The sequence below is a fragment of the Natronorubrum halalkaliphilum genome, from assembly GCF_009834785.1.
GTDB lineage: Archaea > Halobacteriota > Halobacteria > Halobacteriales > Natrialbaceae > Natronorubrum > Natronorubrum halalkaliphilum.
Genome location: NZ_WUYX01000024.1, coordinates 1 through 88,614 on the forward strand (window position 1 = coordinate 1; position 88,614 = coordinate 88,614).

75 protein-coding genes, 1 tRNA gene and 2 pseudogenes are annotated in these 88,614 nt (G+C 62.6%); 33 read left to right on the forward strand and 45 right to left on the reverse strand.

Annotation, left to right across the window (positions count from 1 at the left end):
• Nucleotides 1–320: 320 nt before the first annotated feature.
• The 3 genes from hmgA to GS429_RS06610 all read right to left on the reverse strand — a co-directional run bounded on the left by hmgA (nucleotide 321) and on the right by GS429_RS06610 (nucleotide 2,623).
• Nucleotides 321–1,580, reverse strand: a complete 1,260-nt coding sequence (hmgA, locus tag GS429_RS06600; protein ID WP_160063883.1) for a hydroxymethylglutaryl-CoA reductase (NADPH) — start codon at nucleotides 1,578–1,580, stop codon at nucleotides 321–323.
• An 87-nt stretch (nucleotides 1,581–1,667) separates the two neighbouring features.
• Nucleotides 1,668–2,060 (reverse strand): hypothetical protein, encoded by a 393-nt coding sequence (locus GS429_RS06605; protein ID WP_160063885.1) that lies wholly within the window; start codon nucleotides 2,058–2,060, stop codon nucleotides 1,668–1,670.
• 176 nt (nucleotides 2,061–2,236) lie between these two features.
• Nucleotides 2,237–2,623: a hypothetical protein gene (locus tag GS429_RS06610; protein WP_160063887.1), complete on the reverse strand. Its 387-nt coding sequence runs from the start codon at nucleotides 2,621–2,623 to the stop codon at nucleotides 2,237–2,239.
• Between the two features lie 239 nt (nucleotides 2,624–2,862).
• On the opposite strand from GS429_RS06610, the gene GS429_RS06615 reads away from it, so the two are divergent.
• The 3 genes from GS429_RS06615 to GS429_RS06625 all read left to right on the forward strand — a co-directional run bounded on the left by GS429_RS06615 (nucleotide 2,863) and on the right by GS429_RS06625 (nucleotide 6,003).
• Nucleotides 2,863–4,497: an amidohydrolase gene (locus GS429_RS06615; RefSeq protein WP_160063889.1), complete on the forward strand. Its 1,635-nt coding sequence runs from the start codon at nucleotides 2,863–2,865 to the stop codon at nucleotides 4,495–4,497.
• A gap of 97 nt (nucleotides 4,498–4,594) precedes the next feature.
• A complete protein-coding gene (locus tag GS429_RS06620; protein WP_160063891.1) occupies nucleotides 4,595–5,341 on the forward strand; it encodes a GIDE domain-containing protein in 747 nt (248 codons plus the stop codon).
• Nucleotides 5,342–5,535: 194 nt separating this feature from the next.
• Nucleotides 5,536–6,003 carry a DUF2267 domain-containing protein gene (locus tag GS429_RS06625; protein WP_160063893.1) on the forward strand — a complete coding sequence of 156 codons (468 nt, stop codon included), beginning with the start codon at nucleotides 5,536–5,538 and terminating at the stop codon, nucleotides 6,001–6,003.
• Nucleotides 6,004–6,048: 45 nt separating this feature from the next.
• Here GS429_RS06625 and GS429_RS06630 read toward each other — a convergent pair whose 3' ends face one another.
• Complete coding sequence (locus GS429_RS06630) at nucleotides 6,049–6,321, reverse strand: DUF7385 family protein (protein ID WP_201293973.1); 273 nt, start codon at nucleotides 6,319–6,321, stop codon at nucleotides 6,049–6,051.
• A gap of 136 nt (nucleotides 6,322–6,457) precedes the next feature.
• Here GS429_RS06630 and GS429_RS06635 point away from each other — a divergent pair, with 136 nt between their 5' ends.
• On the forward strand, nucleotides 6,458–7,519 hold the full coding sequence (locus GS429_RS06635) for a Gfo/Idh/MocA family oxidoreductase (RefSeq protein ID WP_160063895.1): 1,062 nt from the start codon (nucleotides 6,458–6,460) through the stop codon (nucleotides 7,517–7,519).
• A gap of 50 nt (nucleotides 7,520–7,569) precedes the next feature.
• On the opposite strand, the gene gfo6 is transcribed toward GS429_RS06635, so the two are convergent.
• A complete protein-coding gene (gene gfo6 / locus GS429_RS06640; RefSeq protein WP_160063897.1) occupies nucleotides 7,570–8,640 on the reverse strand; it encodes a D-xylose 1-dehydrogenase Gfo6 in 1,071 nt (356 codons plus the stop codon).
• A 204-nt stretch (nucleotides 8,641–8,844) separates the two neighbouring features.
• Here gfo6 and nadA point away from each other — a divergent pair, with 204 nt between their 5' ends.
• The 6 genes from nadA to GS429_RS06670 all read left to right on the forward strand — a co-directional run bounded on the left by nadA (nucleotide 8,845) and on the right by GS429_RS06670 (nucleotide 16,432).
• Nucleotides 8,845–9,978, forward strand: coding sequence for a quinolinate synthase NadA (nadA, locus tag GS429_RS06645; RefSeq protein WP_160063899.1), 1,134 nt, complete (start codon nucleotides 8,845–8,847; stop codon nucleotides 9,976–9,978).
• A gap of 6 nt (nucleotides 9,979–9,984) precedes the next feature.
• Nucleotides 9,985–11,583 carry an L-aspartate oxidase gene (locus GS429_RS06650; RefSeq protein ID WP_160063901.1) on the forward strand — a complete coding sequence of 533 codons (1,599 nt, stop codon included), beginning with the start codon at nucleotides 9,985–9,987 and terminating at the stop codon, nucleotides 11,581–11,583.
• A 401-nt stretch (nucleotides 11,584–11,984) separates the two neighbouring features.
• Nucleotides 11,985–12,992 (forward strand): DMT family transporter, encoded by a 1,008-nt coding sequence (locus GS429_RS06655; RefSeq protein WP_160063903.1) that lies wholly within the window; start codon nucleotides 11,985–11,987, stop codon nucleotides 12,990–12,992.
• Between the two features lie 180 nt (nucleotides 12,993–13,172).
• Nucleotides 13,173–14,036 carry a carboxylating nicotinate-nucleotide diphosphorylase gene (gene nadC / locus GS429_RS06660; RefSeq protein ID WP_160063905.1) on the forward strand — a complete coding sequence of 288 codons (864 nt, stop codon included), beginning with the start codon at nucleotides 13,173–13,175 and terminating at the stop codon, nucleotides 14,034–14,036.
• Nucleotides 14,037–14,399: 363 nt separating this feature from the next.
• On the forward strand, nucleotides 14,400–14,834 hold the full coding sequence (locus tag GS429_RS06665; protein WP_160063907.1) for a hypothetical protein: 435 nt from the start codon (nucleotides 14,400–14,402) through the stop codon (nucleotides 14,832–14,834).
• Between the two features lie 104 nt (nucleotides 14,835–14,938).
• Nucleotides 14,939–16,432, forward strand: a complete 1,494-nt coding sequence (locus GS429_RS06670; protein ID WP_160063909.1) for an aldehyde dehydrogenase family protein — start codon at nucleotides 14,939–14,941, stop codon at nucleotides 16,430–16,432.
• Between the two features lie 49 nt (nucleotides 16,433–16,481).
• On the opposite strand, the gene GS429_RS06675 is transcribed toward GS429_RS06670, so the two are convergent.
• Both GS429_RS06675 and GS429_RS06680 read right to left on the reverse strand, forming a co-directional pair.
• A complete protein-coding gene (locus GS429_RS06675) occupies nucleotides 16,482–16,724 on the reverse strand; it encodes a hypothetical protein (protein ID WP_160063911.1) in 243 nt (80 codons plus the stop codon).
• Between the two features lie 94 nt (nucleotides 16,725–16,818).
• Nucleotides 16,819–17,811: a DUF7972 family membrane protein gene (locus tag GS429_RS06680; protein WP_160063913.1), complete on the reverse strand. Its 993-nt coding sequence runs from the start codon at nucleotides 17,809–17,811 to the stop codon at nucleotides 16,819–16,821.
• A gap of 232 nt (nucleotides 17,812–18,043) precedes the next feature.
• On the opposite strand from GS429_RS06680, the gene GS429_RS06685 reads away from it, so the two are divergent.
• Nucleotides 18,044–18,853, forward strand: coding sequence for a hypothetical protein (locus GS429_RS06685; RefSeq protein WP_160063915.1), 810 nt, complete (start codon nucleotides 18,044–18,046; stop codon nucleotides 18,851–18,853).
• Between the two features lie 240 nt (nucleotides 18,854–19,093).
• On the opposite strand, the gene GS429_RS06690 is transcribed toward GS429_RS06685, so the two are convergent.
• The 7 genes from GS429_RS06690 to GS429_RS06720 all read right to left on the reverse strand — a co-directional run bounded on the left by GS429_RS06690 (nucleotide 19,094) and on the right by GS429_RS06720 (nucleotide 23,773).
• The gene (locus GS429_RS06690; RefSeq protein WP_160063917.1) at nucleotides 19,094–19,456 is read right to left on the reverse strand and encodes a DUF7344 domain-containing protein; all 363 of its coding nucleotides are present in this window, start codon (nucleotides 19,454–19,456) and stop codon (nucleotides 19,094–19,096) included.
• 216 nt (nucleotides 19,457–19,672) lie between these two features.
• Complete coding sequence (locus tag GS429_RS06695; protein WP_160063919.1) at nucleotides 19,673–20,140, reverse strand: response regulator; 468 nt, start codon at nucleotides 20,138–20,140, stop codon at nucleotides 19,673–19,675.
• 459 nt (nucleotides 20,141–20,599) lie between these two features.
• Nucleotides 20,600–20,683, reverse strand: a tRNA-Leu gene (locus GS429_RS06700).
• Between the two features lie 105 nt (nucleotides 20,684–20,788).
• Entirely contained in the window at nucleotides 20,789–21,130 is a 342-nt protein-coding gene (locus GS429_RS06705) for a ferredoxin (protein WP_160063921.1), read from the reverse strand.
• Nucleotides 21,131–21,194: 64 nt separating this feature from the next.
• Complete coding sequence (locus tag GS429_RS06710; protein WP_160063923.1) at nucleotides 21,195–22,154, reverse strand: oxidoreductase; 960 nt, start codon at nucleotides 22,152–22,154, stop codon at nucleotides 21,195–21,197.
• A gap of 289 nt (nucleotides 22,155–22,443) precedes the next feature.
• Nucleotides 22,444–22,953, reverse strand: coding sequence for a peptidylprolyl isomerase (locus GS429_RS06715; RefSeq protein WP_235920756.1), 510 nt, complete (start codon nucleotides 22,951–22,953; stop codon nucleotides 22,444–22,446).
• Nucleotides 22,954–23,254: 301 nt separating this feature from the next.
• Complete coding sequence (locus tag GS429_RS06720) at nucleotides 23,255–23,773, reverse strand: peptidylprolyl isomerase (protein ID WP_160063925.1); 519 nt, start codon at nucleotides 23,771–23,773, stop codon at nucleotides 23,255–23,257.
• Between the two features lie 150 nt (nucleotides 23,774–23,923).
• On the opposite strand from GS429_RS06720, the gene GS429_RS06725 reads away from it, so the two are divergent.
• Entirely contained in the window at nucleotides 23,924–24,895 is a 972-nt protein-coding gene (locus tag GS429_RS06725; RefSeq protein ID WP_160063927.1) for a succinylglutamate desuccinylase/aspartoacylase family protein, read from the forward strand.
• A 96-nt stretch (nucleotides 24,896–24,991) separates the two neighbouring features.
• Here the strand turns inward: GS429_RS06725 and GS429_RS06730 are convergent, their stop codons facing one another.
• From GS429_RS06730 to GS429_RS06750, 5 genes are all read right to left on the reverse strand, one after another.
• Nucleotides 24,992–25,750: an SDR family NAD(P)-dependent oxidoreductase gene (locus GS429_RS06730; RefSeq protein WP_160063929.1), complete on the reverse strand. Its 759-nt coding sequence runs from the start codon at nucleotides 25,748–25,750 to the stop codon at nucleotides 24,992–24,994.
• A 129-nt stretch (nucleotides 25,751–25,879) separates the two neighbouring features.
• Nucleotides 25,880–26,341, reverse strand: a complete 462-nt coding sequence (locus tag GS429_RS06735) for a hypothetical protein (protein WP_235920754.1) — start codon at nucleotides 26,339–26,341, stop codon at nucleotides 25,880–25,882.
• Nucleotides 26,342–26,871: 530 nt separating this feature from the next.
• Nucleotides 26,872–27,489, reverse strand: a complete 618-nt coding sequence (gene rdfA, locus GS429_RS06740) for a rod-determining factor RdfA (protein ID WP_160063931.1) — start codon at nucleotides 27,487–27,489, stop codon at nucleotides 26,872–26,874.
• Between the two features lie 301 nt (nucleotides 27,490–27,790).
• The gene (locus GS429_RS06745; protein ID WP_160063933.1) at nucleotides 27,791–28,555 is read right to left on the reverse strand and encodes an IclR family transcriptional regulator; all 765 of its coding nucleotides are present in this window, start codon (nucleotides 28,553–28,555) and stop codon (nucleotides 27,791–27,793) included.
• A 176-nt stretch (nucleotides 28,556–28,731) separates the two neighbouring features.
• Complete coding sequence (locus GS429_RS06750; RefSeq protein ID WP_160063935.1) at nucleotides 28,732–29,895, reverse strand: acyl-CoA dehydrogenase family protein; 1,164 nt, start codon at nucleotides 29,893–29,895, stop codon at nucleotides 28,732–28,734.
• Between the two features lie 196 nt (nucleotides 29,896–30,091).
• Here GS429_RS06750 and GS429_RS06755 point away from each other — a divergent pair, with 196 nt between their 5' ends.
• The 4 genes from GS429_RS06755 to GS429_RS06770 all read left to right on the forward strand — a co-directional run bounded on the left by GS429_RS06755 (nucleotide 30,092) and on the right by GS429_RS06770 (nucleotide 36,467).
• On the forward strand, nucleotides 30,092–31,168 hold the full coding sequence (locus tag GS429_RS06755; RefSeq protein WP_160063937.1) for a TAXI family TRAP transporter solute-binding subunit: 1,077 nt from the start codon (nucleotides 30,092–30,094) through the stop codon (nucleotides 31,166–31,168).
• A gap of 75 nt (nucleotides 31,169–31,243) precedes the next feature.
• On the forward strand, nucleotides 31,244–33,511 hold the full coding sequence (locus tag GS429_RS06760) for a TRAP transporter permease (protein ID WP_160063939.1): 2,268 nt from the start codon (nucleotides 31,244–31,246) through the stop codon (nucleotides 33,509–33,511).
• 50 nt (nucleotides 33,512–33,561) lie between these two features.
• Nucleotides 33,562–35,166 (forward strand): long-chain-fatty-acid--CoA ligase, encoded by a 1,605-nt coding sequence (locus GS429_RS06765; protein ID WP_160063941.1) that lies wholly within the window; start codon nucleotides 33,562–33,564, stop codon nucleotides 35,164–35,166.
• 161 nt (nucleotides 35,167–35,327) lie between these two features.
• On the forward strand, nucleotides 35,328–36,467 hold the full coding sequence (locus tag GS429_RS06770; protein ID WP_160063943.1) for an acyl-CoA dehydrogenase family protein: 1,140 nt from the start codon (nucleotides 35,328–35,330) through the stop codon (nucleotides 36,465–36,467).
• A 57-nt stretch (nucleotides 36,468–36,524) separates the two neighbouring features.
• On the opposite strand, the gene GS429_RS06775 is transcribed toward GS429_RS06770, so the two are convergent.
• Entirely contained in the window at nucleotides 36,525–37,679 is a 1,155-nt protein-coding gene (locus GS429_RS06775) for a thiolase family protein (protein ID WP_160063945.1), read from the reverse strand.
• Between the two features lie 297 nt (nucleotides 37,680–37,976).
• Between GS429_RS06775 and GS429_RS06780 the strand changes: the two genes are divergently transcribed.
• The 6 genes from GS429_RS06780 to GS429_RS06800 all read left to right on the forward strand — a co-directional run bounded on the left by GS429_RS06780 (nucleotide 37,977) and on the right by GS429_RS06800 (nucleotide 46,693).
• Nucleotides 37,977–38,861, forward strand: a complete 885-nt coding sequence (locus tag GS429_RS06780) for a 3-hydroxyacyl-CoA dehydrogenase family protein (RefSeq protein ID WP_160063947.1) — start codon at nucleotides 37,977–37,979, stop codon at nucleotides 38,859–38,861.
• A 778-nt stretch (nucleotides 38,862–39,639) separates the two neighbouring features.
• A complete protein-coding gene (locus GS429_RS06785; protein WP_160063949.1) occupies nucleotides 39,640–40,872 on the forward strand; it encodes an orc1/cdc6 family replication initiation protein in 1,233 nt (410 codons plus the stop codon).
• A 445-nt stretch (nucleotides 40,873–41,317) separates the two neighbouring features.
• Nucleotides 41,318–41,563: a hypothetical protein gene (locus GS429_RS21775; RefSeq protein WP_201293974.1), complete on the forward strand. Its 246-nt coding sequence runs from the start codon at nucleotides 41,318–41,320 to the stop codon at nucleotides 41,561–41,563.
• A gap of 38 nt (nucleotides 41,564–41,601) precedes the next feature.
• Nucleotides 41,602–44,688: an FAD-binding and (Fe-S)-binding domain-containing protein gene (locus tag GS429_RS06790; protein ID WP_160063951.1), complete on the forward strand. Its 3,087-nt coding sequence runs from the start codon at nucleotides 41,602–41,604 to the stop codon at nucleotides 44,686–44,688.
• A gap of 379 nt (nucleotides 44,689–45,067) precedes the next feature.
• Nucleotides 45,068–45,466, forward strand: coding sequence for a hypothetical protein (locus GS429_RS06795; RefSeq protein ID WP_160063953.1), 399 nt, complete (start codon nucleotides 45,068–45,070; stop codon nucleotides 45,464–45,466).
• A 108-nt stretch (nucleotides 45,467–45,574) separates the two neighbouring features.
• A complete protein-coding gene (locus GS429_RS06800) occupies nucleotides 45,575–46,693 on the forward strand; it encodes an anthranilate phosphoribosyltransferase (protein WP_160063955.1) in 1,119 nt (372 codons plus the stop codon).
• A 667-nt stretch (nucleotides 46,694–47,360) separates the two neighbouring features.
• Here the strand turns inward: GS429_RS06800 and GS429_RS06805 are convergent.
• The 6 genes from GS429_RS06805 to GS429_RS06830 form a co-directional block, all read right to left on the reverse strand.
• Entirely contained in the window at nucleotides 47,361–48,110 is a 750-nt protein-coding gene (locus GS429_RS06805; RefSeq protein ID WP_160063957.1) for a DUF8057 family protein, read from the reverse strand.
• A 1-nt stretch (nucleotide 48,111) separates the two neighbouring features.
• A complete protein-coding gene (locus GS429_RS06810; protein ID WP_160063959.1) occupies nucleotides 48,112–48,822 on the reverse strand; it encodes an RAD55 family ATPase in 711 nt (236 codons plus the stop codon).
• 131 nt (nucleotides 48,823–48,953) lie between these two features.
• A complete protein-coding gene (locus GS429_RS06815; protein WP_160063961.1) occupies nucleotides 48,954–49,487 on the reverse strand; it encodes a chemotaxis protein CheD in 534 nt (177 codons plus the stop codon).
• A gap of 147 nt (nucleotides 49,488–49,634) precedes the next feature.
• Entirely contained in the window at nucleotides 49,635–51,629 is a 1,995-nt protein-coding gene (gene cheA / locus GS429_RS06820) for a chemotaxis protein CheA (protein ID WP_328821278.1), read from the reverse strand.
• Complete coding sequence (gene cheB, locus GS429_RS06825; RefSeq protein WP_160063965.1) at nucleotides 51,617–52,666, reverse strand: chemotaxis-specific protein-glutamate methyltransferase CheB; 1,050 nt, start codon at nucleotides 52,664–52,666, stop codon at nucleotides 51,617–51,619. The genes cheA and cheB overlap by 13 nt, the downstream gene beginning before the upstream one ends.
• Nucleotides 52,666–52,986 carry a hypothetical protein gene (locus tag GS429_RS06830; RefSeq protein WP_160063967.1) on the reverse strand — a complete coding sequence of 107 codons (321 nt, stop codon included), beginning with the start codon at nucleotides 52,984–52,986 and terminating at the stop codon, nucleotides 52,666–52,668. Before GS429_RS06830 ends, cheB begins: the two co-directional genes overlap by 1 nt.
• Before the next feature lie 201 nt (nucleotides 52,987–53,187).
• Between GS429_RS06830 and GS429_RS06835 the strand changes: the two genes are divergently transcribed.
• From GS429_RS06835 to GS429_RS06850, 4 genes are all read left to right on the forward strand, one after another.
• Complete coding sequence (locus GS429_RS06835; RefSeq protein ID WP_160063969.1) at nucleotides 53,188–53,976, forward strand: ParA family protein; 789 nt, start codon at nucleotides 53,188–53,190, stop codon at nucleotides 53,974–53,976.
• Nucleotides 53,973–55,118 carry a chemotaxis protein CheW gene (locus GS429_RS06840; RefSeq protein ID WP_160063971.1) on the forward strand — a complete coding sequence of 382 codons (1,146 nt, stop codon included), beginning with the start codon at nucleotides 53,973–53,975 and terminating at the stop codon, nucleotides 55,116–55,118. The genes GS429_RS06835 and GS429_RS06840 overlap by 4 nt, the downstream gene beginning before the upstream one ends.
• A gap of 422 nt (nucleotides 55,119–55,540) precedes the next feature.
• On the forward strand, nucleotides 55,541–55,981 hold the full coding sequence (locus GS429_RS06845) for a chemotaxis protein CheW (protein ID WP_160063973.1): 441 nt from the start codon (nucleotides 55,541–55,543) through the stop codon (nucleotides 55,979–55,981).
• Between the two features lie 226 nt (nucleotides 55,982–56,207).
• Nucleotides 56,208–57,860, forward strand: coding sequence for a globin-coupled sensor protein (locus GS429_RS06850; RefSeq protein ID WP_160063975.1), 1,653 nt, complete (start codon nucleotides 56,208–56,210; stop codon nucleotides 57,858–57,860).
• Nucleotides 57,861–57,986: 126 nt separating this feature from the next.
• Here the strand turns inward: GS429_RS06850 and GS429_RS06855 are convergent, their stop codons facing one another.
• The 4 genes from GS429_RS06855 to GS429_RS06870 all read right to left on the reverse strand — a co-directional run bounded on the left by GS429_RS06855 (nucleotide 57,987) and on the right by GS429_RS06870 (nucleotide 63,305).
• Complete coding sequence (locus GS429_RS06855) at nucleotides 57,987–58,742, reverse strand: bacteriorhodopsin (protein WP_160063977.1); 756 nt, start codon at nucleotides 58,740–58,742, stop codon at nucleotides 57,987–57,989.
• Between the two features lie 2 nt (nucleotides 58,743–58,744).
• A complete protein-coding gene (locus GS429_RS06860) occupies nucleotides 58,745–60,379 on the reverse strand; it encodes a methyl-accepting chemotaxis protein (RefSeq protein ID WP_160063979.1) in 1,635 nt (544 codons plus the stop codon).
• A 221-nt stretch (nucleotides 60,380–60,600) separates the two neighbouring features.
• Entirely contained in the window at nucleotides 60,601–61,350 is a 750-nt protein-coding gene (locus GS429_RS06865) for a bacteriorhodopsin (RefSeq protein WP_160063981.1), read from the reverse strand.
• A gap of 317 nt (nucleotides 61,351–61,667) precedes the next feature.
• Nucleotides 61,668–63,305: a methyl-accepting chemotaxis protein gene (locus GS429_RS06870; protein ID WP_160063983.1), complete on the reverse strand. Its 1,638-nt coding sequence runs from the start codon at nucleotides 63,303–63,305 to the stop codon at nucleotides 61,668–61,670.
• A 197-nt stretch (nucleotides 63,306–63,502) separates the two neighbouring features.
• Here GS429_RS06870 and GS429_RS06875 point away from each other — a divergent pair, with 197 nt between their 5' ends.
• The 3 genes from GS429_RS06875 (at nucleotide 63,503) to GS429_RS06885 (ending at nucleotide 66,501) form a co-directional block, all read left to right on the forward strand.
• On the forward strand, nucleotides 63,503–64,312 hold the full coding sequence (locus GS429_RS06875; RefSeq protein WP_328821279.1) for a CheR family methyltransferase: 810 nt from the start codon (nucleotides 63,503–63,505) through the stop codon (nucleotides 64,310–64,312).
• A gap of 611 nt (nucleotides 64,313–64,923) precedes the next feature.
• Nucleotides 64,924–65,280, forward strand: coding sequence for a chemotaxis protein CheY (gene cheY, locus GS429_RS06880; protein WP_160063987.1), 357 nt, complete (start codon nucleotides 64,924–64,926; stop codon nucleotides 65,278–65,280).
• A gap of 6 nt (nucleotides 65,281–65,286) precedes the next feature.
• Complete coding sequence (locus tag GS429_RS06885; protein WP_160063989.1) at nucleotides 65,287–66,501, forward strand: chemotaxis protein CheC; 1,215 nt, start codon at nucleotides 65,287–65,289, stop codon at nucleotides 66,499–66,501.
• A gap of 34 nt (nucleotides 66,502–66,535) precedes the next feature.
• Here GS429_RS06885 and GS429_RS06890 read toward each other — a convergent pair whose 3' ends face one another.
• The 4 genes from GS429_RS06890 to GS429_RS06905 form a co-directional block, all read right to left on the reverse strand.
• The gene (locus GS429_RS06890) at nucleotides 66,536–67,417 is read right to left on the reverse strand and encodes a CheF family chemotaxis protein (protein ID WP_160063991.1); all 882 of its coding nucleotides are present in this window, start codon (nucleotides 67,415–67,417) and stop codon (nucleotides 66,536–66,538) included.
• Between the two features lie 113 nt (nucleotides 67,418–67,530).
• Nucleotides 67,531–69,204, reverse strand: a complete 1,674-nt coding sequence (locus GS429_RS06895) for a type II/IV secretion system ATPase subunit (RefSeq protein ID WP_160063993.1) — start codon at nucleotides 69,202–69,204, stop codon at nucleotides 67,531–67,533.
• A gap of 15 nt (nucleotides 69,205–69,219) precedes the next feature.
• Entirely contained in the window at nucleotides 69,220–69,978 is a 759-nt protein-coding gene (gene arlH / locus GS429_RS06900) for an archaellum protein ArlH (protein ID WP_160063995.1), read from the reverse strand.
• 3 nt (nucleotides 69,979–69,981) lie between these two features.
• Nucleotides 69,982–71,928, reverse strand: coding sequence for a FlaD/FlaE family flagellar protein (locus tag GS429_RS06905; protein WP_328821280.1), 1,947 nt, complete (start codon nucleotides 71,926–71,928; stop codon nucleotides 69,982–69,984).
• Nucleotides 71,929–72,480: 552 nt separating this feature from the next.
• Between GS429_RS06905 and GS429_RS06910 the strand changes: the two genes are divergently transcribed.
• Nucleotides 72,481–73,254, forward strand: coding sequence for a DUF7500 family protein (locus GS429_RS06910; protein WP_160063999.1), 774 nt, complete (start codon nucleotides 72,481–72,483; stop codon nucleotides 73,252–73,254).
• Between the two features lie 221 nt (nucleotides 73,255–73,475).
• Here the strand turns inward: GS429_RS06910 and GS429_RS22370 are convergent, their stop codons facing one another.
• The 8 genes and pseudogenes from GS429_RS22370 to GS429_RS22125 all read right to left on the reverse strand — a co-directional run.
• Nucleotides 73,476–73,610 carry a hypothetical protein gene (locus GS429_RS22370; RefSeq protein ID WP_268892274.1) on the reverse strand — a complete coding sequence of 45 codons (135 nt, stop codon included), beginning with the start codon at nucleotides 73,608–73,610 and terminating at the stop codon, nucleotides 73,476–73,478.
• Between the two features lie 59 nt (nucleotides 73,611–73,669).
• Nucleotides 73,670–75,406, reverse strand: a complete 1,737-nt coding sequence (gene flaJ, locus GS429_RS06915) for an archaellar assembly protein FlaJ (protein ID WP_160064001.1) — start codon at nucleotides 75,404–75,406, stop codon at nucleotides 73,670–73,672.
• 97 nt (nucleotides 75,407–75,503) lie between these two features.
• Nucleotides 75,504–76,682 carry a FlaD/FlaE family flagellar protein gene (locus tag GS429_RS06920; RefSeq protein ID WP_160064003.1) on the reverse strand — a complete coding sequence of 393 codons (1,179 nt, stop codon included), beginning with the start codon at nucleotides 76,680–76,682 and terminating at the stop codon, nucleotides 75,504–75,506.
• A gap of 9 nt (nucleotides 76,683–76,691) precedes the next feature.
• Nucleotides 76,692–77,156 carry an archaellum stator protein ArlG gene (arlG, locus tag GS429_RS06925; protein ID WP_160064005.1) on the reverse strand — a complete coding sequence of 155 codons (465 nt, stop codon included), beginning with the start codon at nucleotides 77,154–77,156 and terminating at the stop codon, nucleotides 76,692–76,694.
• A complete protein-coding gene (locus GS429_RS06930) occupies nucleotides 77,157–77,654 on the reverse strand; it encodes a flagellin (protein ID WP_160064007.1) in 498 nt (165 codons plus the stop codon).
• 235 nt (nucleotides 77,655–77,889) lie between these two features.
• On the reverse strand, nucleotides 77,890–78,510 hold the full coding sequence (locus GS429_RS06935) for an archaellin/type IV pilin N-terminal domain-containing protein (protein ID WP_160064009.1): 621 nt from the start codon (nucleotides 78,508–78,510) through the stop codon (nucleotides 77,890–77,892).
• 2 nt (nucleotides 78,511–78,512) lie between these two features.
• Nucleotides 78,513–78,671, reverse strand: coding sequence for a hypothetical protein (locus GS429_RS22625; RefSeq protein ID WP_425438190.1), 159 nt, complete (start codon nucleotides 78,669–78,671; stop codon nucleotides 78,513–78,515).
• A 513-nt stretch (nucleotides 78,672–79,184) separates the two neighbouring features.
• Nucleotides 79,185–79,721, reverse strand: a pseudogene (locus tag GS429_RS22125) (archaellin/type IV pilin N-terminal domain-containing protein); the annotation flags it as partial.
• Nucleotides 79,722–80,146: 425 nt separating this feature from the next.
• Between GS429_RS22125 and GS429_RS06945 the strand changes: the two are divergent.
• Nucleotides 80,147–80,341 (forward strand): hypothetical protein, encoded by a 195-nt coding sequence (locus GS429_RS06945; protein ID WP_160064011.1) that lies wholly within the window; start codon nucleotides 80,147–80,149, stop codon nucleotides 80,339–80,341.
• 287 nt (nucleotides 80,342–80,628) lie between these two features.
• On the opposite strand, the gene GS429_RS06950 is transcribed toward GS429_RS06945, so the two are convergent.
• From GS429_RS06950 to GS429_RS06960, 3 genes are all read right to left on the reverse strand, one after another.
• Nucleotides 80,629–81,492: a CheF family chemotaxis protein gene (locus tag GS429_RS06950; RefSeq protein ID WP_160064013.1), complete on the reverse strand. Its 864-nt coding sequence runs from the start codon at nucleotides 81,490–81,492 to the stop codon at nucleotides 80,629–80,631.
• Nucleotides 81,489–82,754: a HEAT repeat domain-containing protein gene (locus tag GS429_RS06955; RefSeq protein WP_160064015.1), complete on the reverse strand. Its 1,266-nt coding sequence runs from the start codon at nucleotides 82,752–82,754 to the stop codon at nucleotides 81,489–81,491. The genes GS429_RS06950 and GS429_RS06955 overlap by 4 nt, the downstream gene beginning before the upstream one ends.
• A gap of 89 nt (nucleotides 82,755–82,843) precedes the next feature.
• Nucleotides 82,844–83,641: a DUF8159 domain-containing protein gene (locus GS429_RS06960; protein ID WP_235920755.1), complete on the reverse strand. Its 798-nt coding sequence runs from the start codon at nucleotides 83,639–83,641 to the stop codon at nucleotides 82,844–82,846.
• A 437-nt stretch (nucleotides 83,642–84,078) separates the two neighbouring features.
• On the opposite strand from GS429_RS06960, the gene GS429_RS06965 reads away from it, so the two are divergent.
• Complete coding sequence (locus GS429_RS06965) at nucleotides 84,079–86,829, forward strand: hypothetical protein (RefSeq protein ID WP_160064017.1); 2,751 nt, start codon at nucleotides 84,079–84,081, stop codon at nucleotides 86,827–86,829.
• Between the two features lie 1,019 nt (nucleotides 86,830–87,848).
• Nucleotides 87,849–88,046 (forward strand): annotated as a pseudogene (locus tag GS429_RS22630) (DUF7437 domain-containing protein); the annotation flags it as partial.
• Nucleotides 88,047–88,614: the final 568 nt, after the last annotated feature.

An 88,614-nucleotide genomic window follows, 5' to 3' on the forward strand; every position in this document is an offset into this window, starting at 1 on the left:
GATAGCACGAGCCACTCGTCGGTCTCTTGCGCCCCATGCTTGGTTTACACTCTCATGGAGTAGCAGCGTTTCCATCGAGTCAACGCTGTCGTGGCGGCGGCGATCAGCCGCCGACAGCGACAACTCCTCATCGATCGTCGAGAAAAACCAATCCGATCACTGTGACCGACGACAGAAATCAGGCTTCAGACCGTCTCAGCTGAGGATGCCTGTGAGGTACTTATTTTCGATCAAGTGCTCTATGACGCTGACTCGCGTCCGCGCTCGCTCGAGTCGAACGGCCGATGACTGACGACCGACCGTTCAGTGGGGCCGACCGTTCAGCGACCGAGGTCCTCGTGTGCGCTCGCGAGGTGTCGGGAGGCCAGTGCAGCCAGGAGCGACAGTTCGCCAGCGAGCGCGCCGACGGCGATGATCTCGGCCAGCGCGTCGGCGTTCGAGCCCGCCGGGTCGCCGCCGCCTCGAAGTCCGAGGACCTCGAGCGCCTCCGATTGGGTCGGCAGTTTCGTCCCGCCGCCGACGGTGCCGACCTCGAGCGAGGCCAGCGAGACGCTGGCGTAGAGGTCAGTGGTGCCGTCCTCGCGCTCGCGGGCGTCCATGGTGGTGATCGTGTTCGCGGCTTCGACGACCTGGGCTTCGTCCTGGCCGGTCGCGAGGAAGGCGGCGGCGACGACGTTCGCCGCGTGGGCGTTGAAACCGAGGCTGCCGGCCTTCGCACTCCCGGTGAGATTTTTCCGCGTGTTCGCTTCGACGATGGCGTCGGCGGTCGTGTGGAGTCGCTCTTCGACGAGTTCGCCGGGGATCAACACGTCGGCTGTCACGGAGCGCCCGCGGCCCTCGACGGCGTTGATGGCGGCGGGTTTCTTGTCGGAACAGAGGTTCCCCGAGAGCGCGACGAGCGAAGCCGGCGTCTCGCGCTCGACGATTTCGCAGGCCTCGCCGGTCGCGATAGTGGCCATGTTCATCCCCATCGCGTCCTTGGTGTCGTAGGCGAATCGCAGGTAGACGGAGTCGCCGACGACGTACGGTTCGACGTCGATCAGTTCGCCGTGGCTCGTGGTGGACTCGGCCGCCTCGGCCAGCGCGTCGCCGTTTTCGTTGACCCACTCGACGGTTTCGGCGGCTTCCGCGACGCCCGCCACCCGGAACACCGGCGCTCGAGTCATCCCGTTTTTCGTGATGCGCGCGTCGGCGCCGCCGGCCGACCGAATAACGCCGAGCCCGCGGTTGACCGACGCGAGCAGCGCGCCTTCGGTCGTCGCGAGCGGCAGGTAGTGTTCGCCGTTGGCCGCGCCGCCGTCCGTCCCGGAACTCAACGAACTCTCAGCACCGTTGACGGCGACCGGCCCCACGACGCCCATGGGGATCTGGGCCGCGCCGATCATGTTCTCGATGTTCGGGTCCGCCGCCTCGGCCGGGAAGCTGTAGTCGCCGATCGTCTCGAGATCGGTGCCGGTTTCGCGCTCGACGAACAGCCGTCGGGCCTCGGCTGCGGTGTCGGAGTCGGTGTGGTCCTCGAGTTCGTGAATACGAAGGTCGCCTTCGCGTACTTGCTCGGCGAGCTCCTCGGGGTCTGTCATGGGTTGGCCAAGACAGCCATGGCTCCTAACAGTTGCTGATCGTCGCGACGCGAGCGAGGATCGGTCCGCGCCGGCGTCTCCCAGCGGTTACCGATCGGTATCGGGCCGCGAACCGTCGCGACTCGAAGCGCGATAGCCCGCGAAAAACTCGTAGCCGACGAGGGCGAGGAACGCACCGCCGCCGACGATCAGGATCAACCGATCCTGCAGGGTGGTCGCCGACTCGGCGAACATCGCCGCGAAGACCATGGTGACGATCACGGCGAACCGAACCCGACTGCGCGGATCGACGTCGGTGTCGGTCTTCGCGAGATACAGTTGAGGGAGGGCGACGGTCAGGCCGGCGAACGCGAGAAACGCGAGCAACGGATAGTCGCCGAATCGGACGTCGAACACCCGTTCGGCGGCGATCACACCGACGATGACGGCGGCAAAGAGCAAAAACGAGCCGAGGATCACGCGGTTTTCGAGCGAGCGCATACGAACCCGTTCGAGCGTCGACCGATAAATAGTGGCCGTGTTCGACGGCGGTGTCGTCGTCCTCGAGTCGCTGGCGGTTGCCTCGCTGTGCGGTCTGTACTAGTCGTTTCGAGCGGGGTGACGGACAAGCCGCGGTGACCGGTCACCGCGTCGGTAGCCGCCGAATTCGAACGCCGTCACGGAACTCTCGTTACCGACTCCTCGCTCGAGGCGCGGTAGCCGATGAGGAGTTCGTAACAGACGAGTCCCAGTACCGCGAGCGAGCCGATGGCCGCGATCAGCAGGTAGCTGATCCCCTCCGCGTTGCCGGCGAAGAGGGTCGCGAAGACAGCGATAGTGACTGCAGCGAACTGAATGCGAGTCCGCGGCGGAACCTCGTCGTCGGTCGCCGCGAGATACAACTGCGGCGCGGCCACGGCGACGCCCCCGAACAGGAGCAGCGACAGGAGCGGCCGGTCCTGAAGCGCGAACCCGAACTGGAACTCCGCGATGGCGGAGCCAGTGACGATGAGGACGAACAGCAGGAGCGAGCCGAAGACGATACGGCTCTCGCGGTCGATCATACGGGGGGATCAACGGAAGCGCAAGTTAACCTTGTGCATGATTGCGATTTCGGATACTGTTATCGGTACCGACACGTCGTGTTCGACTCGGAGTGACGACGCTGTTTCAGTTTCCGTTTCCGTTTTCGGTCCCGGCAATCGCGTTTCGAGCGATTCCAGCGACCGCGTTCGACATAGATCACCGCCGCTGACCGATCGCGGACCCAACTGTTTTGCCCCTCGCGCGTGCGCTCTCTGCTATGAGCGAAGCAGCCGACCTCCTGCTGACGAACGCGGAGGTACACACCCTCACGGAACCCGATACCGTCCACGAGGCCGTCGCGATTCGCGACGGCGAGATCGTCCGTCTCGGCGACACCTACGAGGTCGAGTTCCTCGAGGGCGTCGAAACCGAGGTCATCGACTGCGACGGCCGGGTCGTCCTGCCGGGGTTGATCGACGCCCACACGCACATGGAGCAACTGGGCCAGCACCTGGTCCACGCCGACCTGTCGGCGGCCGACAGCGCCGCGGACTGCCTCGAGTTGCTGGCGGAACAGGGTGAAGCCGAAGACGAAACGGAATCCGAACCTGAACCCGAACGCGACCGCGACTGGATCCTCGGATTCGGCTACGACGAGAGCGCATGGTCGGATTCCCGGACGGAACCGCTCACGCGCGCGGATCTCGACCAGGTAAGCGAGGAACGACCCGTCGTCGCGATGCGCGTCGATCTTCACACCGCCTCGCTGAACTCGGTCGCCCTCGAGCGCCTCGCGGACGACCTGCCCGATGACGACCTCCGGCGGGCCGACGGCGAACTGACCGGTGTCGCCGTCGAAGACGCCGCGGAGGTCGTCAGACGGCGGCTGGCGACCGACCGCGAGGAGTTGGCGGAAGTGCTCGACGCAGCGACGACCTACGCGGTCGAGCGCGGCGTCACCGGCGTCCACGACAAGGTTCGCGGCTCGATGGCCCCGCGAGTCTACCGCGATATGGCGGCCGACGGCGACCTTCCGCTGCGCGTGCGACTCGACTACTGGAGCGACCACCTCGAGTCGCTGGTCGAGGTCGGACTGGCGACGAACGCCGGGAGCGACCGCGTGCGGACGGGCGCGATCAAGTCCTTCTCCGACGGGAGTTTCGGGAGTCGAACGGCGAAGCTCCAGGAGCCGTACGCGGACGCGGATCTGGAGGCGGAGCCGGGCGAATCCGGGGACGCCGGGAACGCTGACGACCCCGACGACGAACGCGGACAGTGGGTCGTCGATCCCGACGAACTCGCCGCCGTCGTCGACCGCGCCGACGACGCGGGCTACCAGATCTGCGTCCACGCCATCGGCGACGAGGCCATCGAGGAGACGCTATCGGCGCTCGAGTCGACGGCCGACCCCGGCAGCGCCCGCCATCGGATCGAACACGCAGAACTCGCGACCGACGACCAGATCGAGCGGATGGCCGAGGCCGGGATCGTTGCGTCGATGCAGCCGAACTTCCACCGGTGGGCCGGAGAAGACGGACTCTACGACCAGCGACTCGGCCGCGAGCGGCGAAGCCGGACGAACCGCCTCCGACGGATGCTCGAGGCAGACGTCCCGCTCGCGTTCGGTTCGGACTGTATGCCCCTCGATCCGCTGTTGGGGGTCCACCACGCGGTTAACGCGTCGGCCGAGTCACAGCGGCTGTCGGTCACCGAGGCGCTGCGGGCGTACACTCTCGGCGCGGCCTACGCCGGCTTCGACGAGGACCGACTCGGCACGCTCGAGGTCGGCAAGCGGGCGGATTTCGTCGTGCTCGAAGAGTCGCCGTGGGAGGTATCGGATCGGATCGACGAGATCGACGTGGCGATGACGGGAGTCGACGGCGAGATCGTCTTCGACAGTCGAGGCGGATAGCACCGCCGACGACTCACCGACGCGCAATTCGATTCAGAACCAACCGTGGTGTTCGGGAACCGACACTATTATGCGCCCCTCCTTCGACCTTCGATCGATGATCGGTGTCCTCTTCGCCAGCGTCGGTGTCGCTCTCGTCGTAGCCGGTTGCTCGAAGCTCCGGCCGGCATATCACGTCTACCGCGGCGACACCGACGATGTCGTCACGGTCGAACGAGCCGAGGGACCCGTCGAGCTCGAAGGGACGGCGAGCCCGATCGACGGAACGACGGCGGGGCCGCTGACCGGAACGCCGTGTCTCGTCTACGAGTACGAGGTCGAGGAGTACAAATCGAGCGGGAAGAACTCCTCGTGGGAGACAGTCGACGACGGAGTCGGCGGCGTCCCGTTCAGGCTCGAGGACGAGACCGCGAGCGTCCGGGTCGATCCGGTCGGAGCCGACCTCGCGCTGTCGACGGCGGCCACTGCCGAGGTCGACGGCGGGGAGCCGGAACCGCCGGCGATCAGGGAGTTTCTCGAGACCGAGTCCGATCTCGAGTCCGAGGATCGCTCGCTCGATCTCGGCGTCATCGAACTCGCAACCGGAAACGATCGACGATATCACGAGCGTCGACTCGAACCGGACGAACCGGTGTACGTCTTCGGCCAGTCACGGTACGACGTGGACGCGCGGGAGACGATGCGGGACGTCAGCGCGGTGATCGAAGCGGGGCCGGACGCCCCGGCGTTCGTCATCGCGGATTCCTCACAGGACGTGGCTGCCCGACGACTGGCGAAGTCGCCCCTTCTCTGGATCGGTGCGGGGCTCTTGCTGACGGCGATCGGCGTTGCGGTGGCGATCTAACGGGCCCGAAACGGGTACGACTCGTCTTTTGGGCCGCAGGACGGCGGCTCGCTCGTACCGGGGCAAACGCTGGATAGTCACGCCGATCGTCGTAAGTACGTTTTCGATGGGCAACCCACCCCTGCGAATCCCGGTAGGACGCTTTTGAACGAACCGCTCGAGAGCTTCCACCGAGGTGCTTCCTCGGAGAACGTATGTCAGAGACGACGAAAACGACCTACACGGACTTCATCGGAGAGGTACAGCATCGCATCGAGGCCGGACAGCAAGGCGAGGCCGTTCGAACGACGCGTGCCGTCCTCGAGACGATCGGTGAGCGCGTCGACGAGGGCGGGGCGACGGATATCGCCGGTCCGCTGCCGATGGAGATCGATCGGTTCCTCCTCCAGGTCGATCACGGACAGGACTACGACTTCGACGAGTTCGTCGAACGAGTCCGCGCCCGGATGACGTACGACGACCTCGATCTCGATGCGCCCTACGGGCGACCCTCGGACGTCGATCGAGGCGAGGCGGTGTTCCGAATCAAGGCGGTCGTCGCCCTCCTCGCTGAGACGGTCCCCGGAGACGGACTCGCGAACGTCGAACACCAGTTCCCGGAGGACTACGTGGAGATGTTTGAACTGAGAGACGCCGAGACGATGCCCTGGGACACCGCCTGACGAACGCCGGCGCTACTCGGCTCGAAACGGCACTGCGAATCGAGATCAGTGCCTGAACAGCGCGATCGTCTCGGTACACCGGGCAAGACAGAACGGCTCACCGCTGTTCTCCGGAACGCTGATCGTTTCCGAGCGGATCAGCAGCAGCCGCTCGAACGGGTCCGAACAGGCCGGGCAGGCGAGTTCGTCCCGGTTTTCGAACACGGCGGTGTCTCCGTCATCGCGGAGCTGTTTTACTCGGTGGCGGTGGTCGTGAATGTCGAACTCGTGGGCCATGACGTATCGTTCGCTTCCGTCCCGTTTCGGCGAGGAGTACAAAACGGTTGCAGTTCTGAGGCGGGGCGGAGACGGAACTCGCCAGGGCGGACCGGAGCGGGCCCCTTCGTTCGGCCTGAAGCGCCACGGTCCGACCGCGATAGGCACCTTCTTGAAACGAGCGGCCCACAGACTTCCTATGTACCAGGTCGGAATCGTCGGCTGTGGCGTCATCGGGTCGCGCCTCGCGGAGGCGTTCGACGAACACGAACGGACCGAAATACGGGCCGTCTGCGACCGCGTCGCCGAAAAAGCGGCGTCGATGGCGGAAACGTACGACTGCGAGGCGGTCACTCGGGTCGAAGCGCTCGTCGAGATCGACGCGATCGACATCGTCTACGCGGGCGTTCCGCCGAAGCACCACGCAACTGTCGTCCGGGCCGCACTCGAGGCGAAAAAACACGTCATCTGCGAGAAACCGATCGCGGAGAACGCGGCGGTCGGCCGCGAACTGGTCGAACTCGCGGGCGAGAGCGACCGGACGACCGCGATCAACTTCCCGTTTCGCTACACGCCGGGCTTCGTCGAAATGCGCGATCGGATTGCAGCCGGCGAGATCGGCGCGCCGAAACGCGTCGGCCTCCGCTTTCGCTTCCCGCAGTGGCCCCGCGAGTGGCAGGACGTCGACTGGCTCGCTGGCCGCGAGCAGGGCGGCCCGCTCCGCGAGGTCGGGAGCCACTTCGTGTTCGGGACACAGGAACTGTTCGGCAGTCTCAGCGACGTCACCGCAGACGTTCGGTACACGGCCCCGGCTAAATACGAGGAGTCCATCGTCGGTACGTTCCGCGCCGGTGACGTTGCAGGTGCCGACGCGGAGGAGGCGGGTCAAGCGGACGCCGAGGGCGTCGCCGATGTCGATACCGGTGCCGATGTCGCCATTGTCGATACCGCCGTCGACCTCGAGGAGCGCGTCCACGGGACGATCGACCTCCTCTGTGACTGCGCCGGCAGCGAGGAAAACGCCATCACCGTCGAGGGGACCGAAGGGTCACTGTCGCTACGGGGATGGCGACGCCTCGTCGCCAACCCCGACGAGCCGGACGAGCGCCTGATCACCGAGGAACCGGGCGAGACGACGCTCGCGCTGGTCGACGAGTTCGTGACCGATCTCGAGGGCGGCGACGGCGACCTCGTCTCCTTCGCGGAGGCGACGCGCGTGCAGGCGGTCGTTGATGCCGTTCTCGGCGTCGAAAGCGCGTGAAAGGCTAACGGGAAACCGAATATGTAGACCATCCTCGCAGTGCCTTCCGGTCACTCGAGGCCGACTCTTCGTCCCGTCTTCGCGGACTCGTAGGCGGCTTCGACGACGCGGAGATCGGCCAGCCCGTCGGGACCGTCGGGTTCGGGATCGGTGTCCGTGAGCACGCAGTAGCCGAAGTAGTCGAACTCCTCGCGGACCTCGTCGACCGGCGGGCCGGTGTACTCCATGCGAAGGTCGCCGCTCTCGACGACGATCTCCTGCGGGACGACGCCGCCGAACGGGGACGCGATCGTAACCATCCCATCGGTCCCGATCAGTTCGAGCCGACTGTTGGCGTGGGCGTTGAAACTCGCCGTACAGGCGGCCGTCGCGCCGGTCGGGAACTCGAGTTGAAACGAGACGTGTTCGTCGACGGGATCGAAGGGCTCGCCGCTCGAGTGGGTCGTGGCGTAGACCCCGTCCGGATCGCAGTCGAGGAGGAACCGGGTGGTGTTGAGGGGGTAGACACCGAGATCAACCAGGGCACCGCCGCCGGCGAGGTCGGGATCGAGCCGCCACGTATCGGGATCGGCGTGGTCCAGTAACGGGTTCGAGAAGGTGCCGTGGATCTGGGCGACGTCGCCGATCCCGCCGTGGCGGACGAGTTCGCGGGTGCGTCGGACCGTCGGTTCGACCTGTAACCGATACGCGGTCATCAGCGTCACACCGGCGTCCGCGCAGGCGTCGACGATCTCCTGAGCCGTCTCGAGGGACGTATCGAGCGGTTTCTCGCAGATGACGTGTTTGCCCCGGTCCGCAGCGACGGTGGCGTAGGTGCCGTGAAGCGCGTTCGGCGTCGCGACGTACGCCGCGTCGTAGGCCGCCGCGTGATCGCCGGCCAGAAACCCGTCGTAGTCGATAACGTTCGGGATATCGAACGAGTCGGCGACGGTTCGGGTTCGATCGGGCGAACTCGTCACGAGGGTCGTCGTCTCGCAGTAGGTGCTGTCGGCGATGCCGGGAAGCGCACGGTTGCGCGCGAAGCCGCCGACGCCGATCACGGCGAGTCGAACCGTCCCGTCGGGCGACTTCCGCTCCCAGTCTCGCTCGGTGAAGTTCGTGAAGGCGTCCTCGAGTGCCATACTCGTCCCAGGGGCCGGAGCGAAAAGGATCTACTTCGGGATCGGCTGAACGTTCGTCTCGAAAACCTGTTCTCGACCGTGAACAACGGATGATCGGTTTTCAACGCCCGTATCAGTCGATGGTATTCCGCCGGAGAAGCGTTTCGAAGGAAAAAGTTATTCAATAGTACCCTGTGATGTGTATTCAACCACAGGTGATGGAACATGGTGAAAATGGAAACCGCGGAACTGGAAACCGATCTCAGTCTGTTCAAATACGACAATCTCGAGCAGTTGCCGCCCCGCTATCGAGAGCTCGAAGAATCCGAACGGACCGAACGCATCGAGGCGGCACTCGAGGAACTGGGCGACGACGTCGTGATTCTCGGACACAACTACCAGCGGCGCGAAATCGTCGAGCACGCTGATTTCATCGGTGACTCCTACCAGCTTTCGAAGGAGGCGGCGAACGCGGACGCGGAGTACGTGATCTTCGGCGGCGTCACGTTCATGGCCGAGAGCGCGGACATCATCACCGACGACAACCAGTCGGTCATCCTGCCGAGCATGGAGGCGTCGTGTCCGATGGCCGGGATGGCCGAGGCGCTCCAGGTCGACAGCGCGTGGGCCGAGATCACGGCCGCCGCGCCCGACGAGAACATCATCCCGATCACGTACATGAACTCCTACGCGGACCTGAAGGCGTTCTGTGCGAGTCAGGGCGGACTCGTCTGTACCTCTTCGAACGCCCACAAGGCCTTCGAGTACGCCTTCGAACGGGGCGACAAGGTCCTCTTCCTGCCCGACAAACACCTCGGGGAGAATACCGCCCACCGGATGGGGATGGAAGATCGGATCGCCGAGTGGGACCCGTGGGACCCCGAGGGGAAAGACGCCGCGGAGGTCGCCGAGAGCGACATCATCCTCTGGGACGGCTACTGCCAGGTCCACGAGCGGTTCCGCGTCGATCACATCGAGCAGATTCGGGCCGAACACGACGATGCGAAGGTTATCGTCCACCCTGAGTGCCGCCGCGAGGTCGTCGAAGCCGCCGACAAAGCCGGCTCGACGGCGACGATCTGCGAAACCGTCGAAAACGCCGACCCCGGCGACACGTGGGCCATCGGCACCGAGATTCACCTCACCAATCACCTCCAGCGCTGGCACCCCGAGGTGAACGTCCTGCCGCTCTGTGGCGACGCCTGCATGGACTGTAACGCCATGCGCCAGATCGACCCCAACTACCTCACCTGGGTGCTCGAGGAACTCGTCGAGGGGCGCGAACGCAACGTGATCGAGGTCGCACCGGAGGAGAAGGAACTCGCGGGCGTCGCGCTCGACCGAATGCTCGAGATCTAACCACCCATGACTGACACACCAGACGCGCCAGCGGAGACGGCGTCCGAACCGGAGACCGCCGACGTGCTCGTCGTCGGCAGCGGCATCGCCGGCTGTGCGGCCGCGTTGCAGGCCGCCCGCGAGGGAAGCGACGTCCTCCTCCTGACGAAAGCCACGAAACCCGACGACGCCAGCACCGACTGGGCGCAGGGCGGCATCTCGACGACTCGAGGCGACCCGGAGAGTCTCAAAGAAGACATCCTCGACGCCAGCGACGGCACCGCAGATCCCGACGCGGTCGACACGCTGGTCGAGAACGCCGACGATGCGGTCGAAGATGTGTTGCTCGACACCCTCGAGATCGAGTTCGACGAGACGGAGGGAGGCGAGTTCGACTACACCCGGGAGGCGGCCCACTCCGAGTACCGAATCCTCCACGTCGACGCCGCGACGGGGACGCACATCCTCCGGCCGTTCCTGAACCACGTCGACGACCACGAGAACATCGACGTGCGCCAGGATACCGCCGCGCTCGAGTTGCTCACCCACGAGGGCCGAGTCCACGGTGTCCTCACGGACGAGGAAACCACCGGTCACCCGATCTACGCCGGGGCGACGATCCTCGCCACGGGCGGCATCGGCGCGCTCTACACGCGCTCGACCAACCCCGACGACGCGACGGGCGACGGGATCGCGATGGCCGCGCTTGCGGGTGCGGACGTCGCGGACCTCGAGTACGTGCAGTTTCATCCAACCGCGTACGCGGGCGACGACCCGTTCCTGCTATCCGAAGCGCTGCGCGGCGAGGGGGCCGTCCTTCGGAACGGCGACGTCTCCGAGTCGGAAGACTCGGAGGCTCGGGAGACGGAGTCTCCCGGTGGCGAGCGGTTCATGGACGACTACCATCCGCAGGGCGATCTCGCCCCGCGGGACGTCGTGGCTCGGGCGGTCGAAACCGAGCGCGAAGAAACGGGCGAGGTCGTCCTGGACGTGAGCACGCTCGAGGGCGAGTTCGCCGAGGAGTACCCCGCAATCGCCGAGAAGTGTCGCGACCGCGGCGTCGAGGGCGACGAGATCCCCGTCGCCCCCTGCGAGCACTTCCTCTGTGGCGGGATCGACGTCGACGAGAACGGACGGACCAGCCTCGATCGACTGTACGCCGTCGGCGAGTGCGCCCGGACGGGCGTCCACGGCGCGAACCGATTGGCGAGTACGAGCCTGCTCGAGGGACTGGTCTGGGGGCTGCGGGCGGGTGGGGACGCCGTAGAATCCGGGGCTGATCCGGAAATCGTGGAGGCACCCGAACTCCGCAACAGCGATCCCGAACTCCCCGAGCGCTTCGCGGCCGAGAAATCGATCCGCCTGAAGCGAACGATGGACGAGTATCTGGGCCTCGAGCGCGACCCCGACGAAATCGCCCGTGCGAGCGCCGTCCTCCGTCGCCTCAAGGGCGAGGTCGACGCCTACATTCGAACCCGGACGGCGCGGGACCTGTACGAACTCCGGAACGCGAGCGTCGTGGCGCTGTTGATCGCTCGAGCGGCAAGCGAGAATACGGAGTCGACGGGCTGTCACTACGTCGTGAGCGAGGGCGAGTCGGCGGCCGAGCAGCCCGCAGACGACTGAGTCGATCGCTCGAGACCGCGACACTTCCGTCGGCGTGGCGGGCCGAACGACGAGGTTGACAGGCGGGTTTTCGAGGAACTGGGGCACGAAATCGTTCCTGCTACTGTCGGATGGCAGCTACTACGACGTTGGTCGCGAATTCGCGGCCGTTGAGCAAACCACCGGTTTGCGGTTCCCAGCAGCACCCACGGGTTCTGCGGATCTCTCCGACGCCGACGGTCCCAGGAGCGGGGCCGGCGTCCGCCTCGTTCTGTCCGGCAGTATGAACTGTGTCTGGTGAATGATTAACACGGACATGAATCCAGTGATCCATGTTAGCATGATTCCCGCAAATCGTTTACTTGAGCCGCTTATAGCCAGTATATCAGCTTTGCACGAACAACACATTACGGAACGATTATATGACGAAATTTGAAGATATACTGCTGTTCGGCGTCCTCGCCCTCGTCTGGGGAACGGCCTTTACCGCGATCGAAATCGGACTCGAGACGCTGCCGCCGCTGCTCTTCGCGGCGCTCCGGTTGGATATCGCCGCGGCCGTCTTCGTCGCAGCCGTAGCGCTCGGGCGCCTCGAGTGGCGCCCCCGGACGCGAGCGGATCTGGCGCTGATCCTCTCGAACGGTATCCTCGTCATCGGCGCGCACTTCGCGTTCTCCTTTACCGGCCAGAGTTACGTCTCGAGCGGCGTCGCGGCGATCGTCCTCAGTTTCGCACCGATTATCACCCCCATCATCGCGGTCCGTCTGCTCCCGACGGAACGGGTCCGTCTCACCGACGTCCTCGGACTTGGAACCGGGCTGGTCGGCGTCGTCGCGATCGCGCTCGCCGGAGGCTCGCTCGACGGCCAACTCCTCGGCATCGGACTGCTCGTGGCCTCCGCCGTCGTCTTCGCCTTTGGATCCGTGCTGACCGAACGCTGGACGGCGGCCCTCCCGACGATGTCGCTGCACGCCTGGTCGATGGTCACCGCCGCGGCCTTCCTCCACGCCGCGAGCTACGCGTCTTCCGGCTCGGCGATCCGTGACGTGACGTGGACGCCGTCGGCGGCCGTCGCACTCGCGTACCTCGGCATCGTCGCGACCGCGGGCGGGTTCTTCTGCTATTTCGTCCTGCTGAACCGGATCGGCGCGACCAACGTCAGTCTGATCAACTACGCGACGCCCGTCGTCGCGGCGATCTTCGGGGCGACCCTCCTCGGCGAGCAGCTCACCGCGGCGACCGCAGCGGGATTCGCGCTCATCGTCGTCGGGTTCGGGCTGTGTAACGTTCGGCCGCTCTGGCGGCTCATCCGGTCGTCCCAGTTCGGAGATACGCCCAACCGGCCCCTCGAGCGCGACGAAGTCCGCGTCAGCGGGAACGTGTACAGGACGACGTCAAACGCGGGGAGCTACCTCCAGTCGGGCGACTGATACTGCCGAACAGAACTACTGTGAAGATTCGCCGTTCCCGTCCGGCCAATCTTCTTCATCGACTTCTATCCGGCAGTATGACTCCCTCGAACTCGTCCGTCGCTCGAGACTCTCGAGGATCTCGATCGACGAGACGGAGAAAACAGGCCGTTTATTCGGGATGGGGTTCAGTGCAGTCACATGATCACGAACGCACAGGTCGAACGCTGGCTTCGCGAGGACGTCGGCCACCACGACGTGACGAATCAGGTGCCCGGCGAGACCACCGGCCGACTCGTCGCCAAGGAAGACGGCGTCGTCGCGGGCCTCGAGGCCGCCACGGCCGTTTTCGACTACCTCGGGGTCGACGTCTCCGACCGTCTCTCGGACGGCACTGCGGTCGAACCGGGTGACGAGGTGTTGGGCGTCGAGGGGCCCGCACGCGAGATGCTTCGGGGCGAACGCGTCGCGGTCAACCTCGCAGGGCACGCGTCGGGAATCGCGACGCGGACCCGGCGGGTCGTCGAGCGGGCACGCGAGGCACAACGCGCCTCGGATACGCGAGCGGCTACCGGCCGCGAGCGGCGCACCGAATCCGACGACGTCCGCATCGCTGCAACCCGTAAGACCACGCCCGGCCTGCGCGGGATCGAGAAACGCGCCGTCGTCGCGGGCGGCGGCGACACCCACCGACTCGACCTCTCGCACATGGTGATGGTCAAAGACAACCATATCGCGGAGATGGGTCTCGAGGGGGCGATCAACCACTTTCGGGACCGAACGTCGTTCGCGACGAAACTCGATGTGGAGGTCGAGACCGTCGAGGACGCGCCGCGGGCCGCCGCGGCCGGCGCGGATATCGTTCTGTTAGATAACATGACGCCCGACGAAACTGCGGAGGCCGTCTCGCTGCTCGACGACGACGGCGTGCTCGCGGAGGCCAGCGGCGGGATCACGCTCGAGACCGTTGCCGACTACGCCGCGACGGGGGTCGACGTCATCTCGATGGGATCGCTCACCCACTCCGCGCCGTCGCTGGATCTGTCGTTCCGGACGGGCGAGTAGCCTCTCTGCACGATACTGCAACCGTGCGCTTCCTTCGGCTCGAGCGACTCCCGTCATCCGTGACGGAACCGATTCGAATCTGTGCGGAACACGGGCCGTTTTCGACCTCGAGCGATGGCTGTCCCGACTGCGGTGTCCGCGGCGAACGGGTACTGTCAGGCGACCGACGACGCCGAGTCTCGAAGTTCGTCAGCGGCGCGCTTCCGGGTATCGGATTACGAAACGCGGGCGAAAGACCTACACCTTGGACGAGGTACCGCCGGCGTATCTCTCGACGGAGCGATATATCTGCCCCACGATCTCCCTGTTTTTACCTCATAAATAATAGGTAGCTATAACTTCCTGTTGGTTTACACGATAACTATGGAACAAACACACGAAACCGGCACCGAGTCGTTCGAAGACGGACCGATAACGCCGACGCGAATCGCGATGGCGGCGGCGCTGATGGACGTCGTTGCGTTCGCGATCATCGGCCACATCGCGTTGGACGACATCGCGATCGGCGGCATCACCGGTCTCATGGTCGGTCTCGGCGTCTACTGCTTCCTTCCCCTGTTCTTGCTCGCAGACGAGGACGGTCTCGGAACCCTGGCACCGGCGGACGATGCCGCCCCGCTCCGGGGATTCCACCGACTCGCAGCGGGCCTCGCCCTCTCCGGCGGTGGCATGGTGCTGTTCGCAACGGGGTTCATGGAACTCGAACTGTTCGTCGGTCTCGCAGCGGCGGTCGTCGCCACCGGCGTCGGCTATCTCACGATCGGATTCGTGTTGCCAAACGCGAAGCTCCCGAAATAGCGGCCGACGGCGCTCGAGACGCGTACACACTCGAGCGGCCGAGTCCGACTCGCGTTGCGTCTGCGGGTGTGTCGTTTTTGCACACTCGATAGCTACTGTCTCGTATGACAGGTCTCCCGTTAGCACCCGATTCGGGCTGGAACGGACTGTATCTCGCGGGTGAGTGGACCGACCCCGACGATCGGGAGTCGATACCCGTCGAGAATCCGTACACGCGCGAAGCGATCGCAACGGTCCCCGCGGGAACAACCGACGACGTCGATCGGGCCTATGAGGGCGCGGCCGAGGCACAGGAGCAGTGGGCCGAGCAACCGCCGCAGGCTCGAGCCAGCGTGGTTACTGGGGCACTCGAGTTCGTCCGAGACCACCGCGAGGAGATCCTCGAGTTGCTGGCCGTCGAATCGGGCAGCACGCGGGTCAAAGGCGCCGCCGAGTTGCAAACGGCCAAGGGAATGCTCCAGCAGGCGGCGAGCTACCCGTTCCGCACGGACGGCCAGCACACGGAGTCGACCATTCCCGGAAAGGAGAACGTCGTCGAGCGCCGGCCCGTCGGCGTTGTCGGGGTTATCTCGCCGTGGAACTTCCCGCTGCACCTCTCGATGCGAGCGGTCGCGCCGGCGATCGCGGCCGGAAACGCGGTGGTGCTCAAACCCGCCTCGAGCACGCCCATCACGGGCGGGCTTCTCCTCGCCAAACTCTTCGAGGAAGCCGGCGTGCCCGAGGGCGTCCTCAGCGTCGTTCCGGGCCGCGGCTCCGAAATCGGCGACGCGATGTCCGACCACGAGATCCCTCGCGTACTGGCCTTTACCGGTTCGACCGAAATCGGTCAGCGGGTCGCCGCGAACGCGGCCGGCAACTGCGCGCTCCCCGCGCTCGAACTCGGCGGGAACAACGTCCACGTCGTCACGGAGCACGCGGACCTCGAGCGCGCCGTCGACGGCGGCGTCTTCGGGTCGTTCCTCCACCAGGGCCAGGCCTGCATCTCGATCAATCGCCACCTGGTCCACGAGGAACTGTACGACGACTACGTGGGGATGCTCACCGACCGCGCGGCCGGGCTTCCGACCGGCGACCCGACCGACGACGAGACCGTCATCGGGCCGATCATCGACGAAAGCCAGCGCGACCAGATCGTCGAGTACGTCGAGACCTCGGTCGACGAGGGCGCGACCCTCGAGACCGGTGGCGAGACCGTCGACGTCGAAGGGGTTGACGACTCGCTGGTCGTCGAACCCACCGTGCTTTCCGACGCCGACAACGACATGGCCGCCGCGGAGAACGAACACTTCGGCCCCGTCGCACCCGTGATCCCCTACTCGAGCGACGAGGCGGCGATCGAACTGGCCAACGACACGGTCCACGGTCTCTCGGGGTCGGTCCACAGCGAGGATCTCGCGCAGGCGCGCCGGATCGCCGACGGGATCGAGACGGGGATGGTCCACATCAACGATCAGCCGATCAACGACGAGCCCCACGTTCCCTTCGGCGGCATGAAACAGTCCGGCCTGGGCCGGTACAACGGCGACTCGATCCTCGAGGAGCTGACGACGACGAAGTGGATTTCGGTGCAACGGGAGTCGCGCGAGTATCCGTTCTGAACGTTCTGAACGCAGCAGTCTTCGGCTGGCTCGATTTCGCTCGGCCGACTTAGTCGAACCACGAGAACAGGCGATTCCAGCTCCAGACGACGAGCGCGAGCAAGACGACGACGGCCATGACGTACAGCGGCACCGCGTCAGCCGCGGGCCCGCGGGCCGGCATGAGAAACTCGAGCCGGCCCGACCAGTAGAGAACTGCGGCGCTGGCGACGGCGAGTATCGAGCCGGCGACGACCGCCGCCGCCAGTCGATTGTTCTCGAGGGTCGATCGATCGCGGTCTGGTGGCGCCATTGGCGTCGCTGCATACGTCGTGGTGACAGACGGCTGAAACCGTATGCCCTGCACCCTCCGGCCGACCGGTGACCGGGAGCGATTCTGACTGCGATTAGTCAGATCGAAGCGTATAGTCCGTCTCCGAGGCAGCAAACGGCATCACGGTCGCGTTTCGCTGGGCGACCCACGAGAGTCGGAGGACGAACGACGCGAGGATCGCCAGCGGGGCGAAGCACGCGATCATCGCGACGAGCGTCGCACCGACGATCGCCGACGGCGGCAGCGACTCGATCGCTGCGAGGTCGTAGACCGCAAGCGTCGCGGCGGTAAGGAACTGAGCCGGAAGGCCGACGAACAGCAGTGTTCGAGAGAGAAAGGAGAGTTCCTTCGTGATGTACACCGTACGGAAGTACTTCCGGGCGACGTCGATGTGGAGCAGGTGTTCCCGGATCGACTCGAACAGCTCCGCTTGCGCATCGGTGAGTTGGGCCTCGTACTCGGTCTCCATTCGCGAGAGTTCGTACAGCTGTTCGGCCTGTGTCGTGCCGAGTGTCGCCGCGATCGCACTGAAGATCTGTTCGTCGGCAGCGGGCGTGTCGAGCGCTTCCGTCACCATCCGAACGTCGTCGCGGAGTTTCCCGGCGAGTTCGTCGATCTCGGCCGCAAGCGCGTCGTGTTCGATGTCCGTAGACGTTTCACGCAACCGCTGGGCTCGGTTCCCCAGATTCTCGTGAAGTACCAGCAAGAACGAACCCGGTAACACCGGACTCACCTCCCGGTCCATTACCGACTGGACTTCGTTTCTGTACTCGACGGCCGCGCGCGTTCGCTGCTCGAGATCGCCCGGCGACCCCAGTTCCCGCGAGAACACAAGCTGGTTGATCGCGATGACGACCGTAATCAGCGTGAGGTTGCCGCCAAGAAACGCGCTGAACAACAGGTAGAGCGGTTCGCCAGGCTCGCGCGGAAACAGGTTCACCGCGAGAAGTACGCAGAGCAAGAAGAGAATTCCGCCGAGGAGCAACCCGGCGACCGAGAATCGGTTGCCCTCGATGATCGCCCAGCGGAACGTCGAGTGGCGTCGCTCAGTTGTCTCGTCGGCCATAGTTGCGTTTCCTAACGGACCTACCTCCGTGAAGCTTCCACCAGCCATAGAAACGGATCAGAAACGGACTCGGGAGAACGCACGCCGAGCCTCTCCGGTTCGCCGTCTCCGTCCGCGTTCTCCGCTGTGCTGTCCGAGAAATCATTGAGCACGTCGCGGAGTCGCGAACCGTCTCTCACAGAAACTGAGTATCATGACGGTTCATTTTTGTATCGGAAACCTATCCGTACCTATGACGATCACGGGATCGCTACCGACGCGAGCGACACGAACACTCCGTGACGAGGGAGCGATCGAGTTCGTGAAAACGGCGACCGAATACGGGAGCTACCAGGTTCGACGACTCGGTCGCTACTACGGTCGGTCGGCTCGAGCCCGACTCGAGCCGGCTCGTGCGGATCCGTGGCGGCCGATTACGATCGACCCGCACGACGTCGAGTGGACGCTCAAAGCCGCACCGTCCCACGGCGCTGCCGACGTCGCCGACTTCGACCACTGGTGGGACGCCGGCCGGATCGTCGACGGCGACTGGGACCGGCGGCCTCGAGTCCGGTTCGAAGAGATGCCCAAGTATCGAGCCGTCCGGAAACACTTCCTCGAGGGGGTCCCGTGGGAAGAAACGGCGGTGTTTTCGGATCTGCAGGAAGCGATCGCCGAACACGGTTCGTTCGACGGCTGTGACGATCTCGAGGACCTCCGCGAGCGATATCGCGATATCGACCGGCTCTACGAACGGATCCGTGAGGAGGGGTATCGCTCGCGACGCGATCTCTGTGGCCGCTGTGAAATCTCGTGTCGTCTCGACATGCCGACGGTTCACATCGGCCGCGACGGCACGCTCATCTCCGCACAGGGCGGCGGCTATCACCGACTCGCGATCGGCCGGATTCTGGACGTCCCGGTCGAGGCTCGAGTCGTCGTTCGCCACCGCAAGTGGCAGGACGTTCGCGAGACGATCGCTCGGGCGGAGTCGGTCGAGCACGCGCCACAAACCGTCCGCGAGTACGCCGCACATCCCGATCTCGAGGACGTTCGCCGGTGATCGGGGTCGGGGTGACCCCCTTGCAGCCTGTTTTCGAATCGCGGCCGTACTACCGGACGACAGTTCAACGTGGGCGGCTCCGCTCCGCGGCCGCCCGTTCGCTCGCCGCCAGCGCCGATGGTCGTAGCGACTGATACGGATTGCTGTAACGATTTACCGCCGGTCGCCGACCCCGTTCTGGCGATCGGCGGTAATTGGCTACAGTAAACCGTATGAAACGATTCGCATTCCTCGAGAGCACTACCGACGGCGTGCGGGATGCTCGAGCAGGTCGGTCGGCGGCCACCCGTCTATCTCATCGGCAGCGTCAAACAGTCGAGCAACCGACTCATCCTCGTTCAGGACGACCGTGTTATCGCGGACATCATGGTTGATAATGTCCGCCTCCGATAACTTCGGAAGATGCGCGTGGACCAGTCGAACGCGAGCCCGTTCGACCTGTTTGTCGCTAATCTTGTCGGGGGAGAGTCGATGTCTTCGCGCGGCGATCCGCTCCGAAAGCTCGCTAATCGAGGCATCCCCACCTTCTTCGCAAAGCTCATGGAGGACGAGTTGACGGTCAGCGCTGGCGAGGAGTCGAAACGCCTCCGTCTGCGTCACCATATTCTGTGAACTTCACACACGGGGAAAGTATCGATGCTTGTAGAGTGGTGAGAACGACTGCTCGTCATACTGTCGGACGGAAGTCAGTCACGAATTCACGGCCGCCGAACAAACCACTGGGTTCCGATGCCCAGCGAACGCATGGATTGTACGGACATCCTCGATGTGACGGCCGCAGTAGCGCGCCCACTCTTCGAATAGTTCTGTCCGGCAGTATCAGTCGCCATCCTCGTTTTTGACTATCGCGAACCAGAAGTCCTCAATGTCCTGAACGAAGTCGATGAACTCTTCGGTTTCAACCGGTTTGCGAATATACTCGTCCGCTTCGATGCTGTGGGATTTCACGATGTCTTCACCCGCTTCTGAACTGCTGAGAATGATAACGGGTATCTCCCGCAGTGGTGGCTCGTTTTTCAGTTCTGAGAGGACGTCCATACCGCTCGTTCCGGGAAGCTGTGGTTCGAGTAGGATGAGGTCAGGTTGCGGTGCCGCTTCGTACTCGCCGCGCTGGTAGACGAAGTCGAGCGCACTCTCACCGTCAGTAACGGCGTGAATGGCATTGGTTAGCTTAGCCTCACGAAAGTTTTCCTCGAAGAGACGCGTGTCGCCTGGGTTAGGCTCAACAAGCAAAATATCGATCGCTTCCCCCATATCGTCATCGCTCACATCGTCTGCTGACGCCATACCCGACCATGAAGCCGCAAGCGTAAAACTGCAACTCACCCGGTGTTTGGATATTCCGCAACTCTGAACAGTTATTCCCGAAAAGAAACGTTCTCGTTTACGTTTCAATTATCTGGGTCAAATGTAAGGAGTAGTGTACTGTGTATCGTCCGAGAATCCACTCGCTCCGCTCGCAGAAGGTCGGCCCGGTTCGACTCTATCGGTCTACAGGCATTGCTCACGGACGATCGCGATGACATGCGAGGGAAGGGATTTGAACTACGCCCGAGAACCTGCTCGCGTTGCTCGCAGAACCTCGGTCTAATTCAAATCGCTCGTCTCGCAGTCACCGCTCACGAATGTTTGCGGTAACATGCGAGGGAAGGGATTTGAACCACCTGAACGACGGTCGCTTCGCTCGTTCCGTCGTTCAAATCTCCTATTCGATTCCCGCTGCTCGCGGGTTGCTCGGAGCGGTAATGCGAGGGAAGGGATTTGAACCCTCGGACCTCTACAGGAGCGGGTCTTAAGCCCACCGCCGTTGGCCTGCTTGGCTACCCTCGCACAGAAGGCACTCGTCAGTTGGCCATACGGTGGGATGTGCGTTTCGGTGTCGGCTGAGGGATTTCCCTCGCCCTGAGGGCACTCGACAGGGTGGATTTTTGTACACTACCAGTCGACGCTCAGCGTCCCGTCACCGTGTGGATCCGGCGCGATCTCCTCGTCCGTCCGGCGATCGACGACGTGGATACAGCCGTCGTCTTTCTTCGCCGGACAGCTCTCCGCCGCCCGGACGTTGTGCTCGAGGTCCGGTTCGTCGAAGAAATACGCCGTCGGCTGGGCGATCCCCGAGGCGAGAGACATCTCCCAGTTGTCGCTGACCTCGGCGCACTTCCCGGCCCCGAAGCACTTGTTGGCCTCGAAGACGATCTTGTAGGGTTTCTCCTCAACCGGCGGCGCATCCGACGAACCGACGTCGCTCGCACGCTGGATGCCATCCTCGTCGCTCATTACCTGACCGTCGGCGTGCGTCGTCTTTCGCGTTACGGTCGCGGCGACAGATCGAGCCCTCGACTCACGACGACGATGACGACGGCGGTTTGGGCTCGGGCAGGTCGTACGTGACGCCGGTCAACTCGCTCGAGACCTCCCATAGCCGACGCGCCGTCTCGCGGTCGTAGGAGCGATCCGACGACGCCTGCCGGGAAGGCGAGCCCCGCATGTTCATCAGTCCGCCGGGACCGTAGTACCCGCCGCCCTCGACGTCCGGCGCGGTCGCGGCGTACAGCGTCGGCAACGCGCCGCTCTCGGCCGACTGGGCCAGCATGGCGTTCATGAGCCAGCGGCCGGCCAGACGGAGCCGAGAGCCCCGGCCCTCGATCCCGCGAAACTGCAGTTGCGTGTCGGCGTAGCCGGGGTGAACCGCGACGCTCTTTGCGTTCATCCCGGCCGTGAGGAGCCGTCGCTCGAGTTCGTAGGCGAACAGCACGTTCGCGAGTTTCGACTGGGCGTAGGCGGCCCACTTGTCGTACGACTGCTCGCCCTCCAGATCGTCGAAATCGATCTCGCCGCGCTCGTGAAGGCCGCTCGAGACGGTGACGACGCGCGCCGGCTCCGCCTCGGCGTCGGTTCGCAGATTGTCGAGGAGTTGCCCCGTGAGCGCGAAGTGGCCGAGGTGGTTGACCCCGAACTGGGTCTCGAACCCGTCGTCGGTTTCCGACCGCGGAATTGCCATCGTCCCGGCGTTGTTGACCACCACGTCGATCGGCTCGTCGCCGAGACGATCGGCAACCGACCGAACCGACTCGAGGTCGGCCAGATCGCAGTTCTCGACGCGAAGGTCTGCTTCGGGGATCTCCTCGCGGATATCTGCTGCTGCGTCCTCGCCGCGGTCGGCGCTCCGAGTGGCCATGATCACCGTCGCGCCGTTTCTGGCGAGTTCGCGAGTGGCCTCGAGACCGATCCCGCTGTTTGCGCCCGTAACGAGGATCGTACGGCCGTGCTGATCGGGGATGTCGGTGGCAGTCCAGCCCATAGAGATCATAAGACGTGCCGACGCTAAACGACTGGGCTCTACCCACTCGCTTGCTGGAGGACTCGAGCCGAGTGGGCGCTACCGGGCGGAAGCGGCGGAAAGGGTCAGCGAAAACGTCGCTGCCTCCCCGGGCTCGGACTCGACCCAGACGTCGCCGCCGCGCTCAACGAATTCGCTCACAGGGCGCGAGCGAGATCTTCGTAGCATCGTACTTCTCGTGGCTTACAGGCGATCTACCAGTTCGGCCCCTCTCCAGACACGATGATGACCCGAAAAACGACGATCAACGCTACGCGCCGTCGACGGAAACCGACTCGAGAACGACGTCGGCTGCCGGTCGATCGCTGGAATCGGTCTCGACGCCCCCGATTTCGCGGACGACGTCCATGCCGTCGATGACGGTACCGAAAACGGTGTGGCGACCGTCGAGGTGAGGCTGGGCCTCGAGCGTGATGAAGAACTGCGAGCCGTTCGTGTCCGGGCCGGAGTTGGCCATGCTCAAGACCCCCGCATCGTCGTGGCGCAGGTCCTCGTGAAACTCGTCGTCGAACCGGTAGCCGGGACCGCCCCGGCCGGTGCCGAGCGGATCGCCGGTCTGAATCATGAAGTCCTCGATGACGCGGTGGAAGAGAACGTCGTCGTACAGCGGTTCGCCGTCGACTTCTTCGCCCGTCTCGGGATCGATCCAGGGCCGCTCGCCGGTCGCGAGGCCGACGAAGTTGTCGACCGTTCGCGGTGCGCGGTCGTCGTAGAGTTCGACCTCGATATCGCCCCTGTTCGTGTGCAGCGTCGCGGTCAGTCCGTCGTGTTCGTCCGTGTCTGCCGTGGCCGTTTCGTCGGGATCCTGATCTCCGTCTGCGTCGTCCGGGTCGGAGCTTGTACAGCCGGCGAGGGCGACGCCGAGGCTCGAGCCGACCCCTGCCAGTAGCGTGCGTCGATAGTGAGTGATAGCGCACGTCGGCGCGGCGGCAAAATAACGATATCGATCGAACGGGTGTTCGAATCGGTGCCGAGCCTCGTTCGTGATGGACGTCGGTATCGCGCCGACCACCAACCGGTTGACAATCGGCGGGTGACGATTACCGATTACCGATCGACGATTACTCGTAGTCGACGGAAACCGACTCGAGGACGACCTCCTCTCGCGGCTGATCGTTCGAATCGGTGTCGACGTTGCCGATTTCCTCGACGACGTCCATGCCGTCGGTGACTTTTCCGAAGACGGAGTGGCGGTCGTCGAGGTGGGGCTGAGCGTCGAGCGTAATGAAGAACTGCGAGCCGTTCGTATCGGGCCCGGAGTTAGCCATGCTCAGGATTCCCGCGTCGTCGTGGCGCAGGTCGTCGTGGAACTCGTCGTCGAACTGGTAGCCCGGGCCGCCGCGACCGGTTTCGGTCGGGTCGCCGCCCTGAATCATGAAATCCTCGATGACGCGGTGGAACGCGACGTCGTCGTACAGCGGTTCGCCGTCGACTTCTTCGCCCGTCTCCGGGTCCTCCCAAGTCTTGCCGCCGGTCGCGAGACCGACGAAGTTGTCGACCGTTCGCGGCGCGCGGTCGTCGTAGAGTTCGACCTCGATATCGCCTCTGTTCGTGTGAAGGGTTGCAGTTACATCTCCCATACCCTCCGCGACGGCGGGGCGACTGAAAACGATAGTGGTCTCGGCCCACAACGAGGGGTTCCGACCTCGCGGATCCGTCTCGAGTTCGATACGACCGAACGGGGACAGGCCGGCCGCAGCTACATACCGCCGGACGTGCAACGACGGGATATGACCTCCCGGACCCACGACGCGGACGAGGTGACGCTCGCACGATTGCCCTCCGGCGTGGAACTCACAACGACGATTCACACGTATCGCGGCGCCGAAGACGGACCGACCCTGTACGTACAGGCCGCCCAGCACGGCCGCGAAATCAACGGTACCGAAACGCTCAGGCGATTTCACGAGCGACTTCCCCTCGAGGATCTCTCGGGAGAAATCGTCGCCGTTCCCGTCGCGAACCCGCTCACCTTCGATCTCGTCTCCTACATCACGCCCGAGGAGTTCGACAGCGTCAATCCCAACATGAACCGGATCTGGCCGGGCGACGACGAGGGAAGTCTCCACCAGCGCATGGCCGCCACGCTCTGGGAGGAAAACAAGCGAGCCGACGCGATCATCGATCTACACACCGGAAGTCCCGATATGCTTCCACACGTCGTCTTCCGCGAGGGCGACGAGGCCGCCCGCGACCTCGCGGAGGCGTTCGGCACCGGGCTGTTGCTCTCCGAGGAGGCCGACGAAGACGCGTCCGCGGAGTGGCACCGGCGAGGGTTCGCCGGGAAACTCCGAGTCGCTGCCGCCGAGGAGGGGATCCCGACGATTACCCCCGAACTCGCGTACAACAAGCAGATTCTCGAGAACGCCGTCGAGATCGGCGTCGAAGGCCTGTTAAACGTCTGTCGACACCTCGGGATGCTCCCCGGCGAGGCCACCGATTACGACCAGACCCTCGCGCGGAATCACCTCGGGCAGGTCACCGCCACCGAAGCCGGACTGTTCCATCCCGACCCCGCTCTCGAGGTCGGCCAGGAGATCGAAGCAGGGACGTGGCTCGGCACGGTCTACGAGCCGACGACCTACGAATCCTTACAGGAGGCGACGGCGGATCGCGACGGAATTCTCTACGCCCTCACCCAGGAGTCGACGGTCGTCGGCGGCGACCAGCTTGCAAGCGTCGCGCTGGTCCGCGAGGAGTAGTTCGCCGACCACCGCATACGGACTGCTGTACGCCGTTTCCGGTCTAACTGCGAACCGTCCTGCGGTTACACTGGGAAATCGTCACAGCAGATCGTATCAACAGGTCGAGAAGCCGCCGTCGACGACCAGCCCGTGGCCGGTGACGAACGACGACTCGTCGCTGGCGAGAAACAGGATCGAGTCGGCGATCTCTTCGGGCTTGCCGAGTCGCTTCAGCGGGTAGTCCTCGGCCATCGCCTTCTGGGCTGCCTCGGGATCGTCCTGCGTGGCGAGGTACTGCTCGAGCATCTGGGTCTCGGTAAAGCCGGGACAGACGGCGTTGGCCCGAACGCCGTAGGGACCCGCTTCGGCGGCGACCGTCCGCGTCATGTTCAGAACCGCGGCCTTGGTCGTCGAGTAGGCCGCCTGCTTCGGAAGCCCGAGAATACTCGCCAGCGAGCCGACGTTGACGATCGAGCCGTGGCCCTGCTCTTTCATGTGCGGTAAGGCGGCGGAGCAGCCGTTCCAGACGCCCTTGATGTTGACATCGATCACGAAGTCGCGAATCGCGTCGTCGACGTCCTCGAGGCTGCCGCCAGGGTGGCCGGTCCCCGCGTTGTTGACCATCACGTCGACGCCGTAGTCGTCGGCGACCGCGTCGACCACGGCGTGGAACTCATCGCTGTCGGTGACGTCGAGCGTGTGGAACTCCGCATCACCACCGTCGTTCTCGATTTCGTCGGCGACCGCCTGACCGCCGTCGTCGATATCCGTCACGATGACGCGTGCTCCCTCCGACGCACAGCGTTCGGCGGTTTGCTTCCCGATCCCCGACGCTGCACCCGTAATCACGACCGTCTTGTCTTCGAGTCGCATGCATTCGGTATTGATCAGCCGGCACATAAAACCGTTCATCACACCACTCGATATCGCAGACAGTGCTCAATGAGATTCTTGATAACGTGAACAGTGGTAATCAACGGAGTTCGCGAGCGGATGGTGGTTTCAACGACTACGGGAGTGACCGGCGTCCGACCCGTCGACCGACGCCGACTGCATCTCGTCGACATCGACGTCCGCGCCGCCGATGCCCTCAGGCGGTCGTTCCGGGATATGCAGATACCAGCACAGTTCGCCCTCGTCGATGACGACGAGCATGATATCGGTCTCCTCGACGGTGTCGAAGGCCGATCTGGAAACCACGAGCTGATTGACCAGTTCCCCATCCCGCTCGAGCAGGAGAACGACGTGTTCTCCGTCGACGATTCGGTCGACGACGGCGACGTAGGCTCCGTCCGGTTCGGGCAGTTCACCGCTATCGACGTGGCTGTTTCGCTCGACTGTTACCGACCGTTCCGTATCGGTCGCTCGTGCACCGACGGTCGCCGTCGCGGCAATCGTGGTGGCACAGAGCGAGGCGAGCGTTTGCAATACGGTCCGTCGCGATGATCGGATTCGATCGACCATAGCTGCGCTGGCCTCGTAATCGTATATAAACTCGCGGAGGATGAGACCACTATCAGCCGGCGACGATGTTATCGGTAGTGGAATAGCCCCCATATTTTCACTTTTCTGTTCTTTTGTCCTACGTGTCGGGATTCAGTTATGCACTCAGAGGTATTTTCTGTGATGATTCGAAATAGTTGGAACCGTACTCGAAGCCCCGGAGTTGTGAGTCGGAATATCGATCAATGATTGGTGGACGCTATTGGTCTTTTTTCGGACGTGGTTGTACACGCGTCGCTGACCGCCACGGCTCCTCGATCAGCCGCACCTATTGTGTAACGGACTGACAAGGAGGGACGAGATAGATTTGTACCATCTAAGAATAATACCTTAGATTTAGTTATGTATCAAAATACCCCTCGAGAGACTCCCTACAAGACACCTGGTTGAGTCGAGTCTACCGCGGCCGCGGAGAACTGGTAATCGTGTGCAACGAAGTTAACTCGTAACATCGGTACGACTGTTACACGTTATAGGATAGCCGAGTGGTCCTACGATTCGAAACAGTCACACGCACCTGCCTCGAGCAAGTTAGCCAGATCGTACTGTCTGCCACAGTCCTCACAGAAGACCTGAACGTCCGCGAACACGCGGTGTGAGCCCAGTTGTAGGCGATCGGATTCCCGGAGTCGCTCGAGTTTGCTCTCGGCGACTGTCACCGTCCGCTGGCGGAGTCCGTCGACGGTTCGGACCGTCTGCTCCCGGCTCGGGCCGTCGGTGTCGGACGGCGGCGAGACGTTTCGGTAGCCGGTGAGGTACGACCTGATTGCGCCGTAGGAGACGAAGTCCTCGGTCAGCCCCTCCACGTCGACGCCCTCGCGCTCGAGTCGTCGTTGGACCTGCGTTCGCTCGCCGCGACTCCCCGTGTCCCCGCGGAGCAGGGCGTACAGGTGAGAGACGTCTTCCGCGATCGTGTCGACGCCGGCCTCGGAGAGAGCGGTTCGAAGCAGTCGTTCGTTGAACGAATCGGCGAGCGACCGAAGGCTTTCGCGATCCGTGGGATGTGTCCAGCGGGCCTCGAGGTCGGCACCGACGCCCTCGAGGTCGTACGCGTCGATGAGTCGTGCGACCTTCGGCATCGGCCCCGGACCGGTAGTTCGATCGTCCATCGCGTGACACTCTCTGAGTGGCGAGGAAAATCGTTTCGGTGGTCGAGTCGTCGTTCGGTATGTGAAACAGCGACAATAGCGCTTACAGTTTCAAACACGATCGGATAGCGGCCGTATGCGCCAGAAGGATCGATTAGACGGCTATTTCGGCGAGTAGACTGGCTCGTGACGATAGTCCCTTTCTCCTCGTCTCCATCCCGCCCGTTTCGCTATTCGAACTGTTCTCATACGGTCTCCTGTCCGGCAGTCCCGGCACAGCCACGGCCGCCGTGGTGACCGGTACTCGGTACAACAGTCCGTCTCAGCCGTACGCCAGCGTGACTCTGATCTCGCCCGCTTTGTCCCAGAGTCGGTTCGGCAACTCCTCGTGGACGTACTCGTCTTTGAATCGGCTCACCGGGCCGAACGCACCGAGCGCGCCGAGCAGTTCGTCATCGGGCGTGTACACGGGGACCGAAACCCCGCACAACCCGTCCATGTGCTCTTGATTGTTCACGGCGTAGCCGCGTTCGCGGATGCGATCGAGTTCCGCGTACAGCGCGTCGGGATCCGTGATCGTGTTACTCGTCATTGCCTCGAGGCCCTTTTCGTCGATGAAGTCGGCGACTCGGTCGTCGTCCCACTCGGCGAGGATCACCTTCCCCGAAGCCAGCGAGTGAAGCGGCCGACGTTTGCCGATCATCGTGTCCGAAAGGCTGCCGTACCGGTGGACGTAGACGGCCTCACCCTCCTCTTCGACGATGAAGATCGCCCGTTCGTCCGTCTCCTGTCCCAGTTCGAACACCTTCCGCTTTGCAGCCGTATACCCCGTTTTCCGGGTTCGAGCCTGTTCACTGATCTCGACCAGTCGGAACCCGATGTAGTAGTCGCCATCCCGTTCGACCACGTACCCCATGTCGGTCAGTGTCGTGAGATGGCGGTAAACCGTACTTTTGCTCAACCCCGTTCGTCGCGTGAGATCCGTGATCGTCACCCCTTCTTCGACTTTGAGCGCCTCGAGAATGTCGAACGTCTTGCGCGTCGTCGAAACGCCCGCATCGGTTTCGTCCCCCTCGTCCATGCCCATATGCGATCATGTGGGACCGACGGGATCAATGTTCCGGATGGTGAAACGGAGCGATTGCTCTGCGGAACAGACGCGGGATCGGCGAGGCAAACTCGATCGCGTTTCGGTATGCGGAACGCCGAGTTCTATCGCAAAAGATCGGTTCAGCTTTCGGGCCAGATCGGGAGAGTCGGACGTTACTCGTAGGCCGGGATACCGGTGAACTCCTCGCCGAGGACGAGCGTGTGGATATCGTGGGTTCCCTCGTAGGTGTAGACCGTCTCCATGTTGGCCATGTGGCGCATCGGCGAGTAGTCGGTGGTGATGCCGTTACCGCCGAGCATCTCGCGCGCGATCCGGGCCTGATCCCGGGCCGTTCGGACGTTGTTGCGTTTCGACATCGAGACGTGTTGTGGCCGCATCTCGCCGCGTTCTTTGAGTTCGGCGAGTCGGTAGGCGAGCAGCTGCGCGAGGGTGATCTGGGTCCCCATCTCCGCGAGTTTACGCTGTTGGAGCTGGAACCGACCGATCGGACCGCCGAACTGGTCGCGGTCTTTCGCGTACTGGCGGGCCTCCTCGAAGCAGTCTCGAGCGGCGCCGACGGCTCCCCAGGCGATCCCGTAGCGGGCCTGGGTCAGACAGGACAGCGGCCCCTTCATCCCCTCGACGCCCGGCAGGACGTTCTCCTCCGGGACGTAGACGTCGTTGAGGCCGATCTCGCCCGTGATCGACGCGCGCAGAGAGAGCTTCTCGGTGATCTTGTTCGTACTGACGCCGTCGCGGTCGGTTTCGACGAGGAAACCGCGAACGGGGTCGTCCTCGGCGGATCGGTCCCGCGCCCAGACGATCGCGACGTCCGCGATCGGCGAGTTCGTGATCCACGTCTTCGAGCCGTTGAGAACGTAACCCTCGTCGTCGCGTTCAGCGTGGGTCTCCATCGCCGAGGGGTTCGAGCCGTGTTCGGGCTCAGTCAGGCCGAAACAGCCGATCGCTTCGCCCCGTCCCATCGCCGGGAGCCACTCCTCTTTCTGTTCCTCGCTCCCGTACGCGTGAATCGGATACATGACGAGAGCACCCTGCACCGAGGCCATCGAACGCAGCCCCGAGTCGCCCGCCTCGAGTTCCTGCATCAGGAGCCCGTAGGCCGTTTCCGAGACGTTCGGCGAGCCGTACCCCTCGAGGTTCGGGGCGTAGAAGCCGAGTTCGCCCATCTTCGGAATCAGCTCTTTCGGGAACGTACCGTTCTCGAAGTGCTCGCCGATGTCGGGTTTGACGTGTTCCTCGACGAACTCTCGGGCGGTGTCACGGATCATGCGCTCTTCCTGGCCGAGGTCGTCCTCGAGTTGAACGAAGTCCAGCATACTCTCTATGTGCGTAATCGGCACAATAGGTATTGTGGTCTGTGCCCCGTTACGCGAGAATACAATTTCGGTCGTACCCTCCATGTCTCCGTCGAACCCACGCTCCAGCGAAACCACGTTCCGTAGTTGTGATTATATTAATACTACCAGTTGCGGACAGTTACTATTATATTCTATCAGGAGCGATTCTGTTGGCATGGGAGATAACAGCGGCAGCTTTTCCAGCGCACAGTCTCGACGATCGTTTCTCGCAGCGGCCGGTGTCGGCACCACCGCGGCGCTCGCCGGCTGTTTCGGCGACGAAAACGGCGGCGGTGGATACGAACGAATCAGCGTGAGTTTCTCCGAACAGGGGAGTGCGTTGAACGAGGGGCAACTGGACGTCGGCGTCGGGACGCTGATGAACTTCGAGATCACGCCGTCGTGGTTGCAGGAAGCTGCCGGGTCGACCGACGAACTTCGCGTTCTCGACGTGACGGACGAGACGAGCGATGCGTGGGCGGACGACGAGACGCTACTCAGTGAGGAGACGAACATGGAGGTCATGGAAGGTGCGGACAGCGACGATGTTCACGTTCCTGGCGAGATTCCGTGTCCGACGTTCGCGTACAACTTCGTCGCGAAAGCGGAACTGGACTACGATCTCGTCTACGCGTATCTCGAGACCATGTGGGAGGTCCGGGAGGAGCTCGCCGATCAGTTCGGAATCTTCGGCTACCACGCCGATCCGGAGTTCTGGGTGGAGAACGCGTACGAAGGGATTCCGTTCCATCCGGCCGCAGCGGATTTCTACGAGGAGGAACTGGACGTCTGGAGCGACGAGTTCGAACGCGCTGACGAACCCGACGAGTCGGTCGAAAACGACACGATCCGGATGAAAACTTCCGAATCGGGAACGACGGGCTACACCGCAAACGAGGCGTTGGCCGCGGTCATGAACGACCATCTCGACGAGTATGCCGTCGAGGCCCAGACCAGCGACGGCACGGAAGAGAACATCGGAGATATCGAATCCGAAGACATCGAGATGGGCTTCCTCCAGAACTGGACCGCACGGGAGTTCCGCGAAGACGTCGAACCGTTCGACGAACTCGACTTCGAGCTGGTGCAGGTCTTCCACTACTACGATCTGCCGTGGTTCTTCATCACGAATAACATGGATCTCGAGACGCTCTCCGACATCGAGGACGATATGACCGTCTCGCCGACTCCGAGTGGCTCCGGCACCGCGCCCGGCCTCGAGCGCGCACTCGAACACGCGCTGGACAACTAACGACCGATGGCTTCCCTTAGTTCTCGTTTCGGCCGACTGACGCCCCTCCGGCTGCTAGACGGCATTACGTATGCGATGGCAGCCCTTTTTACGGTGTTTACGATCTACTACGCGTTTTTCATTCTGACGAATTTGAACGTCTTCGGCGTCTCGCTTCGAGCGTTCGTTCCGCCACAGCTCGTGTTTGCCGAACGGGCGGAGTACGTCGTCCTCTTTACCGGGTGGGGGCTTGCGGTCTACTATCTGGATTACGCTCGCCGACAGTTCGGCGGGGAACGGGACGATTCCGCAGCCGACGGGGAGACGGACGACGACGTCGACTCCGAAGCGTTTCAGGAGCCACCCGAACGAGTCTCGCTGCTCGACGATCTGGGTCTCAAAAGTCAGCGGATCTCGAGCGGGATTCAGTCGTTCAAGCGAGTGTACGGGCGATTCGATCCGTACCTCGCGATCGCGTTTGCGCTCCTCGCGCTCGTCACGATGGCGTATATCTACGGGGAGTTTAGCCGCCTCGACGGCGATGCACACATCCTCGGCTTCACGACGGCGGACCACATCGTCGGTGCGGCGTTGATCGTGCTCGTCACCGATGCAACGCGCCGGGCGTTCGGATGGATAATCGCCTCCGTGGCGATCTTCGCGATCGTGTACTCCCACGCCGCGGTGAGTACGTTACCGTTCCTTCCCGACCTGTTGGCGTGGTCGGGCGAGGATATCACGGGGATCGTCGAGGAGGCGGCCCTCGGCGTCCAATCCGGGATCTACGACAGCACGATCATGGGTATCGGCTCGACGTGGGTTGCGATCTTCATCATGTTCGCCGGGATCGCCAAGGCCTACGGCCTCATGGAGTACATCCGATCGGTCGGGACGGAACTCGGCAACACGCTGCGAACCGGCGTCGTCCAGATCGCGGTCATCTCGAGTATGATCATGGGTTCGATCACCGGGAGCGCGGCGGCAAACACGGCGACGACCGGGAGCTTCACGATCCCGATGATTCAGGACCAGGGCGTTCGCGACGACTACGCGGCGTCGATCGAAGCCGTCGCCTCCGCCGGTGGGCAGATGCTGCCACCCGTGATGGGCGTCGCCGCGTTCCTCATGGCCGACATCATCGGGATCCCGTATCTCGAGGTCGTCCAGGCCGGGACGATTCCGGCGGCGCTGTTCTACCTGAGCGTCTGTCTGGCCGTGCACTTCTCCATCCTCAAGTTCGGCTGGACGACGACCGACCTCTCGCCGTTCGATTGGCGGGTTCTCCTGCGCGGGATCCACTTCGTGATTCCGCTGTTCGTCCTGTTGTACACGCTCATCGTCCTTCGGTTCACGCCGCTGACGGCGGGATTCTACACGATCCTGACGATTATCGGCGTCATCTTCGTCCGAAATTACCTCATCGACGTCTTCAGCGTCGACGAGGTGATCCGGTCCAAACTGGGCGGCGGAAACGCCCGTTCGGACGACCCTGCGGACGAAAGCACTCGGTCGATCGGTTCGACGGCCGGTGGGGTCGGCGCATCCTCCTATCGCTCGCTCGCGAAAACGTCGAAACAGTCCGTCGAAGGTCTGTATCAGGGCGGAATCGAGATGGCCCCGCTCGTGGGCGTGCTCGCGGCGATGGGGCTGATCGTCGAACTGCTCGAGACGAGCGGACTAACCGGACGTCTCGGTGCGGGAATCATCGGCTTCGCGGACGTGTCGGTTCTCGGGTTCACCGGCGGGTTGGCGCTCGTCCTGGTGCTCGCGATGATCGCGAGTATCGCCTTCGGCCTCGGGATGCCGACGCCGGCGGCGTACATTCTCGTCGCGTTCCTGATCGCGGACGCGGTGACCGAACTCGCCGTTCCGGAGCTGACGACCCACATGTTCGTCTTCTACTTCGCGATGTTGTCCGCGATCACACCGCCGGTCGCGATCTCCGTCGCCGTCGGCTCGCGAATCGCCGGGACGAGCTTCATGACGGCCTGCGTGCAGGCGCTGCGTATCGGTGCCCCCGGCTTCGTCATCCCGTTCGCGTTCGTGGCGAACAACAGTCTTATCGAGTGGAGTTCGATGACGGTGTTCGCGTTCCCGGTCGTCCTCGCCGGCACCATTGGGCTGATCGTCGCCACGGTCGGCTTCGACGGGGCCCGGGAGCTGTCGCTGCCCGTCCGGACGTTCTACGTTACCGCCGGGTTCGCCGCCATGTTCGGCTCGACCGTGGCGGGGACCCTCGGGATGGCCGTTCAGACCGTCGCAGCGGCGACGATCGTCCTGTTGCTCCTGCGAGCGCGGTATCTGATCGGCTACGACATCGAGCGCGTCCGCGGTCCGTCGGCGTCGGACTGGCGGTCTCCCTGACCGTCCCGATTCGCAATCGTTTTACTGGATTGTGCCGATTCACGTACCGTATGAGCAATCTCGTGACAGCCGTCGCTGAGACCGTCGAGCGACAGCCGGCGTCGCCGGCGATCGCCTACGACGGGACCGAACTGAGCTACAAGCAGTTCTGGGATCGGGCCGGACGGTTCGCTCAGGCGCTCGAGAACCGCGGCATCGGCGAGGGGGACCGCGTCGGGGTCTACCTGCCGAACCTGCCGCAGTTCGTGACGGCCTTCTACGGAACCCTGCGCGCCGGCGGCATCATCGTCCCGATGAATCCCCAGTACAAGGCTCGAGAGATCAGCCACATGCTGGGCGACAGCGGGGCGAAGGCGGTCGTCGCGCTCGCCGACCTCGTTCCGAACGTCCTCGAGGTGCAAGGCGACACAGACGTCGAACAGATCGTTAGCGTCGGCGAGACGCCGTCTCGCGAGGCTGGTGCCGACGTCGACGGTGTCACCGAGTTCGACGCGTTCCTCGCCGACGAGACCAAACCGGTCGTGGACCGGGCGGACGACGACATCGCGGTCCAGCCGTACACGTCGGGGACGACCGGCACGCCGAAGGGCGTTCTGCTCACCCACCACAACCTCGCCTTTACGACGCGGGCCAACGCGGACGTTCCGCCGGGCGGGTTCCAGTCCTCCGACCGGCTCATCGGCACGCTGCCGCTGTTTCACATCTACGGGATGTCCGTCGTGATGAACGGGGCCATGTACAGTGGCGGCACCTACTACCCGGTTCCCGAGTGGGACGCGCCGGCGGTGATGGACCAACTCGAGGACGACGAGATTTCAATCATGTTCGCCGTTCCCGCCATGTTCAACGACATGATCAATCAGCCCGACGCCGACGAGTACGAGTTCGAGGCGCTCCGGTTCGCCAATTCGGGCGGCTCGAGTCTCCCCCTCGAGGTCCTCGAGCGGTTCGAAGACCGCTGGGGCGTCCAGCTCAACGAGGGCTACGGGCTGACCGAGACGAGTCCGGTCACCCACGCGAACACGAACGAAAACCGCCGGAAGGGCAGCATCGGTCAGCCGCTCGAGGGCGTCGAGGCCAAGATCGTTGCTGAGGACTTTGCGGAAGTGCCCCGCGTCGAGGAGGGACCGATCGACGAAGACGAAGCGGACCTCCACGAGATCACGGGCGAACTCGTCATCCACGGCCCGAACGTGATGGAGGGGTACTACGGTCTGCCCGAGGCCAACGAGGAGGCGTTCACCGAAGACGGCGGCAAGCGCTGGTTCCACACCGGCGACATCGGCTACTGGGACGAAGACGACTTCTTCTACGTCGTCGACCGCGAGAAGCACATGATCGTCACCGGCGGCTACAACGTTTACCCGCGGGAAGTGGAGGAGTTGCTGTTCGAGCACTCGGACGTCGCCGACGCCGCCGTCGTCGGCGTACCGGACGAGCGCCGCGGCGAGACCGTCAAGGCGTTCGTCGTCCCCGCGAGCGCAGCGGGTGGAGGTTCGTCGGACGTCGAGGCGACGCCCGAAGACATCAAGCAGTACTGCCTCGAGAACCTCGCGGCGTACAAACATCCCCGCGAGGTCGAGTTCGTGAAAACGCTGCCGCGGACGACCACCGGCAAGGTTCAGAAGTTCGAACTCCGCGACGAGGACGAGTAGTCCTCGGCCGGTCGCTGTGAGTCGGTCCGACCACGGCGTTTGTCTCGGCTTCGAGAGTCGCATCGCCCAGCTGGCTTTACAACGTTAGCAGGCTTGCGGATATACTTTGCAACTGTTGAATATATCGAAGCTATTTTGGCACCTGCCCACAATAATCACGTATGGCATTTACGCTGTCCGTCGAGCACGAGGCAATTCGCGAGGCAGTTCGCGAATTCGGTGAAAACGAAATGGCACCGGTCGCCGAGGAACACGACCGAGAGCACAAGTATCCCGAAGAGATCCGCAAGAAGGCCGCCGAGTACGACTTCGTCGCGCCGAGTATCCCCCTCGAGTACGACGGCGCTGGGATGGACAAGATCTCGAGCACGATCGTCACCGAGGAACTCTGGCGCGCAGATCCCGGGATCGGCTCTGCGGTCGGCTCCGCTGGCTTCGGGACGAACATGATCCTCGAGTTCGGCGACGAATGGATGAAAGAGGAGTGGCTGCCGAAGATCGCCAACGGCGAGACCGCCTCCTGTTCGATGATCTCCGAGCCCGCACACGGGTCGAACGTCGCCGGTATTGAAACGGTCGCCGAGAAAGACGGCGACGAGTACGTCCTGAACGGAAACAAGATGTGGATCACGAACGGGACCGTCGCCGACGTCGGCGTTCTGATGGCCAAGACGAGCCCCGACGAGGGCCACCGCGGCATCACCGCCTTCCTCGTCGAGATGGACACCGACGGCGTCACGACCGACAAAATTACCAACAAACTCGGTATCCGTGCCTCCGACCTCGCTGAGGTCGTCATCGACGACGTTCGCGTCCCCGAGGAGAACGTCATCGGCGAGGTCGACAAGGGCTTCTACCAGCTGATGGAGTTCTTCGCCGCCGGCCGCACCAGCGTCGCCGCCCAGGCCGTCGGTGCCGCCCAGGGTGCCCTCGACGCCGCCATCGAGTACGCCAACGAGCGCGAGCAGTTCGACCAGAAGATCAAAGAGTTCCAGGCTATCGAGCACAAGATCGCCGAGATGGCGACGAAGGTCGAGGCCGCCCGGTCGCTGACCTACCGCGCCGCCAGCCAGGTCGAAAAGAACAACCAGGACGTCGCCGCGCAGTACTCGAGCATGGCGAAGCTGTTCGCGAGCGAGATTTCAGTCGAGGTCGCCGACGAGGGCGTACAGGTCCACGGCGGTTCGGGCTACGTCACGGACTACCCCGCCGAGCGCTACTACCGTGACGCCCGCATCACGAAGATCTACGAGGGCACCAGCGAGATTCAGAAGAACATCATCGCCGACCAGATCTTCTAGAGCGGGATCGGGACTCGATTCTGCGGCTTTTTCGCGGCTCTTGGTACCCACCAGCGGTTACTGTTCGGGCACTCGCAGTTCGAGGGCGGCACCCTGTCCGTAACCGACGCACATCGTCGAGAGGCCGAGACCGCCGCCCTCCCGCTCGAGTTCGTGGATCAGCGAAACCGGCAGGCGAGCGCCCGACGCGCCGAGGGGGTGGCCGATGGCGATGGCCCCGCCGTTGACGTTGAACTGGTCGTCGTCGAAGCCGAGTTCGTCCTGACAGTACAGCGTCTGGCTCGCGAAGGCCTCGTTGAGTTCGACGCGGTCGTAGTCCGCAGCCGAGCGGCCGTTGCGCTCCCAGAGGCCGCGGACGGCGGGGACGGGGCCGATCCCCATCACCGTCGGATCGACGCCCGCGACGTTGTGGGCCTCGAGTTCGGCGCTGATCTCGAGGTTGTTCTCTTCTGCGAACTCCTTGCTCGTGATCAGGACGCCCGCGGCGCCGTCAGAGACCTGCGAGGCGTTGGCAGCGGTGACGGTGCCGTCCTCCTCGAAGGCCGGCGGCAGATTCGAGATTTTCTCTGTGGTCGTGCCGGGGCGCAGTCCTTCGTCCTCCTCGACGGTCCGTTCGCCGGTGTCTATCGGAACGATCTCGTCGTCGAACTTGCCCGCCTCGGTCGCCTCGACGGCGCGCTGCTGGCTTCGGGCGCCGTACTCGTCCTGACGCTCGCGGGAGATGTCGTACTCGCGGGCGACCTTCTCTGCGGTCTGGCCCATCGCGAGGCCGGCCGCGTCGTACTGTTCGGCGATGCCGTCGTAGGAGCCGATCCCCTTCCGGCGCTCAGTGCGGGACATGTTCTCGACGCCGCCGGCGACGATGACCTCACGCTGGCCCGCCCGGATGGCGTCGCTCGCGCTCATGATCGCCTCCGCGGAGGAGGCACAGAGCCGGTCGATCGTCGTTCCCGGGACGCTCTCGCCCAACTCCGAGAGCAGGGCGATAACGCGGGCGATGTTGTTGCTCTGCTCGTCGACCTGCTTTGCACATCCCCAGCGGATGTCGTCGACGTCCTCGCCCGTGAGCCCGGTTCGCTCGAGCATCTCGTCGACGAGCGGGACGGAGAGCTCCTCGCTGCCGGTTTCGGCGAAGACGCCGCCGTGTTTGCCCTGGGGCGTCCGGACTGCGTGGACGATCACTGGCACTGGCATCGGCTGCTGGTCGCTCATTGTGACTGTGTGTCGTCGTTCGGGGGTAAAGTAGCTCCGTTCTTCGGCCTGGAGCCGTCGCGGTCCAGCGCGCCGGGATTACGGTGTCGGCTCCGCGTCCGAACGCCCTCGTTTTGTCCCGTTGGCCGTACTCTCGGCGAGTGCGAGCAGCAGGATCTCGCGAACAGCAACGGGTCCGCGAACGACAACGGGTCCGCGAACGTAACGGTTCCGCGACCGGCACTCGGCGCTCGAGAAAGTGTTGCCGGACATCTCGAGAGAGGAACGTTTTTGATCGTTTCTCGAGTGTACTCACACATGCAAGTCACAGTGCTCGGCGCAGGGAGCATGGGCCACGGGATCGCACAGGTATCCGCGATGGCGGGCCACGACGTCGTCCTCCGGGACATCGAAGAGGAGTTCGTCGAGGACGGTCTCGACGGGATCCGCAATAACCTGCAGGGTGGGGTCGACCGGGACAAGCTTTCCGAGGAGGAGATGGAGGCTGCCTTAGAGCGCATCGAGGGCATGGTCGACCTCGAAAGCGCCGTCGCGGACGCCGACCTCGTCGTCGAGGCCGTACCCGAAGACATGGGCCTGAAGAAGGACGTGTTCTCGGACGTCGAGGACGCCACGAGCGAGGACACCGTTATCGCCTCGAACACGTCCTCGCTGTCGGTCACCGAGATGGCCAGCGCGCTCGAACACCCCGAGCGCGCCGTCGGCCTGCACTTCTTCAACCCGCCACACATCATGGATCTGGTGGAGATCATCGTCGCCGAGCAGACCGACGAACGCACCGAGGCGTTCGCCGTCGACTACGTCCGGAGCATCGAAAAGGAAGACGTCGTCGTCCGCGATACGGCTGGTTTCGCCACCTCGCGACTCGGGATCGCGCTCGGTCTCGAGGCGATTCGGATGGTCGAGCAGGGCGTCGCCAGCCCGGCCGATATCGACGAGGGGATGGAGATCGGCTACGGGCACCCGATGGGCCCGCTCGAGCTCACCGACCACGTCGGACTCGACGTCCGGCTACACATCGCCGAACACCTCCGCGAAGAGCTAGGGGAGCGGTTCAAACCGCCGCAGTCGCTTCGCCGGAAGGTCCGCGCGGGCAACCTCGGGAAGAAGACCGGCGAGGGCTACTACGTCTGGGAGGACGGCGAACGCGTCGGTATGAGCGGCGACTGGGACGACGAGTGAGGGCGTCCCACGAGACGGACACCCACCCCACGTTTCCGACGTATCGTGACGGTGGCCGATCGGTGATCGGATGGTTGGTAGGGATGAGCGGACGGGCGGATAGGTGGATGGGCCGATAGCTGGACCGACCGACAACGGACTGGGACAACAGGTAGTCAATATTCGTGAGAGCAACTCGAGACGTCCCTCGTGAGAGTAACTCGAGACGTCTCTTGTCGATGTCGCACCCACCCCCCACGTTTCCGTCGTTTCTCCAAGAAGGTAGAAGGGGGTAGCAGCGACCATGGTGCAGCTAGTGACTGTTTGAAAGACAGCGTATCGAACCGATCGCTGCAGCTCTACACTGCAAAAGATAGATTAAAGTGAATAAGATAGAAATAGCCCAGTAAACTGGTCGCTATCAGAAACGACATACCAGTCGTTTCGATCGCTGAAACGACGGTTCTCGTGCGTTCGGTATCCACGCCGCCTCTCTCCCAATACGTCACGCTGTGCTGTGATTTTCCGAAACAGCCACCTCGAGTCGATCTCTGAAACCAGGGCCCCTCCACTCAAATTACGACGGAAACGTGGGGTGTGTGGGTAAACCCACGTTCTCCCCACCCCGCTGCAGTCGGCCATCTATCTGCGTTACGTCGGAAACGAGGTTGTCTCATCAATTATTCGGCTTTAGTCATTTGGACCATCTATCCCTCGAGATCGTCGAAATAACGTCGGAAACACGGGGTGGCTGGTTTCAATAGTTTTATACAGCCCCCGTTCACATCGTTCGTCGTAGATGACGTCTGACTCTTCATCGGATTCTGTCGACGATCCGCTCTTTAACTCCGGCCATCGGATCTTCTCGAACAAGGATCTCCTGAAAATCGGCCACGTCCCGGAGGCCGATCGGATCGTCGGTCGCGACGAAGAGATCTCGAAACTGGCGAAACGACTGAACGGTGCCGTCCACGGCTACTCTCCGGAGAACGTAATGATCTACGGGAAAACCGGGGCTGGAAAATCCCTCGTCTCGAGACACGTCTGCCAGCGCGCGCAAAATGCGGCCGACTCGAGTGTCGATATCGGAATCGCGTACATCGACTGTGCGGAAGACAACACGGAGACGCAGGCGATCTCTTCCCTCGCCGCAAAACTGAACGACGAATCGAAGACCGATATTACGGTTCCCCACACCGGTCTCAGTACGTCGAAATACTACAAACTCCTCTGGAAGACGCTCGACGCGCAGTTCGATTCGGTGATCATCATCCTCGACGAGATCGACCTGATGAACGACGACAGCGTATTGATGAAACTCTCTCGAGCCGAGGAGGCGGGGAAAATCGACTGCAGCATCGGCGTGATCGCGATCAGTAACCGGATCCAGTACGTTGACAATTTAAACGAACGAGTGAAGAGTAGCTTCCAGCACAAGGAGTTGTTCTTCAAGCCCTACGACGCGAATCAGCTCCGCGAAATCATGCTCAATCGGGAGGACGCCTTTCAGGACGGCATCCTTTCCGAGGACGTGATCCCGCTCTCCGCCGCTTTTGCCGCCCAGGAACACGGAGACGCGCGGAAGGCGATCAATATTCTTCGCCACGCCGGCGAGGTCGCCTACGAAGAGGAAGCGGAGATGGTCCGAGAGGAACACGTCCGGCAGGCCCAACAACACGCCGAAAAAGACCGCTTTCGGGAACTCGTCAACGGCGCTCCCACGCAGGCGAAAGCCGCGCTACTCGCATTGACCGAGCTAAGCGTCAACGCAAGCGACGACGCCTTTCTCACGAGTCGCGTCTACGACCAGTACGAGCGGATCTGTGGCCACCTCGATATCGACACCCTGTCGGTCCGTCGGTTTCGTGATATCTTGAAGGAACAGGCGTTCCTCGGCGTCGTCGAAATCGAGAAGATCAACAAGGGAAGCGCCGGCGGTATCCACCTGCAGAATCGGCTCATCGAGGATCCGCAGGTCGTTCGTGAAACGATCCTCGAGGATGCCCGAATGCAAGATTGGTCCGGCAAGTAAATCCGTCGGCCGCCCTCACGGATCTGACTCAGATCCCAATTACAGGTAGGTACAACTCACCCGGAAACTGGAGAACAGTTCATATTTTGAATTCTGAACGACTCGAATCGATTAGATCTTTCCGCTTCTCCGTTGCTCGTATGCAAATATGCGTCAGTAGTCACGCCGCCCGTTTGTGAATCGAAGGCATATCGACTTGTATGCCGGTTCATACGGCCAAAAGTACTCTACCACACGTGCCCGAACAACAGCAGACGTATCTGGATAGAACGAGACTAATCAAACTGGCAGGTATATTGATGGCAGTTCCATAGCGGATTTATGAACTACTAAACCGTTTCTTCGTAGACTGCAGGCCGCTCCATCTCCGGTCTCCGAACAGCAGTATCAGTCGAATACGAAACGACGGAAAGCCGGTGTGTGGTGATGCGGAAACGACGGAAACGTGGGGTGTCAGAAAGACGGCGGAAACGCGGGGTACGGCGAGACGGCGACACTGCCTGATTCGGTCTCTTCGGAGCGCATACTTGAACTCGAGTTCGGACTCGAGTCGCCCAGCATCGAGACGAGCAACCACCTTGCGAAGCCGGGTCGCTCGTTACCGTCCGAACCGATCGGTGACGTGCTGATCGGTAATCCACGGAAATTCGCCCAATCGATCGGCCCCGAAAGCGGTTGGGGGGTTCGCTAATGCCGACGCTTTTAGCCGCTTGGGAGCAATGGACAGGTATGTCTCTGGAGCCGAGCGCCGACCCGGCCGCCGACCGGCGTGCGAACTACGACTATCGGAGCGACGAGGTCGATCGCCCGGCGCTGGTCGACGACATCGAACGACTCGTCGACTGCGACGTTCGGGCAGACTCCTATTCGCGCGAACTGTACGCGACGGATGCAAGCGCCTACGAAATGACGCCGATAGCGGTTGCGTTCCCGCAGTCAACCGCCGACGTCGTCGGCATCGTCGAGTACTGCGCCAGACGGGAGATTCCGGTCCTCCCGCGCGGCGGCGGAACGAGTCTCGCTGGCCAGACGGTCAACCGCGCCGTCGTGCTGGACTTCACGCGGTACATGAACGAGATCCTCGAGATCGATCCGGACGGGCAGACGGCAACGGTCCAGCCGGGAACGGTCCTGGGGACGCTGAACGAGACGCTCGCCGAGCACGACCTGAAGTTCGCCCCCGACCCCGCGTGGGGCGATAAGAGTGCCATCGGCGGCGCGATCGGGAACAACTCGACGGGCTCGCACTCGCTGCAGTACGGGAAGACCGACGCCTACATCGAGGAGGTCGAAGCCGTCCTCGCCGACGGCACCGTGACGACCTTCGGCGAGGTGACGCTCGAGGAAATCGGCGACCGCGCCGATTCCGACGGCGATCTCGAGGGGCGCATTTACGCGGAGATCGATCACATTCTCGAGGCGGACGCGGACCGAATCGAGGAGACTTATCCCGACCTCAAACGGAACGTCTCGGGGTACAACCTCGATCGGCTCGTCGCGGAGGCTCGCGGGAAGACGATGCCCGGCGGAGAGGACACCGGCGAGGCGGGCACCGTCAACCTCGCGCGCCTGCTGGCCGGCAGCGAGGGGACGCTGGCCATCGTCACCGAGGCGACGGTTTCGCTCGAGCCCGTGCCGAACACGAAGGCCGTCTCGCTGCTGTGCTATCCGGACCTCCACCAGGCGATGCGGGACGTCGAGCACATCCTCGCCCACGACCCCGCTGCAGTCGAGGTGCTGGACGACATCCTGATCGATCTCGCGCGCGACACCGCGGAGTTCGGTCCGGTCACCGAGATGCTCCCCGACGGCACGAACGCCGTCCTCCTGGTCGAGTTCTACGCCGAGGACCCGAACCACGGCAAAGCGCAGGTCGCCGGACTGCTCGCCGATCGCGCACCGTCGGCGATGCCGGCCGGGGAGCCACCCGCAGATTCTCCTCAAAGCGACGCCGACCCGCTCGCTCTGGAGGCCCTCGAGGCCTACGACGAGGACGAACGCGCCCAGCTCTGGAAGCTCCGCAAGTCCGGGCTTCCGATCCTGCTCTCGCGGACGACCGACGAGAAGCACATCTCGTTTATCGAGGACACCGCGATTCCACCCGAACACCTGCCCGAGTTCGTCGAGCGATTCGAGGGGATCCTCGAGTCTCACGACACCTACGCGAGTTTCTACGCCCACGCCGGACCGGGCGTGCTCCACGTCAGACCCCTCGTCAATACGAAGACCGAGATCGGACTGGACCAACTCCACGGCATTGCGGACGACGTGACCGACCTCGTGGTCGAGTTGGGCGGATCGGTCTCGGGCGAACACGGCGACGGCCGCGCTCGCACCCAGTGGAACCGCAAACGCTACGGCGAGGAGCTCTGGCAGTCGTTTCAGGACCTCAAGACGGCGTTCGACCCCGATTGGATCCTGAACCCGGGGCAGGTCGTCTTTCGGGACGAGAACCCGACCGATCTGCGCGAGCACCTGCGGTTCGATCCCGACTACGAGTTCGAGGCCGGCTTCGAACCGGAACTCGAGTGGCACGCCGACAACGGGATGCAGGGGATGGTCGAACTCTGTCACGGCTGTGGCGGCTGTCGCGGCGAGCAGGAGACCACCGGCGGCGTGATGTGTCCGACCTTCCGCGCGAGCCGCGAGGAGATCACGAGCACCCGGGGCCGAGCGAACGCGCTTCGGCAGGCGATGAGCGGTGATTTGGAGCCCGACGAGGCCGTTTCGGACGAGTTCGTCGAGGAAGTGATGGGGCTCTGTATCGGCTGTAAAGGCTGTGCCATCGACTGTCCGAGCGAGGTCGATATGGCGAAGCTCAAGGCCGAAGTGACCCACGAGTACCACCAGCGAAACGGCGCGACGCTGCGCGATCGGCTCTTTGCAAACGTCGCCCGGCTTTCGAAGTGGGGGAGTCGGCTCGCGCCGTTTTCGAACGCCACAGCCAAGCTCCCGGGAGCCCGCAAGCTGCTCGAGGCGACGGTGGGGATCGACTCGAGTCGTCCGCTGCCGACGTTCCACGCGACAACCTTCCGGGACTGGTTCGATCGGCGTGGCGGCCCGCGGGTGAGCGTAGACGAGGCCGACCGCAAGGTGGTGCTCTACCCCGACACCTACACCAACCACAGCCATCCCGAGGCCGGAAAGGCCGCCGTCCGGGTGCTCGAGGCCGCCAACGTCCACGTCACGGTCCCCGACGAACTCGGCGATACCGGTCGCCCGGCGTTCTCGAAGGGCTTTCTCGATCAGGCTCGAAAGACCGCCCGCGAGAACGTCAGGACCCTCGCGCCGCTCGTCGCGGACGGCTGGGACGTAGTCGTCATCGAGCCCTCGGACGCCGTCATGGTGCAGGCGGATTACCTCGATCTCCTCTCGGACGAGTCGGCCGAGCGCCTCGCCGGGGCCACGTACGGCGTCTGCGAGTACCTCGACACCTTCCGACTGGACGAAGCGATCGCGTTCGACGCCGACGCGGCCGACCGGTCTCTCACCTACCACGGCCACTGCCACCAGAAAGCGACGCGGAAGGACCACCACGCCGTCGGCGTCCTCCGGCGTGCTGGCTACGCCGTCGACCCGCTCGATTCGGGCTGTTGTGGCATGGCCGGCAGTTTCGGCTACGAGGCCGAACACGCCTCGATGAGCGACGCAATCGCCTCGATTCTGTACGAACAGGTCGACGACAGCGAGGGCGACCGGGTTGTCGCACCGGGGGCCTCCTGTCGCACCCAACTCGAGCACCGATCCGGATCGACCGACGAGCCGCCGACGCCGATCGAACTCGTCGACGGGGCCCTCGATCAGCGTCCGCGCTGATCGTCGCTGCAGGCCTGACCGTCGGTCGAGTCGGTAATCGGTCTCCCCATCGGTTCGGCTGTGTTAATTGCCCCGCGTACGGTGGCGCGAGGCTTGTCAGTGGACTCGTATTCGTTTTCGCATTCGCATATGACGCGATACGCGGACTTTGGGACGGAAAGACGCTACATGCTTCGTGTTTTCTTTGGACCCCGACTCGAGCCTTTGGAACGATCCTCTTCGTTACCGACTCGAGCCCTCATCGCGCCGAGAGTCCCCGAGCCGGTCGAACGGGTCCGCGAGTTCGTCAGGCACGGCGAGTCGTGAGTACCCGGAGGCGCAACTTATCCCTAACAATGTAGCCATCGAGATTAGTCTTTCATGCCCGATATCCGTTAATATGGCAGAAACGGAACGAAAACCCGAAAGTCAGCGCGCGGAACAGGAGTGGAGTCTTTACGTCGAGGATGGCGTTGTCATTGCCGAATTCCCCGAGGGTATGCCGACCGAACGATCGGAGTTCGAGAAGGTAAACCAGCGGTTCGAGACGTTGGCATCGAGACCCGACGTCCACGCGCACCTGTCGTGGCTGAAGATGGACAAGGCGCTGAGCAAAGACGTGTTCGAGAAAGCCCAGGAAGCGGCGAAGATGGGCCTCGAGTACGATATCACGAAGTGGGTGATGGTTTCCGACGGGATCAAGAATATGGCGCTGCGGAGCAAGATTAGCGACATCTCCGGCGTCGAGACGAACACGGCGAACACATTTTCGGAAGGTATGGAGTGGGCGCAACGGTAACTCGAGACGCGAGATCCGCCGTTCGCTGCTCATACTCCCCGTCCCGAACTGAACCGTCTTCTTGACGGTAGCGGGACGCTTTTGCGCCGTCCGTCCCAACCGTGGACCATGACTCAGACAACCCGGGAGTTCGGCGAGTGGCCGCTCAGGCGGCTTCTGACAGCGGTCGTCGGCTCCGGTCCGAAATCCGCCGAGGATATGGACCGCAAGCAGGCACGAGAAGCCTTCCAGCGCATTCTGGCGGGCGAACCGGACGACACCACGCTCGGCGCGTTCTGGCTGGCAAACCGCTGGAAGCGTAACACGCCCGAGGAACTGGCGGCCTACACCGACGTCATGCGCAAGGAATCGGTCGTGACCGCCGAACCCGAAGCCGATCCGGTCGACTGCGGCGCGAACTACGACGGCAAGCACAGTTCGGCGCTCCTCGGCGTCGGCGCCGGCATCGTCGCCGCCGCGGCAGGAACCCCAGTCGTCGTCCACTCCGGCGACCGCGTTCCCACCCAGAAGGCGACCGCGTACAAACACGTCCTCGACGAACTGGGCGTTCGGACGGCGCTCGAGCCGACCGAGAGCGCGGCTATGGTCGACGAGACCGGGTTCGGCTTCTACTACCAGCCGGAATTCAATCCCGGGGTTCACGACCTCTACGACCGACGCGATCAGATGGGCGTCCGAACGTTCATCAACACCGTCGAGACCGTCGCCAACCCCGCGAACGCCGACGTTCACCTCGGCTCGTTCTACCACCTCGCGTTCGCGAAGAAACTGACCGACCTGCTCGCCGTAAGCGAGCGACTCGACTACTCCCGCGCCATCTTCTTCCAGGGGATGGAGGGGTACGACGACATCCGGCCGGGGTATACGAAAGTAGCCGAGTGGAACGAAAGCGAGACGCGTAGCGCCTCGGACGACGCGAGCGGCGACGAGTCACAAGCAGGCGCGGACCTCGAGGACTACGAGATCGAAACCGCCGAGTACGGCATGCAGATGGAAACCGAAGACCTCGAGGTCGACGACGTGACCGTCGACTCGGCGTCGATCACTGAAGCGGTGCTCGCCGGCGAGCGCGACGACCAGTTCGCCGACGCCATCGCACTCAACGCCGCGTTCCGGATGTACGCCCGACGGGACGTCGACACGCTCGAAGCGGGCCTCGAGCGGGCCCGGTCAGTTATCGCCGACGGCAACGCCGAAGCCGTGCTCGAGGAGTTGCGAGCGTTCTGAGGCGACGGTTCGAGACGAATAGGGAACCCGTGGCGTCGCGGGCCGTTCGTCACCGACCGAACTGAAACGGACCACTCGCTGTTTCTCGTTCCCTGCTCTCGACTCGAGACCGACGGGCGGTTCTCGAGCCAAATTCGGCATGAGTCATGTCTGTCATATCTCGGTTTATACCATATCTGAATACAGTACTCTTCAGTGCCATCGTCTGTTTACAAACGATAGCTGAACCGATAGCAGAACGACGGTCGAATCGGAATCTCGAGTCGCCACCAACAGCGTTGTAGTCGCGCTATCAGTCGTTTTCGACTGGTATCAGCCGACGATTGTGGTCGGCTGTTCCAGTACGCAGTTCGGGCAACCAGAAACGCGTGGTTCCAGTCGATAAACCCACTTTGACCGACTGTTCACTCCGATACCGTTGGACCAACAGCAAAATCGTGCGTCGCGGTAAATCGAGTAACGCGCTGGAGACGGTTCAATGACAATAAGTGAATAGAAAACGACAGTAATTAAGATATTATATATTGTCCGAATAGTGAGTGACAACGAAACGGTAGTCACGGTACCGGCGAAACGAACACGAGAGTAGACTGATCGGTTCGGTCACAAAGAAACCGATACCCGAACTTTGGCTCCGGTCCTGAGTAGCCTCACTCGAGTCGATTCGCTATTCGTCGCCGTCGCCATCGGTACCGGGCGACCGCTCGGATTTACCGCGTTCGCCGCCGCTCTCGGATGGACGTTCGCCGCCGCTCTCGGATGGGGTGCTACGTCCGGACTCACCGGTGTCGCGGTCCGCATCGGCGCGGTCCTCGCCTTCCGTCTCCGAGGTATCCGTCCCGTTCCCGTCGTTATCGTCCCGTTGCTCTCCACCGGTTCCCGATCGATCGACCCGCACGCTGTCCATGGATCGACCGAACACCGTCCGACCGTCGCCGAACAGCGTCGGTTCGGCGTTGTCGTCCGCGTTGGAATCGTCCGCACGGTGTCGCTCGAGAAACGCCGGCCGCTTCATGGCCTCGGTACTGTCGTCGGGAAGCGTGTCGATGTCGAAGCCGCGAATCGCCCCGGGGATCGTGTCGGTTTCCTCCTCCTCGTCTTGCTCCCCGTCGGTCTCGGTTCCGTCCGAGCGTTCGACCAGTTCGATCGTGGTCTTCTCTTCGACCAGTTCCTCCCAGACGGCTTCGTCCTCGTCGACCTGCAGCGCGATCTGACCGGCCTGGTTCTGGCCCTTCTGGTAGGCGAGTTTTACGAAGCTCCGATCGTAGGTCGAGTCGGTCTGCTCGGCGAGTCGGTCGAGTTCGCCGGGGTGGTGCTCGTCCAGCCGCGTCGCAACGCCGAGCGCGTACGCGCGCTGTACGGCCTCCTCGCGGCCGTCGACCGCGTCCCAGTCGGTGCCGAAGGTTTCTTCGTACATTTCAGGTCTGGATCTTCGTGCTGGGGTCGACTCGGAGTCCGCGGTCGGTGAACTCGATCTTTCGGATATCACAGTCGGTCCGCGTCCCTCGCATCTTGATGATCTGGACGCCTCTGGTCATCCCGCCGGACTCGAGGTAGTTGTGCATGAACACGACGCCGTGGGCCAGATAGTGGCCGTCGGAGTAGGAGGACGGATCGGTCATCTCCGAGATCAGGAGGACCGTGGCGTCGGCTCGCTTGAGCTTCGTCAGGAACTTGATCAGGGCGTTGAGATCGTCCGAGAAGTAGTACTCGAGGAGCATCGTCGAGTCGATGACCAGCCGGTCGACGCCTCGCGATTCGATGAACGCGACGAGCTGGTTGGACAGGTTCTCGACGTTTGAAGGGAATTCGCCGCTGCTTCGGGACGACGAAGAGAGCAGCCGTTGGGCCTCGCTGTCGAAGACGTTCAGCACTTTCACGTGACCGGAGGCGACGGCCTGTTCGAACCCGAACTCGAAGTTCGACATGTCGTTGACGAGTTCCGCCTGGGATTCGTGGAGCGTCAGGAACAGCGTCGTCTCGCCGTCGATCGCTCCTTTCGTGACGAACTGCGAGCAGAACGTCGTCTTGCCGCTCCCCGGCGGGCCGCTGATGACGTACAGGCGGTCCTTGAGAATGCCTCCGTCAACGAGTTTGTCGAAGCCTGGTACGCCCGTAGTGATTCGCATTGTCGCCAATCAGGGTGGTGCCAGATAAATAGATTCTGGGCGAGTGCCGAACGCCAAGCGTATCGCGATCGGGAAGCCGACGCGGTCTGTGCGTCTTCCAACCGACGGCTGCTAAAGCGGGTCAGAACCGTTCACAGCCGACGTACCGTACCGTCTGCACTGGTAACCGTCAAGATCCCCGTCGCCGGATCGAACTCGATCGATCGGCCGTGGTAACCGCCGAAATCCGACTCCAGTATCGAGACGTTCGCGGCCTCGAGTTCGCGGCGGACGGCCGTGGCGTTGCGTTCGCCGATCGGCGGCCCCGTCTGGTGAAACTCGACCATCGTCGCCCCGCCGGCGAGTTTGGCCCACGACCGGGCGGGGTCGCCGCCGCGGTCGGTAAACTCCGCGAGCATGGATTCGATGCCCGTGTCGGCGAACTTCGCGGCCGGATGCTGCTGGCTGGTCGTCTCGGCAGCGACCGGGAGCATGAAGTGCAACAGGCCGCTGACGCCGGCGAACTCGTCGTGGACGGCGACGCCGATACAGGAGCCGAGTCCGCTGGTTTTCAGCGGAACGTCGTCGCCGGTAACGGCGTATTCGGCGATACCGATCGGAATCGAACCGGTCGGATCCGCGTCGTCGTCCGTCGATCGACCGCCGTCGTCGTCAGTTGGTAACATCTGTGGCGAAACTGTGCCGGTGCTGCTGTAGACGGGTGTGGTGAACCAACTCCGTCTCCGTCGGTACTCGTCGATCGATCTCGCGTTCGAAGCCGCTGATCGAGGGGGTCGGTCAGCGGCCCCGCGGTTAACCGCGGCCAGGCGCGACTACAGCGTGTCCACGTCGAGGATCATCACGACCTCGCCCTCGCCCAGCACCGATGCGCCGCTGATTCCGGGAGCGCCGCTCAGAACGCCTTCGAACGGTTTGATCACGACTTCCTCCTGCCCGATAACGTCAGAACACCGCAGATAGACCTGTCTGACGTCCTCTTTGATACGGACGACCATGTCGTCCTCGTCGGGTTCCGCGTCCGGGATGTCGAGTCGGTCGCCGAGCGAGAGGAGCGGATACACCTTGTTGTCGTGGGTGATCGTCGGTCGTCCTTCGACCGACTCGATGGAGACGTCCTCGAACTCGGAGATTTCGTCGATGTTCTTGATCGGAACGCCGTAGGTCTCGTCGCCCGCGGTAACGAACAGTACGCGAACGATGGCGACGCTGACGGGAAGCACCAGCGTGATGCTCGTCCCCTCGCCGGGTTCGCTTTCGACGTTGATCGAGCCGTCGACGCCGCGGACGACCTGATTGACCACGTCCATCCCGACGCCCCGTCCGCTGACCTCGGTCACCTCGTCCGTGGTCGAGAATCCGGGGTGGAAGATCAGGTCGTACACTTCGGAGTCGTCCAGAAGCGCGACCTCGTCTTCCTCCATGACGCCCTGTTCGATCGCTTTGTTCCGGATCTTTTCGACGTCGAGGCCGCCGCCGTCGTCTTTGACTGTGACGGAAACCCGGTCTCGATCGCGTTCGCCGATGAGTTTGATCGTTCCCTCGCGAGGTTTGCCCGCGGCCTCTCGCTCGTCGGGCGACTCGATCCCGTGATCGACCGCGTTCCGGATGAGGTGCATCAGCGGATCGCTCAACTCGTTCAGGATCGAGCGATCCATCTCGATGTCGACGCCCTCCATCTGGAAGTCGATCTCCTTGTCCTGTTCGCGAGCGAGGTCCCGAACGACCCGCGGGAAGTTCCCGACGATCTTCTTCAGCGGAACCAGCCGAATCTCCAGGACCGTATCCTGCAAACTCGCGGTGATCTTTCCGTGCTCCTCGAGTTCGTCTTCGGCCTCGACCAGTCCGCTACCCTCGATGATCTTCCGAAGCTTGATCCGGCTCGTGACCATCTCTTCGACCTGGTTGTACAGCTGATCGACCTGTTCGACGTCGACCCGGATCGACTCGACTTCCTTGCTGTTGTGGGTAACGTTCGACGTGCCGGTTCCGTTGCTGTCGTCTTCCTCCTCAGCGCCGTCGTCGGTCTGTTCGGCGACGATGTCGGCAGTCACCCGCTCGACGGTGACGCCGTCGACGTACCGATTCTCCTCGTAGAACGCCGTGATGTCGTCGCCGCTGACGGCCGCGTCGGTCGCGACGTACGCGTCGAAGCTTCCGTCGAAATCGAAGTCGTTAGACTCGAGACGCTCGTTTTCGGGAACGGTCTGAAGGAGGTCGTACTCGTCGCTGGTCGAATCGATGACGAACATCGCGTCGACCTGCGCCGAGCCCGTGTCCTCGAGTTCGAGACTGGCCCGGTAGACCTCCGTCTCGGGGTCTTCATCCTCGAGATCGACGGCGTCGGCGAGGGCGGTGATCGGGACGTCGCGGTCGGCTTCAGCCGCGTCGCCGTCGGTTCCGCTTTCGCCGTCGGAATCGCCCTCGTCGATCGAGGCGCGGATCGCCGCGATCGTGGCTTCCGGATCCGTCTCGGTATCCCCGTCCTCGGAGATTTCGTCGACCATCTGGGCCAGCAGGTCGACCCCGCTGAAGATGAGGTCCATTCGCTCGGGCGTGACCGCGAGCTCGCCGCCTCTGATACAGTCGAGCAGGTCCTCGATGGCGTGGGCCATGTTGCTCGCCGTCGTGTAGCCCATGACGCCGAAGTTGCCCTTGAGGTTGTGGGCCACCCGGAAGACCGTCTCGATGGCGTCGGAGCTTTCGGGATCCGGATCGTCCTCGAGATCGAGCAGGGCGTTGTTGAGCTTCTGGATGTCCTCCTGGCTCTCCTGGACGAAGGTGCTCGTCGCGTCGCTCATGCCGACCACCCCCGGAAGGCGTTCGTGATTCCCTCGGCGATCCGGTCCTTGGGCAAGACCATGTCGACGTCGACCTGCTCGGCGGCGACCTTCGGCATCCCGTAGACGCGAGAGGTCGCTTCGTCCTGAACGATCGCTTTCCCGCCGGCGTTCTTGATCGCGGCCAACCCGTCGGCGCCGTCGGCACCCATGCCCGTCATGATGACGCCGGTCAGATTACCGGTGACCGTCTCGGCTGCAGTTTCCATTGTTGGATCGATGGCCGGTCTGACGTTATGGCGTTTGGGGCCGTCGTCGTGAGCGACGGTGAGTCGGCCGTTGGTGAAATCGGTCACCAGCAGGTGTTGTCCCCCTTTCGCCAGAACGCCTTCTCCGGGGCCGACTGTGTCGCCGTCTCTGGCTTCTCGAAAGTCGTACGCGGTTCGTTCGTTGAGCCGTTTTGCAAAACGGTTCGTGTAGTGATCTGCCATGTGTTGTACTACCAAAATTCGCAATCCTGCTCGCGTCGGGAGTTCGGACAGCACCCGCTCGACGACTCGCGGGCCGCCGGTCGACGCGCCGATAACGAGCGTGGGTTCACACGGGAACTCGCTGCTGACGTCGATCGTCGTCGACCGATCGTCGTCGGGGCGGTCCGTCTCCATGTTCGTCACGTCGGCGTCTGCGACCGCCAGAACCCGATCGACGATCGTGTCCTTCTGCGTCCAGATGTCGACCGAGCCGTCCCCCGACGGCTTCGCGAGGAAGTCGACCGCACCGGCATCGAGCGCGTCGAACGTCGCGTCCGCGTTCCGGGTCGTCTGCGAACTGATAACGAGCATCGGAATCGGATGCTCGTCCATCACCCGCTCGATGACCTCGTGTCCGGTCAGTCCCGGCATCTGAATGTCGATGGTCGCGACGTCGGGGTCACACCGCTCGATGGCCTCGACCGCCTCGTGGCCGTCTTTGGCTCGAGCGACGACCTCGATCCCGCCCGCTTCGAGGATCTTCCCGAGGGTTTCGCGCATGACTGCGGAGTCGTCCGCGATGACAGCTCGGACCATCAGACGACGACGCCGTCCGTCGCGTTCTGTGTCGTGCTGTTCTCGACTGTCCCCGTGGCGCCGTCGGCACCGGCAGCGTCGACGATCGTGATAGCTGGATACATTGCGTTAGTCCTGGCAGCTGTCTCGAGTTCGTCGACGGCCGGGACATCGAGTCCGGGCGCCGTCTCGAGACCGACGACGGTGCCGCCTGTGGGTCTCCGGGTGGCCGTTGCCCGGTCTCCGGCGTCCGTCCCACCGGAGCCCGAGTCGGAAACCGCGATCCGAGAGACGTCGCGTCTCGGTTCGATAGTGTCGACGATCGATGCGTTCACTGCCATGGGACTGGATTGTGATGTTCGGCGCATAAAGCGTTCGGCCGACCGGGGGGTCGGTCGACGGTTCGACGGCGATCCGTACTCGCGGCGGGATCCGATATTGACAATCGACAGCGTGGCGTTCGCCGCATCGGAGCACACCCTGCGGAGCGTCCGATTTTGGCCGTGCGAGTTATGTAGGCGGAGTTGAAACGACTCATTCGAATGGCGGGATCTGCTCGGCTGTGTGTGACAAATCAGAAAGGAGGCGTCGGCAAGACGACCGTCGCGATCAATCTGGCAGGGGCGTTGAACGAACTCGGTCGAGACGTGCTCTTCGTCGATCTCGACCCGCAGGGCAACGCGACCGAAGGGCTCGGCATGCTCGAGACCTACGACGCCGAGCCGCCGTCGCTTCTCGACGCGCTCGTCGATCCGGCGGCCGTCGATCCCGAGGAGATCATCTATCGACACGCAGAGATGGACGTCGTCCCGGGGAACGTCGACATGAACGCGGCGGAGTCGACCCTGGTGCAGGAACCCGACGGTGAAACCCGCCTCGACGCGGTACTGGAGCGCCTCGAGGCCGACTACGAGTTCGTTATCGTCGACTGTCCGCCGCATCTCGGACTGCTCACCGACAACGCCCTGTACGCGACCGAAAACCTCGTGATTCCGGCGCTCGCCGAACCGACCAGCAAGCGATCGCTCGAACTGCTGTTCGACTACGTCGGCGCACTCGAGATGGATCACGATATCGAGATCGAGCCGCGTGCACTCGTCGCCAACCGCATCGGGAACACTCGGCAAGCGACGGAGATGCTCGAGTGGTTCGACGACGCCTTGCCGGACGTTCCCCTGTACCGCATCCGAAAGCGGGTCGCGCTCCAGCGAGCGTTCGCCGAGGGGAAGTCGGTCTTCGCAGTCGAGGAAGAGACGGATATGGACGAGGTATTTCTTACAATGGCCGAAACGCTAGCCGATCAGTTCAGTAACCGGGAGGTACCGGCATGACGGACGACAGAGCGCGACGGATTCGCGATATCCGAAAGCGATCGACGGGCGGGGGAGAAGACGATGGCCACTCGGCCGATGAGGCCGACGCTGCCGACTCCAACTCGAGCGACGCCGAGGAGTCGTCGCCGGCCGAGCCGGAAACAGCCGACGTCGAGGATGTCGAGGACGCCGACGAAGCCAGTTCGGACGACGAGTCCACCGACGGGGCGACGGATAACGACGGAGCGGCAAACGGGCGAGACGACGCGCAGCCGTCGGATTCGGGCCACCCGTCGACCCAGGACGTCTCCGAGTCAGCTGCCGGCGCCGCCGACGATACGGGCGTCGATACCGACGCATCCGGCGAGACCGTCTCCTACGACGAAACGGAGGCCACGGCGGAAATGACTGCACCACCTGCCCAACAGCCTGCCGGAACTGATTCCGACGGGCAACCGACCCGAGCAGCCGAAGCGACCGGGTCCCCGCAGGCTGCCGGCAACCAGGGGACGACCGAATCGGCGCTGGGCGGGGCGATCGCCAGCTCGTCGGCGACGCCGATGGTCGAAGACGTCGGCCAAGAGCCCACGGTCGACGCCTCGGCGATGCTCGAGGATACGGACGGCTACGGCGACGCGGCCGTCGGCCGGGAGAACGCAGTGTTCGAGCAGGGGAACTCGCTGATCCACTCAGCGCACGAGGACGAGAACACGGTCCAGATGCTCGAGTTCTTCCTCAACGAGAACCGCTACGCGATCGAAATCGACCGGATCAGCGCGATCGTCGAGATGAAAGACATCACTCGCTTCCCCCGCGGACCGGACGCGATCGACGGCGTGACCGATCTCCGCGGCGAGATCACGGGTGTCCTCGATCCGACGACCATGCTAGACGTCGAGCACAACGAACTGACCGACGATCAGTACATCGTCGTGCTCACGCGGGACGACGACAAGCAGAAGCTCGGCATCCGCGTCTCGGACGTCTCCCAGGCCGTAACCTACCGCGACTCCCAGATCGACGAAACCGGCAGCGTGATGGACGCCGCCGGAAGCCACCAGCACGAGTGCGTCAAGGGCATCATCAAGAAAACCGCCGACGACCAGACTAGGCTCGTCGCGTGGCTGGATATCGACCAGCTCATCGAGAACACGGGTTAGGCCGGTCGCTCGAGTTCGAACGGCGATCGATGATTGCGGCCGGGTATTTCCGAGGATTCCTTCCGAATCCACGCTTCCGAGAACGCCCCATATGACTGTTGTGGCCGGGGTGAACCGTACGGTACCGAATCTGCAAAAACACTTATTTAGCTGACGTCCGGTTTCACGACTATGGCCAGCACCGACGGTGGAGCGTCTCGTCTCGAGATCGCTCGCACCCGGTCCATCGGGACCGTCGAGACGCTGGAGCGGTCCGAGGTGGGCCTCCGGGGGCGAGTACCGGAATACGGGAGGTCGACGACGTCGAATCGATCGCCGGGTGCACCGAACCGGGAACGGAACTGATCGACGAAATCGAACGCACCGTCCGTTGGATCCCGACGGGCGGACATCGAGACGAACACAACGAGACCAAGAACACTATGGCAACAACGAACCAACCCACGACCGACACCGAAACCAGCGCACACGTACTCGAGTTCGACCTCGGGGAGAATCGCTACTGCGTCGATATCGGCTACGTCGCCGAAATCGTCAACACCGACGAACTGACGGCGATTCCGAACACGCTGGAACACGTCGAGGGCGTCATGGATCTGCGCGGCGAAACGACCAAAATCGTCAATCTCCGGACGATCTTCGGCGAGAGCGAATCGGCCGAACTCGGGAATCGAATTATCGTCTTCAAGCGCAAACGCGGCTCCGAAGAGCGGATCGGCTGGCTCGCCGACGAGGTCCACCAGGTTCGTAAGCTGCAGACGGAGGCGGTCGACACTTCCGTCGAGGGCACGGGAATCGCGGGTATCGTCCGACAGGACGACGAGTTCGTCCTCTGGATCGATCCGACCGACGTTCGAGTCTGAGACGGCCAGCTATTCGTCGGGTCTGCCCTACCCGTATACCGGGGCGACCGCGAGGGGCCTTGCGATCGCACAGGCACTAATGTACAGTCGACCGTATCGGACCATCTCGAACGGCACTATCGGTTTTCGTGTGAGGTAATCTTCCGCACAGCCCCGTCTCAGGAGAGCGACGAGTGATTTCGCGTAGCCAACAGATATATGACCGGATCCGACAAATGCGGGGATAATGACTACCCAGAGGGGCGGCCACAAAGTCGAGGCTGCCGATCGAAGACAGGTAGACGGACGCGAACTGACTGACGAACTCGGCGTCGATCGCCAGGAGATCGAGTGGCGCAAGGAGTTCACCGAATTCGGTCCCGACGACGTCGAACGGCTCGAGTCCATGGCACCGCTGTTCGATGACATCGCCGACGATCTGGTTGCGGAGTTCTACGATCACCTCCAATCGTTCTCGGAGTCGAACGCGATTCTCGACTCGTCCTCGAAACAGATCGAGGCGCTCGAGCGCACTCAGTACGAGTATCTCACGACGCTCGGCAGCGGCGAGTACGACCGGCAGTACTTCGACCGACGCGCCCGGGTCGGCAAGATCCACGATATGCTCGATCTTGGGCCGAAGTTCTACCTCGGCAGTTACGCGAACTACTACGACGGCATTCTCTCTGCGATCGCCGCCGACGGCCAATCGGAACTCGCGGCGTCGACGGTCGACGTCGGGACAGATTCGTCCGCGACGCGGACCGGCACCGAACTCGAGCACGGTGGCGACGACGCCGAATCCGTCGCGACCGAGGGGAGTCGAGCGCCCACGGCCGAGTTCGAGTCCGAGTCCGAGAGCGGGAGCGAGAGCAAGGAAGAGGAACTCGTCTCCCTCGCCGATGCCCAGGCAGTTATCGACGACGTCGTCGAGCGCTCGCTGTCGGCGCTCAAACTGCTGAACCTCGATCAGCAGATCGCGATGGAGACGTACATCCACGCCTACTCGGACATCGAAACGGAACTCGAGCGCCGACGGGAGGTCTCGGAGAACGTCCAGAGCTCGGTCACGGAGCTGCGGGACAGTTCCGAATCGGTCTCGGAACGCTCCGACGAGATCAGCGATCTCGCGGACGACCAGTCCGAAGCGATGGGCGAGATCTCGAGTGAAGTGGCCGGGCTGTCGGCGACGGTCGAGGAGATCGCCTCCAACGCGGAAGAGGTTAGCGCGACCAGCGAACAGGCCGAAACGATCGCCGGCGACACGACGACGACGGCCGAGGAAGCCATCGACAAGATGGAGGCCGTCGAGGCGGCGGCCGACGAGGTGACCGAGGACGTCGAGGCCCTCCGGGAGAACGTCCAACAGATCGACGAGATCGTCGACGTGATCAACGATATCGCCGACCAGACGAATCTGCTCGCGTTGAACGCCTCGATCGAGGCCGCGACCGCCGGCGAGGCCGGCGACGGGTTCGCCGTCGTCGCGAACGAAGTCAAATCGCTGGCCGAAGAGTCCCAGGAGGAGGCGACCAACATCGAGCGAATGGTCGACCAGATCCAGGACGATACCCGGGAAACCGTCGACAGTCTCGAGACCGCAAACGGCGAGATCTCGGCCGGCGTCGATCTGGTCGAGGAGACCGTCGACAACTTAGAGCGGATCGAGGAGTCGATCCAGGAGGCGAGCACCGGAATCCAGGAGGTGGCGATGGCGACCGACGATCAGGCCGCAAGCACCGAGGAGGTCGCGAGCATGACCGACACCGCGATGGATCAATCTCAGGAAGTCGCCAGGGAGATCGCGGCGATCGTCGAGAGCAACGAACAGGTCGACGAGTTGATCGACGAGATCGAGAACGAAGTCCGACGGCTCTCCGGAAACAGCGCTGCGCGATAACGACGAGCAGTCGGATACGGATATAGATACGGAGACGAACGGAAACACGAACGCGGACGCAGTACGCGTCCTCCAGCCTACAGCCGCTCTTCGTCGAGTCGCCGAAAAAACGGACTCGAGTCCGTCTCAATCCGCCGTCGTGACACCGGAAACGCCGGCGCCGGATCCGTCAACGGATTCCGTCGTCGCGTGTGAACGGTCGATCGTCGAGACGGCGGCGTCCTCGAGTGCGGCCTCGCTTCGGAGCAAGATCGCACCGAAGCCCGCCAGCCAGACGAGATCGAGATACGTCGCGATCGTCTGCCCAACGAAGGCGTCGGTGAAGTTGAGGTTCTGCTCGGAGAGCATCCCGGTGATGATGAGCCCGATGAACACCAGCAGCGAGAGATTCTTCAACTTCCCGTACAGGAGGGTTCGCTCGCCGCTGACCGCCGTCGCTTCTCGAGCGAGCGGACCGACCAGGACGTAGATCATGCCGAGCAGCGCCGCGAAGATCGCCACCGAGACGACGGTGCCGGCGATCCCGCTGAGAACCCAACTCGCCATCGTGGCCCAAAGACAGGTCAGGATGGTCCCGAGCAACGCGAGCGTGTAGCGGCGGTCGGCGTCGGTAGTCACCTCCAGTACGTAACAGACCGCCGCCCACGCGATCGAATAGCCGATAAACCGGGCGACGGATTCCGTTCGACCGCTCGTGGTGACGGTCAGCAGTTCCGCAGCCATCAGCAGGTAGGCGCCGCTCATGGCACCGCAGGCGACGACGACGGCATAGCCGTAGTATCGACAGGCGTCGGAGAGGCGCCGGGTCCACAGCAGAAACCCGATCGCCATGGCCGCGAGAATCGCGCCCGTCGCCGCGAACACGGTCGTGTTCTCGATCATCCTCAGTCGTCACCCGCGATTCCGGCCGGTTTCGGGGCCGATTTCGTCTCGAGCGTGAACGTCTCAACGAGTTCGTTCAGGCGTTGTGCCTGCTCGTCGAGTTCGCTCGCCGTCGTGGACACCGCTTCGGTCGTCGCGGTCGTCTCCTCGGAGGCGGCCGCGACCTGCTCGGTCTGGCTGCTCGTCTCCGCCGAGACGCTGGTCACGTCGTCGACGATCGTCGCCAGTTCCTGTGCGGAACTCGCCTGATCGTCAGCCGTCTGCGTGATCTCCTGTACGCTGGCGTCCATCTGATCGGCTTCGGCACTGATCGTATCGAGTTGGGACTGCAACTCGTCGACGCGCTCGGCGGTCGTTTTGATGCTCGAGTCGACGTCGGTGATCTCGTCCGCGGTCGTCTCCGTCCGGGAGCGGATCGATTCCAGCGTGCCCTCGATCTCGTCGACGGCGTCCATCGTCTCCTCGGCGAGGGACTTGATCTCGTTGGCGACGACGGCGAATCCGTCGCCGGCCTCGCCGGCGGTCGCGGCCTCGATCGAGGCGTTCAACGCGAGCAGGTTCGTCTGATCGGCGATGTTGTCGATAAGGGTGATGACCTCGCCGATCTGTGCCGCCTCGTGGTTGAGTTCTTCGACCGTATCGACGACGCTATCGGTCGTCTCGACCAGCGAGTCGATGTTGTCCGCCGCGTCGGCCGCCGCGTCCTCGCCGTCGTCTGCGAGAGACGCCATCTCCGTCGATTGGGTCGCGATTTCGGACGTCGTGGCGGCGACTTCCTCGGTCGCCGCGGACAGATCGCTGACCTCGCTCGCCGCGATCTCGAGGTCGTCCGTCTGGCTCGCCGCTCCGTCGGCGATCTCCTGGATCGACTCGGAGACTTCTTGGCTGGCCGAGCGGATCTGTTGGCTCGAGCCCTGCAACTCTCCCGACATCTCGTCGACCGTGTCGGTCGCATCCTGTACTTCCGAGATGACGTCCCCGATTCGGTCGAGCATTTCGTTGAACGACCGAGCGATCGCTCGCATCGCCTCGTCGTCGACCTGCGGATCGAGGCGCTGTCCGAGGTTGCCGTCAGCGCAGTCGTCCATCACTGCGGAGAAGCGTTGTGCCTCCTCGACCAGCCGTTCGTTTCGCCGCTCGGACTCCCGCTGCAGTTCCTGAATCTGCTCGCGTTCTTCTTCGAGCTGTTCGGCCTGCTGTTCGGCGTCTCGCTGTGCGGCCTCGGCGCGTTCCTGTTCGGCCTCGACCTCCTTGAGGGTCGTCTCGAGCGAGGCACGCATCGCATCGACCGAGCCGTACAGTGCGCCGACCTCGTCCATTCGATCCGTCTCGAGATCGACGTCGAAATCGCCGTCGCCGATCTGTTCCGCCTTGTCCCCGAGTTGTCGAAGCGAGAGGGCGACGTTCCCCCCGAGGACGATTCCGACGAGACCGAGATTGACCGAGAACACGACCAGCAGCCCCGTCAACGAAGCGATGGCCCGATTCTCGAGTGCCTCCGCTGGCCCGGAGACGACGTGGAGCCCGAACAGCGCTCCGAATCCGACCGTGACCGCGACGACACAGCCCAACGCGACGCCGATTTTCAGACTATACTGTCTCCGAATACGTTTCGGCACCAGTGATTCGATTTGCATTCCGTATATTACCTTTCCGCGACCGCAGAGTCCGTTATCCGGCGATCGCTATCTACTGAAAGGTCACAACGCAGCACATATAGTCGTTATTGCCATCTGCCACCGTCCGCTCCACGGGAGGGGGCGAGTACCGTTGATTCATACGGATTGCTGTAACGATTTGCCGACGCAACCGCGACCCGGGCGGCGGTTGCGCCGGAAATGACGTACAGTAAACCGGCTCAGTCCGCCGCGTCGAGGCCGGAGCCGTCGGCGTCGGCCTCGCCGGTATCGACCAGTTCGGAGAAGAGTTCCGTCGACGCAGCCGTCTGTTCGAGCGCTGTCCCGCTCCGAAGAACGAGGCCGCCGAAGCCGGCCAGCAAGACGACGTCGATGTACGTCGCCGCCACCTGCCCGACGAAGCCGTCGGTCAGTGCGAGGTTCTGCTGTGAGATGAGACCGAGGACGATCAGCCCGAACCACGCGAGCAAGACGAGGTTTTTCAGTTTGTCGTACAGGAGGAGTCGCTCGCCGCTTACCGACGCCGCCGTCCGCGCGACCGGGCCGAGGAGTAGGTAGACGAGACCGACGAACGCCGCGAGGGTCCCCACCGAGGCGAGGGTCGCACCCGTCTCGCCCAGAACCCAGCCCGCAAAGGTCGTCCAGAGCGTCAGCATACTACACGCGAACAGTGCGAGGGTGTACCGTCGTCCCGCGTCGGAGACGGCCCCCAGAACGTAGCTGATCGTCGCCCAGACGATCGAGTAGCCGAGAAAACGCGCCACCGACTCCTCGGTTCCCGACGTACTGACGGTCAACAGCTCCAGCGACATGATCAAGTAGGTTCCGCTCATGGCGCCGGCGGCGAGTGTAGCCGCGTAGCCGTAGCGCCGACGGCTCGTCGGCACGCGTCGCGTCCAGAGCAAGAATACAAGCGCCAGCACGCCGAGCACGACGGCCGAGACCGCGAGAACGGTCGATTGCTCGATCATCGCCGGCCCTCCGTCGCTCGAGCGAACGAGTCCGGACTGCCGCGACTCTCGAGAGTCCGTTCGCCGGTGTGACCCTGGTCACGAGGGTCCGTCCCCGCCGTGTCTCGGAGACGAATCGATCGTGTAGCTGCTCGGTTCCACTGGTGGCCGCGAATTCGGTTCGGTTTCAATGATTTCGATTGCATCGTGTATCGCTGGCTCCCTGAGCCCTGCTTACGACTACGTTCTGTGGAGCACACATAACGATTGTTGCCAACCCACAGATCCACACGCCACGAGATCTCGGACTTCGTGTGCCATCGGCGCGTACGGTCTCGCTATACGTCGTCGGTCTGTAACTCTCCGACCCGATCGATGAGTCCCTGAATCGTCCGCTCTTGCTGATTCGTCGCGGTGACGATCCGGTTCGTCGCCGTCTCGGTTCGGTCCGACCGATCGCGAACGGTCTCGAGGGTCGACGTCAACTCCTCGATCGTCGCCGCCTGATCGTCCGTGACGCGAGCGACCTCGGAAACCCCCTGTGCGGCCTCGTCCACGGAATCGGAGATTTCCTCGAGCGAGGCCAGAACGGACTCGATCTGCTCGTCGGCGTGGTCGATCCGCCTGCGAGAGCGTTCGGCCGCATCGGTCGTCTCTTCGGACTGAGCCTGTAGCTCGTCGAGATTCTCGGTTATCGCTTCGGTGTGATCGCGCGTCTCCTCGGCGAGTTTCTTGACGTGATCGGCGACGACGGCGAACCCGTCGCCGCTCTCGCCGGCCCGTGCAGCCTCGATGTTCGCGTTGAGCGCGAGCAGGTTCGTCTCGTCGGCGACGTCGTCGATGATCTCGACGACCGCCTCGATCTCGTCCATCTTCGCCGAGAGTTCCGTGACGCTCCCGACGAGTTCCGTGCCGATATCGACGACCTCCTCGGTGGCTTCGCGCGCGTCCTCGCCGGCATCGAGTCCCTGTTCGGCCGCGTCGCTGGCAGCACTCGCCGCCGTATCGACCTCGTTGGACTTCGCGGCGACCTCTTCCATCCCCGCGGCGAACGACTGCATCTCGGTGACGGAATCCTCGAGAAGGGCGTGTTGCTCGTCGACGTTCTCGGAGATTTCGTCCGCCGCGTCGTTGGCTTCTACCACGGCCTCGTCCATCCGTGCGGCCTGCTCGCTGACGCGACCGGTAAGCGTCTCGAGGCTCTCCGCCATCTCGTTGACGGCGTCGACGACGGAGATCAGGTCCGCATCGACGGATCGGAACTCGTCGGTTCGCTCTGCTCGAGCGGTGAGATCGCCGTCGCTGATCTCGTTTGCGGTCGTTCGGAGTTCCTCGACGAGCGAGACCGTCGCATCGCGCTCCTCGACCATGTCGGTCCGGTCGACGACAACTTCGACGACGCCGATCAGTTCGTCCCCGTCGTAAAGCGGCGTTGCGGAGAAATCGATATGTTTCCGGTCGCCGTGACGGTCGACCATCGTACTGGTGTCGCCGTAGCGGTTCCGCGCCGCATCCCGGCGCTCGACCCCGTGTTTGGTGTGCGTGGTCTCGGGCGCTTCCAGGACCTTGTCCGCGAGAGTGTCGGCGCGGCGGCCGTCCGGATAGAATAGCTCCGAGACGTGCTCGTGACCGATCGCTTCCGCCCGCTCGACGCCGGTGAGTTCGACGATCGCCGCGTTCCACTCCGCGATAGTGCCGTCGGCGTCGAGAACGAACGTCGGGAGGCCGGTCCCGTCGAACAGTTGCCGGTAGCCGGCCCGCACGAGCGTGCCAGCCTCGTCCCGGTCGGGTCGCTCTCGTTCCCGGCGTCGACCCTGCTCCCCATCGGACCGAACAGTATCGGGCGAGCCGTCTTCTCGAGGCGCGTCGGGACCGACCGACGCCCTCTCGTCGTCGGTCGTGACCCCGCCGTCGGTCACCTCGCGTGCGGTCGCCCGCCGAGAAGCGTGGTAATCGCTCTCACTATTTTCGTCCATACTCGTTTTCACAGAACCAGCGCTCTAAAACCTGATGGCTGTTGACGCCGAAACGGTGGCTGGGCGGCCGAAAATCGATCGACCCGAGCGGAACCGGTCACACCGCCACGGATTCCCGTCACCAGCCCATCAAGCGTTCCGATATGAGGCCGCAACCTTATTTACCGTGCAACAGCAGGAAGAGACGTGAGAGTACTGTGACCGGCGACAATTCGTTCTCCACCCTCCTGGAGTATATGGAAGACGAGCTGGGCTTTGCGACCAGCCACTACAACGACAGCTACCTCGATCGGCGCATCACGGCGCGGCTCCGCCGGACGAAGTGCGACGACTACGACGAATACTTCGAGCTTCTGCGGTCCGATTCGGCGGAACAACAGGCCCTGCTCGATTCGATGAGCATCAACGTGACCGGCTTTTTCCGGAACCCCGACGTCTGGGACGGCATTCGAGACGTGCTCCGGACGCTCTCGGAAACCGAGCGCCGCGTCAAGATCTGGAGCGCAGCCTGTGCGGACGGTCGAGAGCCGTACTCGCTGTCGATGCTCGTCCACGACGATCCGCGGATCGACGCGTCGTCAGTTCAGATTTTGGCGACGGACATCAGCGAAGACGCACTCGAGATCGCACGAGAGGGGGTCTACCAGGACTCGCGAACGACCGACCTCGAGGACGAACTCGAGTTCCTCCCGAACTTCCGGGAGTACGTCGACCACGATACGAACGAAAACACGTTTCGGGTCCGCGATACGGTCAAGAAACCGGTTTCCTTCGAACGCCACGACCTCATCAGCGGCGATCCCAAGTCCGGGTTCAACCTCGTTACCTGCCGAAATCTGTTCATCTACATCGACACCGAGTACAAACGATCGATGCTCGAGACCATCGCCGACTCGCTCCACCGCGATGGCTACCTCGTTATCGGCAAGAGCGAAACGCTCCCGCCGGCGCTCAAATCGACGTTCGACGCGACCGACAACCGACATCGGATCTACCGGCGAGCGTAATCGCCTCGCAACAACTTCTTCGTCCAGCAGTTTGGCGGTCGTCAGCACCGAGGCGTTGCGGTGTCCGTCTCGCTCGAGTGAGGGGTGGTCGTCGCGGTCGTTGCGTCGTCGCGATCGTTCGAGCGGATCGGGCCGCCGGGCCGAACGCTGGAACGAAGATACGACTGCCGGCGATAATTCGACGCGCAAAGGCCGATCCCACCGCGACAGTCTCGCGGCCATTTATTTTATAACGGCTGGCTCATAGAGCAATACACGGAATCGCTTTTGTTATCAGATAGGAAATCAATTTATACTCATACGGTTGTAAAGCTTGTGGCCGTTCCGCGAATGGCGACGGCTAACCACCAGCCGGCAGAGGGACAGACTGAACCTCGAGGCAGCCGATCCTGGGCCGCACAGACGTTGTGTAGATTTTGGATCGGATTCTAGCTGTTTTCGACGCGTCGGTATCAGCCCAGTCTTCGAATACCGGTCCACCACCGAGCGCTCGCGGGAAGCCGATACCCAGGCCCGCCGCCAACGGCACCTCCAGCGGCCCGTTTATCCCAGTCGGGGATGTCATTATCTTGGTCAATATAATTAAGTAATCTGAGTGTATTGCACCGTTCATGGACGTACTGATCACGGACGATTCCGGCTTCATGAGGGACCTCCTCCGGGAAATCCTCGAAGAAGACCACACGATCGTGGGTGAAGCCGAAAACGGCGTCGAAGCCGTCGAACTCTATCAGGAAGAGCAGCCGGATATCGTATTCATGGATATCGTGATGCCGATCAAAGACGGCATCGAAGCAACCGACGAAATCACCGACATGGACGCCAACGCGAAGGTGGTCATGTGTACCAGCGTCGAGCAGGCAGAGCAGATGAAAGACTCGATCAAGGCCGGTGCCGAGGGATACATCACGAAGCCCTTCCAGAAGGAAAGCGTCCTCGAGGAACTCAACAGCATCGCGGCCGGGTAATCCACCATGGAAATAGACATTCGCGAGCTCGAGACCTACCAGGAGCTCGCTCACGACGGGGCCCAATCCGCCGCCCGGTCCCTCTCACAACTCACCGGGATCAGTACGCACGTACAGGTGACGAACGTCTCGCTGATGTCCTCGTCGGACCTCCAGTACGAGTTTATCGGCAACGAGTTCGCCGGCGTCAACATCGATCTGACCGGCGAGATCTCGGGCGAGGTCGTCCTCGCGTTCGACGAGCAGGGCCGACGGGCGATCACCGACACGCTCGTCCCGGCCGACGATCCCGAGAAGAAAAAGAGCAGCATCGAGGAAGTCGGCAACATCATGTCCAGCGGCTTCGTCGACGGCTGGGCGAACTACCTGAACGCGAAGATCAAGAGCTCGCCGCCGGCGTATATCGAAGGGACCGGCACCGACGTCCTCCCCAAATCCGCGACCCAGGAGGACAACTACCTGTTCGTCTTCCGCAGTCGCGTCGAGGCGACCCAGGACGGCGTCAGCGAACCCATCGACTTCCGGATTCTGCTCGTCCCCGACTCGAGTTCGCTCGAGAAGGCCTTCGAGCCCAAGACCGACGACATCGTCTCGGTGGAGAAGCTCAAGGTCTTCAACGACATGACGAAGGAGGGTGCGGAGAAGGCCGCGACGAACATCACGTCGATGACCGGCATCGACACGACCGTCGAGATCAGCCGGCTGACGCTGGTTCCGATCGAGGATATTCCGACGGAGGTCGGCAACAAGCGCTACGTCGGCACCGTGATGCCCTTCGACGGGAAGTTCAGCGGTAACCTCGTGATCCTGTTCGACCAGCCATCGGGCCGGGCGGTCGTTGACTCGCTCGTTCCGATGGAGACCGACGAGCAGTGGGGCTCCGTCGAACAGGGCGCGCTGAAAGAACTCGGCAACATCATGACCAGCGGCTTCGTCGACGGCTGGGCGAACGTGTTAAACGCCGAAATCAAGCACGAACCGCCACAGTTCGTCGCCGACACGGGCTCCTCGATCGTGTCGCCGATCACCGCCCAGATCGCGGAGACCGACGATCACGCGTTCATGCTCGACTCGAACATCCAGACCAACAGCGACCAGGTCTTTACCTGCCAGATGCTCGCGTTACCGCGCCGCGACGAACTCGAGCAGGCGCTGGACGATCTGCTCATCGAGAACTCGAACAACACCCGCGTCGATCCCGCCGAACTGTTTGACCGATAACAGTTCCGGAGAGCCGAACGCACTCGACGCTCGATTACGCGTTCACGTCTTCGATCCGCTGGCTGACGATGATCCGCCCTTTCGACGTCAGCGAAATGCCGTTCCCGTTCTCGACGACCAGCTTCTTGTTTTTCACCGAGTTCAACACGTTCGTCACGTACGCCGGATCGCCGTCGAGCATGTTGGTGAAATCGATGTCGCCGCCGGTCGCGTGAACCCCGACCAGCACGCGCTTTTCGGGGTTGGTCAACTCGATGTCCGCGACCTCCTCGCGGAGTTCGTCGAACTCGAGGCGGAGAAACCGACCGAGGAGGTTGACGTACTGGCTCTTCGACGGCGAGATGAGCGACGTCTTCGTCAGCCCGGAGTCGGTGTCGATGTACTTGACGACCAGCGTGACGCGGTCGTCGCGGTCGCCGATCTTGTTGGAGCGCTTGATTCGCATCACGGTATCCACGTCGAAGCTGAACGTCCCGTTCTTCGTGCTGACTTCGATCCGCCGGTTCTTGATCCGAAGCGTTCCGGGAACGACGGGAGTGTCCTTGACTCGGCCGCCGACCCGGGCGGGATGTTTCACGCCGACTTTTCGACCGTTTAGCAGACAGCGGAACAGAATCGCGACGAACGTCTCGACCGTCTCACCCGTGCTCTCGATCACCGCACTCCGCGTGCCGTTCTCCGCGTTGTAGCCGACCGTCACCGTATCGTCGAAGAACTGTTTGACGTGGTTCGGAACGCTGCCGACGTTGACGTCGATAACCGTCGAGAGCGGAATCGTCGTTTTGTCCTCGCTCGAGGCGAGTACGAGCCGCCGTTTCGTCATGATAATTCGCCCCGTGACCGGCCTTGACTGGGCGTCCTCCCCCTCGTTGAGAACGAAACGGCCGGTAAAATCGGCGACGACATCTTCGGTCATACCGTCCCTTACTGAATGAATTATCTTAGCTTTTTACACGACGCGCCGACCGCTGATTCGATCGCGCGCTCGTTCCGTAGCTCGGTGCGAACACCGAAAAAGTCACATTTGCGCTAGTCCGGGCGCGTCACGTGGAACGGTAGCCCCTCGACGCCGTCGCGCTGGAAGGAGTCGATCGTATCGTTCACCTCGTGGTACTCGAGGATGTTCTCCTGGATCATCCGCTCGATGATGTCGGCCCGGAACCGCAGGTCGTCGTAGATGTCGCGGGTCTCCGCGTAGCCAAGCAGCGTTGCGATCTGCTCTTCTAACACGTAGGAGTTGTTCATCCCCTGGAAGACGATTTCGTCCTCGACGGGATCCCAGTAGAAGACCTGTCGGGTCACGACCCCGTCCATCTGGTCGGAGTAGCCTTCGATCTCCTGGACGCTCGTGACGCGACGCAACACATCGTCGCCCTGCTTGACGCGGTTCTGGAACAGCGCCACGTCGGCGTTGTCCATGAACGTCTCGGGGACGTTGATCGGATCGCCGGTAAAGCGCTGAATCATCGAGACGATGTCGCTCGCGTGGAAGGTCAGCATGACGGGGTGGCCCGTCTGGGCCGCCTGGAACGCCATCCGTCCCTCCTCACCACGAACCTCACCCACGACGATGTATTCGGGGCGAGAACGCAACGCGGCCTCGACCAGTTTGAACATGTCGACGTCGACGCTGTCTTCGCTCTGGCTCTCGCGGGTCAACAGCTGTTGCCACGTGTCGTGGGGCGGCAACACCTCGGCCGTGTCCTCCGCCGTGTAGATCTTCGAGTCGCGAGGGATGAACGACATAATACTGTTCAGCGTCGTCGTCTTCCCGGACGCCGTCTCCCCGACGACGAACACCGTTCGTTCGTTCTCGAGACAGAGCCAAAGGTAGGCCGCGAGTTCGGGCGAGAGCGTCCCCCAGTTCGTAATCTGGGCGACCGACAGGGGAACTTCAGTCCCCTGACGAATGGTGAGGCTGGGGCCTTTCACGCTCACGTCGTCGCTGTAGATGACGTTCAGACGCGAGCCGTCGGGCAGCGTCGAGTCGACGATCGGCTCGGCGTCGGTCATCGGATTGCCGATCCGCTCGCCCATGTTGCTGAGCCACCGATCGAACTCCTCGTGGGTCCCGAAGTCGACCGTCGTCTCGACCATCCCGTAGACGCCGTGATCGACGTAGCACTCGTTGGGGCCGATCACGTGAATGTCCTCGTTCTCCGGGTCGCGCATAACCGGCTCGAGCGGGCCGAGACCGACGATATCGCGATTCAGTCGGTAGCGAATGTTCTCGTAGGTCTCCTGGGGAACTTCCTGGATACCGGGGTGGAACCGGATCTTGAGTCGATCGAGGAAATCGCTCGAGTCGTCGCCTTTGATGTGTGTCGTCTCATTGAGAAGCTCCTCGATCCGGTCGTCGTACTCCGCGTCCTTGTCCGGCGCTTTCTTGCTCGCACTGCGGCGCAACAGCGAGTCCTTGACGGTCGCGAAGACGTCCTGTTCTTCCTCGGAGAGCGTCGGTTCGACGGCGAAGTACTGCATTTTCGTTCCGACGTCGCCGTAGATGTGGCTGTAAATCGGGCCGCCGACCGGGTACAGTACGTTCGGATGGGCTACTTCGTGCTCTGCGCTCGGCTCGTCGACTAATTTCGGAAACTCGCCGGTGATCTGTCTGAACTTCTTGAGATGCTCGCGAAGGTGCGGTCGCCGAGCCGCCAGCTCCTGGAGTTCGTCCGACGGCTTCGGCGTTCCCATTTCCGTCATGCGTCCGTCACCGTGTTAGGCAACACTCCGGTTTTCGATCACGATTCCCGTGCCCGATCGGACCGAGTATCCGATCCGGTCACCGACCTGTTCGCCCATTCCGGCGAATCGCTTGATGAACAGCTGCCGGCGAATGTCGTTGCCGACCTCGATCATCTCGAGTTCCATGAACACGTCGGCGATCGACCGGAACGGACCGATCGCTTCCTCGCCGACGGTCGACGGATCGACGGTCAGCACGACGATCTTCCCCTGGGAGATGACGTCCCGCAGGAACGAGATGATCTCGAGGGCGGCCTGTCGCTCGTCGTTCTGTCTGACCAGGGCCTCGAACTTCGGATCGTTGCGCAGTATGGCGTCGAAGGTGTCGATGATGATGACGTCCGCCGACCAGATCGTGTCCGAATCCATCAGATCCGTCAACAGCTCCTGGCGGCTCTGTTGTTCGTCCGTCGAGGAGAGGACGCCGCCGCTGTCCAGGTCGCCGTGCAGAAACAACAGATCCTCGAACAGCAGATGCTCTTCGACGTTGTAGTTCAGCGAGTCCATCTGATCGACGAACCCCTTTACCTCGAGTTCCGTCGAGAGGAAGGTGACCGATTTGCCGGTCGAACAGAGGCCGTAGGCAAACCGCTGTGAGAGCGCGCTCTTGCCGGCCCCGTAGTCGCCTTCCATCAGTACGATACTGCCGGTCGGGATACCGCCGCCGAGTTCTTTGTTCAGTCGGTCACGGTCGTCTAACCCGATAGAGAAAATATTTTTAAATTGGCTCATATGTTACCTCTCTTGTCCGTCGTCGTCCGGAGCGAGCAGCAACTGGATCTGCTCGATCTGCCAGCCGTCCATGTCGGTCGCGCTGTCGGAAACGACCAACGGTTTCGCGTACTCGTCCCGCTCGCCGCTCTCGTAGACGTTCCGCGTACTGCACAGCCGCGCACCCGACTCCGAGAGCACGATGTCGGTGTCCACCCAGATCATCTGGCCGCCGTCCGCGTTGACCTCCTGGTCGGCCAACTCGGGCTGGGTTCGGGAGTCGTCGGTCTCGCGCTGCTGGCGCTCGTCTTCGGCCTCGTCGATAAGGATCGTTTGCGCGCTGTTGCCGTCCATCTCCGTATCGCTTTCCTCGTCCGACTCCCGGCCGTCGGGCTGTTCGTCCCAGGAGTCCTCGGTGATCGAGTCGCCGACGGACTCGGCATCGGCTTCGGCATCGGCATCGACGACGGGCAGCTCATCGGCTTCGTCCCGATCGAGATCCTCGTCGCCGACCGACTCGGTGTACGAGAGCTCCTCGCCCGCCTCGAGCGGCAGGTCGTCCCCATCCTGGCCGGTAATTTCCACCTGTTCGGTCCCCGCTTCGTCTTCCATGGCAGCCCACTCCTCGAACGAGCGGCGCTTCTTCGCCGGCGTCGCGATCTGACTGATCCACCACAGGCTCCGCTTGTGATCGACGCCGAGCGAGGACCGCGGCTCGGGCTCGCCGATATCGGGGCCGCCGCCGAACCCGTTCAGTCGCGTTTGCAAGTGTTCTTCGACCGATCGGCTCACCCACTGGATCGACCCGTAGAACCGGATCGTGCGCGAGGCGCCGTTTACGCCGGCCTCTTCGACGAGGTATTCGACCCAGTCCATCACGACGAACTCGGTGTTGTACTCCGACGGAATCGTCTCCAGGTACGGCCGCCCACCGTCGTCCCACGGCTGTGCGGTCTCGTCGGTCGTCCCGTCTCCCGTTTGGTCTTCGATCTCTAGCTCGGCCCCCGCCGCCGCATCGGTTTCGGCGTCGTCGGTCTCGAACTCGAGGTCGTCGCCGTCGTCCGGCGTCTCCTCGAATTCCACGTCGTTCTCGGCGTCGGCATCGTCGATACCGATCTCGGCGTCATTGGTATCGTCGTCGTCGAACGCTTCGGTGACGGCGTCGTCCTCGTCGTCCGCCTCGTCCGTCTCGTCGCTCTCCCAGTTGGCCTCGCCGGAATCGTACTCGGACTTTAGTTCGTCGAACGAAAGGTCGTCACCGGCGTCGTCTGACTCTGAATCGGAATCCATGCTCATAGTGTCCTCCATGTCGCCGTCCAGCGGGTCGCCAGCGTCGGACTCGCCGTCCAGATCGTCGAAATCGTCGTCCTCGTCCTCGCCCTCGCCGTCGATGATGCTTTCGTCGAGAAAGTCCTCCGCCTCGGCGCTCGCGATATCGTCGTCGATCGCTTCGTCTTCGGCCTCGGTACCGTCGCCGTCGAACAGGCTCTCTCCGCCGAAGTTTCCACTACCGGCAGCGTCGCCGCCACCGCCGCCACCGCCGAACGTGTCGCTCAACGAGTCGCCCTCGACGAACGGGTTGACACCCTGAGTCACCATCTCGTAGACCTCAAGGAGCTTGCGGATGTTCTCCTCGATGTCATCCAGCGACTCGCCGATCTTCTCGTTCTCGCTCTGGACCGTGTTGACCGTCGACGCGAGGGAGCCGACCTCGTTTTCCATCTCGTCGACGCGGGCTTCGATTTCGCTCGAGACGCCGCCGTCGTCGGCGTCCATGCCCTCCATCTCGTCCATCCCGCCCATGCCGTCGATCGACATCTCGCCGTCCATCTGCCCGTCGTCGAGGAAATCGTCGTCGCCGCCGCCGGCGTCACCGCCGAACAGATCGTCGTCGTCCATCTCACCGCCGGTAGTCGTCTTTCCGGGTAGCAGTTCGTCGTCGCCCATGCTCCCGGAGAGATCACCACCCATCAACTCATCACCGCTGTTCTCGGAGCCGCTACTACCGTTGGCGTCGTCTCCGAGTATGTTTCCAATTATGGATAATAGCATGGTGAACGTGTCATTCTAGCCGCGTCTCGCGTTCTCTCGTAGCCCGGCGCGCCGACCGTCGCACTGGCCCACCGATAGTTGCCTCTCCGTTCCGGGCGGCTACGAGTCGTCATTCAAGAATGCTATGACAAGCTACGTATTAAGTAATTATGGCCGCCGGACCGCAACTCGGCAAATATCTCCTGGTTTTCGGCGTCGGGGCCCCGTCAGTATCGACCGACAGCCTTGTGCGGCCGCTGGACCGACTGAGACATCCGTTGCGCACGAGGCCGGCGCTCGCTCCACACCGGTAGGAGGACGCGCCCTCGCAGTCCGCCCGACCGCCCGCTCCGACGGACCGCCGACCGGCGATTCGGATGCGGATCGAGCGTCGGGTGGCGGGCGGTCGGCGTCCCGGTGCGAGTTGCAGGAATGTTGGTCAAACAAAGGGTTCTTCTTGATCGGGGTTGAAGCGTTCCCCACGAACTGGCCATGACAGATAGTAACGGGGAGGGTGACCCCAAAGAAAACGCGGACGTTCCGCCCGTGCTTCCGTCAGAACAGCCGTCGAAAGGCGAGGGCGGCGTCCTCTCGCCGGAAGACCTCGACATCAGCGAGAGCCCGTACGTCGCCGAGGTGTCCGACGGTCGGTACGTCGTCTCCGCGGACCACAGCGCGCCGACGGTTCCGGACGACGCCGACGCGACGACACAGTCCGAGTCCCGACAGAGTCACGAGTCAGGCGCGTCCGCCGAGTCAAGCGAGGCAACGGCGTCGAACGCGGCGAGCGAGAACGAAGGGCGTCCCGAAGCGGACGACGAGAGCGCGGACGACGAGACAGCGGCCACCGACGACGACGCCGAAGCGGACGCTGCGAGCGCGGCCACCGCCCCGGCGACGCCCCGGTCGGCCGATACCGACGCGCCGAGCGTTCCACCCAGTCCCGAACTCGCTCGCTCGGTTCTCGCGGACGAACTCGAGCGGTCGAACGCCCGGCTGGCCGTCGACATCGTCTCCCAGTTCGGCGATGATACCATCCGCCACCGAACCGCCTCCGACGACGTCGTCAGGACCTTCGACAATCTCGTGCTCTGGTACGCACAGAACGTCGCCCGAAGCACGCCGACCACGCGCACCGCGTCACTTCTGTTCGCGAAATCCGAGTTCACCCCCACGCTGGCCTCCTCTCGGGTCCGCGAAGCCGCGGCCAAACACGGCCTCGACGAATCCAGCACGATCGAGGAGTTGCTCGAGGCGCTGGACTGAGACCGTTTTCACGGTGTGTCTTTCGAGAACGGGCGTTTCTATCCGGCAGTCGAACAGTCAGTTTGAACCCGGGGAGACCGGTGGCGGTGACGACCGAGAACGACCTCGAGCGACCGCGACTGCGAACTGAGCGATAGCGCGGGCTCGAGACTGCTGTCGGTGTGGTACGAGCGAAGCGATTCGTGTGGTCGGTGATCGGTGATCGGTGACCGCCCGGCCGATCACGCGCCGTTCAAGAAGATGACCGCGGCCATGAAAAACGAGAGCAGTATCGAGATGCCGAACAGGATGATTCCGCTCTGGATCGACGTAATTCCGCGCGACGCGAGCAGCAATCGAGGATGTTGCCCTTCCATACTGAGTGTCTCTGCCCGTGAATTGCGGGTCGGCTATGATCCGTCTTTCGGCCGTTCGCTCACAGGTCGATGGAGATGAGCGCGTCGATCAACCGTTCCGTGATCGTGCCGGTGATCGCGCCGAGCCAGAGCAGCGCCGTGAAGTGGACGTAGGAGTTCCCGAAGTGGCCGCCATCGGCCACGCGGAGCAACAGCGAGGAGATGAGCGCGTTGAAGATCAGCGCGACCACGAGCAGGAACCGAAGCACGAGCACGTTGTACTGGTCGGTGTGGATCAGCGTGCTCCCGAGGGCCGGCCCCGCTTGCTCGCCCATGTCGATATCGAAACTCGAGAGCATCACGGCCAGTTCCAGGCCGATGAAGAACGCGAACGCCGACGCGACGGTGATCCCGTAGACGACGCCGACGAGCGTCGTCGTCTGCTGTCGGCGCTCCTCGCGTAGGTTGATGATCTCGCTCATGTTCTTGCTGATGACCTCGCCGAGCCGTTTCGGACCGCCGCCCATCTCCCGGCCGACCAGGTACATCTCGCTGAACTTCTGGATCAGGAAGGTGTTCGTGTCTTCGGTGAAGTAGCGCCAGGACTTCTCGGTGCTCAAGCGCATGTTCAGCCGCCGGTAGAGGTCGTTGATGTTCTCGGTCAGCGGGCCGAAGTCCTGGGACCGCAGCGTCGCGAGCACCTCGGAGGTCGTGCTCTGTTTCGCGCTCTCGCTCGTCCCGAGCGCGCGGATGAAGTTCGGGAACGCGCGGTCGCGGTCGAACGCCCGGCGCTCTTCGTACATGAACACGGCGCCCGGGATCAACAGCGGCGCGGTCGCGATCGGCATGTACAACAACAGCGGGATCGACTTGACCGGAATCACCGACGAGCCGGGAACCAGTTCGAAAAAGATCAACGTCATCGCGACGACGACGAACACGCTGAGGGCCACGCCGACGATCGTCGAGCCGATCAGGCGACGCTTCGTCTTCGTGCGAAGCCCGTCCTCGAGATACCAGACGGGGTCGTCAGGGACGACCGCGCGGATGACGAAGAAGAAGCCGATCTGGACGAACACGAAGAGGATGATCACGACGCTGACCGTCAGCGTCGGGTTGTCGCCCGTCAGCAGCGGGAGGACGATCGCGAACACCAGCGCGAACGTCATCGAGATGATCATCGACAGGTACAGATCCTTCAGGACGTCGAGGTTCCCCAGCGACTGCTTGTACGCCGTCGAGTACTGCTCGATCAGGACCTCCTGTTCCTGGTGGAGGAACTCGCCGAGCCCCTGCCCGGCACCGAGCGTGTACGCCATGCGTTCGAACAGGTCCGACACCGACTCGCTGGGAACCTCCTTCGCCCGTCGACGGCAGGCGTCGCCGAGACTCAGGTGCCAGACGTCGACCAGGTCGACGACGCGCTGCGTTTCGGCCGCCAGTTCGCCGTACTCCTCCTCTTTGGCGAGCTGGCGGAGGACTTCCATCCGATCGATGTTCGTCATCGCCAGCACCGTCATGTGGATCACGTAGAGATGGAACCGGTTTTCCATCTCGATCCGACGACTGTCGAGTGCGATCCGGGGGTAGCCGACCGCGGCCACGAAGATCAGCAGGCCGAACACCGGAATCAGGAGCCGGACGAACAGAAAGACGTCCGCGACGACCGCGGCGACGATCGTCACGACGAAAATCAGAAACGACGGGACGAGGACGCCGAGAACGTAGAGCCGCGCGGGGAGTTCGATCTCTTCGTAGGACCGAACGAGGGATTTGCTGAGGTCGCCTAGAGCCGCAGTATTATCGGCAATACCCATGATGTCTCTGTCGCTCTCCGCCGGGACCGCCCGTTTCGGACGCTCCCCGATACATGCGAGTTACGTCGACCTGCTCAGCATACAAACCTTCCGGCTGTCACCGCCGCGTCCGAGAGTCGCTCGCGTCGCGTTCGGCTTCCGCAGCCAGTATCGACGGCTCTCGCTCCGGCGTCGCGATCCGCGCGATGTACTGGAGGCTCCGCTTGTGCTCGGCTTTACTCAGCACCGAGCGGGGTTCGGGATCGGCGTCGGCGTCACGGTCGCGGTCGGTATCGGACTCCGCCGACTCGTCGCCGAACCCGTTCAACATCGACTGCAGGTAGGTCTCGATCCCCGGCGAGATCCAGCCGACCGACTCGTAGTACGCGACCGTCTGGGCCGCCCCCGAGACGCCGCCCGTCTCGACGAGGAAGTCCATCCACTCGAGGGTCGCGATCTCCGCGTCGTTTCTCGAGGGATGGCGAACCAGATACGGCGGATCGCCGATCTCGCCGTTGACGGCGTCGGCCGCCGGTTCGTCGATGGGAGCCGTGGTGTCGGTGTCGGGTTCGGCGGCGATGGCGGTATCGTCCCCGTCGTCGCTCGGCTCCTCCTCGAGCGCGAGATCCGCCGGATCGTCGACGTCCGTCTCGGCGGTCGCCATGTCCGCGAACTCGGCTTCGGTGTCGTCGTCCAAGTCGTTGAGTTCGTCGGTTAGGTCGTCTTCCGGGTCGTCCTCGAGGAGGTCGTCCTCGGGAATCGGCTCGTCGTCGAACGTCTCGTCGGCATCAGCTCCCGGTTCGTCGTCGAACGCGTCTTCTGGGTCGTCGTCCTCGAGGTCGTCGGCGAGGAAGTCTTCGGCCTCGGCGTTCGCGATGTCCTCGTCGATCTCGTCTTCGGGGTCGTCGCCGCCGCCGAACACGTTGCTCTGGTCGGCGGCGTGCTCGAAGGCGTTGCCGAGTTCCTGGTCGCCCACGAAGGGGTTGATCCCCTGCGTGACGATTTCGTACATCTCGACGAGTTTGTCGACGTTGCGTTCGACGGTCGTGATCGACTCGCTGATCTGTTCGTTTTCGCCGCGGACGGTCTCGACTTTGTTCCCGAGCGAGTCGATCTCCTTCTCGACTTCGTCGAGTCGGTAGGTGAGTTCCTCGTCGGAATCGCCGTCGTCGCCGGCGTCGTCCATCATGCCCTCGCCCATCAGCCCGTCGTCGGCACCGCCCAACAGGTCGTCCGCGTCGTCGTCCGGTTCGTCGTCGGCGTCGTCCGCGTCGCCAAGTCCACTGAATAATATCATGTTGTTGTGTTATTCGCTCCAGTAAAAGGTGATCGCGTCCTCGTTTCCGTTCACGATGACCGCGACGTCGGTGTCTCCGTCGCCGTTCAGTTGGTCGGCTTCCGTCGTAATTTCGACGACGCCGCCCCTGTCCCACCCGTTGCTGTCGGCGTCGAGGCGCTCGACGGATTCGACGGGCGCGTAGGAGCCGTCGACGACGACGTCGATGTATCTCGGATCGCCCGGGATATCCTTGTTCCCGATGTTCTTCGCCAGCACCGAGACGCTGCCGTCGTCGTTGACCATCGCGTCGGGTTGGGATTCGTCGCTGATGATCGCGATTTCAGTGTCGATCTCCTCGGCGACCGCCGAGCCCCGCATCTCGATCGAGTCGCTGACGTTGCCGACCTCGATGATGACCGTGCCGGCGACCGCCGAGGCGATCACGAGGCTGCCGATGAACATGATCAGATGCGTGGCGGAGACGCTCGACATCTAGGTCTCACCGTCCGTCGTACCGGTCGTCGCGGCGATGCCGTTCTGGGTCGTGATGCGAACGCTGTCGTCGCCGGTCAGGTCCGTCTCGGTGTCTTCGTCGGGGATTTCGATCTCGAGGGTCGTTCCCGGCGACCAGATGTCGGTGGTCGGCCGCTCCTCGTCGCCCTCGGTTCCCGAGGCGATGACGGTCGTGTTGCTATCTGCTCCGCGCAGGGGGTAGTACTCGCCGTTGACGACCACGTCGGTTTTCGAGACCGAGAGCGAGATCGCGCCGTCGTTGGCGACGGCGAGGGTTGCGACATCGGTGCCGTCGTCGTACTCGAACGACTCGATCGTGATATCGGTATTCTGCTGGTCCCGGAGCTGGTCGCTCTGTGCGGAAAACGCGTCACCGGTCGCGCCGGTGACACTGAAGAGGGTTGGAACGATGGCGCTGACGGCAACTAGAAGGCCGATGAGTATGACCATGACCGCGCCGCTCGTACTGAACCCCATCTATACGACGAGAGGCAGTGATATCGTAAAAGCGCTCTGGCCCCCTCGATTGGTTTTGGGTTGTGTGATAGTTGTGTGGTTGTCTCAAGAACACCTGTGATCTGCTGGTGTCCAGTGGTAGGCCAATGGTGCTGTGCTCGACGATCGAAGGAGAGACTGAGAGATTAGTTGTCACTCGAGGGTCGATGACGGCTCGAAGAAAAATAACCGAATCGTTCAGATCAGTGCGTCTCGCTTAGAGACGGACTGCTTCGCCGTCCTCAGTGAAGAGGTCGGGTGCAGTCAGCGTGACCTGAGTCGTTGCGGACGATGGCGAGACGATGTCGAGTGCGGACTCGTCTCCCTCGCCGAACGGTTCAGTAGAGGTACCGAAGGGCTCGGCACCGGGGTTGAAGACAAGAGTGAAATCGTTGTTGTCGTCAAGGACAGCGCTAGAGGCGTCAACGAATTCCCCGTCGTCGTCCTCGGCAACGAACCCATCGTCGAGGTCAGTAATGTCGGTAGCCTCGTCGTCATAGACAAGGTTTGCTTGCCCATTCGGACCGACAACTTGGACGACAGTATCGCCAAGCGCGATATCATCTGCTCCCGGCGCAGCAGTGATACCAACGCGGATTTCCTCGAGAGTCCCTTCAGATTCCGATTCAACAATACCGACTGTACTCGTCGTATCGATCCGCTCGGAGACGAGGTCAGTACTCTCTTCACCGGTCGCTTCAGCCTGCGACTGGAGCATACCAGCCGTATTGATCAGGACGCCCGCAGCAATTGCGGCGACCAGTACCATCGCGATGAACACGATGAGTGTACCGATCCCGACCTGACCACGGTCGTCGTCGTTGTTAGTTTCGAACATTGTTACAGCCTCACCGATTGACTATCCTGCGTGATCGTTGTTGGAACACGAAGTTCGGTCGTCGTCGTTGCACCGGAGTTCGTGGTGAACACGACCGACGTTCGTTCATCCTCGTTGAGTTCAGCGTAGCCTTCGATTTCCGAGACAACAGCGAACGACACTTCAGCACGATCGGTGCTGTCGGTCAGAACGCCGTCAGTGACGCCCTGAATATTGGCGATATTGTCGCCAGCGATGGCAACAGTGTCTTCACCCTGCTCTCCAATGAACTGAACCGTCGTCTGTTCAAGATCAATTGGGTTGGAACCAGGGGCAGTTGCAACGACAAACTGAATGTCGCCAACTCGCTGGTCGAGCTCACCGAATTCGACGTTCGCGATCTCTACGTCATCGAATTCATTCGGATCTGTATCACCAGCAGTGATAGTTGTTTTATAAAGCTCGTCAGCACCGACAATTTCGACTACGTACTCCGTACCGTCATCGGAGTCGACAGGTCCAAAGTCGAAGTCGGCCTCGTTTTCGTCAGCAACACCATCTTCTCTGACCTCAACAAGGTCACCCTCAGACCGATCGTTGTCGGTCAACCTAACGACGAGGTCATCAACACGTTCGTCATCTTCCTCTAAGACCTCATCAAAGGCAACAGTGACGGTGAAACTATCCTCTTCCGCCGGACTGACACCAAAGTCGGAATCCTCGAATTCGACAGCGGCTGGTCCTCCGCTAATGGCGAAGGTTTCAGTGCCTGCCTCGATATTCTCTCCATCGAGAGTTATTTCTTCCGCTCCCTCTGGCAGATTGGTGAATACGATTTCTTCGTCTTCCATAACCGCATCGTCATCGAATTCCACAATCTTCCTCTCTTCGAACTCTGCTTCACCACCAGTTGCAACAGTGAGAGAGACTTCTTCTCCTTGTAAGTCGGTGGCGTCACTGTTGAACTCAACTGTTAGATCGCCACCATCATCAGAGAGGGTATCGAAGACTGAAACTTGGTCAACGCCTCCTGATGAACTCACGATTTGTATCCGGTCACTCACTTGGCTTGTACTCTCTTCACCGGTGGCCTCAGCCTGCGTCTGCAGGAGACCAGCCGTATTGATCAGCACGCCCGCGGCAATCGCGGCGACCAGCACCATCGCGATGAACACGATGAGGGTGCCGATCCCCACTTGACCGCGGTCGTCGTCTGTGTTTCGTTCGAACATTGTTTTTGGATTGCGTCCAGCGCCCACCGAATCCCGTCCGTAAGACGGGTTCAGATCCTGCTGGAGCGTAAACGCGAATTTCGCCTACCCACTATTAAATCTACTCGCCCCCCTGACACTATATAACTCTACTTGCCAATCGCTATTATGCTTAAATCTACTTGCCGAGAGTCCCACACCCTATTTAGTTCTACTTGCCGATCGAACCCACACTAAGTAGTAGTACCCTTCAGTGGTGTGACCATTAAGTGCCAATCGGCGTTCGAATCGACCGCAATTCCGAACTCGCAATTCCGAACTCGAGATCCTCCCCACTCCCAACCCAACCCGCCTCGTCTCGCACCGATCACTCCACCTCCACACCCCTCGCCCACCACGGAACACGGCCGAGACATTTATTCCCCCACCTCGTCGATATCTCCGACATGGAAATCATCGACGGCGAGAACGTCGAGTGCAGTCGCTGCGACGAGCTCATCTCGCTCGACGACGCCAACGTCCTCGGCAAAGCGAACAACCGCACCTACGCCAAGCCCGTCTGCGACGGCTGTCTCAAAAACATCGGCGTCCCCCAGGGGTACGAACTCGAGCGCGACGTCAGTTACCTCAAAGAGAGCTGAGACGGCGACGCTGATCGACGACTCGAATCGCCGTTTGGTTCCGAACTCGATTCTCGCTGCTCCGCTCTCGGGTCCCGTTTCGGAACGGACCACACCTCAACGTCGACTTCCGGTCCATATCGACGACTGAGAGGAATTTGCTGCCCGTCCGACGTGGGTTTCGCCCGACCGTGACTCCGACGTGGGTTCCGCTCGAGTCGACTCCAATACCAACGCAACTCCCCCTCGAGTCACCAACACGCACACCTCGAGTCACCAACACACCCCTCGAACCACCCAAAAACCAGCTACTTGTTGTTCATCGCTTCGCTCGCGATATTCCGCCCGCGCGGTTTCAACGCGACCTCCCGACGCACCCGCACCTCCTCTAACACGTCCAGTTCGATCAGGCGCTCGTAGATCTCTTCGACGTCGTCCGTGTCGATGTCCAGAAACTCGGGGACCTCAAAGGGCGACACGCCGGAGTAGATCGCCATCAGCACCTCCTCTTCTTTCCCGGAGAGGTCGATCTGCGAGGCGTTTTTCTCCGCGCCGCGATCTAGCACCGACTTCAACATCGCACAGTTCTGGGACGACCCCGAAACGTAGGTCTGGACGCTCGAGCCCTCCTCCGTGTGCTCGGCTTCGATCACCGGTCGCTCTTTCGAGCGAACCGTGCGCTCGTCGCTCTCGATCGTGCCGACGTCGTCGACTTCGATCTGGACGAAATCGCCGCTCTCGACGGCGAAGTTCGCGACCCCGTCGTTGATTTTCACGCGGGCTTTCCGCCACGAGGAGTCCTGGACGACGCCGCCTTTCACCGCCGGATGCTTCAAGAGGACGATTTCGCCGTCCAGAATCGCCTTCTGGATCTGCAACTCGAACTCGTTGACCTCGCCCATCGAGATGAGGTAGACGTTCGCGCCGTAGTTGATGCTGATGTAGTTCGAGACCTTCGCGACGGTCTGGTTGACGTCGTACCGGCCCCGAATCGACTGGATCTTCGAGAGCGGAATCGTCTCCTTCCCCCCGTTGCTGACGATCACCAGCCGCTTGTTCGACAGCACCAGCCGCCCGTTAGACCAGTTGGTGTCGGAAAGCTTCCGCCCGTCGCGAACGACCTGCGTGAACTTTCCCGTGACGTCCGCGAGTTTGTGCTCGGAGTTGCTCATGCGAGGTCACCACTTACTGCGCCGACGCCGCCCAGTTTCGACAGCGCGGAGAAGCCGCGCTTTCGCAACCGGTCGCTGTCCGTTCGCTCGACGAACTTCGAGAGCCGCTTCCGAGACGTGTCGCCGCCGACCTTTCCGAGGACGAACAGCGCCTTCACCCGCATCTCCTCGTCGCGGTAGTCGTCCCGAACCAACTCGAGCAACCGCCCTTCTAGTCCATCCCCGTCCAGCACCGCCAGACTCGTCGCCGCGAACTTCGAGGTCATCTCGTCGTCGTCGCCCAGCGTCTCGATCAACGCCTCTTGGGCCTCCGCCTCGTGGTCCTCGGTCGCGATTCGACCGAGCAGCCACGCCGCGTTTCGCCGCTGGGCCGTCTCCGTACTCCGATCCAGAATCTCGATCAACGGCTGGTGGACGGCCGCGCTCTCTTCCGCCGCCTCGAGTTCCTCGACGATCTTTTCCCGGATCTGGTGGCTCGCGTTCGCCGGGGCCTCCGACAGCAACTGCACCAGCGAGAACATGGCCGTCCGGCGGACGGTTTCCGCGTCGTCGTTCAGTGCCCCCGCGAGGATCTCGACCGCTTCGATGCTCCCGAGTCGACCCAGGGCGTCGACGGCGATCCGCCGAACCGTTTCGTCGTCGGCGTCGGCGACGTCGACGAGCTCTTTCAGCGCGTTCTGCGTGCCGATATCCGCCAGCGCGTAGGCGATTTCGATCCGCACGTCGTACTTGTCCTCGTGGAGCAACTGGGATAACGCCGGGACGCTCTCGGGCGATTCGATGCGACCTAACGCGCGTGCGACCCGCTTTCTCACCCGCGGATCGGGGTCGGTCAACCGCTCGACCAGCGCGTTCAACACGTTGTCTTCGCCGATGCGACCCAATCCGGTCGCGGCGGCCATCCGTAGCTCGGGCTCGTCGGCGCTCAGCCCGCGCGCCAACACCTTCGCTTTCTTCCACTCCGCGATGCCCTCGAGTTCCTGTCCGGATATCTCGCCGATGAACTGCTCGAGGGCCTCCTGGCCGTACTGATCCAGCGCGTCGATCGCGGCCGCCCGAACGTCGTCGCTCTCGTCGTCCTGTGACGCTTCCACGAGCGCGTCGATGACCTCGGCTCTCGAGTATCGGTTGTCATCGGCTTTCGATTCCAGACTACCGAGTATCTCGGCCGCTCGCGCTCGAATGTCCGGATTCGAACTCCGTTCGAGATGCGAGATGAGTTGTTCGAATTCCGCGTTGCGCTCGAGATTAAATAGCGTCATGATTGATAGCTTACCGACTCGAAACTCGCGTTGGCGTCGCTCTGTCCGCTCGTCTCCGACGACTGTCGTCGGAACGTGTGCCCATCATCTCACTCGTCGTCGGCCTCATCTGTGGAGTTGTCCTGCTCCTCGTCGGTGTCGTCAGTGTCGTCGCCTTCGGTTTCAGTATCGTCCTCGTCACTATCGTCACCGTCGTCACTATCGCCACCGTCGGTTTCGATATCGTCACCGTCGTCGCTAACGTCACCGCCCGTTTCAGCCCCGTCGTCAGTGTCGTTGCCCTCGTCGAAGTCGAATCGCTCCTCGCCCTCCGGATACACCATCGTGTCGACGATCGCGTTCCACACGTCGGCACCGGAGACTTCCTCGGCCAGGTGCTCCTCGGCCCACTCCGCGTTGACGGCCCACCCTTCGACCTGTCCGTCGAACCGATCGACGACTTCCGTGTAGAGATGGTTCACGTCGGAGCCGCGGTCGATGAGCCCCTCGCTAAACACGCGATAGATGAGGGCTATCTCGTCGTCCGACTCGCCGCCGGTTTCCGCAGCCGACTCGTAGAACAGAATCAGGTCGTCGTCCTCGGTATCGTGGTACAGTTCGTCGACCGTGATACCGTTCTTCTCGAGCAAGAAATGAAATTCGTTGGGCGTCGCCTCCGGATCGTCTCCCGGATCCTCCGGTGTGACTTCGACGCGACTGCTGCCGATACCCTGCACGGAGTCCAAACAGCCCGCCGTCGCCCCGAGTGCGAACGTGCCAACAGCAGCGAGCGCGCGACGCCGGCTCGTCGAGCGGGTCGCTGGCTCCGCGTTCGCTTTCGTCCGTCGTCGACGAGTCCGGTCGCCGTCCTCGCTGTTGCTGGTCGCACACCCAGGCTCTCGTACCATCGTTACGATATCGTCTCACCAATAGGTGAAAAGCGCGTCGGCCGTCCCCCTCGCCAGTCGCGATTCGACCGCGGTACGAAGCGCCGTCCGTGCCGGCACTATTTTACATACGTGCACTCGCGACGCGCCAGAGCCGCGACTCACTGACGCCGATTCCAGGACCACAGCCGCCTTCGTAGCGGCGTTTACCGGAGACAACCGTACCAAAAGTCGAGTGACTGCGTGCCGTCCTCGAGCGAGATCCCGATACATATCGACGGAATAACGAAAATCTGGCCGACAATGCAATAAGCCTAGATTACTTACCGCTCGACATCGTGATTTCCCCGACGCGGCTCAGCGCTATCACGAGGAGACCGCCCCAACGGACGGGCACCGACCCTGCTACCACGCCACCGGCGCGAACAGCGACCGATTCGACCGCGGCGACGGGCCGAGTGACATCTCTTCGAACCGGACGCCTCTCGCGGAACGGCCTCGTCCGCGCCCGATTCGCCGTTATCCTCGCCGTCGTGGTACTCTGTGGTCTCGTCGTCGTGACCGGCGTTGCCGGAGTCGCAGCCGGGGATTCGAGCGGCTCGCCCGAGTCGGGGGCTCCAGCGGCCCTCGGCAGCAACGTGGTGCTGCTGTCGGACCAATCGTGTGACCCGGACGAGGATGCCGTTGTCGTCCGATTCGAAGACGAGCACGTCGTCAGTGGGGCCGCAGCGGACGATTGTCCGTCGGACCCACACATCACCACTGACGACGGCCACAATACGCGGCTCGTCGTCACCGACGGCATCGTCCAGACCGAAACCGGCGAACGGGTCCTCGCCGACGGCAACGAAATCCACCAGCTCGACGACGCCGATCCGGACCTCGTGGTCGCCGACGGCGACTTCGTCAACTCCTCGCTCGTCGTGGGCGAGGACGGCCGCATCGTCCTCGAAGACGACGAAGACGTCGCGCTCAGGACTGACGATTCCCGGGCTGACGTCGTTTTCTCCGACGACCCGGAACTGGATGTCACCATCACGGAGACGAACTCGCCGGGTGAAGGGGAACAACTCGACGTCACGGTCGAAATCGACTATGTCGGGTATTACGACGTGAGCGAGGATCTGCAACTCAAGGTCGACAACGGCACCGGCCCGGAACTCGTTGCGACGACCGGGATCGATCTCGAGCAGCGAGAGACGAAGACCGTAACGCTGGAGTATGAAACCCAACTCGGCGACGCGTCGGGACTCGAGGTGATTGCGTTCGCTAACAACGTAGAGGATCAGACCGAAGTGAACGTCGACCGAGCGGGCGTCTTCGTCGAAATCATCGACTCGAACCGTCCAGCGGAAGGCGACGAACTCGAGGTCACGGCCGAAATCGAGCGTGTCGGCGACCTCGAGCGACACGACTATGACGACCCATACCTGATCGAATTCTTCGTCGACGACGCTCGAGTGAGCGGGAAGGCGGTCGATCCGCTGGATAGCGGCTCGTCGACGACCGAGACCTTCACCTACCAGACCGTCGAGGGCGACGGTCCGGAGATCGAAGCCACGATCGACGGGATCCGCGGAGACAGCGACACGAAATCGCTCGAGGTCGTCTCGGAGTCGGCCCACGAGGGAGGAGTGTACGTCAACATCACGGATTCGAACGCCCCCGAAGAGGGTGACGACCTCGAGGTCACGGCCGAAATCGGACACGACGATCTCCCGGACGGCGATCACGAGTATCAGATCGAGTTCCTCGTCGACGGGAGCGTCGAAGACACGACGAACGTAACGCTCTCCGGGCCCGGATCGGACACCGTCACCGAGACCTTTTCCTACGAGACGGACGTCGGTGATGCGCCCCGAATCGACGTCGACGTGACGAGCCCAGGGGACGACGATTCGACGCGACCGCGGATCTACGGCAGCGGGTTCCAGGTCGAGATCATCGATACGAACGCGCCGGTAAACGAGTCCGAGCGGCTTCGTGCGACCGTCACGATCGAAAACACCGGCGACGTCGCCGGCGAGCAGAACGTGCGATTGATCGTGGATCAGGCGGCCGACGATCCGCGCCGAACCGTTCGGAGCGTCCGGGACAACGCTACGGTTAGTCTAGATGCGCCGGAGGTGACGACCGAACGGTTCAGCTTCGAAACGACGGATCGGGATCCCTCCATGGTCGAACTGATCGTGAGAAGCGAGAACGATGAGGACAGGATCAACGCGACGGTACGGCCGGACAGTCCGTTCTTCGAGATTTCCGAAGCCGATGTGCCGAGTTCGGTTGCGCCGGGCGAGGAGATGTCGTTCGATACCGTGATCAGCAACGTCGGCTCTCAGCCGGGAACGCAGTACGTCGACATCGAATTCGCCGGCGAATCCGCACACATAGACCGCGTTTCACTCGACGCGATCGAAGAAACGTCGGTCTCGTCCGCCGTTACGGCCCCGGATGACCCCGGGACGTACGAGTACACGATCCGCACGGCAAACGACACCGTCGAGGGGACGATCGATGTCGGGGGCTCGAGCGCCGACGACGACGACGATGGCTCGAGCAGCGATTCCGATTCGGACGACGGCAGCGAAACGGACGGCGAATCCACGGACACGGAGACTGAAACCGAAACCGCGTCGGAAACCGAGACGTCGCCTGCTGACGACGATCGATCGTGGCTCTGGCTCCTCCTTCTCTTCGGCACATTCGGCGTGCTCTGTGCCGTACCGGTGTGGCTCGTCTATCGTAACGATCCGGACGACTTCCCGCCGGAGCCGGCCGAGATACCGACAGCCCTCCAGGAGGAGACGGCCGCGATCGGTGCCGCCGGGAACGAAAAGCTGACTTCCCTCAAAGCGACCGACGTCGACTCGCTCGTGACAGCACTCAAGGCGGTGGATGCGGCGGCGATCGTGGCCGCCGCCAAACGCGCCGTCGGCCTCGGAACCGGCACGCTGATCGTCCAGAACGAACTGCCGAAACCGACGACGGTCCGCATCCGCTGCCAGACGGCCGACGATACCGTGCTGTTAGAGGATCTCACCTTGGATCCCGACGAGCGACGCGAGCTCGGCTCCTTACCGACCAGCAACCAGTTCAAGGTCGGGGCGGGCGTCGAGGACATCACGTCCCACGAGGAGGTGTTCGATCGGAAGAACGGCAACGTCGGGGTCGTCCTTCGACCGGAAGGGATCGTTATCGGGAACTGGTAGGCAACTGTCCCCGCTTGTACCGCATTGTCGACGAGCCATACCGATAGTTGTCAGTGAGCGTCAATGACACCTGATCGCAGACAGCGTCGTAATCGGTGCGTGACTAGTTTCACCGCCTACTATCAGGCGGCTTCGCCAACGATAGGTCCCGAGTAAACGAGACCAGCGCGGACCACTGTGGTCGGATCTCTTCGATCGATCGGACGAAAGCGGATACCGAATCAACGTTAGATAGTTTCTTTGATAGTTACTAGTTCTTCCCAGATAGCGATACTATTGAATCGACCGTCTCGAGACGAAATCGTGCCCCCTCGAGCGGTTCAAATCGGACCAAATACGCGTCCAAGCCGAAACCGACCGTTCGCGAGTGTCGGAGACCCTCTGAAACCGATTCCATCCACCTGAATCGAGCTCATAGTCCGGTTATCGCCAGTTCGGCAACAATGGTTCTCGATCTCGAGTGCAGTCTCGTGTCTGATCCGCGGAATCGGGAACGGGCCCACCAGTCCAGAGGATAAACGCTATAGAGTCTTCTCGACTGGTAGTGTAGTTTCTGCGACGCCCACCTTAACAGAGCCTACTTCCACCGTGCTAATTCGGTTATCGTTTCCGCAACTGCTTCCCGCAGTAACGGACTCAAGTGCAAAACTATCAATAACCAGTCTATGACGAATATCGGATGATTCGTTGATCAGGTGAGAGATCGAGCCAGTCCTGAGTTCGAACTCGCGAGGACTCACAGCGATGGCTTCAGCGCTGTTACGACGTCGTCGACGGTGAACAACCGCAGATTACCCCGTTCCTCGGCAGCGTCCGCTACGGCCTGCGTAAAGGCGCGGGAGTTCCTCCGTTCGGTTCACGAACCCGGACATAGTCTCCGATACGGCAGTGCCAAATACGGTACTTCCCATAATCATACTCCAAAGTATCGTACTTCGAAGTACGTTATTTGATCATCGGAGTCGGTGAATCACCTGGTGCTGAAGTGAATTAACCGGACTATCCCCCCAATCTCCCCGAGCGTTATTACCTACGCGATACCGTACGCTGAGGGAGAGATGACTGAGTGAATCGCTGCACGGGAACTCGATCTTCAGCATGCGTTTGCCATTGCCGTTCTCCACGCGTTGCGAGATGTCGTGCTGGATATGAAGGCGGTAGATCCCTACTTCGAAGATATCCGGAACGCTCGTAATCAACCGGTTACGGATAAATGAGGGGCGGAAACGATGACTGAGTCTTTCGGTGCGATTCCTGTCGCTCGCGAGTTTGCTCGCGGCGAAAATATGGGCCAACTCGGAAATGGTTCAGACGGGTTATAGGTCCGTTCAGTGACTGAACGCTTCTGGATACCCGGTGCAGTCGGGTGGTTTCCTTCGGGTTGGAATTCCGAGATAACCCATGTCCGAAGACGGAAACCACAATCTCGATCCGATCGGTCCGAGTACCGCGCAGCAACTATACCTCGACCACAAAGCGTCCCAGGCGATGGAGAAGACGGTCCAGGGTCACCGATACCGGTAACTCCAAAAAAGTACGCAGGATCCGGTAAGAAATCGCTTGGAAAGCTTGTGGTCAGCGAATCCAAAAATATCTTCCTTCGTACTGATTCCTGGGAACCACGGTTGGTAGAAGTGATGGAAAAGTCACCTTATCTTAATTCACTTTTTGGGTCACCAGTAACACAACATCCCTGAATTATGTGCTTTGTTGAATAGCTGCTGAATGGTAGTTAGAGTGGTTCACAGAGCTTTTCTATGTTGATGATGGCGAACATGAGGACAA

What these genes read in the sequence shown, in the direction of transcription:
- cheB (WP_160063965.1), bottom strand. Translation starts at nt 52,666, where the DNA reads ATGGTCCGAGCTGTCATCGCGGACGACTCCGCAGTCATGCGCGAAACC.
- GS429_RS06725 (WP_160063927.1), top strand. Translation starts at nt 23,924, where the DNA reads ATGACCTCCCGGACCCACGACGCGGACGAGGTGACGCTCGCACGATTG.
- rdfA (WP_160063931.1), bottom strand. Translation starts at nt 27,489, where the DNA reads ATGGACGATCGAACTACCGGTCCGGGGCCGATGCCGAAGGTCGCACGA.
- GS429_RS06835 (WP_160063969.1), top strand. Translation starts at nt 53,188, where the DNA reads ATGGCGGGATCTGCTCGGCTGTGTGTGACAAATCAGAAAGGAGGCGTC.
- GS429_RS06905 (WP_328821280.1), bottom strand. Translation starts at nt 71,928, where the DNA reads ATGGGTGGTGATCTCTCCGGGAGCATGGGCGACGACGAACTGCTACCC.
- GS429_RS06865 (WP_160063981.1), bottom strand. Translation starts at nt 61,350, where the DNA reads ATGATCGAGCAATCGACCGTTCTCGCGGTCTCGGCCGTCGTGCTCGGC.
- GS429_RS06935 (WP_160064009.1), bottom strand. Translation starts at nt 78,510, where the DNA reads ATGTTCGAAACTAACAACGACGACGACCGTGGTCAGGTCGGGATCGGT.
- GS429_RS06705 (WP_160063921.1), bottom strand. Translation starts at nt 21,130, where the DNA reads ATGAGCGACGAGGATGGCATCCAGCGTGCGAGCGACGTCGGTTCGTCG.
- GS429_RS06930 (WP_160064007.1), bottom strand. Translation starts at nt 77,654, where the DNA reads ATGGGGTTCAGTACGAGCGGCGCGGTCATGGTCATACTCATCGGCCTT.
- GS429_RS06855 (WP_160063977.1), bottom strand. Translation starts at nt 58,742, where the DNA reads ATGATCGAGAACACGACCGTGTTCGCGGCGACGGGCGCGATTCTCGCG.
- nadC (WP_160063905.1), top strand. Translation starts at nt 13,173, where the DNA reads ATGATCACGAACGCACAGGTCGAACGCTGGCTTCGCGAGGACGTCGGC.
- GS429_RS06655 (WP_160063903.1), top strand. Translation starts at nt 11,985, where the DNA reads ATGACGAAATTTGAAGATATACTGCTGTTCGGCGTCCTCGCCCTCGTC.
- gfo6 (WP_160063897.1), bottom strand. Translation starts at nt 8,640, where the DNA reads ATGGCACTCGAGGACGCCTTCACGAACTTCACCGAGCGAGACTGGGAG.
- GS429_RS06720 (WP_160063925.1), bottom strand. Translation starts at nt 23,773, where the DNA reads ATGGGAGATGTAACTGCAACCCTTCACACGAACAGAGGCGATATCGAG.
- GS429_RS06780 (WP_160063947.1), top strand. Translation starts at nt 37,977, where the DNA reads ATGCAAGTCACAGTGCTCGGCGCAGGGAGCATGGGCCACGGGATCGCA.
- GS429_RS06860 (WP_160063979.1), bottom strand. Translation starts at nt 60,379, where the DNA reads ATGCAAATCGAATCACTGGTGCCGAAACGTATTCGGAGACAGTATAGT.
- GS429_RS06840 (WP_160063971.1), top strand. Translation starts at nt 53,973, where the DNA reads ATGACGGACGACAGAGCGCGACGGATTCGCGATATCCGAAAGCGATCG.
- GS429_RS06785 (WP_160063949.1), top strand. Translation starts at nt 39,640, where the DNA reads ATGACGTCTGACTCTTCATCGGATTCTGTCGACGATCCGCTCTTTAAC.
- GS429_RS06770 (WP_160063943.1), top strand. Translation starts at nt 35,328, where the DNA reads ATGGCATTTACGCTGTCCGTCGAGCACGAGGCAATTCGCGAGGCAGTT.
- GS429_RS06885 (WP_160063989.1), top strand. Translation starts at nt 65,287, where the DNA reads ATGGAAATAGACATTCGCGAGCTCGAGACCTACCAGGAGCTCGCTCAC.
- GS429_RS06830 (WP_160063967.1), bottom strand. Translation starts at nt 52,986, where the DNA reads ATGGCAGTGAACGCATCGATCGTCGACACTATCGAACCGAGACGCGAC.
- GS429_RS06790 (WP_160063951.1), top strand. Translation starts at nt 41,602, where the DNA reads ATGTCTCTGGAGCCGAGCGCCGACCCGGCCGCCGACCGGCGTGCGAAC.
- GS429_RS22370 (WP_268892274.1), bottom strand. Translation starts at nt 73,610, where the DNA reads ATGGAAGGGCAACATCCTCGATTGCTGCTCGCGTCGCGCGGAATTACG.
- GS429_RS06745 (WP_160063933.1), bottom strand. Translation starts at nt 28,555, where the DNA reads ATGGGCATGGACGAGGGGGACGAAACCGATGCGGGCGTTTCGACGACG.
- GS429_RS06735 (WP_235920754.1), bottom strand. Translation starts at nt 26,341, where the DNA reads ATGGTCGATCGAATCCGATCATCGCGACGGACCGTATTGCAAACGCTC.
- GS429_RS06750 (WP_160063935.1), bottom strand. Translation starts at nt 29,895, where the DNA reads ATGCTGGACTTCGTTCAACTCGAGGACGACCTCGGCCAGGAAGAGCGC.
- GS429_RS06950 (WP_160064013.1), bottom strand. Translation starts at nt 81,492, where the DNA reads ATGAGCAACTCCGAGCACAAACTCGCGGACGTCACGGGAAAGTTCACG.
- GS429_RS06895 (WP_160063993.1), bottom strand. Translation starts at nt 69,204, where the DNA reads ATGACGGAAATGGGAACGCCGAAGCCGTCGGACGAACTCCAGGAGCTG.
- GS429_RS06960 (WP_235920755.1), bottom strand. Translation starts at nt 83,641, where the DNA reads ATGGTACGAGAGCCTGGGTGTGCGACCAGCAACAGCGAGGACGGCGAC.
- GS429_RS06605 (WP_160063885.1), bottom strand. Translation starts at nt 2,060, where the DNA reads ATGCGCTCGCTCGAAAACCGCGTGATCCTCGGCTCGTTTTTGCTCTTT.
- GS429_RS06815 (WP_160063961.1), bottom strand. Translation starts at nt 49,487, where the DNA reads ATGTTACCAACTGACGACGACGGCGGTCGATCGACGGACGACGACGCG.
- GS429_RS06635 (WP_160063895.1), top strand. Translation starts at nt 6,458, where the DNA reads ATGTACCAGGTCGGAATCGTCGGCTGTGGCGTCATCGGGTCGCGCCTC.
- GS429_RS06890 (WP_160063991.1), bottom strand. Translation starts at nt 67,417, where the DNA reads ATGACCGAAGATGTCGTCGCCGATTTTACCGGCCGTTTCGTTCTCAAC.
- GS429_RS06910 (WP_160063999.1), top strand. Translation starts at nt 72,481, where the DNA reads ATGACAGATAGTAACGGGGAGGGTGACCCCAAAGAAAACGCGGACGTT.
- GS429_RS06765 (WP_160063941.1), top strand. Translation starts at nt 33,562, where the DNA reads ATGAGCAATCTCGTGACAGCCGTCGCTGAGACCGTCGAGCGACAGCCG.
- GS429_RS06870 (WP_160063983.1), bottom strand. Translation starts at nt 63,305, where the DNA reads ATGGACGAAAATAGTGAGAGCGATTACCACGCTTCTCGGCGGGCGACC.
- GS429_RS06675 (WP_160063911.1), bottom strand. Translation starts at nt 16,724, where the DNA reads ATGGCGCCACCAGACCGCGATCGATCGACCCTCGAGAACAATCGACTG.
- hmgA (WP_160063883.1), bottom strand. Translation starts at nt 1,580, where the DNA reads ATGACAGACCCCGAGGAGCTCGCCGAGCAAGTACGCGAAGGCGACCTT.
- GS429_RS06775 (WP_160063945.1), bottom strand. Translation starts at nt 37,679, where the DNA reads ATGAGCGACCAGCAGCCGATGCCAGTGCCAGTGATCGTCCACGCAGTC.
- GS429_RS06795 (WP_160063953.1), top strand. Translation starts at nt 45,068, where the DNA reads ATGGCAGAAACGGAACGAAAACCCGAAAGTCAGCGCGCGGAACAGGAG.
- GS429_RS06850 (WP_160063975.1), top strand. Translation starts at nt 56,208, where the DNA reads ATGACTACCCAGAGGGGCGGCCACAAAGTCGAGGCTGCCGATCGAAGA.
- GS429_RS06625 (WP_160063893.1), top strand. Translation starts at nt 5,536, where the DNA reads ATGTCAGAGACGACGAAAACGACCTACACGGACTTCATCGGAGAGGTA.
- GS429_RS06695 (WP_160063919.1), bottom strand. Translation starts at nt 20,140, where the DNA reads ATGGCGTCAGCAGACGATGTGAGCGATGACGATATGGGGGAAGCGATC.
- GS429_RS06690 (WP_160063917.1), bottom strand. Translation starts at nt 19,456, where the DNA reads ATGGTGACGCAGACGGAGGCGTTTCGACTCCTCGCCAGCGCTGACCGT.
- flaJ (WP_160064001.1), bottom strand. Translation starts at nt 75,406, where the DNA reads ATGGGTATTGCCGATAATACTGCGGCTCTAGGCGACCTCAGCAAATCC.
- GS429_RS06955 (WP_160064015.1), bottom strand. Translation starts at nt 82,754, where the DNA reads ATGACGCTATTTAATCTCGAGCGCAACGCGGAATTCGAACAACTCATC.
- GS429_RS06620 (WP_160063891.1), top strand. Translation starts at nt 4,595, where the DNA reads ATGATCGGTGTCCTCTTCGCCAGCGTCGGTGTCGCTCTCGTCGTAGCC.
- GS429_RS06710 (WP_160063923.1), bottom strand. Translation starts at nt 22,154, where the DNA reads ATGGGCTGGACTGCCACCGACATCCCCGATCAGCACGGCCGTACGATC.
- GS429_RS06615 (WP_160063889.1), top strand. Translation starts at nt 2,863, where the DNA reads ATGAGCGAAGCAGCCGACCTCCTGCTGACGAACGCGGAGGTACACACC.
- GS429_RS06845 (WP_160063973.1), top strand. Translation starts at nt 55,541, where the DNA reads ATGGCAACAACGAACCAACCCACGACCGACACCGAAACCAGCGCACAC.
- GS429_RS06665 (WP_160063907.1), top strand. Translation starts at nt 14,400, where the DNA reads ATGGAACAAACACACGAAACCGGCACCGAGTCGTTCGAAGACGGACCG.
- GS429_RS06945 (WP_160064011.1), top strand. Translation starts at nt 80,147, where the DNA reads ATGGAAATCATCGACGGCGAGAACGTCGAGTGCAGTCGCTGCGACGAG.
- GS429_RS06650 (WP_160063901.1), top strand. Translation starts at nt 9,985, where the DNA reads ATGACTGACACACCAGACGCGCCAGCGGAGACGGCGTCCGAACCGGAG.
- cheY (WP_160063987.1), top strand. Translation starts at nt 64,924, where the DNA reads ATGGACGTACTGATCACGGACGATTCCGGCTTCATGAGGGACCTCCTC.
- GS429_RS06920 (WP_160064003.1), bottom strand. Translation starts at nt 76,682, where the DNA reads ATGATATTATTCAGTGGACTTGGCGACGCGGACGACGCCGACGACGAA.
- GS429_RS06800 (WP_160063955.1), top strand. Translation starts at nt 45,575, where the DNA reads ATGACTCAGACAACCCGGGAGTTCGGCGAGTGGCCGCTCAGGCGGCTT.
- arlG (WP_160064005.1), bottom strand. Translation starts at nt 77,156, where the DNA reads ATGTCGAGCGTCTCCGCCACGCATCTGATCATGTTCATCGGCAGCCTC.
- GS429_RS06755 (WP_160063937.1), top strand. Translation starts at nt 30,092, where the DNA reads ATGGGAGATAACAGCGGCAGCTTTTCCAGCGCACAGTCTCGACGATCG.
- GS429_RS06670 (WP_160063909.1), top strand. Translation starts at nt 14,939, where the DNA reads ATGACAGGTCTCCCGTTAGCACCCGATTCGGGCTGGAACGGACTGTAT.
- GS429_RS06810 (WP_160063959.1), bottom strand. Translation starts at nt 48,822, where the DNA reads ATGCGAATCACTACGGGCGTACCAGGCTTCGACAAACTCGTTGACGGA.
- GS429_RS06760 (WP_160063939.1), top strand. Translation starts at nt 31,244, where the DNA reads ATGGCAGCCCTTTTTACGGTGTTTACGATCTACTACGCGTTTTTCATT.
- GS429_RS06610 (WP_160063887.1), bottom strand. Translation starts at nt 2,623, where the DNA reads ATGATCGACCGCGAGAGCCGTATCGTCTTCGGCTCGCTCCTGCTGTTC.
- GS429_RS06685 (WP_160063915.1), top strand. Translation starts at nt 18,044, where the DNA reads ATGACGATCACGGGATCGCTACCGACGCGAGCGACACGAACACTCCGT.
- GS429_RS06680 (WP_160063913.1), bottom strand. Translation starts at nt 17,811, where the DNA reads ATGGCCGACGAGACAACTGAGCGACGCCACTCGACGTTCCGCTGGGCG.
- GS429_RS06730 (WP_160063929.1), bottom strand. Translation starts at nt 25,750, where the DNA reads ATGCGACTCGAAGACAAGACGGTCGTGATTACGGGTGCAGCGTCGGGG.
- arlH (WP_160063995.1), bottom strand. Translation starts at nt 69,978, where the DNA reads ATGAGCCAATTTAAAAATATTTTCTCTATCGGGTTAGACGACCGTGAC.
- GS429_RS06805 (WP_160063957.1), bottom strand. Translation starts at nt 48,110, where the DNA reads ATGTACGAAGAAACCTTCGGCACCGACTGGGACGCGGTCGACGGCCGC.
- nadA (WP_160063899.1), top strand. Translation starts at nt 8,845, where the DNA reads ATGGTGAAAATGGAAACCGCGGAACTGGAAACCGATCTCAGTCTGTTC.